Source organism: Bradyrhizobium sp. GW821-FHT13H06, from assembly GCF_058803975.1.
In genome coordinates, this window is sequence record NZ_JBXAPN010000001.1 from 169,428 (window position 1) to 282,524 (window position 113,097).

A 113,097-nucleotide genomic window follows, 5' to 3' on the forward strand; every position below is an offset into this window, starting at 1 on the left:
CGCGCCTATTCGCGCGTCAATGTCGGCTCGCTCTACAACGTCGAATCGGTCGAGAAGTCGGTCGAGGAGATGCAGATCGAGGCCTCGCGCCGCGGCTATGCCTTCGCCGTGGTCCGGCCCGGCGGCGACCGCAACTTCGAGGCGCATACGGTGTCCGTCGTCTTCAACATCGACGAGGGCCCGCGCACCTATATCGAGCGCATTAACCTGCGCGGCAACACCCGCACGCGCGACTACGTGATCCGCCGCGAGTTCGACATCTCGGAAGGCGATGCCTACAACCGCGCGCTGGTCGACCGTGCCGAGCGGCGCCTGAAGAACCTCGACTATTTCAAGAGCGTGAAGATCACGACCGAGCCGGGCTCGTCGAGCGATCGCGTCATCCTGATCGTCGACATGGAAGAGAAATCGACCGGCGACTTCTCGATCTCGGGCGGCTACTCCACCACCGACGGCGCGCTGGCCGAAGTGTCGGTCTCCGAGCGCAATCTGCTCGGCCGCGGCCTGTTCGCCAAGGCGTCGGTGACCTACGGCCAATACGCCCGCGGCTACTCGCTGTCGTTCGTCGAGCCGTATCTGCTCGACTACCGCGTCGCGCTCGGCCTCGACCTCTATCAGCGCCAGCAGCTGGCCAACAGCTACATCTCCTACGGCACCAAGACGCTCGGCTTCTCGCCGCGCCTCGGCTTCTCCCTGCGTGAAGATCTGGCGCTCCAGCTGCGCTACTCGATCTACCAGCAGGAAATCACGCTGCCGAGCTACCTGGCGAACTGTAACAACGTGCAGTTCCTGCCCGATGGCAGCGCGAATCCGTTGTTCAATCCGAGCCCGGCCTTTGCCAATGCCAACGGCATCAACCTTGCGTCGACGAACGGCCTGGGCTGCTACAACGATGGCGAAGCCTCGCTGCCGGTGCGCAAGGAGCTTGCCAACGGCAAGACCCTGACCTCGGCGCTCGGCTACACGCTCACCTACAACACGCTGGACAACAACAAGAACCCCACCGACGGTCTGCTCATCGACTTCCGGCAGGATTTCGCCGGCGTCGGCGGCGACGTCTCCTATCTGAAGACCGTGGCGGACGGAAAGTATTACACTCCGCTGGTGTCGGACATTGTCGGCATCGTCCGTCTCCAGGGCGGTATTCTGACCAAGGTGGGCAGCGACCTGCGCATGCTCGACCACTTCCAGATGGGCCCGAACCTCGTCCGTGGCTTTGCCCCGAACGGCATCGGCCCGCGCGACCTGAATCCCTTCGGTACCCAGGACGCGCTCGGCGGCACCAAGTACTGGGGTGCTTCGCTCGAACTGCAGATGCCGTTCTGGTTCCTGCCCAAGGAAGTGGGTCTGAAGGGTGCGGTCTATGCCGATGCCGGCGGCCTCTTTGATTACCAAGGGCCAACGAGCTGGACCACGACCAACGAGGTCAATGCGCCCGGCTGTATCCCGTCGACGATCAATCCGTCATCAGCGGGCACCTGCACCGGCCTCGTGTTTGACGACAGCAAGGTGGTCCGCACGTCGGTCGGTGTCGGCCTGATCTGGCAGTCGCCATTCGGCCCGCTGCGCTTCGACTACGCCGTGCCGCTTACCAAGGGCAAGTATGACCGCACGCAGGAGTTCCGGTTCGGCGGCGGCACCACGTTCTAGTTCGATCAGCACGGCACGATCCGGATCACTGGAGCCGGTTTCCGAAAGGGATCGTGCCAATCCAAGACATGGGGCATGATGCGGCCAGACCGCTTCATGCCGAAGCCGGACCGCGACGGGGTGGAATGGCGCAGCCGATCTTCTTCACAAAGCCGCCTGCCACAGCGCTGGCCGATATCGCCACGCTGACCAAGGCGCAGTTGGTCGACCCCGCAAGGGGCGGCCATCTCATTACGGGCCTGGCTTCGCTCGACGAATCCGGTCCGATGCATCTGGCATTCTTCGACAACCTCAAATATGCCGATCAGCTCAAGGCAACCCGGGCGGGTGCTTGCCTGGTCAGTCCGCGTTTCGAGGCGGAGGTGCCCGCACATGTGGCCGTGCTGCGGGTGGCGCAGCCGTTCCGCGCCTTCGTCAGGATCGCGCGGGAATGGCACGGCGACGCGCTGCGGCCGCAATCCTGGGTCGGCAATGACGGTATCGCGCCCTCGGCGATCATCGATCCCTCGGCCCGGCTCGAGGACGGCGTGATCGTCGATCCCCTGGCCGTGATCGGCCCGGACGCCGAGATCGGCAGCGGCACGGTGATCGGCGTCGGAGCGGTGATCGGCCCCGGCGTCAAGATCGGCCGGGACTGCAACGTCGGCGCCCGCACGGCGATCCAGTGCGCCCTGATCGGCAACAACGTGCTGATCCATCCCGGCTGCTCGATTGGCCAGGACGGCTACGGCTTCATCTTCTTCGGCCCCGAGGGCCATCTGAAGGTGCCGCAGACCGGACGCGTGCTGATCCAGAACGACGTCGAGGTCGGCGCCAACACCACGATCGACCGCGGGTCCTTGCGGGACACCGTGATCGGCGAGGGGACCAAAATCGACAACCAGGTCCAGATCGGCCACAATGTGACGATCGGCCGGCACTGCCTGCTGGCGGCACAGATCGGCCTCGCCGGCAGCCTGACCATCGGCGACAACGTGGCGCTCGGAGCGAAGGTTGGCATCAACAATCACCTCAAGATCGGCGACGGGGCTCAGGTCACCGCCATGAGCGCGGTCAAGGACGACATTCCGCCGGGCGGCCGCTGGGGCGGGCATTTCGCCAAGCCGACCAAGCAGTGGTTCAAGGAGATCATCGCGGTGGAGCGCCTGGTACGCGACAGCAAGGCCGATCCGAAGGACGAGGGACGGGAATGACGGCGGAATCACCTGTTAAGTTCGAGTTGGTGGACATCAACGCGATCCTCCAGACCCTGCCGCACCGTTTTCCGATGCTGCTCATCGACCGCGTGATCAACATCCGCGCCGATTACAGCGGCATCGGCATCAAGAACGTCACCTTCAACGAGCCGGCGTTCCAGGGGCATTTCCCCGAGCGCCCGGTCTATCCCGGCGTCATGATGATCGAGGCGATGGCGCAAACCGCGGGCGTGATCGGCATCAAGTCGGTCGAAGGCACCGAGAAGCCGCGGGCGGTGTATTTCCTCACCATCGACAAGTGCAAGTTCCGCAAGCCGGTGCTGCCCGGCGACACCATCGAATATCACATGCGCTCGCTCGGGCGCCGCAAGGCCATGTGGTGGTTTCACGGCGACGCCAAGGTCAACGGGCAGGTCGTCGCGGAGGCCGACGTCGGCGCCATGCTGACGGACTGAGCGCCCAAGCGCTCCCACACAGGGGCCTCACGCGGGACAATCGTAGCGGCTGCCGGCCGTCTCTCGCCTGATATTCTGGTTGAAGAACTGGCCCATGGACGGCGCGCCCAGGAGGCGTTCGACCGTGTCGGCCGTCACGCCGCAATAGCGGTCATAGGCGCCGTCAGCTGCGACGACGAGATCCTGCCGCGCGCGATCGTAACAGACCCGCTGAAGCACCGTGCTCCTCGTGATGTCGCGGCACTCGAACGTGCCGAGATCGACGAGCTGGCGTTCACCGGTCTCGATCGTCTCGGACACGATCGATGTACCGGCGAGCTGCGCAAGCAGAAGGACCAGAGCCCTGACCACGGTAGTTGAAGCTCCGCATGAATATGTTGGAGGGCCGGCCGGACCGCTTCATCCGGCACTTGAAATACGCCGAGATGATACGTCACTGGACAGATCGGGCAAAGTCGCGCTAACCACCGGAAAACCAAGCGACTTCAACACATAACCAGACCTTCTTGACGAGTAAGATTGGCTTGATGAGCAAGATTGATCCCACCGCACGGATCGCGGACGGCGCCGTGATCGGCGAGGGCACCGAGATCGGACCCTATTGCATCATCGGCCCGAACGTCGTGATCGGCGCCAATTGCAGGTTGATCGGACAGGCCACAATCATCGGCCATACCGCGATCGGGGACGGCTGCGTGATTTCGCCGTTCGCGGTGCTCGGCGGTGCGCCCCAGGATCTCAGCTATAAGGGCGAGCCGACCCGGCTTGAGATCGGCTCGGGCTGCACCATCCGGGAAGGTGCGACGATGAATGTCGGCACCATCAAGGGCGGCGGACTGACGCGCGTCGGCAGCGGTGGCTACTTCATGAACAACAGCCATGTCGGGCATGACTGCATGGTCGGCGACAATGTGATCTTCGCGACGTCGGCAACACTCGGCGGGCATTGCGAGATCGGCGACGCCGTTTACATCGGCGGCCTGTCTGCGGTGCACCAGTTCACCCGCATCGGCTCCTATGTCATGGTCGGAGGTGTCTGCGGTGTGCGCGACGACGTCATCCCGTATGGGCTCGTGAACGGACAGTACGCGGTGCTGGAGAGCCTCAACCTGATCGGCATGAAGCGTCGCAAGTTCACCAAGCAGCGGCTCGCGACCGTGCGTGCGTTCTACCAGAAGCTCTTCCACGGGCCCGGCACGTTCGCAGAGCGTCTGGAGGCGGCGCGTCCGCTCGCCGGCGAAGACCCCGCGATCGCCGAAATCCTCGACTTCATCGGCAAGGGCAAGCGCCCGCTCTGTCTTCCCGCCATCGCGAAGTGAGTTCGGGATGGCCGCGGACATGACATCGGCGGCTTCGCAGGTTTCGTCACCGGTCGGCATCGTCGCCGGTGGCGGCGCCATGCCGTTCGCGGTCGCCGAGTCGCTCGCCGCGCACGGCATCACGCCGGTGCTGTTTCCGCTGCGTGGGGCCTGCGATCCCGTGCGGGTGGAGAAATTCCGCCATCGCTGGATCTCGGTCGGCCAGCTCGGCCGCGCGATGCGGCTGTTTCGCGAGGAGGGCTGCCGCGACCTTATCTTCATCGGCACGCTGGTGCGGCCCTCGCTGTCGGAGATCCGTTTCGACGTCAAGACGCTGCGCCTGCTCGGCAACGTCATCCGCGCCTTTCGCGGCGGAGACGATCATCTGTTGTCCGGTGTCGGCCGCCTCCTCGAGCAGGATGGCTTTCGCATGGTCGGCATCAAGGACGTCGCGCCGGATCTGCTGATGCCCGAGGGCTGCATCAGTCGCGCCTGGCCCAGCGACGCCAGCAAGGCCGACATCGAGCGCGGGCGCGCGGTGCTGACCGCGCTCGGTCCGTTCGACATCGGCCAGGCCGCGGTGGTGATCGACGGTCATGTCGTGGCGGTCGAGGACATCGAGGGAACCGACGCGCTGCTCGCCCGCGTCGCGCGGCTGCGCGAGGAGGGCCGCATCCGTGCCGCCACGGGCCGCGGCGTGCTGGTGAAGGCGCCGAAGAGCGGCCAGGATCTGCGCTTCGACCTGCCGACGATCGGCCCGCGCACGATCGAGGGCGTCGCGGCCGCCGGCCTTGCGGGCATCGCCGTCATCGCCGGCAACACCATCGCCGCGGAGCCGCAAGCGATGATCGCACTTGCCGACGCAAAATATCTTTTCGTCATCGGCCTGCCCGCGTGATGCAGGGGCGCGATCCCATGCGCAAGATATTCCTGATCGCCACGGAGGAATCCGGCGACCGGCTCGGCAGCGCCTTGATGAAGGTGCTGCGCCAGCGGCTCGGCGACGGCGTGCAGTTCGTCGGCGTCGGCGGCCGCACCATGGCGCGCGAGGGGCTCGAATCTTTGTTTCCGATCGAGGAGCTGTCGATCGTCGGCTTTGCCGCGGTGGTGCAGCAACTGCCGAAGATCCTGCGGCTGATCCGAAAGACCGCTGACGCCGTGACCGAGGCCGCGCCAGACGCCCTCGTCATCATCGACAGCCCCGACTTCACCCATCGCGTCGCCCGCCGCGTGCGTTCGCGCAGTCCTGGAATCCCGGTCATCGATTACGTCTCGCCGCAGCTTTGGGCGTGGCGACCGGGCCGCGCACGGACCATGCTCGGCTATGTCGACCATGTGCTCGGCCTGCTGCCGTTCGAGCCGGAGGAATACCGCAAGCTCGGCGGGCCGCCCTGCAGCTATGTCGGCCATCCCCTGATCGAGCAATTGTCCTCGCTGCGGCCGAACGCAGAGGAGCAGACGCGCCGCGACGGCGAGCCGCCGGTGCTGCTGGTGCTGCCCGGCAGCCGCCGCAGCGAGATCCGGCATCACCTCGACGTGTTCGGCGCGGCGCTCGGCCGGTTGCAGGCGGAGGGGAGTGCGTTCGAGCTGATGCTGCCGACCATGCCGCATCTCGAAGCAGCCATCCGCGAGGGCATCGCGAACTGGCCGGTCAAGCCGGTGATCGTGATCGGCGAGAACGAGAAGCGGGCTGCGTTCCGTATCGCGCACGCGGCGCTGGCCAAATCCGGGACGGTGACGCTGGAGCTCGCACTCTCGGGCATTCCGATGGTGACGGCATATCGCGTCGGCGCGATCGAGGCCTTCATTCTGCGCCGCGCGATCCGCGTCTCCTCGGTGATCCTTGCCAATCTCGTGATCGGCAGGGATGTCATTCCCGAGTATTTGCAGGAGGACTGCACGCCGGAGAAGCTGTCGGCGGCGCTCGCCGAACTCCTGACGGATTCGCCGCTCCGCCGGCAGCAGGTCGAGGCCTTCGCCCAGCTCGATCAGATCATGTCGACCGGCAACAAGTCGCCGAGCGCGCTCGCCGCCGACATCGTGCTCGCGACGATGCGCAAGGGCCGGCGGTAAGCGACGACTGCTAGGGTAGGCAAGCGAGAAGGGTATCCCTTCTCTCGCTTGCGAGACGAGAAGGTGGGCACGCTTTCGCCTTGCCCACCTGCAATGTCGTGCAAACAAAACGGCGCCATCGAGAGATGGCGCCGTGTCGAAAGCCGTGTTGGCCGATCTTACTTGCGATCCTTGATCGGCACGTAATCGCGCTTGGTGACGCCGGTGTAGAGCTGGCGCGGACGGCCGATCTTCTGCTGCGGGTCCTCGATCATCTCGCTCCACTGGCTGATCCAGCCGACGGTGCGGGCGACCGCGAACAGCACGGTGAACATCGAGACCGGGAAGCCCATCGCCTTCAGCGTGATGCCCGAATAGAAGTCGACGTTCGGGTAGAGCTTGCGATCGATGAAGTACTGGTCGCTGAGCGCGATCTTCTCGAGCTCCATCGCCACCTTCAGCATCGGATCGTCGCCATGGCCGGTCTCCTTGAGCACGGCGTGACACATCTTCTGCATGATCTTGGCGCGCGGATCATAGTTCTTGTAGACGCGGTGACCGAAGCCCATCAGGCGGACTTCGGAGTTCTTGTCCTTCACCTTGGCGATGAACTCGGGGATCTTGTCGACCGTGCCGATGTCGTAGAGCATGTTGAGCGCGGCTTCGTTGGCACCGCCATGCGCCGGGCCCCAGAGGCAGGCGATGCCCGCCGCGATGCAGGCGAACGGGTTGGCGCCGGAGGAGCCGGCGATGCGCACCGTCGAGGTCGAGGCATTCTGCTCGTGGTCGGCGTGCAGGATGAAGATCTTCTCGAGCGCGTCGGCGAGCACGGGGCTCACCTTGTAGTCCTCGCAAGGCACCGCGAAGCACATGTTCAGGAAGTTCTCGGCAAAGCCCAGCGAGTTCTTCGGATAGATGAAGGGCTGGCCGACGGTGTACTTGTACGCCATCGCCGCCAGCGTCGGGATCTTCGCGATCATGCGCATGGAGGCGATCATGCGCTGCTTCGGATCGTTGATGTCGGTGCTGTCGTGATAGAACGCGGCGAGCGCGCCGACGGCCGCGACCATGATCGCCATCGGATGAGCATCGCGGCGGAAGCCCTGGAAGAAGCGAGCCATCTGCTCGTGCACCATCGTGTGATGGGTGACGCGGTGGTCGAAATCCTTCTTCTGCGTGGCGGTCGGCAGGTTCCCGTAGAGCAGGAGATAGCAGGTCTCCAGGAAGTCGCCGTGCTCGGCGAGCTGCTCGATCGGGTAGCCGCGGTATTCCAGCACGCCCGCGTCGCCGTCGATATAGGTGATCTTGGACTGGCAGCTCGCGGTCGACGTGAAGCCCGGATCGTAGGTGAACAGGCCGGACTGGCCGTAGAGCTTGCCGATATCGACGACATCGGGCCCGACGCTGCCGCTGAGGATCGGAAGCTCGTAGTTCTTGTTTCCTACCGTCAGCGTGGCGGTCTTGTTGCTTGGTTTTGCGTCCATCGTAGTCCCCGATGTGTGGTGAAACGGGCCGAAGCCGGAGGCCCCGAGGCAGATCAGGGGGCAGGCCGGATGTTCCAGAATGTACGGGGGAGATGGGTATATTATTGCTGTGTGCGCTGCAAGATCGCCGCACGCATGGTCGACTTACGTCGTAGACTGGTCCTTGAGGCGGCCCAGGGTTTCCTGGCGTCCCAGGACGTCCAAAACCTCAAATATACCAGGCGACGTCGTTCGTCCGGTGAGCGCCGCCCTGAGCGGCTGGGCAACGGCGCCGAGCTTGAGACTATTTTCCTCGGCAAAGGCGCGCAGCGCGGCTTCGGTGGCGGTGCCGCTCCAGGTCTCGACCTTCTCCAGCGCGGAATGAAGCTGGCCGATCAGCTTGCGGTTCTCTTGTGTCAGCAACGCTTGCGCCTTGGGATCGAGCTCCAGTGGCCGGTCAGCGAAGATGAAATGGGCGGCGTCGATCAGCTCGATCAGCGTCTTGGCGCGCTCCTTCAGGGCCGGCATGGCCTTGAGGAGCTGCGCGCGCGTGGTGTCGTTTAACTTGGCCTTAAGCTCGTTGCGTCCGGGCACGTGGTCGAGCACGTCCTCGAACATCTTCACGAGCGATTGATCGTCGGCGTGGCGGATGTAGTGACCGTTGAGGTTCTCCAGCTTGGCGAAATCGAAGCGGGCGGCGGCGCGGCCGACGCTGGCGAGGTCGAATGCCGCGATCATCTCCTCGGTCGAGAAAATCTCCTGGTCGCCATGGCTCCAGCCGAGCCGGACGAGGTAATTGCGCAGCGCAGCCGGCAGGTATCCCATGGCGCGATAGGCATCGACGCCCAGCGCGCCGTGGCGCTTCGACAGCTTCGAGCCGTCCGGGCCATGGATCAGCGGGATGTGGGACATGCTCGGCAGCGCCCAGCCCATCGCATCGTAGATCTGCTTCTGCCGCGCGGCGTTGATGAGGTGATCGTCGCCGCGGATCACATGGGTGACGCCCATGTCGTGGTCGTCGACCACCACAGCGAGCATATAGGTCGGGTTGCCGTCGCCGCGCAGCAGGACGAGATCGTCGAGGTTCTCGTTCTGCCAGACCACGCGTCCCTGAACCTGGTCCTCGATCACGGTCTCTCCGGTCTGCGGCGCGCGCAGGCGGATGGTGGGCTTCACGCCGGCGGGGGCCGTCGCGGGATCGCGGTCGCGCCACATGCCGTCATAGAGGCGCGTGCGCCCCTCGGCGCGCGCCTTCTCGCGCATGGCGGCGAGTTCCTCGGCCGTGGCGTAGCAGCGGTAGGCCTTGCCGTCGGCCAGCAGCTGCTCGGCGACCTCGCGGTGGCGCGCGGCGCGGGCGAACTGGTAGATGACCTCGCCGTCCCAGCCGAGCTCCAGCCATTTCAGGCCGTCGAGGATGGCGGCGATGGCGGCCTCGGTGGAGCGCTCCCGGTCGGTGTCCTCGATCCGAAGCAGCATCTTGCCGCCGTGCTTCTTCGCATAGAGCCAGTTGAACAGCGCCGTGCGGGCCCCCCCGATATGGAGGAAGCCGGTCGGCGAGGGAGCGAAGCGGGTGACGACGGAATCGGACATTCTTGGCAGGGCCTATGCATTGGAGGCGGTGGTGTATAGCAGGACCGGAGCATAACTAAAGCCCGACGGCGGACATGCTAGGCCTTGGCTCAGCCACGCGAATTTGGCAGAAGGGCCGCTGATTTCCCTACAGGATTTTCGTGATGACAGAACCGGTGGCGACTGAGGTTGGGCGCGATTTCATTCGTGACATCATCCAGGCCGACCTCGATCAGGGCAGGTACAAGGAGATCGTGACCCGGTTCCCGCCGGAGCCGAACGGCTATTTGCATATCGGCCACGCCAAGTCGATCGCACTCAACTTCGGCATCGCCCAGGAGTTTCCGGGCCGCTGCCATCTGCGCTTCGACGACACCAACCCGGTCAAGGAAGAGCAGGAATACATCGATTCCATCCAGGCCGACGTGCGCTGGCTCGGCTTCGACTGGGGCAAGAACCTGTTCTTCGCCTCGGATTATTTCGATCGCCTGTACGAATGGGCGGAGCAGCTGATCCGCGACGGGCTCGCCTATGTCGATGACCAGAGCCAGGAAGAGATCCGCCTCTCGCGCGGCACGCTGACCGAGCCCGGCAAGAACTCGCCGTTCCGCGACCGCAGCGTGGAGGAGAACCTCGACCTGTTCCGCCGCATGAAGGCCGGCGAATTCCCGAACGGCGCGCGCGTGCTGCGGGCCAGGATCGACATGGCCGCGGGCAACATCAACCTGCGCGACCCCGTGCTGTACCGCATCCTGCATGCGCACCATCCGCGCACCGGTACGAAGTGGAGCATCTATCCGAGCTACGATTACGCGCATGGCCAGTCGGACGCGATCGAAGGCATCACGCATTCGATCTGCACGCTGGAGTTCGAGGACCACCGGCCGCTCTACGACTGGTTCATCGAGAAGCTGCCGGTGCCGTCCAAGCCGCACCAGTACGAATTCGCACGGCTGAACCTGACCTACACGCTCTTGTCCAAGCGCGTGCTGACCCAGCTCGTCCGTGACGGTCATGTCGCGGGCTGGGACGATCCGCGCATGCCGACCATGGCGGGCATGCGCCGCCGCGGCGTGCCGCCGGCCGCCCTTCGCGAGTTCGTCAAGCGCATCGGCGTTGCCAAGGCCAACAGCGTGGTCGACGTCGGCATGCTGGAGTTCTGCATTCGCGAGGAGCTGAACCGCACGGCGCAGCGGCGCATGGCGGTGCTGAAGCCGCTGAAGGTCGTGATCGAGAACTATCCGGAAGGGCAGACCGAGGAGCTCGAGGCGATCAATCACCCGGATGATCCATCGGCCGGCACGCGCAAGATCACGTTCGGCCGCGAGCTCTACATCGAGCAGGACGACTTCATGGAGAACCCGCCGAAGAAGTTCTTCCGCCTGTCGCCGGGCACCGAGGTGCGGCTGCGCTATGCCTATTTCGTCAAGTGCACCGGCGTGATCAAGAACGACGCGGGCGAGGTGGTGGAGCTGCGCTGCACCTACGATCCCGCAACCAAGGGCGGTAACGCGCCCGACGGCCGCAAGGTCAAGGCGACCATGCACTGGCTGGCGGCGGCGACCTCGAAGCCGGCGGAGATCCGCATCTACAACCAGCTGTTCTCCAATCCGAGCCCGGACGCTTCGAACTTCGCGGCCGACCTCAATCCGAATTCGCTGGAGATCCTCTCCGACGCGCGGGTCGAGGCTTCCGTTGCGGAGAGCAATTCGACCGCGCCGATGCAGTTCGAGCGCCAGGGCTACTTCGTGCGCGACAAGGACTCGACCCCCGGCAAGCCGGTGTTCTCGCGCACCATCGGCCTGCGCGACACGTTCGCGAAGGAAGTCGCGAAAGGTTGATGCGCAATGAGCAGCGAAGCCGACGCCATCGTTTCCGACGTCATCGCGAAATGGTGCGCCGGCTTTGCCAAGCTCGACGCCGTGGCGCTGTCGTCGCTGTACGCGACGAACGCGTTCTTCTTCGGCTCCAACCCTAAACTCTATCGGGGCAGGGACGGCGTCGCCGATTATTTCAACGGGCTGCCGCGGTGGCGCAAGCCGAGCGCGGCCTTTTCCGACGTGCAGGCGGCGCAGGCCGGCCCTGACCTGATCAACATGGCCGCGACCATCGCGTTCGATCTCGCCGGCGAGCGCCCCGCTCTCGTCGTCAAGATGAGCTGGGTCCTCATCCGCGAGGACGGCGAGTGGAAGATCGTCAATCATCACGCCTCGTCGCAGGCACCGCTGATTTAGCTATCGCGCTTAACCAACCGGTTTCGTCATTCCGGGCTCGCGCCAGGTGGCGGGCCCCGGAATGACAGAAGAATACGAACCGAAGCTCTCTCCGCGCGTTGAGGTGGCTCCAACTAAGGATTCCGCCATGCAGAACATCGCAGAGCATATGGAAGTCATCGGCGCCGACGGCGTCCACATCGGCACCGTCGATCGCGTCGAAGGCAACCGCATCAAGCTGACCAAGAAGGACAGCGGCGAGGGCAGCCACAAGGGGCACCATCATTTCATCGACAAGAGCCTCGTTGCCGACGTTGAGGGCAACAAGGTCCGGCTGTCAGCCAAGGCCTCGGTCGCGGTGACGATGGAAGAGGAAAAGTAGGGCGCCGCTCCGCCCGTTCCTGATCTGTACCGCTATTCGCCCGGTCGCGCGTTCCGGTAGCCTCCGCACCCGTCGCGTATCGTAAGGTGCAGGGGAATGGCGGAGGCGGGCCGGCCAGGGCGCTCCCAGGGAGTTGCGGGGACGTGGCCGGTCGGCCGCGCCGCACCGGCCGGCGGCTTTGCGCCGGCGGGCCTTGGCATCTGGCCGGCAATCGTCGGAACGCTGCGCGAATGGGCCCGCGCCGAGGCCGGCCCTGGCCGGCTGCTGCCCTGGGTGCCGGTCGCCTTTGGTGGCGGCATCGCGCTGTATTTCGCCGCCGATCATGAGCCGGTGCTGTGGGTCGTTGCCGCCACGGCGGCCGTTCTCGCGCTTGGCGCGGTCCTGCTGCGACGGAGCCGGCTGTTTGCCCTGGCGATCATGATCGCGGCGGGTGCGGCCGGCTTTGCCGTCGCAACCTGGAAGACGGCGCGCATCGCCCACACCGTGCTGGCCAAGCCGCTCTATTCGGTGTCGCTGTCGGGCTTCGTGGAGGCGCGCGACATCCGCGAGCGCACCGATCGCTTCGTGCTGCGCGTCAGCGCGATGGAGGCGCAGCGCAGCGACGTCAAGCTCGAGCGCGTGCGCCTGTCGGTGCGCAAGGGCACTGCACCGGAGGTCGGCAGCTTCGTGCAATTGAAGGCGCGGCTGCTGCCGCCGATCTCGCCGGTGCGTCCCGGCAGCTACGATTTCTCGCGCGACATGTTCTTCCAGGGCATCGGCGCCTCCGGCTTCGTGATGGGCGCGATCACGGCCGCACCGCCGCCGGATGCCGTCGGCTCGCGGCTGCGCTACGCGGCCTTCATGCAAGGCTTGCGCGATGCGATCGATGCCCGCATCCGTGCGACGCTCGAAGGCGACAATCGCGCGATTGCGACCGCGCTGCTCACAGGGCGGCGCGACGCGATCACCGCGCCCGTCAATGACGCGATGTTCGTCTCGGGGCTCGGCCATGTGCTGTCGATCTCCGGCTATCAGATAGCGTGAAGCGTCACGAGCATTCAGGGCGCTTCAACATCCACAGATATCAACGGCTTAGGCGACACTAGCACGTGACTGTCGGCCTCAGCATGGTTCACAAATAGTCAAGTTGATACGTCCCCCGTGCTTCCCAAAAGCGAGGACTGCTTCCCATGATTTCGGATAGGGCAAATAAATGGACCGATGCCTCGGTCCGCAAACTGGTAGCGCCGGCCGGCAAGGCAGATTTCATTCATTGGGATCCCGAACTGCCTTCCTTCGGCGTCCGGCTCCGGGGAGGACGAAGCTCGTTCGTGGTTCAGTATCGGATCGGCCGGAAGCAGCGGCGCGAGAGCCTCGGCGACGTCCGGAAACTGGAACTGAAGGACGCCCGCGAAATAGCCCGGAAGCGGTTTGCGCAAGTCGAGCTCCACATTGATCCGGTCGCGGATCGGAAGCGCCTAGAAGCGGAGCAGGCCGCCGAGGCCCATACCTTCCTGAAGGCGGCGGAGGAGTACCTAGAGACCCGCGTGTCAAAGATGCGGCCCAACACCTACATCGCCGCAAAGCGATATCTGCTCGACCATTGCCGCCCTCTGCACAAGAAGGGCGTCGGTAAGGTGACTTTCGAGGACGTTGCGGGGCTGCTGCGCGACCTCGTCCGCGACCACGGCCCAACCTCGGCGGCTCGGGCGCGCGGAACACTCGGCGCGTTCTTCGTCTGGGCGATGCGTCAGGCGAAGGTGAAGGCCAATCCAGTCATCGGGACCGAGAACCCGATCGAAGGCAAGGAACCGCGCGATCGCGTTTTGACCGACGTCGAGATTCGCGCGATCTGGCGCCATTGCGGCGAGGACGACTTCGGCCGGATCGTGCGCGTTCTGCTGCTGACAGCGTGTCGGCGCGATGAGATCGGCGCGCTCCGCTGGTCGGAGCTCGATCTGGATGCTGGCAAAATCACGTTCCCAAAGGAGCGCATCAAGAGCAAGCGGCCTTTTGTCCTGCCGCTGCCGGAGACCGCCCGCGACATCCTACGGAAGATGCCCCGCCGGCACGGCCGGGAGACCGTCTTTGGAGGCGGCCCGAACGGCTTTAATGCCTGGAGCTACAACACCCTCCGGGTCAACGCCGCGATCACCACCGCGGCCGGCAAGAGCCTGGCGCCTTGGCGACTTCACGACCTGCGCCGCACGGTTCGGACGCGTCTGGGCAAGCTGGGCGTCCTCCCGCACATCGCTGAGTTGGTCCTCAACCATGCCGGCCACAAGTCAGGTATCGGCGGGGTTTACGACCATCACACCTACGAGGCGGAGATCGGAGAGGCCCTGCGTAAGTGGGAAGCGCATCTGCTGGCGATCGTTGAAGCGGCCGACAACGTCATCCCGTTGCGGCGTAGTGAGGCTTGACCATGCTCGTGCCGCCTATCGGTTTCACTCCCCTCAAAATTGCCCTGGACCTGATACGGGCGAAGCTTCCACCGCAAGCTGATGCTGAGCGCGAGATCGCGGAAGCCTGTCATGCGGGGCGGCTAAAGGCAGCCTATCGCACATGGGATGGCGGTGCCGATGAGCTAGATCCAAAAATCTGGTGGCGTCAGCGCTGGCGCGACTTTTTTGAGCAAGGCACCGTCGATCTCGAGTTGCCACTCATCGACGACAATGGGCGGCCGGTGCCCGATGGGCGCACCGCCAAAGGGTGCACCCGGGAAATTTTCATAGCTGCCGACAGTCTCAGCTCGTTCCTTGCCTCAATTCCACCGCGACCGTCCGCCGATGCCCCGAAGGCTAAGCGCGGACCAAAGTCCGGCATACAGGATCGTGTGGTGGCCGAGATGCGGCGAGATCTAATCGACGGCAAAATTACAGTCGATAGCCTGCGGAACGAAGCTGAAAAAGCACTTGTCGCGCGCTATCACGCCTCACGTGAGACGGTGCGAAAGGCCCGGATCGCTGCAATATCTGGCGGAGTGTCGAAACCGGTCGAGAAATAGCCGGCTAACGACAAATAGCGACACGCGCCGAACGCTGAATAGTCCCTTGGCATCTTAGATGCTCAAGGGAGTGTTCTCGTGACCGACGACCTCGCGCTATCCGATCTCCGGATGCTGTCTTTCGACGAGTGGTGCCGCCTCAACAGCTTCAGCCGCAGCACAGGGCAACGCCTGCTGCGTGATGGAAAGGGCCCCCAATTTGTCAGGATCTCCACTCGTCGCATCGGTGTGACGATCGGCGAAAACCGCCGCTGGCTTGCATCTCGCATGACCGAGACGGCGGCCTGATCATGGGAGCGCGCAAACCCGAGCTGGCCGCGCCGGTCATCGTTGACCAGTTCTGGGCCAACCGTCGCCACGACGCGATCGTCGTCGACCTCTCGACCTATCAGGGCCACAACCTCGTCAACGTGCGCAAGCACGCTATGCATCGAGACGGCAAGCTCAAGCCAACGCCCAAGGGCATCGCCATCAAAGTCACGCGGCTGCCTGACCTTGCCAAGGCGATCAACAAGGCTGTGGAAAAAGCGCGCGAGCTTGGCCTGCTCGATGGGGGCGACGAAGAATGAGCGCGCCGGCACCCATCAAAATTCTCACAGCCTGCGCTGAGAAGTACGCCTTGTGCTGCGTGTCGGGCGAGATGGAAATCCAGTGGGCCGTCGATATGCTCCAAAATTTCGCCGAGCAGCGCGGCCTTGTGGTCGAGCTGGGGCAGGACAAAGTCCAGGATCTGATCGCAGCCGCTTTCATCTGGGCGAGAGCATTGGCCGATGTTGACGAAGCCGGGGCCGACGATTTACCGCCGGACTATGCGGCGCGGCTGCTTCGCGACTGGGAGATGTCCGACGAACGGGACCGCCATCGCTGGACTGGCGAGCTGCCGCCTGTGGTGCCGGCCGAGGCAATCCAAAGGCCGGTTTACCGCACGGCGCAATCAACGATAGACGCTTTCCACTATGTGGTGAACCAGGGTGATCCCGATCGGTTGGCGGCCTGGTTCCGAAATCATCCTGACGATGTGCCCACTCTCCTTCAGATGTTGGAGGCCGCGTGATGCTGACCTCCGCAAATCGCGGGATGGCGCTTCAGGTAGGTTACCAAGCGCTCAAAGATATGGGGCACGTGATGGCTCCTATGGAAGAGCCGCCGCACGATGACCGTCCGCCTGTCTCGTCGTTCGAGGAATTCGGAGGTTTTTCGAACGACGAGAGGCAGACCGAAGCGAACGACGGCGGGAAGCCTGCACAGAGGGCTGCTTACGCGGCGATCACCCCGGCGGCATGGAAGGGCACCGAGCCGGAGCAACAGCGCTGGCTGGCGTCCGGGCGCGTCCCGAGCGGCGACCTGACCATCATGTCGGGAAACGGCGGCAGCGGCAAAACCGAGATCATCACTCAGCTGCTGGTCTACGTCGCGGCCGGGCTTCAGGACTGGCTCGGCTGCACGATCGAGGGCGGCCCGGCGCTGTTTCTGAGCTGCGAGGAGCCCGAGCACAACATCCGCGACCGCGTCGAGCGCGTCTGCAAGCACCGCTGCATCGATCCCTACAGCCTGCCGGACCTGCACATGGTGTTTCCGGACCTGGAGAGCACGTGGCTAGTGCACGCCAACAAGGATGGGCGCCTTTCGCGGGCACCGCTGCTGGACTGGCTCGAGGCCTGGATCGTTCAGCACCAGCCGCGCCTAGTCGTGGTCGACAACGTCGCCGCGGTGTTTGATGGCGAGGCGATCGCCCGCCGGCAGGTGCGCGCGTTCCTTGCGATGCTTCGAAAGATCGCCAGGGAGCATGACACCGCGATCGTCCTGCTCGACCACCCCAGCGTCCGCGGCATGGCCGACGGCAGCGGTACCGCCAATTCGGTGGACTGGCGCAACTCGGTGCGCTCCATGCTGCACCTCAGCGACCCGGATAAGGACGACCCGGACGCCCGGACACTGACGGTCACCAAATCGAATTACGGCCGCATCGGCGAGAAGGTGACGCTCCGATGGGAAGGGCTGACCTTCACCACCGCTATGGCCGGCGAGGCGTCGCCGTACCGCGCCGCGGCCGATCGCGATGTCGAGGACGTCTTCCTTCGCTTGCTCGACCGACGCAACGCCCAGGGCCGCCCAGTCCACGGCAAGACCGCCAAGGGGAGCGCGCCGGCTGAATTCGTCCTGGACCCCGAAGCCGGCGGCATCACCGCGGAGGCCTTCCGCAAGGCGATGGAGCGCCTGTTTGCCCGCGGCGCCATCAGGACCGTCGAGACAGGATCGCCCAGCAAGCGCCGCCAGCACATCGAGCGGGTGTCGGCATGACCTTCCAACGCCCCTACCAACGCTCCTCCGAGCCTTCCAACGCCCCTGCCAACTGGACTGCCAACGCCCCTGCCAACGGGTGCCAACGGTACTGCCAACGCCTGTTCTCCAACCCCCCATACCCCCCAGCGTTGGAAACGCCCAACGCCGCTGGGGCGCGGCTAGGCGTTCCGGCCGCTCAAGGAAGGAAGGGCGGAAAGGAGCTGCCCATCAGCATGCATGAAGTAACTCCGCGATCGCGGCTGATTGCTGCTGATCGAAGCTGCATTATGCACTGGTCCGGCCGACAGGCTAACGGGTTAGTAACAGTTACCCTCGGCACCGGGAGGGCATGGTTGCTTCCCAGGCGCTTCCCGGTTTCTTGTCCCGCCTTGCCATCTCGCCGCAAGCGATTGATTGCACTCGGTCCGCAGCACTGCCAGCCGCTTTGTCCCAATCATGTGGCGTTCGCCGCGGAAGGGTTTTCGCGCGCGCTCTCTCGTGAACTTCAACACTCTTGGAAGCCATCGCCCGCGCGGGGCAGATGGTCAGCCAGGCTTGCAGCAAAATCTGGATCGAGGGGGGTGGGGGAAAATCCCGAGCCCTTCGCAGATTTCATGTCCTCGTTCTCTTTCGCGGCCCGGTTCAGAAATTCCGGCGCCACCAACTGCAAACACTGTTGAGCAATGTCTGACATGAAGCCGCGCCTCATCTCATCACGCGAACAGCTGCTGGAAATGGTCCGCGATCGCAGGGACGAGCTCGACCTCTCGCACGAGACGCTCGACGGCATCACGGGATTGCAAAACGGCTACGTAAGCAAATTGCTCTCGGACCCTCCAATGCGCGGCTTTGGCGAAATGTCGCTCCAGGCGGTCCTGGACGCGCTGGCGCTGCGGGTTGCGGTCTGTGTGATCGTCGAGGACGAGGAGCTCGCGAAGCGCGTCCGGGGCAGATGGAAGCCGCGCCTGCGGTCACCGACACCGAAGAAGCGTGCAGCGTCTCGGTGCGTTGTTAGCAATCCGCAAATCATGCTGGATGGCGTCAGCACGAACCTGACAGAGGTCGATGATGGCAAATACGAAGATGATCGGCGCGCGGATCAAGCCTGATCTTGAGGAGCAGGTGAAAGAGATCGCTGCACGCGATCGGCGCACGGTCTCCGACTGGATCCGGTGCCGGCTCGAGGACGCGGTCGCCGCGGCGCGCCGGCAGGACGAGCAGCCCAGCGAAGCGGCGTGAGGTGGATCATGGCAGCGCTTGGACTGAGGGGCGGGAGTGTGCCCCCAAAGATCAACAGCAGCATAGCCGAGAAGCTCGATGGCGCCCTGGCAATCCTTGCCGCACTCGAAACCGAGGGTGCTGATCTGACCCTGGCAGCGGTCGAGCGGCGGTTTGGTGCGACCGAGAAATTGACCGAGCATCGCGCCAAAATCGCAGCCGCCAGAACCGCAGTGGAAGAACTTCGCGCAGCGCAGGTGCGGGCGCAGGAAATTGAGCGCATGGCGGCATCCGCCCGGGTGCTCGAGTTGCGCAGCACGAACATGGATCAGCTGCTCGCCGGCATCAGCGCGAAGGGCTGCTGCACAGGATGCTCTGCCGCTGAGTGCATGATCGGGCCCGGAGTCGGCCGGTGCTGCCATCCGAACAAGGGGGGCCTGCCGTACGAATATTTCAACGATTCGGTTCTGCGCGATCTGCAGCACGGCGCGCGCGCCGCAATCCAGGCGATCGAGCGGGGTGATGACGAAGGCGAAGAGCAAGGAGAGGCCGCATGAGCAGCTGGGGGAATCCGGGCACAACGCTCGGTGACATGATCGTGTCGCATGCGACCGCGGCGGCACCGCCAGCACCTGCGGCACCGCCGCCTCCCGAAATCCCGGCCACCGGTGCGGAAGCGGCCACGCGGCTGAGTGCACTGAAGGCAGACCCGGGTTGGCGGGAAGAGTATCTAGGCGGCAATCCCCGTCACGCCAAGGAAATGCGGGACCTGCAGGCCAAGATCGATAGCGGAGGTGCTCCGGAGGTCGACATGGCCATGGCCGGCCTGCTTGACGATGCGCCGTTTCAGTCAACCGGTCGTCTCCAGATGATCGGCGCGACGGAAATGCTTCGGGATCTCGGCATCCGGGACGAAGTGATCCGCGAGACGCTGACCAATCGCGAGGTCACCCCTCAGGAATACGAGGCCGTTTCACGGCTGAAGGCTGAGCGGATGCGCGATCAGGCCTGGGTCAAAGAACTCCTGGCCGGCAATGGTCAGCACAGGCGCGACCTTATGCTGATGGACATCGTTCTCACGTCGCCGGTCAAAGCAGCATGAGGGACGTCAAACTTTGAGAGGCTCCAAGGGCTGGCGTGCGCCCTTTCATCCAGGCTTGGCGGTTCGCCTGGGGAGACTGAACCGCCACAAAATTGCGTAACGCGTACGGCCCCCGCAAGGACAAGGCCGGATCAGTAAGCGCCCCCCGAAAGGGACAAGGCAGAAAGGAGAAGGCGGCCCCCCGACGAGGATAAGGCCGAGGCGGACGGTGACCAGCAGTGGCACCGTCGAGATTTCATCGGCCAAACATGCTTACTCGGAGCCTCAAGTTCGCTGCGACGATCGTCGCGTCGCTACTGTTGCCGGCGCTCGCCGCGGCCCAGACCTTCCCCACCGTGCCCTCCGGCACCGTCATCGGTCGAACCGCGATCGGCTCCGGGCCCGCACAAGCGATCCCATTCTCGCAGCTCATCGCGTCGATGCTGTCGAGTTCGCTCGATCTCAACACGGTCAACGTCAATTCTGTTGTCTACAAGGGATCGACCAGCGGACAGGCAACCGTCAGCGCGCAGGCTGTAGCGGGGACGCCGACGATCAAATGGCCGACACAATCCGGCACGGTGCCGACCACGGCAACCTCTCCGATCCTGCTCGATGCCGTCACGGGCATCATTAGTTGTCCGACCTGTGCTACCAGCACCGCTGCGGCATCTCCGATCCTTGCCTCGCGCGCGCTGGCACAGACGCTGAACCTATCGGACTTCGACGGTCTGGTGACAGCAGGCTACGCTTCAGCAGGCGATGGCGGCGGGGCTACGTTCAAGAAGATCGCCGGCAACTTCCTCGACACGCGTGTTCTATCTGGCACGATTACCGCAAACGGCACCTCAGGCTGCACCAACGGGACCTATTACACTCTTCCATTCAACGGGGGCAATGGACGCGGCGAGCTCGGCGGCACTACGGGCGTCATCACCGTTTCTGGCAATGTGGTCACTTCTATCGCCAATGTCGGCGGCTATAACGGGGCCATGGCCGGCGGCTATACTGCCGGCGATGTCCTCTCGGTGACCGTGCCTGGCTGTGCATCGACCGTGACATGGACCGTCTCCAGCGTCACCACACCGACCGGCTCTTTCACCGATGCCGTCGGAAACAAGTGGCAGATTGTCTTCCCGGCTGCCGGCCTCGACGCGCGCGCGATGGGCGTGAAGTTTGACTGGGACGGAACGGACGGCACGGCAACAGACAACTTCACCACGCTTCAGAATGCCTTGAGCTTTGCGTGGTACAAGACCAGCACCAGCATCGATGTTGGAGGCACGCAAGGCGGCCTAGTTCTGCTGACGAAGCAGACTGCAATGATCGGCTGCTCGGCAACAACGCCGCTCATGGTGCCCTATGGCGTCAAGGTGAAGGGGCAAGGCAACTACGCCAGCGTGATCAAGATGTGCAACACGTTCCCGGCGAGTATCAATCAATGGGAGCTCTGCAATTCATTCTCGCATCTAGCATGCTTCGGGTCGCTGCTTGAAGATTTCCAGATTTTCAATCAGTTTGACATCGTCGGGGATTCCAGCAGGTCTACCGTCTACACCAACAACGCGCAGCACGAATCCGGCATGCGCCGCATGGCGATCTATCCTGGCGCGTGCGGTCGGGCGTCAACCTACGAAACGGGATACGGCGGCGCGACATACATCCTACTCGATAGCGTGGAGTTCAAGGGTGGTAAGTCGACTGCGAATTGCCTCGCAGGTGGGTCGTCTGGAGGGGCCCAAGTTTACATCAACTACGGAACCACTCAGGTGCTCATCGACAACCTGAACTTGGGTGGGCTTTCCTCCGGATCCGGCGGACCGCGTGAGTTTGGCTTGGCAGTCGTTGGCGGCTTCGTCGATATCCGCGGCCTCCATGCCGAGCAGGTCTTAAATCCTGTCACCATCAACATCCCTGGCGGCGTCGCCAGTGGCATGGTGCGCGCTCGCAGCGTGATCGGCGGCGTCGATTGCGTCGGCCTGTTTACTCTTCCAAACGGCAACACAATCGGCAACTTCATGATCAGCCCGCCGATGGCCGTCAACGGCTGCACCCGACTTGTCACGAACGGCCAGTCGGGCGCCACCACGCACATGACGTCTCCATCGGCAACGGACGTCGTGTTCACCCCTGATCCACATGCTTGGTAATGGAGGATCGTATGCGGATCCGGTGCAAGGGCTATCTCGATAGGGTCGTCTATACCGGAACGAGGGTGAAGCCGTGACGGAGATGACGGACGATGAGGTCTTCGGCGCCCAGGTCGAAGATTGGGTCAAGGTCGTCCCACAGCGCGAGATGTCCGACGCTGAAGTTTTCGGGACAACCGGTACTGATGATTGGGAGCCTGTGCGGCAAAGCGTCGAGGCGCCGACCCACATTCCGGAAGCCTTCCTGCGCCGGTTCTCGATCGAGCCTGACCCTGTAGAGAACCTCGAAAAGACGGCCGGCCCGAACTTGGCCGCCCGCGTTCTGGGCGCGATCTACGAGGGCGGCGCCGCCGGATTCGGCGATGCGCCGACCGGCCTGTCGCCGGAGGACACCAAGAGGCTGCAGAAGCTCGGCATCTTCCAGGATCCGGACGCGCCGCGCGACATCACCAGCGGCATCCGGTTCCTGAACGAGGCGGGCATCAGGGCGACCTACAACGCGGTCGAGGCGACGTTCCGCGGGCTGAACGCGGCGGTCTACGCCGCTGGCGCGGTCGGCGGGCAGGTCGCCGCCGAGGTCACGGGCGGCAACGAGGCCGAGCAGGCGCGCGCCCGGCGGGACGGTGCGCACATGGCGACGATCGCGACCTTGCTGATGGGCGGCCAGGCCACCGCGCGCCGGACCCGCACGCCGACCGGCGAGATCATCCCGGAACCGATTGGCTCGATCGCCCGGTCCGAGGACTTCGTCACCGCGGCCGAGATCGTGGCCGGCGAAAAGGCTCCCCTCGCAGTCCAAGAAAAGCTGCTGGCGGCCTATACCGAACGCGGCCTGCATCCGGCGGAGCTCGCACACGACGCCCAGACCAATCCTGTAATCGCCCAGGGGCTTCTCAGCAGCGATCCGGGCGTGTTGCCGGGTGGTGAGCCGCCGCGGCCGCCCAAGCCCCCAGGCGAGTCTGGCAAGCCGCCGGAGCCGCCTTCTGGATCGTTTGAGGAAGCCCAGAGGAAAATTCTCGCCAAGATCAGCATCGGCGAGCGAGCGACGGGGGAGGGCCTGACCTGGAAGAAGCTGTACACATGGACTGTGGATAACCTGCACCCGCTCAAGGCCGTGGACGAGGACGCCTATCAGCTGGCGCGGCTGACCCGCGGCCAGTTCGGCAAGGCGGAGCACTTCATCGAGCACGGAACCTTCGACTTCGCCACCTACAAGAACAACGGCAAGCCGCTGGCCGAGATCATCGAGCCGGTGGCCAAGGACCTGGACGGCTTCCGGGCCTACCTGGCGTCGAAGCGCGCGCTCGAGATCGAGGCGAGCGGCCGCACGTCCGGCATGGACGTAGAGGCGGCGGCGCGTGTCGCGGCCGACGGCGAGGGGAAATATGGCAGGGCTTCTGCCGAACTGGTCGAGTACCAGAACAAGGTGCTGACCTACCTGAAGGACAGCGGCGTCCTGTCCGATGAGGCCTTCGGCGCCATGGCTGAAGCCGGCAAGAACTACATCCCGTTCTACCGGGTGATCCAGCCCGAGAGCGGCGGCGCGGCCGGCAAGTCGTTCGGGCCCGGCAACCCAGTGAAGCGCCTGAAGGGCTCCGAGCGCGACATCGTCGACCCGCTCGAATCCGTGATCAAGAACACCTACGCCTACATCTCGGTGGCGGAGCGGAACGCGGTCGGCATCAAGCTGATCGACGCGCTGAAGAAGGACGGTGCCGAGGTCAAGGTGAACCCTCAAAAGCCGGCCGCTAAATCTACAGGCGGTACTCCATCTCCTGCGCCTGGAACGACGAGGTTCTATCACGGGCATGCGGAAGCCGCCGATCCTACATCGTATGGCGCTTGGGTAGCGAAAAAAGAGGATTACGCTAGGAATTACCGAGGCGGTCCAAACAAGGTTTCTTATATCGATCTCACCGATGCCGAAATGAAGGCGGAGGGCCTATGGGATGACATCAACGGGATGGTGCGCTCTACCGGGCAGCTTTCTGAAGATATGAGCAAGCGTATCCGCCCGCTGGACAAGGACCAAGCACCTGCAAAGTCGACTGGATCTGACGCAGAACTTATCACGTATCTCAAAGAAAACGGCATCACCGAGCCGGAGGCGATCATCGACTTCGTCAAGACGGCCATTCCCGAGGAGGGCGAGACGCTCAGCGCCTTCCGGAACGGCGTGAAGGAGACGGTCAAGATCGATGATCCCGAGCTCGTGCGCGCCTTCCGCGGGCTGGACCAGGACAGCGCGAACCTGCTGACGCGGGTGCTGGCGCTGCCGGCCAAGGGCCTGCGCGCCGGCGCCACGCTGTCGCCGGATTTCATGGTCCGCAACATCGTGCGCGACTTCGCGACGGCCTTCGTCAACAGCGGCCGCGGCCTGTTTACGCCAGTCGACACCGCCAAGGGCCTGATCAGCGCGATCCGCAAGGATGCCGATTTCCAGGACTGGATGAAGGGCGGCGGCGCCAATGCCACCATGGTCGCGCTCGACCGCCGCTACATGCAGGAGAGCCTCGCCAAACTATCCGGCGAAACCGGCCTGATGGAGCGCTCGTGGAACGTGGTGACCAGCCCGATCCGCGGCCTGCGTATGGTGTCCGAGCTGGCCGAGAACGCCACCCGCCTGGCCGAGTTCAAGAAGATGCGCGGCGAGGGGAAGGCGGCCATTCAGGGTGCTGCGTTCGCCTCGCGCGAGGTCACCCTCGACTTCGCCCGGATCGGCGCCTCGATGCGCGCGGCGAACATGATCACCGCCTTCATGAACGCCCAGGTCCAGGGCCTGGACCGGGTCGGCCGCGCCTTCGTCGACCACCCCTTCAACACCACGGCCAAGGTCGTGGGCGGCATCACCTTGCCATCGGTCCTGCTCTGGTGGGCCAACCACGACGACCCCCGCTACAAGGAATTGCCGCATTGGCAGAAGGATCTGTTCTGGATCGTGATGACGAAGGATCACATCTACAGGATCCCGAAACCGTTCGAGCTCGGCCTGGTGTTTGGCTCCGGCGTCGAGCGCATCCTGGATCAGACCGTCGGCAACAATCCGGAAGCGTTCGACAAGTTCGGCAAGTCGATCATCGACATCGTGACCCCTGGCGTGGTTCCGACCTTCGCTCAGCCGCTGCTCGAGCAATATGCCAACCGGTCCACGATGACCGACCGGACGCTGATTCCCGCGGACCAGGAAAAACACCTGCCTGAGTACCAGTACACGCCGTACACGACCGAGCTCGCCAAGCGGCTTTCCCAGATCGTGAGCGCGTTCCCCGGCATGCGCTCGACCGCCGTCGGGCCCGGCGCGCCGTTCGGGCCGATCGCGCGCGCCACGACGTCGCCCATCCTGATGGAGAACTACATCCGTGCCTGGACCGGCGGCCTTGGCATGTACGCCCTGCAGGCGGCCGATGCGAGCCTACGCAAGGCCGGCGCACTGCCTGACCCTGTCAAGCCGACCGACACGCTGGCCGATATCCCGGTCGTGAAGGCGTTCGTGGTGCGTTACCCGTCGGCGAACGCGCAGTCGCTTCAGGACTTCTACGACCAGAACGAGACCACCAAGGCCTACTACGACACATGGCTGGCGAAGGCCCGGGAAGGCGATGTCGACGCCATGTCGCGCATCCAGGCGGCCGGCGGCCCCATGATGTTCATGCGGCTTGACGCGATCAAGGACACCCTGTCGCAGCACTCCAAGCTGGTGCGGGACATCTACAAGAACCCGACCGTGAAGCCCGAGGAAAAGCGCCAGCTGATCGACAGCCTCTACTTCAACATGATCGAGATCGGCAAGGGCGGGAGGCAGATGCTGAAGGACAGCGAGAAGGCGCTGCAGACCGCGACGGCTACGCCGTGATGTCCGCGCGTGGCATTAGAGAGTTTCACTTGGATGGGGTCGAAATGGTTGCGGGCGGGCTCGCGAGTGCCGAACGTACGGCAACCGTAATGCGGTCGCCTATCGCCCACCAGAAAACCACGGCTACGGCAGAGATGATCGCTGCCGCGACGATCGCTCCAGTTTTGACGCGATCTACGACCTTCTCGATTTCGTCGAGCTTCGTCTTTTGGCCAGCGATGCTCGTCACCATGCCATCGATTTTTGCGCTTATTTCGCCTACTGACTTTTGAAGCTGCATCACGGCTTGCAGCGTGAAATCGTGACCCGGCTGCGCAAACTCGGGCGTGGTTTGCGCGTAGCTGGTCGGTGGTGACTCGTCCGCAGGGGTACGGCCCTTTCGATCCGGCGTTCTAGCCATCTCGATCATCCTCAATGCGCGCTTTGAGCCATGCCCAGAAGGGAGTGGTGCTCATGCCGAAGTATGAGTTTGTCAGCATGAAAACGACAGCCCCGGCTATGCCATCCTTTTTGATGTTCAAATATTCAGAGACTTCCTGCGCCGTGCCTTTTCCTGAAACGATCCAGGTGGTGTCGTTGTATTTGTAGTGGAGCTCGGCCGGATAGAGGCTTTCAACGGTCGCGGCCAGTTGGTCGTTTGGAGCGCGGCTGATCACGGCAAAGAGGGGCATCTGGTCCAGATTCGATTCGAGTAGGGTCTCGACAGGCTAGGATACAATGATCAAACAAACACTACGTTGCCGCCGCCGGCGGCAGCAATTCGAACGAGATCAAGGACGTTCCGGCCTTCAAGGCCAGCAAACTCTAAGCGAGCACCCTTTGAACGACTAGCCGCAGCGATGCGGACCAGATCCTCTGTGGATCGGTAAGATCCATCCATTCTGAAGCCGCCGCCGGCCGCCACAATCCTGACGATGTCGGTTATGTCCCGGTTTTCAAACATCAGGCGCCCTCTGGTCGCTGGACGGTATCGCATCCTTTGGACGGACGGAAGCGCCCCCAAAATGGGATGGATTTTTAACGCAAATCAGCGGATGATGCCGGTTGGGTGTGAGAGCCCGGACCAGTGATATCGACCGCTTTCCCTGCAAGGAATTGCCCTGTCGCCTGCAAGCGATGGGCGGCGGTTGACCGAGCCCTTTGAGGCTCAACGGACGCGCTTGGCGGCGCGGTACCGACCGGACCTTTATGGCCGGGGCGTGCCGTTCTGTCCAGAGGGCTTCGGCCCTTAAAAGCGGTGCACCTGTCTCACTGGCAGGCTCTCACCCCCCGGCTGCTCCGTCTGTCACGGAGCGCGGCTGTGAGAGGCCGAGAACCAGTGAGCAATTCTTATGAAAACCTTAACGCACGGAAATTCCCCGCCGACCTCCTCCGCATGTGATCAGAGCGCGCCGGCCAGCAAAGAGCCGATTTCGACAACACGCAGGAGCTTTATCATGAATTCGATCGTCACCCTTCCAATCGTCGCCGCCGTTCCAATCGCATCGCCGTCTATCGCCTCCGCAACGCCTATCGCGGCCGCGTCGATCGCGCCGACAAAGTCGAACGCACCGTTGGCGCGGGCAGAGCAGATCGTCCACGTGCTTCGCTCAAGGTTTGTCACCACGAACTGGAAGCTGGACGAAGACGCTGCGGAGCGAATGCTTAACTACTTCCGCACTCACAATGTCGAAGAGGAGCAGGACCTCGAGGAAGATGGCGAAGTGTTCCACTCGGACGTTGTTTCGTTCTTCGCTCGGTACAATCAATCCCTTGACTGGGTGATCTTCGGAGATCCCGCCGGCCTGATTTGCAGATGTGCCGCGGACTCCTCTGCGGGCATTTCTGCGGATGATGCAGAACTGATCGCGCTGAGCGGGCAATTCCGGGCGGCCGAAGCTGAATGGAGCCGGCTCAACAAGATTTCAGATGAGATGGATGGTCTACGCTGTATTCCTGTCCCCGAAACGCTAAAGGTCGACAACGGCGACGCTGACCTTGGACTTCCCGAACCGACCAATGAAAGTATCTATGGATCACGCGAAATCGAACAGATGCGCGCCGACAAATGGTACCGAATTACAAGGGCCACGGAAGACAACGGAGACTTTACGCTGTCAGTCCGACACTTCGAGCCATCGGCAAAAGCGCGAGCCCGTGCTGACGAGATCATCGCCGCCTACATCAGCTGGGATCGACGATCGAGGAGACGACCGAACGGTTTCCGCGCCGCCGAGCATGCCACCAATGAAGCGTTTCGGCGTTGCACCGCAATCGAGGAGCGCATTCTGAAGACGCGAGCAGTGACGCTGGCTGGCATGATCGCCAAAGCGCGGTGTCACGAACTGATCTCGGTCGGCGGATTTGCGGAATCGATAGCTGAGGACCTGCTTGCAATTGCCAGTAGGGAGCACCTGACGGCCTGACGTTCGCGTTCTAACCGCACCGGAAGCGCGACCGACAGCGGCTGACGACGCACCGCCGGCGATTGAGGCGCTGACAATGAGGCCCGCTGGTCGCACCGGCGGGCTTACCAAGAAAAGGTTGTGGCATGGTGGGCTGCTACCGTCCCCATCACCTAAAAGCGAGTATTGTCCGTCTGCTCAACTTTGGGAGGTTTGAAATGACACGTATTTTGCTGATTGCTCTCGCACTGACCTTCGTAGCTCCGACCGTTAGCGCGATCGCGGGCCCATGCGACACCTCTTCCGACCGCGCGTCCGATGGTTCGCGGTGCGGCGATCGTGCCGCTGATCGTAGGCCTGGCGGCAAGTAATCCACTGGGCCCGCCGGTTCGCGCTGGCGGGCCTTTTGTTGGGCAAGAGTAAGCCAGTAGTTCTCCGGCCCAGAACAAATGGTGAGGAATAACGCACCCGCTTTGTTCTTTCTGCGTGTATTTATAAGCGGAACACCCTGTAAGGTCCGCGTCAGCTTGGTGGTTATAAGTTGAGTTCTGTAGTGTCCTAATTTGCTTTTTGTCATTTGGACGGTGCTATAATCGTTCCGTTCTGGGAACGACTGCCATGGACTACCGCGCTTACGTCTTAGACGATGAGGGGCGCATCACCGGCGTGCATGAGCTGGACTGCGCCAATGATGAAGAGGCTAAGCAGAAGGCCGCTCAATTGCTCGATGGGCACGATCTTGATGTCTGGAACCGAGCGCGGCACGTCACCCGATTGAAGCACCACACAAGGCAGTAAGGCCGCCTTAGTCGGCGGCCTCTTTCGTGCCTATAATCGCCAGCCGTGGGTTGCCTCGATCGAAGTCAGGCCGCATGTCGGCGCCGCGGCTTCCGCATCCCTGACAGACGAACTGCGGCTCGATATCAGACAGCCGCACCTGATCGCCCCAGCGGCCGGCGTCGAGGGCAACGTGACGGCCACAGTGGCAATAGACCAGCACGCCACGAACGCCCATGCCGCGCATCTCACCGAAGGTGATCTTGAGCGGCCGGCCGTCGGCGTGGGTGGGCGTGTGGCGTCGAGGGCGAGGCATGTCGCCGTCAAAGCGGGATCGTAAGTATCTCGCAAACTATCAATCCCTTGGGGCAGGGAGCGCGCGCATCGTGGGTGTGGAAAAGCGAGAAACCGGGCCGTGATTCTGCGGATGCCTCGCGAGATTGTGTCGTTGCGGGTAGCGGCGGCTCATGCGATCCTGAAGGCGGCCCGGAGGTGCACTCCGGACCGCCCCCTGGGGAGCCAACTCGGTGGGTCATGCGAAGGCCGGCGTCGTAACCGCCGGCCTTTTGCTTTTCACCGAGCTCCGCATTGGTCAGAGCCAACCATGGCGAACCAAGGGCAGAGCGCCGATGAAGCACCGAGCACGACGATTGTGCCTCAATCGGATTATGTACGGCATCACGAAGTGGCGACCTCAACACCGGGCTTCACCGGATGGACGCTTCCGAATCCACTGAGCCTTGACGTGAAGATTTGGCGGTCTCATCGACGCCATGGGGCAGCATCAGCATACATTGACGAGCTCGACGTCTGTCCTGGGTCACGCCGGCCTCTATTTGCAGTCTGTCACGATCTGATCCTGGCGCGAATCCATGCCCCGCAGGCATTCCCGCACTTCGCCAGTGACGCGATTGACGCGCCAGATCAGCGCCGGTCCGCTCGCCATCTGGTAAGGGGCTACAAGCTGAGCCGCGACAATGCATGCGCCGATCACAGCGGCGCCGGCCAAGATGGATTGCGGAATGGTCATCACGCCTCGCCCCCCAAAAAAGTAATCGCAGCCAATTGAAGCGCAGCAGAGCGGTGCGGGCAAGCTGGCGCCTTTGCGTCCGAAGCCGCTTCCCGCCTGCTTCCCCTGTCGGAATCGTGGGAAGCACAGGCGTAGTAAAGCTCTGTAACGCTTACAAAAAATCTTCTCTTGACCGATCTCCGGCTATCACATGGCGGTCGTCGCCGGCGTCGTGTTCTTCGCGGTGCGCGCGCTGCTGGCGCTGATTCCGGGGCTGGCGGCCGGCTTCGCCATCAAGAAATGGTCGGCGGCCGCGGCGATGGTGGCGGCTGCGTTCTATCTGCTGCTGTCCGGCGCCGAGGTCGCGACGCAGAGATCGTTCTTCATGACGGCGGTGGTTTTGATCGCCGTGATGGTCGATCGCCGCGCCATCACGTTCCGGACGCTGGCGGTGGCCGCGCTGATCGTGCTGGCCGTCGCGCCCGAGGCGCTGGTTCATCCGAGTTTTCAAATGTCGTTTGCGGCAACGCTCGGGCTGGTGGCGCTGGTGCAGATCGGCATGCCGAACCTGCTAGCATCGCCCGATCATTCCGCAACGGCGCGGATCGCACTGTGGGGCGGCCGCGAGATCGCGATGCTGTTCCTGGCCTCGTTGATCGCCGGGCTTGCGACCACGCCCTATGCCGCCTTCCACTTCCACCGCGTGACGCCATACGGCGTGCTCGCCAATCTCGGCGCGATGCCGGTGGTCTCGGCGCTGGTGATGCCGGCGGGGCTGCTGGGATTGCTCGCAGCGCCTTTCGGGCTCGACGGCGCGTTCTGGTGGCTGATGGGGATCGGCATCGAGTGGATGGTCGCGGTCTCGCGCTGGGTGGCGGCTCTGCCCGGTGCAGTCGGCCGCATTCCCGCGTTCGGGATCGCGCCGCTGATCGCGGCGAGCCTCGGGATCATCGTGATGGGGCTGTTGCGCACGCCCCTGCGCTGGTCCGGTGCCCTGGTGCTGCTTGCCGCGATCCTCTGGGCGATGTCGGTGCGGCAGCCCGATATCCTGATTGCCGGGGATGGCGCGAGCGTCGCCGTGCGGGGCCGGGACGGGCGGCTGCATGTGATCCGCGCCGGCAAGGATGGCTTCCTGCTGAGGGAGTGGTTGGCTGCCGATGCCGATCCGCGCGATGCCGGCAGCGCCTCGCTGGCCGACGGTGTGTCGTGTGACGAGTCCGGCTGCGTGACGCCGCTCGCGGACGGACGGCTTGTCGCGTTGGCGTTGCGCATCGACGCTCTGGCTGATGATTGCAGCCGCGCCGCGCTGGTGGTGACGGCGCGGCCCACGCCGCCCGATTGCGCGGCGATGGTGGTCGACAGGCCGCGGCTCGCCAGTCAGGGCGCGCTGGCTCTGACGCAGAGCGGTGACGGCTTCTCGGTTCGGGCGGTGAGGGCGAGAGGCACGAGCCGCCCCTGGCTGCCGGCCGGCGCCGGCGAGGGGGATTTCGACGGCAGCCTTGCGCCGAAGACGGCCGTGCCCCGCAACCGGGACGCAACGCCATCGGAGACGGACTTGCAGGCGGACGATTGAGGAGCGATGCGGGAGAGGTCGGTCGGGATCTCGCAGCAGGACGCAAACCATACCATCTCGCCGGCCTCGGCCGGCGATGGCATTTCATTCCTGGCCCACGACCATCGGCCGGGGGCGACGACGTCAGCCGATCGGCAGGCGCGTGATCGTGGACCGCGTGTCGGCGACGATCTGCGGCTTGTGCTCGCGTTCGCCAACCGGCTGGGTCACCGGCAGTTGCAGCACGGTCGCGCGCTGGCCTTCGACGAGCTGTGTCACCAGCACGTATTTGCCGTCGGGGAATTCGATCGCGTCATGATGGCGATCGGGAATGTGCGGGTCGATCTTGCCGAACTTGCCGACGCGGGAGTTCACGGTGCGCGTCCAGATCCAGCGATTGTCGTAACGGACGTTGTCCGCGAAGGCGAGCTCCGTTCCCGGCAGCAAGCAGACCGCGACGGAGAGATCGGCTTCGGAGGCGAAGCCGCGCGTCGAGGTGCCGCGGAAGGTCGTCGTGACGATCGTCTCGCCGACTTCGGCGGGGCGCGTCGCGACAGCATGCAGGCTGTAGTCACACATCGGGTGCTCCTCATGCGAAGATAGCAACCCGCACCTCTTTTTGAGGCGCAGGCCTCTATCAGGGTGGAAGCACGCAACGCTCTGCTTCGTTGTAGGCAAATCTGCGGCTGGACGCCGCAAGCCGCGATCACATTATCTTTCCCGGATTCGATAGGAACAAAGCCGACGCCTGTGTATTCGGAAGGCGCGTGTCGGCGCCTCGCGGCGCCGACCAGCCAGAGCATTGCCAGCTCGCTTGCCGAATGGCGGTGCGATTGTATGGCAACGGCTTACGTCGCTGATGCTGCGATCGGCGCCGCAACATCGTCCATGGAAAGTCTGGCGCATCACGTGTCCTCGAACTCTCAGGCCCGCGAAGCGATGCTGCGTCGTGCGGCGTGTCGAGGATGGCGCCGAAAGAGGGGGCCGGACAATCTGAGCAGAACCGGAAAAACCATCCAGCCGGAGCGGACAGTGATCCGCTCCAATAGATATCGAACGACCGCTCAGTACTTGCGGTAAAGCCCGATCAGCTTGCCCTGAATCTTCACGCGGTTCGGCGGAAGAATGCGGACTTCATAGGCGGCATTGGCGGGCTCGAGCGCGATAGAGGCCCCGCGGCGGCGGAAGCGCTTGAGCGTGGCTTCCTCGTCGTCGATCAGCGCCACCACGATGTCGCCGGTATCGGCGCTCTCGTTGCGCTGGATCAGCGCCATGTCGCCGTCGAGGATGCCGGCCTCGACCATCGAATCGCCGCGCACTTCGAGCGCGTAGTGCTCGCCCGAGCCGAGCATGTCAGGCGGCACGCTGATGGTGTGGCTGCGGGTCTGCAGCGCCTCGATCGGCGTGCCGGCCGCGATGCGGCCCATCACGGGCACCGCGACGGGACGCTCGCCCTCGTCCACAGGCGGGCTGGAGGTCGTGCGGACCTTGCCGAGATTGCCCTCGATGACGCTCGGCGTGAAGCCGCGGCGACTGCCGGCGGCGGCCTGCAACTCGGGCAGCTTGATCACCTCGATGGCGCGGGCGCGGTTGGGCAGGCGGCGGATGAAGCCGCGCTCCTCAAGCGCAGTGATCAGGCGATGGATGCCTGACTTCGAGCGCAGGTCGAGCGCATCCTTCATCTCGTCGAAGGACGGCGGCACGCCGCTTTCCTTCAGACGTTCGCTGATGAATCGCAGAAGCTCGTATTGTTTGCGCGTCAACATCTCGACCAAAGTCCCCCGGTTGATGTCGTTCAATTCCGAGACGAGGAAGTCAGCGATAAGCTGCTACACGTTCGAAACAAATCATGAACGGACACTATATGTTCGATATGTGTTCCGCAACTGCTTAATTTACGGTGAACAGAGCGAAGCTCGCGCCATGCGTGTGGCCGTGCAGCTCACACCGGCAGGCGCAGCACCTCGCAAGGCGTGCCGGCCTCGGCCCTCGGCGCGAACGGTGCGCGCACGAGAAGTACCTGCGCCGCAGCGAGATTCGCAAGCAGAGAGGAGTCCTGATGGCTGACGGGAAGGGCGACGAGCGTGCCGTCGTCACGCTGTTCCAGGCGCGCACGCAGATAATCCTCGCGTTGGTCATTGGCACCGAGATCGCGGCCCAGCACGGCGCGCTCGCGGCGATGATGAATCATTGAACGGCCCGACAGGGCGCGAATCAACGGCACCATGAACAGGAAGGCGCACACGTAGGACGACACGGGATTGCCGGGCAGGCCGATCACGCGCATTGCGCCGAGCCGTCCGTGCATCATCGGCTTGCCGGGCCGAATCGCGATCTTCCAGAACGCCATCGAGATGCCTTCGTCCTTGAGCGCCTGCTGGACCAGATCGTGGTCGCCGACCGAGGCACCGCCGGTCGTGATCAGGATGTCGGCGCCGCTCTCCCGGGCGCGACGGATGCCGGCGGAAGTGGCCTCCAGCGTATCGGCGGCAATGCCGAGGTCGATGGTCTCGGCGCCCGCGCTGCGGGCGAGCGCGTGCAGGGCATAGCCATTGGAATAGACGATCTGGCCGTGACCGGGCGTGGTGCCGGGCATCACCAGCTCGTCGCCGGTGGCGAGAATCGCGACCCTCGGACGGCGGCAGACGGCGAGATGCGGGTGATTCATTCCGGCGGCCAGCGCGAGATCGCGCTCCGTGAGACGGCTTCCCTTGCGGAGCAGCACGTCTCCCTCGCGGAAGTCGACGCCGGCGGAACGGATGTGCCGCCCGGAAATCGCGGCTTCCTTGATCGTGACGAGCTTGCCTTCCGCGACAGTGTCTTCCTGGATCACGACCGCATCGGCCCCGTCGGGAACGACGCCGCCGGTGAAGATCCGCACGGCTTCGCCGGGGCCAACCCTTCCCGCGAACGGACGACCCGCCGCGACCTCGCCGACCACCGTCAGCCTGGAATCGACCGTTGCCGCGTCAGCCGCGCGCACGGCATAGCCATCCATCGCCGACATGGCCTGCGGTGGCTGCGTGCGCCGCGCCGCGACGTCGCGCGCAAGCACGCGATGATAGGCCTCATCGAGGGAAACCATCTCTTCAGGTAGCGGCTCTGCATCCGCCAGCACCGCGGCAAGCGCGTCAGAAACGGGCATGAGGGCCACGGGCGGAAACTCCTGCAAATCGTTGGCGAGAGTTCTAGCCGAGTGCAGGCGCGAGGCAAAGCAGCACGCAGGATGATTTATCCGGCGCGATTTCCGTCGCGGCGGCGGCAGTTCAAGTCCGTCGCGGCATGATCCTGAAGGCGAGACAGACCGGCACGAGGATGGCCATGGCGAGGACGAGAATGACGAGCGCCACGGCCGACATCGGTCAACGTCCTGCCGGATCGCTCGGACCGACGTCCGGTGCGACGTCGGGAGCTCTGGGATTCGGATCCTTGTCAGGCAGCGGATCGGCCAGGGACTTCAGGTCGGCCGCCTTGCTGATCAGCTTGGCGGAAAGGTCAGAATCCGAGGTGGTTCTGGCGAATTCAAGCAGGAGAGAGGCTTGCTTGGTGAGATAGGTTTTGCCCAGCACGTCGATCAATCCGATGTAGAAGTCCCAACGGACTCATGAGTCCGAAGGGTGGTACTCCGTTCCCGGAACTCCGTACAAAAATGCACAAAGCGGCTCGGTTCCTCATCTCCTGCAAATTTGGCTCCGGGAACCGCGGGCATGACCTGTCGCGGCGACTGCCTGGCATTCAGATGCCAAGCGCCCTCAACGCGTTCCCGACGTCGCCTGGCGACGTCACGTGCACGGCATTCAAGCCGCGCGCCCGCGCGCCCTCGATGTTCTCGGCGAGGTCATCGAAGAATACGATGCGACCGGCGGGCACGCCGATCGCGGCGACGACGTGGTCGAACGCCTCCGCGTCCGGTTTGCGCAGGCCGATGCTGGACGACAGATACAGCTCGCGGAAGTGGCCGAGCACGCCGGCATATTCCTTCGAGAAATAGTCCACATGCGGCCGATTGGTGTTGGAGAAGGCATAGAGCGGCATCTGCTTCGCCGCGCGCGGCAACAGCTCGGCGATGTCGGGCATCTCGCCTGCGAAGATCGCGTTCCAGCCTTCCAGGAACTGCGCGTCCGAGATGCCGATTCCGAGTGACGCGCGCAGCGAGGCGAAATAGTCCTCGTCGCTGATCTTGCCCATCTCGTGCAGCCGGTAGGCCTCATCACGCACATAGCGCGCGACGATGGCCTCGGGCTGGCAGCCGGCATGTCCCGCCCAGCAGGCGATCGCCTTGGAGAAGTCGATGTCGAGCACCACGCGCCCGAGGTCGAACAGAAGCGCATCCGCGCTGCCGGGAGTAAGCGATGTCATTGCGTCCTTTTCACTTCAGTATCGGCCAGTCAGTAGCGATAGGGCTCATGGTCGAACAGCGGGAACGCGCTGAACACGCTGGGCGCGTTGGTGGCGGTCGCCGGATGGAGGCAGGATTTGTCGACCTCGGCGAATGAGGTGGCGCCCAGGAGGCCAAGGCAGCGCAGCACCTCGTCCTCGAGCAGTTCCAGCATCCGGGTGACACCGGCTTCGCCCGCCGCCGCCAGCGCCCAGCATTGCAGCCGGCCGATGCCGACGAGGTCCGCGCCCGCCGCGATCGCCTTGACGATGTCGGTGCCGCGACAGATGCCGCCGTCGACCATGATCTTGGCGCGGCCCTTCACGGCATCGACGATCTCGGGCAGCACATGCATGGCGCCGCGGCCGTGGTCGAGCTGGCGGCCGCCATGGTTGGAGACGTAAATCCACTCGACGCCGTGATCGAGCGCGATCAGCGCGTCCTCGGCGGTGGCAATGCCCTTGAGGATCAGCGGTATTTTGAACTTGTCCTTGATCATCTTCACGGTCCGCCATTCCAGACCCTTCTGGAAATCGCCGCCGGTGGCGCGCAGACGGCTCTCGCGAACGTAGCGCTTGGCGATGTCGCGTTCACGACGGCTGTAGTGGGCGGTGTCGACGGTCAGGCAGAAGGCGGCATAGGCGTTCTGCTCGGCCCGGCTGACGACATCGGCGACGAAGGCATCGTCGCCGCGGACATAAAGCTGATAGAGTCGCAGCGCGTCGGGTGCGGCTTCGGCGGTCGTCTCCAGTCCTGGCTCGGATACCGAGCTCAGCATGTGCGCCGCACCGAAAGTGCCGGCGGCGCGTGCCACGCTTGCCGCGCCATCCGGATCGAAGATCTCGAGGGCGCCGACCGGGGCGAGCACCACCGGCAGGCGCATCCTGCGGCCGAATTGATCGACCCCTCCGTCGACCCTGCGGACATCGCGCAGCACGCGCGGGCGGAAGGCGATCTCGTCCAGCGCCATGCGGTTGCGGCGCATCGTGGTCTCGGTCTCGGCCGCGCCGACGATGTAGTCCCAGGCGTTCTGGTTCAGGTTGGCGCGCGCTTTCCGGATGAACTCGTGCAGGTTCTGGAACGGCTCGCTGCTGGCGCCGAGTTCGACGTTCCTTTCAGGCCGGATGCGGGGCGCTTCGTTCATTGTTGTCCTCCCGAGAATTTGAAGTCTTATCGTCATCGCCTATCGCGTCCGGCCCTCCAAAACCATCCTAAAATCGCATAGCTGCGAGGCGTGGGCGGCCCGACCGGTTTGCGCTTGCGCGAAACAGTTTCGGAACGTTGCCAAAAGTTTAGTCCAAGGCGAAGGGATTTCTTCGGTATACCCGCCAGCGTGGCATCCCGGCCATGAAGAAACCGGAATGGTATTGTGAGAAGTGGGCTGGATCGCCATTTGCATGGCGCTCCCAAGCCGAAGAGAACCGCCAAGCAAAAGGCTACGTCATCCATGCGGAAAACCCTGCTGTTCCCCCTCGGCGCGCTCACCGGAGCGTGTCTGACTCTTCTGGTAGCCGGCCCGCACAGCGGAGTATGGGCGGCGCGGGCGGCAGCGAGCGCGGATGATGCCTATTCCCAGCTCAATTTGTTCGGCGCGGTGTTCGAGCGGGTCAAGGCCAGCTATGTCGAGAAGCCCGACAACGCCAAGCTGATCGAGGGCGCGATCACCGGCATGGTGACCTCGCTCGATCCGCACTCACGCTACATGAACGCCAAGGCCTGGACCGAGATGCAGGAGACCACCTCCGGCGAGTTCGGCGGGCTCGGCATCGAGGTCACCATGGAGGAGGGCCTCGTCAAGGTGGTCTCGCCGATCGACGATACGCCGGCCTCGAAGGCCGGCATCATGTCCGGCGACCTCATCAGCAAGATCGACGGCGAGGCGGTGCAGGGCATGACGCTCGAGCAGGCCGTCAACAAGATGAAGGGCCCGGTCGACACCAAGACCAAGCTCACCATCGTGCGCAAGGGCGCGGACGCGCCGCTCGACGTTTCGATCACGCGCGAAATCATCCATGTGCGCCCGGTGCGCTTCCACGTCGAGAACGGCGACATCGGTTATATCCGCGTCACCTCTTTCAACGAGCAGACCACCGACGGACTGAAGAAGGCGATCGCGTCGATCTCCAGGCAGGTCCCGGCCGAGAAGCTCGCAGGCTACGTGATGGATCTGCGCAACAATCCGGGCGGACTGCTCGATCAGGCCGTATCGGTGTCGAGCGCCTTCCTGCAGCGGGGCGAGGTCGTCTCGACCCGCGGCCGCAATCCGGAAGAGACGCAGCGTTTCACCGCGCATGGCGGCGATCTCACCAAGGGCAAGCCGCTCGTGGTCCTGATCAACGGCGGATCGGCCTCGGCCTCGGAGATCGTGGCCGGCGCGCTGCACGACCACAAGCGCGCGACGCTGATCGGCACGCGCTCGTTCGGCAAGGGTTCGGTGCAGACCATCATTCCGCTCGGCTCCGGCAACGGCGCGCTGGCGCTGACCACGGCGCGTTACTACACGCCGTCGGGCCGCTCGATCCAGGCCCAGGGCATCGCGCCCGACATCGAGATCCTGCAGGACGTGCCGCCCGAGCTGAAGGGCCGGATGGACACCATGGCGGAATCCCAGATGCGCGGCCATCTGTCGGCTGCCGACGGCACCGAGCAGACCGGATCGCAGTCCTATGTCCCGCCGGAAGAGAAGGACGACAAGGCCCTGCATGCGGCCTACGACTTCCTCCACGGCGTGACCGCGAATGCCGTCGCTTCGAAACCCGCGTCGAAGGCTGCGGTTCCGAACTAAAGCTTCGCGACGTCCAGACAATCGCCCGGGAGTGGGTTGCCGCTCCCGGGCGATTTCGTTCGGGCGCGCCACCTCAAGCTGGGTTCATCGCCGCGAATGTCACCTCGTAGCGGCCGTCGCGCTCGGCCCAGCGCCGGGCGCGGTCACGCTCCACCAGTACCTCACCATTGGGGTGAGACCCCAGCTCCAGCAATTGCATGACCTCCGCAACGTAAGCCGCCAGCGGCATGGCGCGCGCGTCGCTGGCCTGCTGCGCGCCGGTCAGCTCGGTCTGGACGTAGGGCGGCGCGAGCTCCAGTACCGCGACGGGTCGCTTGCGAAGCTGGTGCCGCAGCGACTGCAGCCAGGAATGCAGGAACGCCTTGCTGGCGCAGTAGGTCGGAAAGTCGGCGCGCGGCACGAAGGCGAGGTTCGAGCTGGTTGCGATGATCGTGGCGCCCGGTTGCCGCTTCAAGATCGGCAACAGCGCTGCCGTCGCGCGCAGCACACCCAGAATGTTTGTCCTGACGATTGCTTCTGCATCCGAGGCATCCCAGACGTCTGAGGTCATGTCTTCGGGCCGCGAAATGCCGGCGTTGGCGATCAGCACGTTGAGCTCGGGAAACTCGTTCCGGAGCCGGCCCGACAAACGTTGCAGGCTTGCGGGATCGTCAATGTCGAGCGGCAGGCCGATCAGGCCGGGCCGTTCGGCCACGATCTGGTCGAGCAGGGCCTGCCGTCGCCCCGTTACGATGACGCGATTGTCGCGGCTGTGGAAAGCCTCGGCCAACGCGCGGCCGATTCCACTGGTGCCGCCTATGACGAGGATCGTGTTGCCAGTCATCTTCATGGTGGTGCCTTTCGATTGAGAAAGGCCACGGCAATCCTGCAATTCCATTTGATCAGCGATCCGGCAAGACAGCCGCCGGCGCGGCTTCGTTGTCTTGAACGGGTGAACATCCGCTGACAGGGGGAGTGATGGTATGACCGTGGCGTCTCGTGAATCGAGAATTCCCTGCTGGGATCCTCTCGACAAAGGACGCGTTGGATGACGGTAACGCCTACGGCCGCGCCATTTCGGCAGCTGCAAGATGAGGAATAGGTTGGCCGGCCGCAGTCGTCAAGCCTTGACGGGCCGGCCGAAATCCTAACCGGCCTCGCGGCGACGGCCCTCGCTGCCTTCGCGTCGGGCAAGCCGGCTGCGATGCAGCGCGAACAGCTCCAGCATCTTGTCGGCAGGCTTGGCGGCACTGAACAGATAGCCCTGCATCTCGGAACAGCCGAGCGTGCGAAGCAGGCGCTGCTGCTCCTCGGTCTCGACGCCCTCGGCCGTGGTGGTCATGCGGCGGGAGGCCGCCAGGTTGACGACGGCCTGAACGATGCTGGCGGAGCCGTCGGGGCGGGCGATGTCGTCGACGAAGCAGCGGTCGATCTTGATCTTGTCGAAGGGGAAACGGTGCAGATAGCTCAGGGATGAGTAGCCGGTGCCGAAATCGTCGAGCGCGATGCGCACGCCGATGGCTCGGAGCTGGTGCAGGATCGCGAGCGCTGCATCGTCGTCGCGGATCAGGACCGCTTCGGTGATCTCGAGCTCGAGCCGGCTCGCCGGCAGGTTCGACGCAGCGAGCGCCGCCATGATCTTCAGCGCCAGCGTGCCGCTCTTGAACTGCACCGGCGAGACGTTGACGGCGAGGCGGATGTCGTCGGGCCAGGTGGCCGCGTCCCGGCAGGCGGTCGCCAGCACCCATTCGCCGATCTCGTTGATCAGGCCGGTATCTTCGGCGATCGGGATGAACTCGCCCGGCGAGACCATGCCGCGCTCGGGATGGCGCCAGCGCACCAATGCCTCGCAGCCGGTGATGCGGTCGTCCTTCAGGCCCAGGCAGGGCTGGTAATGAACCTCGAGCCCGCCTTCGAACCCCCCTTGGGCGATGGCGTGGCGCAGGTCGCTCTCGAGCTGGCGTCGCTCGCGGACCCTGGCATCCATGTCCGGCTCGAAGAAGCGATAGGTGCGGCGTCCGGCAGACTTCGCCGCGTACATCGCCATGTCCGCATTCTTGAGGATCTGGTCCAGCACCGTTCCGTGTTCCGGCGCAAGCGCAATGCCGATGCTGGCATCGGTGGTGAGATGATGGCCCATGCAGTCGAACGGCGTGCGGATGGCTTCGAAGACCCGCGCGACGAGCTCGTCGACCTGGTCCGGCGACGTCACCGCGCTCTGCACGATGGCGAATTCGTCGCCACCGAGTCGCGCCACGAAGTCCGCCGGGCCTGCGCAGCGCTGGAGGCTCGCGGCTACCGATTTCAACAGCTCGTCGCCGACGAGATGGCCGAGCGCGTCGTTGACGCCCTTGAACTCGTCGATGTCGATGTAATGCACCGCGATCTGTTCGCCGTCGCGGACCGCGGCCAGCACTTCGCGCAGATGCTCGTGGAACATGGTGCGGTTGGGCAGGTCCGTCAGCGCGTCGTAATGGGCGAGGTGGGTGATGCGCTCCTCGATGCGACGGCGCTCGGTGATGTCCTCATGGGTCGCGACCCAGCCGCCATCCGCGAGCGGTTCGTTGAGGATGTGGATCGAGCGGCCGTCGGAAGTATCGACCACCATGGAATTGCGGACATGGATGTCCTTCAGCACGAGCGCGACGTAAGCATCGACGTCGCCGGTGAACGAGCCGGTGGCCCTGCGATGGGCGATGATGTCGTGGAAGCTGGAACCGGGCTTCACGATCTCGGCCGACAATCCGTACATCTCGATGTAGCGCTGGTTGCAGACCACGAGCCGCTGCTCGGCGTCGAACAGCAGGAGGCCCTGCGTCATGTTGTTGACGGCGCGGTCGAGCCGCTGCTTCTCCAGGGTCAGCCGTTCGCGCGAAAGGCGGTGCTGCTCCAGCAGCTTGCGCACGATCGCAATCAGCACGCCTGCGATGGCGAGCGCGGAAGAGGCCGCAACCGAGATCAGGATGCCGATCTGCTCGCGCCAGTCCGCCAGGGCCGCCGCCCGCGTCGTGCTGGCCATCATCAGGATCGGAAAGTGCGGCAGGGCACGCGCGGAGATCAGCCGGTCCTCGCCGTCGACGGGGCTCGTGAAACGGCCGGCGAAGTGATCGAGGCCGAAAATCCTCTGATGGGCGAACGAACCGGTCTTGAAATTACGTCCCATCAGTTCGCTGGAATGGGGATAGCGGGCGAGCAGCGTGCCATCGCGATGCAGCATCGAGATCGTCGCGCCGTCGCCGAGCACGACGGAGGCGAAGAATTTCTCAAAGTTGGCGGGTTCGATCCCGCGTCCGACGACGCCGAGGAACTCGCCGCTTGGCCCGACGATCTTCCGGGCCACCAGGATGGTCCATGCGCCCGAGACGCGGCTATGCAGCGGCTCGATCAGGACATCAGGCGAAAAGGGATCGTATTTGAAGGTGCGGAAGTAGGCGCGATCGGCCACGTTCACCTTCGGAGCCGGCCATGCGGTCGACGAATTGATCAGATTGCCTTCGGCATCGGTGACGTTGACGCCGCCGATGTAGGGCAGCGCCTCGATCTTCGACCGCAGCATCCGGTGAACGTCCTCGCCCGAAAGGCGCTTGCGATAGTCTTCCCCGGTCGTGATTCCGCTCGAGCGGACGTGGTCGACGAAATCCTTCTGGATGACCGCGAAATCCTGCAACTGCTGATCGAAATGATGAGCGAGCAGCAGCGCGGTGTTTTCCAGCTCGCGGCCGGAGTTGCGTAGCGCCCGCTCGCGGAAATTCTGCGCCATCAGGACAGAGCCGATGGCGATGGCCGCGATCAGCAGCGTGCCGCCCACCACCAGCCAGCGGATCGGACCGCCGCGCACGAAGGCTTGGTCAAAGAGGCGACTGCCGAATTTCGTCATCATGCTGGATCATTGCCGGGCACACCTCAGGATCAATTCTTGGCCCTGGAAACACCCGTTGGTTTACGGGAACGGTGTGGAGGCAAAGTTAGGAAGCGCGGTTAACGCAACATGAAAGGCCGCGCTCAAAAGCAATCGATGTGAGCCGCGCGAGAGGCGGTTCGCCGCAGCAAGCGGTTTCAGGCGCGGTAGTGGCCGGATTTGCCGCCGAGCTTCTCGACCAGGTGGATGTCTTCGATGCGCACGCCGCGCTCGACCGCCTTGATCATGTCGTAGATGGTGAGGCAGGCGACCGAGACGGCGGTGAGGGCCTCCATCTCGACGCCGGTCGGGCCCGTCACCTTCACGCTGGCCCGAACGAGGCAGCCCGGCAATTTCACGTCAGGCTCGATGTCGACCGTCACCTTCGACAGCGCGAGCGGATGGCAGAGCGGGATCAGCTCCGATGTGCGCTTGGCGGCCATGATGCCGGCGATGCGCGCGGTGCCGAGCACGTCACCTTTCTTGGCGTTGCCCGACACGATCAGGTCGAGCGTCGCCCTGGTCATGACAACGCGGCCTTCCGCGACAGCAAGCCGCTCGGTCGCGGGCTTGTCCGAGACGTCGACCATCCGCGCCTCGCCGGAGGCGCCGATATGGGTGAGGGCGGGGCCGGCCTTGGATTTGGCCGGCTTCGTCTTGGCTGGCTTGCGCGCCATATCAGCGCGTGCCCGTCGTGCTGCGCGCGAGTAGCGCGCGCGTCGCCGCAGTGACGTCGGCCTGCCGCATCAGGCTTTCGCCGACGAGGAACGTCGCTATGCCGACGCGCTCGAGCCGGGCGAGATCTTCTGGCGTGAAGATACCGCTCTCGCCGACCATCAGCCGGTCTCGAGGGATCAGCGGCGCCAGCGCCTCGCTGGTCGCAAGCGTGGTCTCGAAGGTGCGCAGGTTGCGGTTGTTGACGCCGATCATCGGCGACCGCAGCTTCAGCGCCCGCTCGAGCTCGGCGCGGTCATGGATCTCGATCAGGACGTCCATGCCATAGGCGATGGCGGCGTCTTCGATATCCCTCGCGGCGGCATCATCGAGCGCCGCCATGATGATCAGGATGCAGTCGGCGCCGTGCGCGCGCGCCTCGACGACCTGATAGGTGTCGAACATGAAATCCTTGCGCAGCACCGGCAGCGACGTTGCCGCGCGCGCCGCCACCAGGAAGTCGAGATGACCCTGGAACGAGGGCGTATCCGTCAGCACTGACAGACAGGCCGCTCCGCCCGCCTCATAGGCTCTTGCGAGGGCCGGCGGGTCGAAATCGGCGCGGATGAGACCCTTGGAAGGCGAGGCCTTCTTGATCTCGGCGATCAGCGCGTAGTCGCCGTTGGCAACCTTGCTCTTGATCGCGCGCAGGAAACCACGCGGCGCGGACGCGGCCCTGGCTTGCGCCTCCACGGCGGAGAGCGGACGCGTCCGCTTCGCTGCCGCGATCTCCTCGCGCTTATAGGTCTCGATCTTGGTCAGGATGTCGGACATGCGCAATTCAGCTGTTCGAGACTGTGACCAGGTGCTTCAGCTTCGCGTTGGCCGCGCCGCTGTCGATTGAGCGGGCGCCGATCGCGACGCCCTCCTTGAGGTCGTTGGCGCGGCCGGCCACGACCAGCGCGGCGGCGGCGTTGATCAGCGCCACGTCGCGATAGGGGCTCGGCTTGCCGTCGAGCACGCTTTGCAGCGCGATCGCATTGGCATCGGCGTCGCCGCCCTTGAGCGCACCGGCCTCGCAACGCGACAGTCCGGCCTCCTCGGGCGTCACCTCGAAATTCCGAATCTCGCCATTGTGGAGCGCGGAGACGAAGGTCGGGCCGGTGAGGGTGATCTCGTCGAGGCCGTCGGAGCCGTGCACGACCCATGCGGATTCCGAGCCGAGGTTCTTCAGCACCTGCGCCAGCGGCTGCACCCATTGCCTGGAGAACACGCCGACCATCTGGCGTTTCACGCCGGCCGGATTGGACAGGGGGCCGAGCAGGTTGAAGATCGTGCGCGTCGCAAGCTCGACCCGGGTCGGGCCGACGTTCTTCATCGCGGGATGATGGGCGGGGGCGAACATGAAGCCGATGCCGCATTCGCGCACGCAGCGTCCGACCTGCTCCGGCTTCAGGTCGATCTTCACCCCGAGCGAGGCCAGCACGTCGGCGGCGCCCGAGCGCGACGACAGCGCGCGGTTGCCGTGCTTGGCGACCGGCACGCCGGCGCCCGAGACGATGAAGGAGGCGCAGGTCGAGACGTTGACCGAGCCGGAGCCGTCGCCGCCGGTGCCGACGATGTCGACGGCTTCGGGCGGCGCCGTCACGGTCAGCATTTTGGAGCGCATCGCGGAAACGGCGCCCGTGATCTCGTCCACGGTCTCGCCGCGCACGCGCAGCGCCATCAACAGGCCGCCCATCTGCGATGGCGTGGCCTCGCCCGACATCATGGCGTCGAAGGCGGAAGCGGCTTCGTCACGCGACAGGCTGGCGCCGGTCGCCACTTTTCCAATGATCGATTTCAGGTCGTCCATCGCGTGCTTTCAACTCACTGGTTCGCGCCGGTCACCTGCGCGAAGGCGGCCTGATTGATGGTGGTCCCGATGTCGGTCTCGAGCTTGTTGACGTAGGAGGCGACCTGCTCCTCGGTCAGGGCCCGGTCGAGGCTCTCCTTCAGCTTCTTGACCTCGTCGGAGGCGACATCGACCGCGGGATCGACGATGTCGGTGACGCGGAAGACGATGACCTCGCTGCCGCCGCTCACGGCCGTCTGTCCGACGCCGTCCTTGGCGGTGCGGAAGGCGGCCGACACGACGGTGGCGGGCACGCCGGCGGGCGAGTCGTCGCGCTTGAAGCCGGTCGCGGTCTCGACCTTGGCGCCGATCGCGGCGGCCTCGTCAGTGAGCTTGCCGCCTGCTTCGAGCTTCTGCACCATCTCCGTCGCCTTGGCCTTCAGCCTGGCCGCGATCTGGTCCTGGCGCCAGCGCGCCTCGACCTGGTCGCGGACCTCGTCGAGATTGCGGTCGCGCGAGGGCGTGATGGCGAGCACGTCGTACCAGACATAGCCGCCCTTGAACGAGATCGCGTCGTTGTCGACGCCGACGTCGGTGTTGAAGGCCTGCGACACCACGTCGAGACCCTGCGGGATGCTGGCGACCGGCTGGCCGTTCGGGGCGCGGCCGGAACGGTCGACGGCGTCGATGGTCACGGCGGTGAGGCCGAGCTTCTGCGCCGCGTCGATCACGCTGGAGCCGCCGCCGCGCTCGTCTTCCATCTTGTCGCGGAGATCTGCGACCTTGACGCGGGCCCGTTCGGTGGCGATCTCGCGTTTGATTTCGCCGGCAAGGCTGGCGTAGTCCGCTTCCTTGCCCGGCTCGATCTTGTCGACCTTGACGATCGCAACGCCAAGTCCGCTCTGGATCGGCTGGCTGATCTCGCCGGCAGGAAGCGAGAAGGCGGCATCGCCGACCGCGGGAGTGAGCGAAGACTTGGTCACGAGCCCGAGGTCGATGTCGGAGGCGCTCAGCCCACGTTCCTTGCCGAGGTCTTCGAACGACAGCCCGCCGACCAGGCGCTCGCGTGCGGCTTGCGCTTCGGCGACGTTCGGAAACACGATCTGCTGGATTTGTCGCTTCTCCGGCGTGCCGAGCCGGTCCTTGCGCTGCTCGAACACCTTCTTCGCGTCCTCGTCGGAGACCTCGGTCCATTTGCCGATGTCTTCCGGCGAGATCACGACGAAGGCGATCTTGCGGTATTCGGGCGCGCGGAACTGGACCTTGTGATCCTCGAAATAGGTGGCGAGGGCTTCGGGTGAGGGCGCGTCGATCGTGCCCGCCTGCGCGGCGTCGAGCTTGACGAATTCAATGGAGCGCTGCTCGTTCTGGAAGCGCGTGAGCGCGTCGATCATGGCCTTCGGCGGCTCTAGGCCGGCGCCGATCGTGCCGGTGATCTGGCGGCGCAGCGACACCTTGCGCTGCTCGGCGACGTAGCGCTGCTCGGTATAGCCGAAATTGCGGATCACGGCCTGGAAGCGGTTCGCATCGAAATTGCCGCCGACGCCCTTGAAGTTGGGATCGTTCATGATGACCTGGCGGATCTGGTCGTCGGTCTGGCCGAGCCCGAGCCGGCGCGCCTCTTCGTCGAGGGCGGCTTCCGCGATGGTCTGCTGGAGCACCTGGCGATCGAGGCCGAAGGCGCGGGCCTGGTCGGGCGTCAACGGCCGGCCGAACTGGCGGCTGATCTGCTGCAGGCGGTCGGTGTAGATCTGGCGGAACTCGTTGAGCGAAATCTCCGTGCTGCCGACCTTGGCCACCGTGGACTGCCCGAAGCCCTTGAAGATGTCGGCGATGCCCCAAACGCCGAAACTGATGATCAACACGCCCATCACAATGGCCATGATGGTCTTGCCGAGCCAGTTTGATGAGGCCTTGCGCATTCCTCGAAGCATTTGGTCCAACTTGTTTGGTCAGGAGGGGAACGGAGCGCGTCTTAATGCAGATTCCGCAAAAGCGCGTCACCAAATTGATAGATCATCATAAAGTGGCGGCTTTCCCCCCGCAACCTCGCCTCACGCGGCCGCTCGAGACTGCGGTTAAAGGCCCCAAAGCGTTTTCCAGCGAAGTGGACCCGGTTCGCTTCAAGAAAACGCGTCAAAACAAGAATCTGGAACTGCCGCGACAGCTCTGCTAGCGCATCCACAAACCTCATTTCGCTGGACCCTGACATGACCGACGCCATCCGACCGCTGATTGCCGGCAACTGGAAAATGAACGGCCTGAAAGCCCAGGCTGCCGAATTCGACGCCATGCTCAACGGTGCGGCAGACGTGGCTGGCAAGGCCGACCTGCTGGTTTGCCCGCCGGCGACCCTGGTCGCCGCCTTCGCCGACAAGGCGCGCGGCAAGAAGGTCGCGGTGGGGGCCCAGGACTGCCATTCCAAGGTCTCCGGCGCCCATACCGGTGATGTCGCCGCCGAGATGCTGGTGGATGCGGGCGCAACCGCCATCATCGTCGGCCATTCCGAGCGCCGCGCCGACCACGGCGAGGGCGATGCTCTGGTCCGCCAGAAGGCCGAAGCCGCCTGGCGCGCCGGGGCGACGGCGATCGTCTGTATCGGCGAGACGCAAGGCCAGCGCGATGCCGGCCAAACCCTGGACGTCCTGCGCAGCCAGCTCGACGGTTCACTGCCAGACGGCTCCACCACAGCCAATCTGGTCGTGGCCTACGAGCCGGTCTGGGCGATCGGCACCGGGCTGACGCCGACAACCAAGGATGTCGAGCAGATTCATGGCTTTATCCGGGAACTCCTGATCTCCCGGTTCAAAGCCGAAGGTGCCGGAATGCGCATCCTCTACGGCGGGTCGGTCAAGCCCTCGAATGCGGCCGAACTGATGGCGGTGAAAAACGTCAACGGTGCGCTGGTCGGCGGCGCCAGCCTGAAAGCAGCCGATTTCCTTGCGATCGCCAAGGGCTGCCCTAGCTAAGCGCTGCCCGGCTCGTTCAAACCGTTGGGTTCGGGTCCGATCGGGGGTGGCAATACCCCTCCCGATCGTGTAACACCGCGCAACTTCAGGAAAACCGCGAAGCGCGATCGGCCGCCGTCAGGCGCCGTCCGCTTGTGACGGAAGGATATTATGCAGACCGTTGTCATCGTCATCCACCTCATGATCGTCGCCGTCATGATCGGCACCGTCCTGCTCCAGAAGTCGGAAGGCGGCGGGCTCGGCATGGGCGGAGGCGCCGGCTTCATGTCGAGCCGCGGCACTGCGAACCTTCTGACGCGGACCACCGCGATCCTGGCCGTCGGCTTCTTTCTCACCAGCCTGTTCCTGTCCTGGTACGCCGGCTACGACCGCAAGCCGTCATCGATCATTGGCACGCCTGCGTCGCAGACCCAGCCGGCCGGCGGATCGCCGATCGCGCCGCCGACCTCGGGCGGCATCCTGGATTCGCTGAAGAAGGCCGACGAGCAGCAGCAGAACCAGGCGCCATCAGGTCCGCAGGTGCCGCGCTCGCAATAAAGCAGGGGGGCCATGCAGGCCGGCTGCTACCGTCCTGCATCAACAATCCCCATCAAGACACTGTCACCACTCTTAGTTCTGGCTCACCCACAGGCCCGCGAAATCTTTTGGGGCGGAATACGAATCGCTTTGGCGAATCGAATTTAGGGGATTAGAGGTTAAGTCCCATGGCGCGGTACATATTCATCACCGGCGGCGTGGTTTCTTCGCTCGGCAAGGGTTTGGCTTCAGCGGCACTCGGTGCCCTGCTGCAGGCCCGGGGCTACAAGGTCCGCCTCCGCAAGCTCGACCCCTATCTCAACCTCGATCCCGGAACGATGTCGCCGTACCAGCACGGCGAAGTGTTCGTAACCGACGACGGCGCGGAGACCGATCTCGATCTCGGTCACTACGAGCGCTTCACCGGGCGGCCTGCGACCAAGGCCGACAACATCACGACGGGGCGCATCTACCAGGACATCATCTCCAAGGAGCGCCGCGGCGACTATCTCGGCGCGACCATCCAGGTTGTTCCGCACGTCACCAACGCCATCAAGGAGTTCGTCCTCGACGGCAATGACGATTACGACTTCGTGCTGGTCGAGATCGGCGGCACCGTCGGCGATATCGAGGGGCTGCCGTTCTTCGAGGCGATCCGCCAGCTCAAGAACGAGCTGCCGCGCGATCACGCCGTCTATATCCACCTCACGCTGCTGCCCTATATCCCGAGCGCCGGCGAGCTCAAGACCAAGCCGACGCAGCACTCGGTGAAGGAGCTGCGCTCGATCGGCATCCAGCCGGACATCCTGCTCTGCCGCACCGACCGCGAGATCCCGAAGGAGGAGCGGCGCAAGCTCGGGCTGTTCTGCAACGTGCGCGAAAGCGCCGTGATCGAGGCGCGCGACGTCGACAACATCTACGCCGTGCCCGAGGCCTATCACAACGCGGGACTCGACGACGAGGTGCTCGCGGCCTTCGGCATCGCCTCGCGCATTCCGCCGGAGCTGCGCAGCTGGCAAGAGATCAACGAGCGCATCCGCAACCCCGAAGGCAACGTCACCATCGCCATCGTCGGCAAGTACACCGGCATGAAGGATGCGTATAAGTCGCTGATCGAGGCCCTCTCGCATGGCGGCATCGCCAACAAGGTGAAGGTCAATCTCGACTGGATCGAGAGCGAGATCTTCGAGAAGGAAGATCCTGCGCCGTTCCTCGAGCACGTCAACGGCATCCTGGTGCCCGGAGGTTTCGGCCAGCGTGGCGCGGAAGGAAAGATCAAGGCGGCGCAGTTCGCGCGCGAGCGCGACGTTCCGTATTTCGGCATCTGCTTCGGCATGCAGATGGCGGTGATCGAGGCGGCGCGAAACCTCGTCGGAATCGAGGACGCCAATTCCACCGAGTTCGGCCCCACCAGGGAGCCTTTGGTCGGCCTGATGACGGAATGGCTGCGCGGCAACGAGCTCGAGAAGCGCTCGCAGGTCGGCGACCTCGGCGGCACGATGCGGTTGGGCGCCTATCCCGCCGCGCTCAATCGCGGCAGCCGGGTTTCGCAGGTCTATGGCGGCGCGACCGAGATCTCCGAGCGTCATCGCCATCGCTACGAGGTCAACACCGCCTACAAGGATCGGCTCGAGCAGCACGGCTTGAAGTTCTCAGGGCTCTCGCCCGACGGCGTGCTGCCTGAGATCGTCGAGTACGAGGATCACCCCTGGTTCATCGGCGTCCAGTTTCACCCCGAGTTGAAGTCGCGGCCGTTCGAGCCGCATCCGCTGTTCGCCTCGTTCATCGAGGCGGCGGCGAAGCAGAGCCGGCTCGTGTAGCGCGCTCCGGGCCTTTGACGATCGCGCCGTTTGTTGCGACAACTCCGACCGCAAGAACAACAATCCAGGGAGTGAGCTCCGATGATCTATGAAATGCGTCAGTATCGCTGCGTGCCCGGCCGTCTGCCGGCGCTCTTGAAGCGCTTTGACACGGTCACGCTGAAGATCTGGGAGAGGCACGGCATCAAGCAGGCCGGCTTCTTCACGACGCTGATCGGTGAATCCAACCAGGAGCTCACCTATTTCCTGGCCTGGGAGTCGCTCGCCGAGCGCGAGAAGAAGTGGGGCGCGTTCATGACCGATCCGGAATGGATCGAGGCCCGCGCCAAGTCGGAAGCGGACGGCCAGATCGTCGCCAACATCGTCAGCCAGATCCTGGCGCCGACCGCCTTCTCCTCGGTGAAGTAGCGCTGCCTGCCGCAGCGGGGAACCCTGGCGCAACCCTGATATTCGAACGGCCCGGGCGGAAGAGGGTTGATCCGACCCTCATCACGGCTATGGTCGCGCCGAAACGAGGGATTTGCCTTGAGCTCTTCGAAGTCGGCGGCGCCGGTCGTCACCATTGGCAAGGTCAAGTTCGGCAACGATCTGCCGATCTCGATCATTGCCGGGCCCTGCCAGCTCGAGAGCCGTCAGCATGCGCTGGAGGTCGCCTCCGCGCTGAAGGAGATCGCCGCGCGGCTGAACATTGGCCTCGTCTACAAGACCTCCTTCGACAAGGCCAACCGCACCAGCGCGTCGGCGGCGCGCGGGCTTGGCCTCGCCCAGTCGCTGCCGATCTTCGCCGAGATCCGATCCTCGCTCGGCCTGCCGGTGCTGACCGACGTGCACGAGGCCACGCAATGTGCCGAGGTGGCGCAGGCCGTGGACATCTTGCAGATCCCCGCCTTCCTGTGCCGCCAGACCGATCTCCTTCTGGCCGCGGCCGCAACCGGCAAGGTCGTCAACGTCAAGAAGGGCCAGTTCCTGGCGCCCTGGGACATGGCCAATGTGGTGAGCAAGATCACCGGCGCCGACAATCCCAACGTGCTCGTCACCGAACGCGGTGTGTCCTTCGGCTACAACACGCTGGTCTCCGACATGCGCGCGCTGCCGATCCTGGCGCGTACCACCGGCGCGCCCGTGATCTTCGACGCCACCCATTCGGTGCAGCAGCCCGGCGGGAAGGGGACCTCCTCGGGCGGCGAGCGCGAATTCGTGCCGGTGCTCGCACGCGCGGCCGTTGCGGTCGGCGTTGCCGGCGTGTTCATCGAGACCCATCCCGATCCCGACCGCGCGCCCTCGGACGGACCCAACATGGTGCCCCTGCGCGAGTTCGAGGCGCTGATCGCCAGGCTGATGGCGTTCGACGCGCTCGCAAAGAATCCGCGCTGATGCAGGAAGGCGAGGCGCGGCCGCACGATCACGGCTTGCCGACAGCGCTCTACGTCATATCAGGCGCGAGCTTCGCCGCTGCACTCTCGGCACGCGCGCTCGATCCGGTGCTGCCGCACGTCGCCGAGGATTTTGGCGTCAGCATCGCCACTGCCGCGGGCTTTGCCGCGGTGTTCGCTTTTACGTTCTCGATCATCCAGCCAATCATCGGCGCCGCCGCCGATCTGTTCGGCAAGACGCGGCTGATGATCGGCTGTCTCGCGCTGCTCGGCCTTGCCAACATCCTGGGCGCGCTCTCGTCCTCGTTCTCGGTCTTGTTCGCGACCCGCATTCTCGCCGGCATCGGCTCCGGCGGCGTGTTTCCGGTGGCGCTGAGCCTCACCAGCGATCTCGTCGGGCCCGACAAACGCCAGGTCGCGATCAGCCGCACGCTCGCCGGCGCCATGACCGGCAATCTGCTCGGCGCCTCGGCGTCCGGCCTGATCGGCGATTTCCTCGGCTGGCGCGGCGTGCTGGCGGTGCTCGGCGCGCTCGTGATCGTCGCCTCGATCGCCGTTGCGGCCGGCTTCCGCGGCGCCAAGGTCAAGCATCCGCCGAAGACGAGCCTGTCGGCGCTGAAGGCCGGCTATCGCACCATCTTCACCAATCCGAACGCCTATGTCTGCTACTCGGCGGTGTTCATCGAAGGCTGCTGCGTGCTCGGGCTGTTTCCCTACATCGCTTCGTTCCTGTTCGAGCTCGGCCAGACCTCGCTGTCGATCGCCGGCATCGTCATCGCCGGCTTTGCGGTCGGCGGCCTGTTCTACACGCTGACGGTGTCGCGCCTGCTGCCATGGCTGGGCGTCAAGGGCATGATGATCGCGGGCATGACGCTGGTGGCCTCGCAGCTCGTCGCCGTGGCCTTCGGCCCACGCTGGGAGGTTCAGGCGCTCAACCTCATCGTCATGGGCTGGGGGTTCTACATTGCCCATGGCTGTCTCCAGGTCTTCGCCAGCGAGCTTTCGGTCGAGGCGCGCGCCACCGCGTTGTCGCTGCATTCGTTCTTCTTCTTCATGGGGCAGACCGTGGGGCCGCTCGCCTATGGCTTCGGCCTCCAGCACGCCGGCAAGATGCCGACGCTGCTTGTGAGCGCCGCGATCATGGTGGTGCTGGGCCTCGTCTGCGCCCGACTGCTCAAGCAGCGCGCGCCGGCGGACGCGCGCTGACGTCCAGGGGGCCCTCGAGTGGGCCGTCGCCCCACCATGACACCGGCAGTCGCGTATGCATGGCACACGAATTGCTTTTAATCTGGGCAAATCGAGGTGTGGACCGTGGATGCGCAGCCCGACCGTTTGCCCAGCCCAGCAGGCACGCCTGGATCGACCGGGTATTCGACCAGGCCTCCGCTCCGCCGCTTCCTAACCGATTGCCACGAGGAGTTCAGGCTCGATCATTCCGGCGAACTTGCCGACTACATCCCCGAGCTGAAGCGCGCCAACCCCGATCATTTCGGTATCGCGCTCGTCACCATCGACGGCCATGTCTACGAGGTTGGCGACAGCGCGGTGCCGTTCACGATCCAGTCGGTGTCGAAGGCGTTCGTCTTTGCGCTGGCGTTGGAGATGGTCGGCGAAGAGCGTGTCGCGGCCACCATCGGGGTCGAACCGAGCGGCGAAGCGTTCAATTCGATCAGGCTCACCAACGACAACCGTCCCTTCAACCCAATGGTCAATGCCGGCGCGATCGCCTGCTCGGGCCTGATTTACGAGGTGGACGGGAAGGGCGCCTTCGAGCGCGTCCGGGCCAAGCTCAGCGAGTTCGCGGGCCGCCAGCTCGGCGTCGATGATGCCGTTCATGCCTCAGAGACGGCGACCGGCAATCGCAACCGCGCCATTGCCTGGCTGCTTCGGAATTACGCGGTGCTGCCGGATGACGTCGACGCCGTGCTCGACGTCTATTTCCGCCAGTGCGCCATCCTCGTCACCGCGCGCGATCTGGCGGTGATGGCGGCAACGCTTGCGAACCGCGGCATCAATCCAGTGACAGGCGTGCAGGTGATCACGCCGCACATCGTCGCGCGCACGCTGTCGGTGATGACGAGCTCGGGCATGTACGACTATGCCGGCGAGTGGACATATCGCGTCGGTATTCCCGCCAAGAGTGGCGTCGGCGGCGGCATCGTCGCGGCGCTGCCCTCGCAGATGGGGCTCGGCACTTTCTCGCCGTTGCTCGATGACCATTTCAACAGCGTGCGCGGCCTGAAAGTATGCGAGGCGCTGTCGGCGCGCTACGATCTGCACATGCTCAACCGCAATGCCGACGTCCGCACCAGCATCATGGCGGATTACGACATCTACGGGATCTCCTCGCGCCGCAGCCGCCAGCCGCACGAGCAGCAGATCCTCGATGATCGCCACAGCGACGTCCGTGTGCTCGAACTGGTCGGCGCGATGAATTTCGCCACCATCGACTATGTGACGCGAAAGCTCAGCAGCGATCCGCCGGACGCACCGCTTCTGATCATCGACTTCCGGCGCGTGCCCGACATCACCGCGGCCGGCGCCGAACTGCTCGGCGAGACGCTGACCGCGCTCGGTCGCGGCGGCGTCATTGCGATCCTGTCGGGCCTCGAGGAGACATCGGCGGTCTGGCGCGCGATCTCCGCCCGCGCCGCGGATTCGCGCCGGCTGCGGCGCTTCACGCTGCTCGACGACGCCATCGAATGGGCCGAGGACCAGGTGATCTACCGCTTTGGTGGCTTCACCGACGTGAAGGAGAGCACGCATCTCCACGAGCAGGTGCTGCTCGCCGAGCTCGACGCCGACGAGATCGCCGCCATCGTCAAGCTCTCGACCGCGCGGCGTTACGCGGCCGGCCAGCGCATTATCGCGGCCGGCGAGCCCGCAAATTCGCTGTTCTTCCTCCAGAGCGGCATGGTCAGCGTCAAGCTGCCGAGCGGTGTGAGGCTGGCTTCCCTCGGCCCCGGCATGGAGTTCGGCGAGATGGCGATTCTGGAGGGACGCCGCAGCGCCGATGTCTTTGCCGATACCCCCGTCGCCTGCCTCGAACTGCCGCTGGACAGCTTTGCCGATTACCGCCGCCTGCACCCGGAAACGGCATTGAAGATCATGCGCAATCTCGCCGCGATCCTGGCGCGGCGGCTGGTGCTCGCGAATGCGAAGGTGGATTTGCTCAGCGCCTATTGATCGGCCATTGGTGCTTATGCCTGTTCCACGGATGCAGCGCGGCGCGCCGCACTTCGCCGTGTGGTGGTCCGGACGCCATCGCAGTGCTGGGGTTCTGGCTCAGCGGAGCACCGTTGGAAGCTGCGCCCCGTCCTGGACTTGCGAGAGGCTCAGCCCCGCCCGCGATAGGGCGCGACGCCTTGCTCGGGCACCCACAGGCCCTTCGGCACGCGACCGGTCTGCCAGAAGACGTCGATCGGGATGCCGCCGCGCGGATACCAGTAGCCTCCGATGCGCAGCCATTTCGGCTTGATCTCGCTGGCGATACGCTTGCCGATCATCACGGTGCAGTCCTCGTGGAAGGCGCCGTGGTTGCGGAAGCTGGCGATGTAGAGCTTGAGGGACTTCGACTCCAGCAGCCACGCACCCGGCGCGTAGTCGATCATCAGATGCGCGAAGTCAGGCTGGCCCGTGACCGGGCACAGCGAGGTGAATTCCGGCACCGTGAAGCGCACCAGATAGTCGGTGCCCTTTTGCGGATTGGGCACGCGGTCGAGCTGGGCTTCTTCCGGCGTCTGCGGCCACTCGACCGCCCGGCCGAGCTGGAGGGATTTCTTCGCCATCGTCGTCACATCCTGTTTCGGGTGCCGGGATGGACGCAAATGCCGCTGTCGTCAACCGTGCGCGGTCGTCTGGATCATGACGATCCGGTCGTTGCCGGACTCGCAGCCCCAGAGCTCGCCCGGCCTGCCATCGAGCTGGCGCACATTGGCGTTGGCCTTGTCGCTGGCGAACACGTTGAACCGCTCGGTGGTGGGATCAAAGCGCACGATGGCGTTGGCGGAGAAATCCGTGAGCCAGACTTTATCCTTGTCATCGACGTAGACGGCGTAGGCGCGGGGGCGTTCGCCCGGCAGCTTCCACGTCTTCCAGGAGCCATCGGCGGGATCGTGCACCGAGACATGGCCGCTATTCCATTCGCTGACCCAGATCCGGCTGTTCGAGTCGGACCACACCCGCCGCGAGCCCTGGTTCGGCGTCGGCGGCTCGACCACGGTCGCATTGCCGCTCGCAAGGTCGATCTTCGCGATGTAGCTGCCGGCAAGCGAGGCGTACCAGACATCGCCCTTGGGCGTGACCGTGATACCGTACGGACCGATGCCCTTCGGTGCCTTGAACATATTCATTTCGCCAGTCTTCGGCGTGAGCCGGCCGTAATAGCCGGACAGGCCGGTGAACCAGTAGGTCCCTTGCTTGTCGAACACGCCAGTGTTGAGATTGGCGTAGGCGAACTTTTCCGGCAGGCGGAACAGCGTGACCTTGAGATCGCCGGGGTCGACCCGCGCGATCGCGTTCTGGCCGCCCTCGGTGATCCAGGGCGCGCCGTCGGGGCCGATGGTCACGCCATGCGGCGCTGCGCCCTGGCCGAGGCTGACCGTCTTGAAACTGCCATCCCGCGGATCGAGCCTGCCGAGCAGGCCCTTGCCCTGCGCCGTGAACCAGACCGCGCCGTCAGGCGCGGGGGTGAGATCATGCAGGCCGATGCCCGGGCTGACGGGGTAGTATTTTGTCCGGAACGGGGCTTCCTGCGCAAACCCTGGGCGGGCGGTGAGCAGAACGGCGCTCGAAGCAAGAAACTGGCGGCGATTCATGGCGTTACCCCGACTGTTTCAGATTGAGGTTGGGCACGCGGACCAGATGCGGTCGAGAATAGTCCGAGGCGCTTCACGCGTCAGTCGAAGCGGCTCTTCCAAGCGTTCACATTTGCTTGCGGCCCGTGTAAGACCCGCGGCACCGATCAGCCCTAACGAACGGAAGTGGACATCATGACCGCCATCATCGACATCATCGGCCGCGAAATCCTCGATAGCCGGGGCAATCCCACCGTCGAAGTCGATGTCGTGCTGGAGGACGGCGCGCTCGGCCGCGCTGCGGTACCGTCGGGCGCCTCCACCGGCGCCCACGAGGCCGTGGAACTGCGCGACGGCGACAAGGCCCGCTATCTCGGCAAGGGCGTCTCGAAGGCGGTCGGCGCCGTCAACGGCGAGATATTCGAGGCCCTGAGCGGCCTCGACGTCGAGCAGCAGGCCCAGATCGACCAGATCATGATCGACCTCGACGGCACGCCGAACAAGAGCCGGCTGGGCGCCAATGCCATCCTCGGCGTCTCGCTCGCCTGCGCCAAGGCCGCCGCGAACTCGCTGGACATGCCGCTCTACCGTTACGTCGGCGGCACCTCTGCGCGCCTGCTGCCGGTGCCGATGATGAACATCATCAACGGCGGCGTGCATGCCGACAACCCGATCGACTTCCAGGAGTTCATGATCCTCCCCGTCGGCGCGTCGAGCTTTGCCGAGGGCCTGCGCTACGGCGCTGAGGTGTTCCACACACTGAAGTCGGAGCTCAAGAAAGCCGGCCACAACACCAACGTCGGCGACGAGGGTGGCTTCGCGCCGAACCTGCCATCGGCGGATGCTGCGCTCGACTTCGTCATGAACGCGATCGGCAAGGCCGGCTTCAAGGCGGGCACCGACATCGTGCTCGGCCTCGACTGCGCCTCGACCGAGTTCTTCAAGGACGGCAAATATGTCTATGAAGGCGAGGGCAAGACCCGCTCGATCTCCGAGCAGGCGAAGTATCTTGCAGATCTGGTCTCGCGCTATCCGATCGTGACCATCGAGGACGGCATGTCGGAAGACGACATGGAGGGCTGGAAGGAGCTCACTGATCTCATCGGCAAGAAGTGCCAGCTGGTCGGCGACGATCTCTTCGTCACCAACGTCAAGCGCCTCGCCGAAGGTATCAAGGCGGGCCGCGCCAACTCGATCCTGATCAAGGTCAACCAGATCGGCACGCTGACCGAGACGCTCGCCGCCGTCGAAATGGCGCACAAGGCCGGCTACACCTCGGTAATGTCGCATCGCTCCGGCGAGACCGAGGATTCCACCATCGCCGACCTCGCGGTCGCCACCAATTGCGGTCAGATCAAGACCGGCTCCCTTGCGCGGTCGGATCGCACCGCCAAATACAACCAGCTCCTGCGCATCGAGCAGCAGCTCGGCAAGCAGGCGCTCTACGGCGGCAAGGCGGCACTGAAGGCGCTGGCATAAGCCGGCGCCGCGCAAAGACGGACAGGGGAGGATCGACATGAGCGACGGCAAGTCCGGACTGCAGCTGCGTTCGCTGCTCAAGAAAAGCGGCGAGCTGGAGTTGTCCCTCGTGAACGTCCCGACGCCGGAGCCGGCCGACGATGAGGTCGTGGTTCGCGTCGAGGCGACGCCGATCAACCCCTCCGACCTCGGGCTCCTGATCGGGCCCGCCGACATGTCGGCCGCCAAGGCCTCCGGCACGAAGGAGATGCCCGTCATCACCGCGACGATGCCGGAGGCGGCGATGCGGATGATGGGAGCCCGGCTCGATCAGTCGCTGCCGGTCGGCAACGAGGGCGCCGGCACCGTGATCGGGGCCGGGTCGTCGGACGCTGCGAAGGCCCTGATGGGCAAGACGGTGTCGATGATCGGCGGCGCGATGTACACGCAGTACCGCGTGCTGAAGGTCCGCGACGTCATGGAGCTGCCGGCGGGCACCACGGCCGCCGACGGCGCGTCCTGGTTCGTCAATCCACTGACCGCGCTCGGCATGACCGAGACGATGCGGCGCGAGAACCACAAGGCGCTCGTGCACACCGCGGCGGCCTCCAATCTCGGCCAGATGCTCAACAAGATCTGCATCAAGGACGGCATCGGCCTCGTCAATATCGTCCGGAGCAAGGAGCAGGCCGATATCCTGCGCAAGATCGGCGCCAAGTACATCGTGGATTCCAGCGCGCCTGATTTTACGGACGCTCTCACCAATGCGCTGGTCGAGACCGGCGCCACGATCGCGTTCGACGCCATCGGTGGCGGCAAGCTGGCCAGCCAGATTCTGACCGCGATGGAAGTTGCGGCCAACAAGACCGCGAAGGAATACAGCCGCTACGGCTCCAACGTGTACAAGCAGGTCTATATCTACGGCAGCCTCGACAATCGGCCGACCGAATTGAGCCGGTCGTTCGGCCTGACCTGGGGCGTCGGCGGCTGGCTGCTGACGCCGTTCCTCCAGAAGATCGGCCCGGCCGAGATCGGCCGCCTGCGCCAGCGCGTGGCGTCCGAGCTCAAGACCACCTTCGCCAGTCATTACACCAGGGTGGTGTCGCTTCCCGAGGTACTCGATCCCGCCAACATCGCGGTGTACGCCAAACGCGCCACCGGCGAAAAATTCCTCATCAACCCGAATAAATCGTGACCTGCGACGGCGCGTGACCCCGGGGGCAGGGGCCGGCCGCGCCGGCCTATCCTAGCTCGCTCGACATGTTCATGCCTGAGCAGTCGGGCGAACGACGATCTCGCCGACATCCACGCTATCTGGTTGCGCTATCGCGAAAGCGATGGCTTCTGCGATCGCGCTCGCCGGAATGGCCAGCGCCTTCATGCTCGCCAGCCCCTCATCCCGTAGCGCGGAATCCGTCATGGAGGATGGAAGCTCGGTGTCGACATAACCGGGGGAGATGGTCGTCACCCGAAGCGACGGGCCGGCCTCCTGACGAAGACCTTCGGAAATCGCCCTGACGGCGTTCTTCGATCCCGCGTAGACGGCCATTGTCGGAACGATCTTGATGCCGGCGGTCGACAGGGTGTTGACGAAGTGGCCAAAGCCCTGACGACGGAAGACGGGAAGGGCCGCGGCGATCCCGTAGAGCACGCCTTTCACGTTCACGTCGATCATATCGTCCCAATCGTCCACCCTCAGATCGTCAAGACGGGAAATCGGTGCAATCCCGGCATTGTTGATCATGACGTCCAGCTTTCCGCATCGGTCCGTTGCGAGACCGACGAGCCTGGCGACATCCTCGCGCTGCCTGACGTCGGTGACGAGATACGACGCCTTTCCGCCCTTCGAGGTGATACTCGCGGTCAGCATCTCCAGCCTCTCGGAACGCCGTGCGGCGAGGACCACGATGGCGCCACGTTCTGCGAGATGCCGGGCAGTGGCTTCGCCAATTCCGCTGCTGGCGCCCGTAATGGCGATGACCTTGCCTGCGATGCCTGTCATAGATGTTCCATCCAATTCGTTACGCGATGAAATTCGCATCGGTAGCGAGGATGATCTATGTTTGAAATGCTCGAAAATCGTCGAGATCGGATCAAGCCTTGGACAAACTTTCGGACGAGCGCTTCGACAAGCGCTTCGACAGGCACTTGGGCAAGCACTTGGGCAAAGAGTTGGACAAGACCTTGGACCCTCTGTCCCAGGCCTTCTCACTCCTGGACGTTCGCGCTGCGCGTTGCACGAGCTTCGAGGCGGGCGGCCATTGGTCGTATCGGTTCCCGGCAAAACCCGCCCTGAAGTTCGGCGCGGTCATCCGAGGCGATTGCTGGATCGATTTTGGCGACGAAGCCCATCATCGGCTTGACACCGGCGACTGTTTTCTTCTCGCCAATGCACCAGCCTACGTTTTGGCCAACGACGGACGCCTCGCTCCCGAAGACGGAATAGCGACGTTCGATTGGGAGCAGTCTGATGTCGCGCGTGGCGCAGGGAGCGATACCGTTCTGCTTGCCGGCAGTTTCGGTTTCGAGGCATCGGACGCCGAATTGCTGCTCGATGCGCTGCCTCGCTTTCTGCTCATACCATCGCGCAGTCGCTCGGCAGCCGTCATTCATTCCACGCTCCACATTCTCGACCTTGAAATCAGGGGGACGGGAATCGGAATGGCCGTACTCACCGACAGGCTCGCCGACGTCCTGCTCGTCCAGGTGCTCCGCGCGGCGCTGGATCAGGGTGCCGGCGAGGGACTTGGATGGATCAACGCGCTGGTCGATGCCAGGATCGGCAAGGCAATCAGGCTGATGCACGAAGACGCTGCTCACCCCTGGACCCTGGAAGCATTGGCCGACGCGATCGCAATGTCGCGATCCGCATTTTCGAAGCGGTTCAAGTCCCTGGTGGGGCTGGCGCCGCTCGACTACCTCCTTCGGTGGCGAATGCGGCTTGCGCGCGATCAGCTGCGACGCGGTGCGACCGTCTCGGCAACCGCCGCGCAACTGGGATATTCGTCGGAAAGCGCCTTCGGGCATGCCTTCAAACGAATCTACGGCCATGCACCGAAGCGATACTGGCGTGGACAGGCCACCGGCGAAAAAATTCCCCATCGCCCCAAATAAATAATCGTGACGTGCGACGGCACGTCACCGAAAGAAGGTCTTGCCTTCTGAGCGACGCGGGGGATTATTCCGCCGCCATTTCAAGCGGACGAACCGCAAGGCGCTCAGAAGGGACATTCCATGACCGATCTCAATCGCCGTCACCTGCTCGCAGGCGCCGCCGCCATGGGCGCGGCGGCCGTCACCGGGCTCGGGCCCATCGCCGCGAATGCCTCAGTGCCGCAAGCCGGGACGCAGGCGCCGGGCTTCTATCGTTACAAGGTCGGCAGCTTCGAGTGCACCTCGATCAACGACGGCGCGCGCACCTTCCCGATGCCTGACAAGTTCGTCGTCAACATTCCGAAGGAGGAGGCGCTGGCGGCCGGCGAGGCGGCCTACATGCCGAAGGGCATGGTCACCGTGCCGTTCAATCCGCAGCTCATCAACACCGGTTCCAAGCTGGTCCTGATCGACACCGGCAATGGCATTGCGAATTTCGAGGCGAGCAAGGGCGCGGTCGGCCGCACGCTGCAAAACCTTCAGGCCGCCGGCGTCGACCCCAAGAACGTCGACGTCGTGCTGTTGTCGCATCTGCACCCCGACCATACCAACGGCATCCGTTTGGCCGACGGCGCGCTGGCCTTCCCGAATGCGGAGATCATGGTGCCGGGCAAGGACTGGGAGTTCTGGACCAGCGAGGACAACGCTGCCAAGGCCGAAGCCAATCCGATGATGAAGAACTACTTCGCCAACGTGAAGAAGACCTTCGCCGGCCTCGAATCCAAGGTGACGAAGTACGAATGGGGCAAGGAGGTCGCGCCCGGCATCACCTCCATCGCGACACCCGGCCACACGCCCGGGCACACCTCCTTCGCAGTCGCCTCGGGCGACGCCAAGGTGCTGATCCAGTCCGACGTCACCAACATTCCGGAGTTCTTCCTGCGCAATCCGGACTGGCACGTGGTGTTCGACAACGACGCCGCGATGGCGCAGGCGACGCGCCACAAGTTCTACGACATGGCGGCAGCGGAAAAGGCGACCGTGATCGGCTTCCACTTCGCCTTCCCCTCGGTCGGCCATGTCGAGAAGGACGGCGCCAAATATCGCCTGATCCCGTCGGCGTGGAATCCGACGATCTGATCTGCACGCGGCGTTTGCGCGAACGACCGGGCCGCCACTTGGCGGCCCGATTTGTTTGGGCTGCATTCGCGAAACGCAGCGTTTCCAAATCGGACCAGTTCATGCACTTGCATCCATTGGTCCGGTTGGCTTAAGTGCCGTCCCGGCACTCCCGCTCAAGCCCTCGAGGACATTCCATGGCCTACAACATCGTCGCGATCGCCGGCAGCCTGCGCAAGGACAGCTTCTCGCTCAAGATTGCCAATGCGCTCGCCAAGCTGGCGCCTGGCTCGCTCAAGCTCGAGGTCGTCACGCCGGCAGGCATTTCGTTCTTCAACCAGGACCTCGAGGGCGCGCCGCCCGCGGACTGGCTCGCCTTCCGCGAAAAGCTCCAGAAGTCGAACGGCGTCCTGTTCGTCACGCCCGAATACAACCGTTCGATCCCGGGCGTTCTGAAGAATGCCATCGACGTCGCCTCGCGGCCCTACGGCGAGAGCTCGTTCCTCGGCAAGCCGGTCGGCATCATCTCCAACTCGCCGGGGCTGCTCGGCGGGGTCAGCGCGGCCAAGCATCTGCAGAACATTCTGCCGGGCATTTCCGGTCCGGTTCTCCAGCAGCCGGAAATCTACCTCAGCGGCGTCGGCGACGCCTTCGACGCGGACGGCAATCTGACCAAGGACTCCCTCAAGACGGTGCTGCAGCAATTCATCGATGCCTTCGCCGCGCATGTGGCGAAACATCAGGGTTGACGTCTAAGCCAAGGCTGCTCGACTCTCCGTCATGCCCGGGCTTGTCCCGGGCATCCACGTTCTTCGTTATCGCAGGCAAAGTACGTGGATGGCCGGGACAAGCCCGGCCATGACGGTATAGTGTGCCTCGTTTCGGCAATTAGCACTCCCTTAACCAACCTGTCCCATCTTCCCAAGATGGTCTCGCGCGCGCGCCTGAAATCGATCCTGACCGGTCTTGCCCTCTATGCGATGGCGGCGGCCATCGTCGGCTATTTCGGCGTCAACGCCTATACCGGCAAATACGGCCTCAACGCCCGCCAGGAGCTCGACCAGGAGATCATCGCGCTGACCAGCGAGCTGGCCCAGCTCAAGCGTGAGCGCGCCAGGAGCGAACAGCGGGTATCTCTGCTGCGGTCCGAGAAGATCGACCCCGACATGCTGGACGAGCGAGCGCGCTTCCAGCTCGACTACGTCAATCCGCGCGATCTCGTTCGGATGATCCCGGCGAAGTAGCGCATCCGCAGCTTTCGAAAGCGGCACCGAAAGCCGCTGCCGAAACCGACTTGCGTGTCCCAATTCCAGCGAAAGTCGTAGGCCTGGAACCCGACGGCCGCCTTGACGGCCGCGCCGCAACGGGCGCATGGCTTCCGGCGCCTTTGTTGACGCAGATCAACCGGGCAGCACCGGCAGTTTCTAGACTGCCATCCGGAGGAAACAGTGATGAATGGGTCAATGCCCCGGCATCACGCGGCCCGCGTCGAGGCTGCCATCACGTCAGGCCAGGCGGCTCGGTCCGCGCTCGTGGCCTCGTGGCGTCGTTCCTCCCGGTTGCATCATCTCGATCCCGGCGGCCGCACCGCGCCGATGCGGCTGACCGAAGCCGAACTGCACCGGGCGCGCGAACGTGTCGCGCCGCTTCTGGCCGCGGCGCAAGGCGCGATGGACCGGCTGTATCAGGCCGTCGGCGCCGCGGGCTGCTGCGTGCTGCTCGCCGACGGCGATGGCGTGCCGGTCGATCGCCGCGGCACGGTGGCGGACGACGCGACGTTTCAGTCCTGGGGCCTGTGGACGGGTGCGCTCTGGAGCGAGGAGCACGAGGGCACCAACGGCATCGGTACCTGCCTCGTCGAGCAGCGCCCGCTGACGATCGATCGCGACCAGCATTTCTTTGCCCGCAATACGCTTCTGAGCTGCACCGCGGTTCCGATCCACGACCATGAGGCCGCGCTTGTCGGTGTGCTCGACGTCTCCTCCTGCCGCGCCGACCGCACCGACTGCTTCGCCAGCCTGATCGCGCTCGCGACGGGCGAGGCGGCCAGGCGTATCGAGGCCGACCTGTTTCGAAAGGCTTTTGCCGATGCCCGCATCGTGCTGACGCAAGCTGCGGACGGAAGTTGCAGCGGCCTCGTTGCGGTCGATGCGGACGATCTCGTGATCGGCGCGACCCGCTCCGCCCGGGTGGCGCTCGGAATCGCGCCCGGCCGGGCATTGCAGCCGGTGCCTGCCGCCGACCTTCTCGGCGGTGATACCGCGCGCGATCACCTTGCCGGAGGCCAGCGCGCGGTGTTGCAGCGGGCGCTGCTTCGCGCCGGCGGCAACGTCTCGGCAGCCGCCAAGGCCCTCGGCGTCAGCCGCGCCACATTGCACAGGAAGCTGAAGCGGTTCGAGCTGAACCACTGAGCTGCGTTGTTTCCTAAGAATCGTCATTGCGAGAAGCGAAGCGACGAAGCAATCCAGAGTCTTTCCGCGGAGGGACTCTGGATTGCTTCGCTGCGCTCGCAATGACGGGCAGCCGCCCCACCTGTCGCAGAAGTGCGACAGGTCCGCCCCACCATCGCTCCCGCCCGGGCTGACAGAAAACGCCTCCCGCATCATCGTCGGCGCAAGTCGTGAACACACGACGACAAGCAAGCAGCAAACATCGGGAGTGATCAATGAACAAGGTGGAATTCCTCAGCGTCACCAAAGTTCCCTTTGCCGAACGCTACGACAATTTCATCGGCGGCAAGTTCGTGGCGCCGATCTCCGGCAAGTATTTCGACAATGCCTCGCCGGTGACCGGCCAGGTTGTCTGCAAGATCGCGCGATCCGACGCGCAGGACGTCGAGGCTGCCCTAGACGCGGCGCATGCCGCCAAAACCGCCTGGGGCCGCACCAGCGTCGCCGAGCGTGCCGCGATCCTGAACCGGATTGCCGACCGCATGGAGGAGAATCTCGAGCGCCTTGCGATTGCCGAGACCTGGGACAACGGCAAGCCGATCCGCGAGACCCGCGCCGCCGACCTGCCGCTCGCGATCGATCACTTCCGCTATTTCGCCGGCGTCGTCCGCGCCCAGGAAGGCTCGATCGGCGAGATCGACCATGACACCATCGCCTATCATTTCCACGAGCCGCTCGGCGTGGTCGGCCAGATCATCCCCTGGAACTTCCCGCTGCTGATGGCCTGCTGGAAGCTTGCGCCTGCGCTTGCCGCCGGCAATTGCGTCGTGCTCAAGCCCGCCGAGCAGACGCCGGCCTCGATCATGGTGTGGGCCGAGCTCATCGCGGATATCCTGCCGCCCGGTGTCCTCAACATCGTCAACGGCTTTGGCCTCGAGGCCGGCAAGCCGCTGGCATCCAGCCCGCGCATCGCCAAGATCGCCTTCACCGGCGAGACGTCGACGGGCCGGCTGATCATGCAGTACGCCAGCCAGAACCTCATTCCGGTCACGCTTGAGCTCGGCGGCAAGTCGCCGAACATCTTCTTCAAGGACGTCATCGCCGAAGACGACGACTTCTTCGACAAGGCGATCGAAGGTTTCGTCATGTTCGCGCTGAACCAGGGCGAGGTCTGCACCTGTCCGAGCCGGGCGCTGGTCCACGCGGATATCTATGACCGCTTCATGGAGCGGGCGCTGAAGCGCGTCGCCGCGATCAAGCAGGGCGATCCTCGCGATCCCACGACCATGATCGGCGCTCAGGCATCCAGCGAGCAGCTGTCCAAGATCCTCTCCTACATCGACATCGGCAAGGAGGAGGGCGCCAAGGTGCTGGCCGGCGGCGGCCGTGCCGAGCTCGCGGGCGATCTCGCCGGCGGCTTCTACGTCCAGCCGACCGTGTTCGAGGGCCACAACAAGATGCGAATCTTCCAGGAGGAGATTTTCGGCCCCGTCGTCTCGGTCACGACCTTCAGGACCGACGAGGAGGCGCTCGCGATCGCCAACGACACACTCTACGGATTGGGTGCCGGCGTCTGGAGTCGCGACGCCAACCGCTGCTACCGTTTCGGCCGGGAGATCCAGGCCGGCCGGGTCTGGACCAACTGCTACCATGCCTATCCCGCGCATGCGGCCTTCGGCGGCTACAAGCAGTCGGGCGTCGGGCGCGAGACCCACAAGATGATGCTCGATCATTACCAGCAGACCAAGAACCTCCTGGTCAGCTATAGCCCGAAGAAGCTCGGTTTCTTCTGATGAGGGATGTCCCGCTCAGGAGGCCGTCATGCCCGGGCTTGTCCCGGGCATCCACGTCCTCCGTGCCGCGGGGCAAGGCGTGGATGGCCGGGACGAGCCCGGCCATGACGTCGCGGAAGCTGCAGCGCCCCATTCGTGGGACGAGTTTTCGACCGGCAGGATTCTGTTGGTTCGCAGTTCTTGATCTGCTCACGAATCCGCGCGCGCCCATGCGCGCATAGATTTGTTACCCGATCAGCGCCAAAGATTTTGCAATATTTCGATCACGTTGCAGTGCGGCATAATGAAAGGCGTGTCATGCCGCCGCGGTGCTTTCGCACGCGATTGACTTGGGTTAGAGAGGGCGAAAGTTTTCTCTGACCCGGAATTCCCATGGCCGCCCCCAAGAAAGCCGCCGCAAGCCCTCCACAGGATAAGACCGACGGCGGTTCGCCTCCGGAATTCACCAGGGAGCAGGAGCTCAAGGCGCTCCGCGACATGCTCCTGATCCGTCGGTTCGAGGAAAAGGCAGGCCAGCTCTACGGCATGGGCGCGATCGGCGGCTTCTGTCACCTCTATATCGGCCAGGAGGCCGTAGTGGTCGGCATGCAGATGGCGCTGAAGCAGGGCGATCAGGTCATTACCGGCTATCGCGATCACGGCCACATGCTTGCCACCGGCATGGATGCCAACGGCGTCATGGCCGAGCTCACGGGCCGCAGCGGCGGCTACTCCAAGGGCAAGGGCGGCTCCATGCACATGTTCAGCAAGGAGAAGCACTTTTATGGCGGCCACGGCATCGTCGGCGCCCAGGTCTCGCTCGGCACCGGGCTTGCCTTTGCCAATCACTATCGCGGCAACGACAATGTCAGCGTCACCTATTTTGGCGACGGCGCGGCCAATCAGGGCCAGGTCTATGAGAGCTTCAACATGGCGGAGCTCTGGAAGCTGCCGGTGATCTACGTCATCGAGAACAACCGCTACGCCATGGGCACATCGGTCTCGCGCGCCTCGGCGCAGCAGGATTTTTCCAAGCGCGGCGTCTCCTTCAACATCCCCGGCAAGCAGGTCGACGGCATGGACGTCCGTGCCGTGAAGGCGGCGGGCGAGGAGGCGGCAGCCTGGTGCCGCGCCGGCAAGGGGCCCTTCATCCTGGAGATGCAGACCTATCGCTATCGCGGGCACTCGATGTCCGACCCTGCAAAATATCGCACGCGCGAGGAGGTCGAGAAGGTCCGCCACGACCAGGATCCGATCGAGCAGGTGCGCAACCGCCTCCTGGCGGCGAAGGTCAGCGAGCAGGATCTGAAGGCGATCGATGCCGAAGTGCGCGACATCGTCAACGCCGCCGCCGATTTCGCCCAGCACGATCCCGAGCCGGATGCCGCCGAGCTCTGGACCGACGTTTACCGCTGAACGCGCGCAAGCTTTCTTTTGGAGCCGATATGCCAATTCAAGTGCTGATGCCTGCGCTGTCGCCCACGATGGAGAAGGGCAACCTCGCCAAATGGCTGAAGAAAGAGGGCGAGACGATCAAGTCCGGCGACGTCATCGCCGAGATCGAGACCGACAAGGCGACCATGGAGGTCGAGGCGACCGACGAAGGCACGCTCGGCAAGATCCTGATCCCCGAGGGCACCGCCGACGTTGCGGTGAACACGCCGATCGCCACCATTCTCGCCGACGGCGAGAGCGCGGCTGATCTCGGCAAGGCGTCCGCGCCGGCCAAGCAGGAGAAGGCTGCCGAGTCGGCGCCCCCGGCCGCCGCCAAGGCCGAGGCGCCGCAGCCGAAGGCCGCGCCGGCCGCCCCGCAGGCCGTTGCCGAGCCGGATCCGGAAGTGCCCGCGGGTACCGAGATGGTGACGCAGACCATCCGCGAAGCGCTGCGCGATGCCATGGCCGAAGAGATGCGCCGCGACGCCGACGTCTTCGTGATGGGCGAAGAGGTCGCCGAATATCAGGGCGCCTACAAGGTGACGCAGGGCCTGCTTCAGGAATTCGGTGCCAAGCGCGTCATCGACACCCCGATCACCGAGCACGGATTTGCCGGCGTCGGCGTCGGTGCCGCGATGACCGGCCTGAAGCCGATCGTCGAGTTCATGACCTTCAACTTCGCCATGCAGGCGATCGACCAGATCATCAACTCCGCGGCCAAGACGCTGTACATGTCCGGCGGCCAGATGGGCTGCTCGATCGTGTTTCGCGGACCCAACGGCGCGGCCGCGCGCGTTGCCGCCCAGCACAGCCAGGATTACTCGTCCTGGTACTCGCACATCCCGGGCCTGAAGGTGGTCGCGCCGTATTCGGCAGCCGACGCCAAGGGCCTGCTCAAGGCCGCGATCCGCGATCCCAATCCGGTGATCTTCCTCGAGAACGAGGTGCTCTACGGTCACACCGGCGAAGTGCCTAAGCTGGATGATTTCATCATCCCGATCGGCAAAGCGCGCATCGTGCGTTCCGGCAGCCACGTCACCATCATCTCCTGGTCGAACGGCATGACCTATGCGCTCAAGGCCGCCGACGAGCTCGCCAAAGACGGCATCGAGGCCGAGGTGATCGACCTGCGCACGCTGCGCCCGATGGACACCGAGACCATCGTCAACTCCGTCAAGAAGACCGGCCGCGCGGTCACGGTGGAAGAGGGCTGGGCACAGAGCGGCGTCGGCGCCGAGATCGCCGCGCGCATCATGGAAAACGCCTTCGATTATCTGGATGCGCCGGTTGCGCGCGTCTCCGGCAAGGACGTCCCGATGCCCTATGCCGCGAACCTGGAGAAGCTCGCGCTGCCTTCGGCGGCGGAAGTCGTCGAGGCCGCCAAAGCCGTCTGCTACAGGTAGATCATGGCGGGCCCCAAGGAGCAGCCACTGCCGCCCGACGTCATGAGCCGCGACGACGCGGTCGAGATCCTGCGCGTATTCGTGTTGGACGGCGGGCTGTCGATGGCGTTCCAGCGCGCCTTCGAGGAACCCGACATGTGGGGCCTCTTGCTCGTCGATCTCGCCCGTCATGCTGCGCGCGCCTATGCGCGCGAGAGCGAATACACCGAGGAGGACGCGTTGAACCGGATCCTCGAGATGTTCCAGGCCGAGATCGAGCGTCCTACCGACACCGGCACCACGACGCCACGCGGCAAGGGGCACTGACCATGGCGATCGAATCCTACCACTTCGATTTCATGCTCGAGGCGATCCGCGAGGCGGAAGCCTCGATCGCGCAGGGCGGTCTGCCGATCGGTGCCGTGCTGACGCGCGACAACAAGATCATCGCCCGCGGCCACAACAACCGCGTGCAGGAGAACAACGTGATCCTGCACGGCGAGATGAGCTGCCTGCGCGAAGCCGGCGCGATCAAGTTCCACGATACCGTGATGTACACCACGCTGTCGCCATGCTCGATGTGCGCCGGCGCGCTCGCGCTGTTCAAGGTCAAGCTCGTGGTGATCGGAGAATCCGTCACCTTCCCCGGCTCCAAGGACATCCTCGACAAGTTCGGGATTCCCTGGATCGACCTTGCCGACGACCGCTCCATCACCATGATGAAGAATTGGCGTTCCATCCCAGCCAATGAGCGCCTGTGGCAGGGCGACATCGGCAACTAAACCTGGTCTGTTCGTCTTCGCATCGAGGACGACGTTTTTGAGAAGTTCTTCGTGAGGTCAGCATGCCCATCAACATCCTGATGCCCGCTCTCTCGCCGACGATGGAGAAGGGCAACCTCGCCAAGTGGCTGAAGAAGGAAGGCGACAAGGTCAAATCCGGCGACGTCATCGCCGAGATCGAGACCGACAAGGCGACCATGGAGGTCGAGGCGATCGACGAGGGCACGATCGCCAAGATCTTGGTGCCCGAGGGTACGCAGGATGTCCCGGTCAACGACGTGATCGCCGTGCTCGCCGGCGAAGGCGAGGACGTGAAGGCTGCGGGCAGCGCCAAGCCCAGCGCCTCGGCCGCGCCGCCCAAATCTGCTGAGAAGACGGCAGACAAGCCCGCCGAGGCTCCTGCTGCTGCACCGGCTTCCGCGCCCAAGGCCGCTCCGGCGCCCGCGGCTGCACCTGCGCCGCAGGCGGCAGCGCCGGCTGCGCAAAGCAACGGCCATGGTGGCCGCGTGTTCTCGTCTCCGCTGGCGCGGCGCCTGGCCAAGGACGCCGGCATCGATGTCTCGATGATTGCAGGTACCGGTCCACATGGCCGCGTGGTCGCCCGCGACGTCGAGCAGGCCAAATCGGGCAAGGGCCTCAAGGCACCTGCTGCTGCTCCGTCATCCGCGCCTTCGATCGCGCCGACGATGTCGGACAAGCAGATCCTGTCGCTGTTCGAGCCCGGCTCTTACGACATTGTCCCGCATGACGGCATGCGCCGCACCATTGCGCAGCGCCTGACCGCATCGATCCAGAACGTCCCGCACTTCTATCTCACCATCGACTGCGATATCGGCAAGCTGCTCGCCGCGCGCGAGGAAATCAATGCGGCGGCTCCCAAGGACAAGGAGAAGAAGCCGCTCTACAAGATCTCGGTCAACGACTTCGTCATCAAGGCGATGGCGGTGGCGCTGCAGAGGATCCCGAACTGCAATGTCAGCTGGACCGAAAGCGGCATGGTCAAGCATCATCATTCCGACGTCGGCGTTGCCGTCGCGATGCCCGGCGGCCTGATCACGCCGATCATCCGCAAGGCGGAGACCAAGACGCTCTCGACCATCTCGAACGAGATGAAGGATTTTGCCGCGCGCGCACGGTCCCGCAAATTGAAGCCCGAGGAATACCAGGGCGGCACCACCGCCGTCTCCAACCTCGGCATGTACGGCATCAGCCACTTCACCGCCGTGATCAACCCGCCGCATGCGACGATCCTTGCGGTCGGCACCAGCGAGGAGCGTCCCGTGGTGCGCGGCGGCAAGATCGAGGTCGCGCACATGATGAGCGTGACCTTGTCCTGCGATCACCGCGCCATCGACGGCGCGCTCGGCGCCGAGCTGATCGGCGCCTTCAAGCAGCTGATCGAAAACCCCGTGATGATGATGGTCTGACGCGGCGGCAGAGGGGGCAACCTTGCATGTCCGGACCCGCTGGCCATGGATATCGCTGCTGCTCGGAGCCGTCGTCGCGCTCAATCCGATCGGGCTCGATTTTCTTCGTTCTGCGTTCTTTGCCGGCGAGCAACTGGCGCGGAACATCGCCCAGCCGATCGTGCTCACCGCACTGGCCGTGATGGTCCTGGTGGTGGTGCTCGAATGGCTGGTGAGGTCTCTTTTGGTCAAGCGCCGCGCCCGCGGCGCCTCTTGAGTTGAACGGGAGCCGCTATGGCCGACACATCCTTCGACATCATCATCATCGGCTCCGGTCCCGGCGGCTACGTCACCGCGATCCGTGCCGCGCAGCTCGGCTTCAAGACGGCAATCGTCGAAAAATCCTATCTCGGCGGCATCTGTCTGAACTGGGGCTGCATTCCGACCAAGGCGCTGCTGCGCTCGGCCGAGATCTATCACTACATGCAGCACGCCAAGGATTACGGCCTGTCCGCGGAGAAGGTCTCGTTCGATCCGAAGGCCGTGGTGCAGCGCTCGCGCGGCGTCTCCAAGCGCCTCAACGACGGCGTCGGCTTCCTGATGAAGAAGAACAAGGTCAGCGTGATCTGGGGCGCGGCCTCGATCGACGCGCCCGGCAAGGTCACCGTGAAGAAGTCCGATGTCGAGGCCCCCAAGGGGGCGTTGGGCGAGGGCACCTACCAGGCCAAGCACATCATCGTCGCGACCGGTGCGCGGCCGCGCGTGCTGCCGGGACTCGAGCCCGACAAGAAGCTGGTCTGGACCTATTTCGAGGCGATGGTGCCGGAGCGGATGCCGAAATCGCTGCTGGTGGTCGGCTCCGGCGCGATCGGCATCGAGTTTGCCTCCTTCTTCCACACCATGGGCTCCGACGTCACCGTGGTCGAGGTGCTGCCGCAGATCCTCCCCGTCGAGGATGCCGAGATTGCCGGCCTGGCGCGCAAGCGTCTGGAGAAGCAGGGCATCAAGATCATGACCTCGACCAAGGTGACCAAGCTGGAGAAGAAGGCCGACAGCGTCCTCGCCACCATCGACGACGGCAAGGGCAAGCCCGTCGCCACCGAGTTCGAGCGCGTGATCTCGGCGGTCGGCGTCGTCGGCAACATCGAGAACATCGGCCTCGAAAAGCTCGGCGTGAAGACCGACCGCGGCATCGTCGTCGTCGACGGCTACGGCAAGACCAACATCCCCGGCATCTATGCCATCGGCGACGTTGCCGGCCCTCCGATGCTCGCGCACAAGGCCGAGCATGAAGGCGTGATCTGCGTCGAGGCGATCAAGGGCCTCAACCCGCACCCCATGGACAAGAACATGATCCCGGGCTGCACCTATTGTCATCCGCAAGTGGCGTCCGTGGGCCTCACCGAAGCCAAGGCGAAAGAGAACGGCCGCGAGATCCGCGTCGGCCGTTTCCCCTTCGTCGGCAACGGCAAGGCCATCGCGCTCGGCGAGGACCAGGGCCTGGTCAAGGTGATCTTCGACAAGAAGACCGGTCAGCTCCTCGGCGCCCACATGGTCGGCGCGGAGGTCACCGAGCTGATCCAGGGCTACGTCGTCGCCATGAACCTGGAGACCACGGAAGAAGAGCTCATGCACACGGTCTTCCCGCATCCGACGCTGTCGGAGATGATGAAGGAAGCCGTGCTGGATGCGTATGGAAGGGTGTTGAATATTTGACGGGCCCATCGTCGCCCACCGCCGTCATTGCGAGCGCAGCGAAGCAATCCAGACAGCCTCTGCGGAAAGATTCTGGATTGCTTCGCTGCGCTCGCAATGACGAGCAGAGAGAACCGATCGCAGAATAAGAAGGAAATCAACCCATGCACGACAACGACAACCTCACCATCGAACGCCCCACTTTCGTCACCCATCTCGAATGCGCGATGGAGGGCGATCATTACGCCGCCGACCAGGTCCACAACCTCTCCAAGGCCGGCAAGCCGCTTCTTGTCCGCTACGACCTCGCCGGCGTGAAGAAGGCGCTGACGAAGGATGCGCTGGCCCAGCGCCCCGGCGATATGTGGCGCTACCGCGAGCTGCTGCCGGTGCGCAAATGCGAGGACATCGTTTCGCTCGGCGAGGTCACGACGCCGCTGATCCGGCTGCCGAAGCTCGGGAAAAAGCTCGGGGGCGGCGAGATCATCGTGAAGGACGAGGGACGGCTGCCGACCGGCTCGTTCAAGGCACGCGGGCTCGTGATGGCGGTTTCGATGGGCAAGGCGCTCGGCATCAAGCACATGGCGATGCCGACCAACGGCAATGCCGGCGCGGCGCTCGCCGCTTATGCCACGTCCTGCGGCATCAAGACCACGATCTTCTGCCCGGCCGACACGCCCGAGGTGAATGTCAGCGAGATCGAGCTGCAGGGCGCGACCGTCTACCGCGTCAACGGCTATATCGATGATTGCGGCAAGATCGTCGGCGAGGGCAAGGCGAAGGTCGGCTGGTTCGACACCTCGACGCTGAAGGAGCCGTACCGCATCGAAGGCAAGAAGACGATGGGCCTCGAGCTCGCCGAGCAGCTCGGCTGGGACGTGCCCGATGTGATCTTCTATCCCACCGGCGGCGGCACCGGCCTGATCGGCATGTGGAAGGCTTTCGACGAGCTCGAGAAGATCGGCTTCATCGGAAGCAAGCGCCCGCGCATGGTTGCGGTGCAGGCCTCGGGCTGCGCGCCGATGGTGCGCGCATACGAAGCCGGGACCGAGCACGCTACGCGCTGGGAGGACGCTCACACCATTGCCTCGGGCATTCGCGTGCCGCAGGCGATCGGCGATTTCCTGATCCTGCGCGCGGTGCGGAAGAGCAAGGGTTTTGCGATCGCCGTCGACGACGACAAGATCTCGTCGGCGCTGAACGAGGTTGCGCGCGAGGAGGGGCTGCTGCTCTGTCCCGAGGGCGCCGCCACCTACGCCGCCTACAAGCAGAGCCTCGCCGACGGCCGCGTCAGCAAGACCGATCGCGTGATGCTGTTCAACTGCGCGACCGGCCTGAAGTACCCGCTGCCGCCGGTCACCCGCACGCTCGATCGCCACAAGCCGATCGATTACGCGCAGTTCTAAAGCATGATCCGGAAAGTGCGCAGCGGTTTTCCGAAAAGATCATGCTTCAACAACGATCTAAAGCGCCATGACGATTCATCCTGATCGCATCGCGCTCTAGCGCGGTGCCAGACTACGAATGATCCCTCTTCCCGTACGCGGGCGGAGGGCCAAAAAGAACAACAACGACATCGCTGGGGAGAAGACAATGAAGAAGGCCGCTTGGGCTGCGCTGATTGCTATTCTCGCTGTGACCGGCGCCGCGCGCGCCGACGACTATCCCTCACGTCCCATCACCGTCATCGTGCCCTTCGCGGCCGGCGGACCGTCGGATGCGATGGCGCGAGTCCTCGCTGACCGGATGCGGGTGACGTTGGGGCAGCCCGTGGTGATCGAGAATGTCACCGGCGCGGGCGGTTCGATCGGCGTCGGCCGCGCCGTGCAATCGCCGCCGGACGGCTACACCATCTCCTTCGGCCACCTCGGCACCCACGTCGCCAACGGTGCCGTCTACAAGCTCAAATACGATCTCGTCGCCGACCTCGAGCCGGTGGTGCTGTTGCCGAGCAATCCGATGATCGTCGTCAGCAAGAACGCGGTACCTGCGACCTCGCTGAAGGAGCTGTTGGACTGGCTGAAGTCGCGGCCGTCGCCGCCGACCGCAGGCACCGCCGGCGCGGGCTCCGGCAGCCATATCGCGGGCGTCTATCTCGAGAACGTCTCCGGCATCAAGCTGCAATACGTGCCGTATCGCGGCACCGCGCCCGCGCTGAACGACCTCATCGCCGGCCAGATCGACCTCATCGTCGACCAGACCTCCAACTCCATCAACCAGGTCCGCGCCGGCACCATCCGCGCCTATGCCGTCACCGACGACAAGCGCCTGCGCTCGGCGCCCGACATTCCGACCGCGGAGGAGGCGGGCCTGAAAGGCTTCAATATGACGCTGTGGTCGGGCATGTGGGTTCCGAAGGGCACGCCGAAGGAGATCGTGACCAAGCTCAATGCAGCCGCCGTCGAAGCGCTGAACGATCCCGGAGTAAGGAAGCAGCTCGAAAGCCAGGGCCTGGAGATGACGCCCAAGGATCAGCTCACACCCGAAGCGCTCGGCACCCGTCAGAAGGCCGAGATCGCAAAATGGTGGCCGATGATCAAGGCGGCGAACATCAAGGTGGATTGAAGCTGGCGCTCACTGCAAGGTTTCGTGACCTGCCGCCAGCGCACGGTCCAGGCACTGCATCAGATCCGAGGCGGCGAACGGCTTGCCGAGAAAACAGATTGCCCCGGCTTTGAGGGCACGCACCCGCACGCTCTCGTCCGGGAAGGCTGTGATGAAGATGAACGGCGTCGCCGAACCATGCGCGCGCATCTGCGTCAACAGATCGATTCCCGTCATCAGCGGCATCTGCACGTCGGCGATCACACACGAGGTGCCATTCGAATCGGACGACCTCAAGAACTCCTCGGCTGAGGCGAATGTGTGGACGACGTACCCGCGCGATTCCAGGAGATTGTTGATAGCGGCCCGCACGTAAGGGTCGTCGTCAAGCACCGAAATGACCGAAGCCGCTGACAAGACGTCCGCTCCCCACCCGGCATCACGCTCGCCGTCGCCACGGCTATACATAAACCGATAAGGTGGACCTGCCGGTTGCGATTGGAAACTCATACTTAGGTTTGTGCGTCGGGCTTGTTGGACCCTATCCCGATCGCCTCGCTCATTCTCACCAGATCGGCCAGCGACTTCGCGCCCATTTTCCGCATGATCTGGCCGCGATAGATCTTGACGGTGATTTCCGCCAATCCGAGCTGGGCGGCCACTTGCTTGTTCATCAGGCCGGCCGTCACCAGTGACAATACGTCTCGCTCCCGCGGAGAGAGGGACTCGAAGCGGGATCTCACGGTCGAGACCGTCCTGTTGAGGTCGCGCCGCTTGCGGTCTCTCTCGATCGCGGCCTGGACTGCATCCAGGATGTCCTGGTCGCGGACCGGCTTGGTCAGGAAGTCGATCGCGCCGCTCTTCATGGCCCGAACCGTCATGGGAATATCACCGTAACCGGTAATGAAGATGATAGGCGTGTGGATATTCGCCTTGGCAAGATCGGATTGAAGGTCAAGGCCGCTGGCTCCGGGAAGGCGGATGTCGAGCACGAGGCAACTGGGGACTTCCGGCGGCTTGGCGTGGAGGAGTTGTGGTGCCGAGCCGAATGCTTCGACCTTGAGGCCGACCGACTCGAATAAATTGGTGAGCGCACGGCGCATGGACGCGTCGTCATCGACGATGAAGACAATTGGCTGATCGCCGTCCTCCTTCTGCGGTGGCGGAGGTTCCCCGCGCTCGGTCACGAAGTTTCCTCTCGATGGAGGGGCAAGGTGATCTGAAAAGTCGCGCCGTGCTCCTGGTTGGGTGCGGCGAAAAGCCGTCCACCATGCGCCTCGATGATGGATCGACAGATCGACAGCCCCATGCCCATGCCGGTGGACTTCGTGGTGAAGAACGGCGTGAACAGGCGGTCTATCGCCTGTTCACTGATGCCGCCCCCGCAGTCGGAAACGCTCACCAGCACCGCGTCATCGCCGCTCGCCGCTGAACGGATCGCCAGCTCGCGCGGGCGATCATGGACGTCTTCCATGGCCTCGATCCCGTTCATGATCAGGTTGATCAGGACCTGTTGCAATTGGATTCGATCGCCGAATATTTTCGGCAGTGCCGACGACAGCTCCATTCGCACCGACACGGCGTGGCTGGCCATCTCACGCTGAACCAGCGCCACCGACTCCCGTACGACTACATTGGCGTCGAGCGGAGCCATGTCGATGTCGGAGCGCTTGGCGAGCGCTCGAACGCGACGGATCACATCGCTGGCACGCGTGCCATCCTCGATGATCCACTCGACGGAGCGGCCGGCCGCTTGGAGGTCGGGCGGACTGCGCTGCAGCCAGGCGAGGCAGGCGTCGGCGTTTGCGATCACAGCGGCGAGCGGCTGATTGATTTCGTGGGCAATGGAAGCGGTCAGCTCACCCAGAGTCGTGACACGCGTCACATGGGCGAGCTCGGCCTGGGCCTTGCGCAGTGCGTCTTCGGCCTGATTGGCCCGGATGGCCGCGGTTACGTCAGTGCAGACGCCGCGATAGCCCAGAAAAGCGCCGTCGGCGTCGAAGAACGGCTTGCCGCTGGTCCGGACGTAGATCGGCTGCCCGTTGCGATCCTTGCTGCGATACACCAGGTCGCGGAAGGGGACGTGGGCGTCGAGCGCCGCTCGGTGTTGCTGCCATTTCTCGGGTTCGAGATCGGCGTCAGGAGCGATATCCCAGCGCGTGAGTCCGATCAGGCCGGCGGGAGCGGTGATGGTATCAGAGTGCTCCGATACTTGGGTGACGCGATGGTCTGGCCCTGTTTCCCAGAACCAGTCAGAGGCGGTTTCAGCATAGTCGCGGAAGCGCTGCTCGCTCGCGCGCAGTCTGCGCTCTGCCTCTTTGGTCGCCGTGATGTCGGTCACTGATCCCACGAACTCCACGCACCCGTTCGAATCCCGCATCGCGCGGGCCACCGCCCGGACGTACTTGATGGAGCCGTCGGGCATCACGAGCCGGTATTCGTGATCGTAATCCTTTCCCTCTCGTGCGGCCCGAGCCGTGGTCTGTTGCACCGCGAGCCGGTCGTCCGGGTGGATCCGCTGGAGCATGAACGGGATATTCGGCTTGGTTCCCTCGTCGCACTGGAAGATGCGATAGGTCTCCTTGGACCAGGTGATCTCGCGGGTTGCGGCCTTCCATCCGAAACTGCCGGTGTGGCTCAGTTCCTGCGCCTGGGCGAGATAAGCCTCGCTCTGTCGCAGCGCATTCTCGGCTTCCTTGCGCTCGGTGATGTTCTCGCAGGCGACCAGGACGATTGGTCCACCATCGCCCCGCAGCATGGTCTTGGCATTCTCGCGCACCCATAGCACCGAGCCGTCCTTGCGTATCTTCCGGATCTCCCAGGTGTGAGACTGGTCGACGGTCTCAAGGCACAGCGTGACACACGCGCGGACGAAGTTGCGATCCTCCTCGAAGAAGACATCCAGCACCGATCGGCCGATCAGCTCCGCGGCGGCATAGCCCAGTTGCGCGGCGCCGAACGTGTTCACGTTGATCACGGTTCCGGCCGGATCGACCATGAAGTACATGACCGGGGTGTGCTCGAACACTTGCTGCCACTGCTTGACCGCCTCGAGCAAGTCGTCACCATCGGGCTCGCTGCGCGGCTTGGCGGTGACGGTTTGCCTTACGCAGCCGGCGAGGAATTGCGCGGCTGACTTCCCGAATGTCGCTGCTCGGCCAGGCTTCATCGCAGACGCTCCCGGCGCTCTCTGCGTGAATACGAGTAGAGCACGTTGCAACGAGACGAGCAATTCCCGCCAAGGTCGGATGGGCAGTCATCACGTACGCCTGTGACTTGACCGCTGCCGCCCTGTCCAGGGCGGCGCATTGCGTATGCCATGCCGGCAAGTTTTTCACGGTGACCGTGCGGCCGGAGCATCGTGCGCCGTCTCGTTGCACATGAGCCGGCGGGGAGCCCCCCGGGCGAGTACGGACAAACCTAGGTATAGCTCCTCCATTCCTAGTCATATCGGTCATTTACCTCCGTACAATTGAGCGTCTCGTGCCCTGAGGAATAGCCTCATGACCATCGGGCGTATCGCAGCGAGCGCACGAGAACCGAAGGAAACGAACTGGCAAAGCGCGAGCAAGGGAGGAAGACGACAATGTGCGTGACATCGGTGCTTCCTGAGCGTGGCCGATCCGAGTCCGAATGTTGCTCTTCAGACAATGGCTGTGCGGTGTGTGGCGGCAAGTTTGGTCTGGTCCGCTACTATTCCTGGCGCACCGCGCTCTGCTCCAAGAAGTGTGTCGATCGCTTCCGCACACGCCGCGAGCGCGATCACCGGTGGTTGTTCCGGGTTCAGGCCGCGTGAGGCCGAATTAGAGAGCTGACATCGTCCGAGGATCTGATCCGGGAGCGAACGTTGAACCGTTCATGCAGGCTGTTGTGCTCGATGGTTCTTCTCGGCTCCACCGCGACGGTCCGGGCACAGGAGACGGGACACGATGCCGTACATCGCCGGCACCCACCCCAGGACCAGGCGCTGCACGAGAAATTCTATTCGACCTGGCACATGCCGGATAATCCGAGCGTCAGTTGTTGCAACAGTGCTGACTGCTATCCGACCGATATCAAATACATCGACGACCAGATCTATGCCCGGCGCCGGGAGGACGGGAGATACATTCTGATTCCACCGCAAAAGGTGGAGCGAAACAGGGACAATCCGGACGGCCGAAACCATCTTTGCGCTCCGCCACCCACACTGTCGCCGCTGGATAGCGTTTACTGCTTCGCTTTGGGAGGTGCCACATGAGATTCGCGTTCGTGCTGGTGAACGGCCGGACCCCGTTCCGGCAGGCCTGGTGCATGCAGTGCTGCGAGCCGATCAGCGGCAGCTATCTCCGCGAGATCGCGACCCGTCTGCCTTACTGCGATCATCAGTGCTACGCGCTGTTCTGCGAGGCGCTTGCGAAAGATCGCATGAGGGCGGCTTCATGAAATTCATGGTGGTCAATCACGAGCCCCCGTTGTGCGCGGCCACGTGCAGCACCTGCTCGCGGTCGATCCGGTCCGGCTATGTCCGGCATGTGCGGACGCAGCGCCTCTATTGTGACTACGATTGCTACCGGCGCGGTGAACTCGTGACGCTGCTCACGCAATGGTCGGTGCCAGGGCGCAACTTGCCGGCCTCCAGGAACGTCGAGGTCGCCGCTCGCAACGCGATCGAGATGTTTGCGGTCCTGGGTGCCGTCTTCTGCTGGAGCTACACGATCCACGCCTGGACCTTCGCAAGAACCTTGACCGGCGCATACTTGTACGGTCGCGAACCGATCACGATGGAAGGAGGTGACACCTAGCTACGCGACGGCGCTCGCGTGGAAGCCGCAGCGACGCAACCTGGCAGGCGCCGTGTCCAGCCCCGGCGACGTCGCCTAGGGAGCGGGCGCTGCGGCCGCCACGGGTGCCGTTGCGCCGGCCTCCTGCGTGACGACTCGCTGGTCGCTCTTGCCGGCGACCATGCCGCTGCCCTCGAACCTTGTGCGGTAGACCAGCACGTTCTCCATCACGCGCTGGACGTAGTTGCGGGTCTCCGACAGCGGGATGCGCTCGACCCAGTCGACCGGATCGACATTGGGGTCCCTGGGATCGCCGCGCGTCTGCACCCATTCGCGCACGCGGCCACGGCCGGCATTGTAGCTGGCGAAGGTCATGATCTGGTTGCCGCGGTATTCCGAAAAGAGCGCACTGAGCTCGGCCGCGCCCATCTGCGTGTTGTAGACGGGATCGGAGACCATCTTGCCCCAGTCATAGGTCAGGCCGAAGCGCTTGGCGGTGTCGCGGCCCGCTTCCGGCGTCACCTGCATCAGCCCGACCGCGTTGGCATGGGACTTGTCGCGCTGGTCGAACGAGCTTTCGGTGCGCGCCACCGAATAGATCACGCTGGTCTCGATCGCGGGCGCGACCTGCTTGTGCTCGGGGATGCCGATGGTGGGGAAGGCGTAGTGGTCGAGCGCGAGCCCGCGCGCCAGCGCCGTCTTGCCGACCTCCAGCATCACGCGCGCATCGTTGCGCCGGCGGGCAACCTCGCCGAGGGCTTCGAGTGCTGCGACATCGCTGCTCTCCTTGGCGAAGTCCTCGGCATAATAGAACACCATGCTGCGCTCGCCGATGGCGTAGAGCATGTCGGCCGCGCGCACGCGCTCGTCCTCGGGGGGCGTGTCGGCCGAGGCCAGCACAGGCGAGGGCGCACGCAGCTCGATCCGGTCGAGGCCGAGCTTTGCGCGGGCGAGCTGGCCGTAATAGGCGGTATGATAGCGTGCCGCCGCCCGATAGCTCATGCGCGCATCGGCCATGGCGCCCATGGCTTCGGCGGCGCGGCCGCGCCAGTAATGGGCGCGCGACAGCGCGATCGGATTGGATGAGCCCTCGTCGATGGCGGCGAAGTGCACCATGGCCGCTTCGGGATCATCGAGAAAGCGCAGCGCGATCCAGCCGCACATGAAGTGATAGTCGACGCGATAGACTTCCTTTTCCGGCACCGCGGCCGTGCGCACCACGTCATAGGCGGTCTTGAACCTGCCCTGGTCGAGCAGCTTGCGTGCGAGCATGCGGCGCTCGCGCCACCACGCATCGGTGTCCTGGGCGGGCATCATGCCGGGCGCAGCGGCCAGGATCACCTCGGCCGCGTCGTCGATGCGGTCGTTCTGAAGATGCCACTGGGCGCGGCACAGCACATAGCCGAGATCGCGGCGCGCTTCGGCCGGCACGTCCTCGAGATAGTCCTTGGCCTTGCTCTCCTTGCCGGTGACCGCGGCACAGGCTTTGACGATCGCGAGCTCATCCTCGCCGAGCCGTTTGGCGGCGCGCCTCGCGCCTGCGTAATCCTTGGCGCCGAGCCGCTTGTCCATGCGCGCGCGGTGATCGTCCGTGGACAGAAGGTCGCGAAACGCCTCGTAGGACTCCTCCTCGCTACGCTCGGACAATTCGTCGGCGCGCCAGGCTTCGCGCACGAACCGGGCTGCCCTGTCGGTGTCGCCTTCAGCCCGCAATACGCGGGCGAGCGCAAACTTGCCCTTGGCGCTGGTCGGCCGGTCCATCGTGAACTTGTGCACGGTGGCGGCGTCGGCCTTCTCCTGCCACAGCCGCGCCTCGGCACGGCGGCGGAGCAGGGCGCTGCTCGGCCAGTCCGGATTGGCGGCGAGGAAAGCGGCATAGCGCTTGAAATTCGCCGTGCTCTCGGAATGGCGCAGCATGAACCAATCGGCCAGTTTCTGTCCGGCGGGATCGGCGATGCGGTCGCGCGCCGCGCTCGCGTCATCCGTCTTGCCCTTGCGCGCAAGATCGATGGCGTCCTTCAGCGCGGCGAGGTCGCCGGTCAGCGGCGGCGGTGCCGGCCTGTCCGCGGGCTCGTCGACCGTCTTCTTCGACTTGCGCCTGGCCTCGGCATGCTTGCCGTGCCGCGCCTTGCCGGCGGAGGCATGGCGGTGCTTGCCGGCTTTCGCCTCATGCGTCTTCTTCGGCGCGGCCGATTTGTGGCTGCTTTTCGCGGCCAGTTCCGTGGGAAGGAGGGCCATCGCGGCCACGGCAACGAAACACGCGAGCGAGCGTAGGCACTGGTTCATTCGATGGTCCCCCCCTGCGAAACCACACTACAAACCAAGGTCCGCGACGACATGCGGCTTGAGAATCAAAATACCGAACGATGCCCAGGCATCGTCCCGCGTTCCTCAAGCTGTCGCAACAATGCGGCGAAAAGCGGATGCGCGACGGGAACTTCCGCAAAGGAGAAAAGAGCAGGGCTGTTAACCTTCGTTAACGACCGGGCTCGCGCGACGGTTGCATGGTACAGGACGCCAGGAGGGCCAAGATTGCGCGTGTTCCCGCAACCAGTCCGGTGTATGCAGTTCCCTCGTTCCGTCCTTTTGGCCTTTGCATTCCGCACCTATGCCGATTTTCAACCAGTCGATCCGGCGCAAGATCGTCGGCATCGCCCTCGGATTGATCGTCCTGATGCTGGTCACCTCGATCCTGTCGATGGTGATGTCCAGCCAGGTCGGCATCCTGCTCGATGAACTGACCAACCGTTACATCCCGGCCTACAGCCATCTGGCGCGCGCCAACATTCGCTCGCTGGAGCGGGCGCTGGCGCTGCGGCGGATGGTCATGACCCGGATGGAGGCGCCGTCGGATGAGGAGGCCTATGCGGCGCGCCTTCGCGAATTCGAGGAATCGGACCGCAGGATCGAGGAGGAGGCCGAGGCCGCGCGCAAGCTGATCAACGCGATCATCGACGACCCCAGGACGTATTCCGACAATGCCGCGCTGGCGCGAATCGATATCCGCATCGACACCGCCGTTACCGAGCTGCGCCGCGACCTGAGCGAGAGCCATGCGAAGCTCCTCAAGCAGGTCGACGCCAGACAGATGACCGAGGCGCGCGGCACGCTGGAACACATCGACGTGCTGCGCGACCAGTTCAACCGGAAGATCGATACGATCCGCGGCGATATGCTGGCGCAGGTCTTCTTCTCGACGTCGCAGGTGATCAGCCGCCAGCATCAGACGATCATCGTTTCGGGTGTCGTGACATTGCTCGCGGCGATCGTCGGATTTGCCTTTGCGCTGCTGGTGTCCAGCGGCATCACGCGTCCGGTACGGCTGCTGCTGGCCGGCGCCCGCGAGGTCGAGGCGGGCCGGTTCGACAAGCCCATCGCCGTCTCGACGCAGGACGAGATCGGCGAGCTCGCCGCGGCCTTCAATCGCATGATCGAGCAGTTGCGGCACAACGAGCGCATCCGGGAGACCTTTGGCCGCTACATCGACCCCAAGGTGGTGCAGGGACTGATCGAGCGGCCGGAGGTCGCCATCGACGGCGAGCGCCGGGTCATGACCATCATGTTCTGCGACATGAGCGGCTTCACCTCGATGAGCGAGGGCATGACCCCGCGTGGCCTCGTCAAGGTGATGAACCACTATTTCACCTTGATGTCCGGCCCCATCAGGAGCAATCGCGGCGTCATCGACAAGTACATCGGCGACGCCATCATGTCCTATTGGGGACCGCCCTTCGTCGAAGAGGACGCGCAGGCCCTGCTCGCCGGCCTTGCCGCCATCGAGATGGCCGACCAGGTGCCCGCGCTGCAGAAGCAGCTGCCCGATCTGCTCGGTATCCGCGCCATGCCCGCGCCGTGCGATCTGCGGATCGGCATCGCCACCGGCGAGGTCCTGACCGGCAGCATCGGCTCCGAGCTGATGATGAGCTTTACCGTGATGGGCGACGCCGTGAATCTCGCCTCGCGGCTGGAGGCCGTCAACAAGGTCTACGGCACCCGCATCCTGGTCTCGCAGGCGACTGCGGACGCGATTGGATCTCGCCTCGAATTGCGCGAGATCGACCGTCTTGCGGTCGCGGGCCAAAGCGCGCCGCAGGCGATCTTCGAGGTGATGGCGCGACCGGGCGCACTCACCGATGCGCAAGTCAGCCTGCGCACGCACTACGTCGATGGTCTCGCCGCGTATCGTGCCCGGCGCTTCGACGACGCACGTGCTGCCTTCAACGCGGCGCTCGAGGCGGTCCCCGGCGACGGTCCCTCGCGCACGATGCTCGGCCGCATCGCGCAGTTCGCGGCCAATCCGCCGGATGCCGCTTGGGACGGCGCCTGGCGACTCGAGCAGAAATAGGCTGCCGCGGAATAATTGATGCTACCCCATAACGATGTTCGCCGTGACCTATTTCCCGGATTTAGGTTAGCTGTCCTTGTGGCGTTTGACGGGGACACGCCGATGACAGAACTTCAGGACAGGTTGGAACGGTTCGAGACGCTCACCGCCGAATGCGAACTGATCGCCAAGCTCGCCACCGACAGCACCAAGCGCGAGTTCTATCTGAGGCTCGGGGAACAGTATCGCCAGCTGGCGGTGGATATTCGGCAGGCGATCGCGACCACGGCTGCGGCCTGAGGCCGGCTGAAATCCGTTCTTAACATTTAGCGCGCATTCTCGCAGCACGCGGGCATCGCCGATCGGCGGTGGCTCGTGGTGGGAAGGCCGGGGTTCGTTGCAATGCAGCGCACCTCGCGAGTGTCATCGTGCTGTGCCTGACAGGGCAAGTCCCATGCGCCTCGTTGCCGTGATCATATTTGCGCTCATGACGGCGGCCTGCGACCAGGAGCGGGACATCACCGGCTCGACGACGCCGAGCTGTCCGATACGAAACTACAGCAGCTACAATCCACGCGACATGAACCAGTGCGTCAACGCCTGCAGATCGTGCGATCGCGGCACCACGGTCACCTGCACGACATCCTGCACCCTCAAGGGGGCTCGCTGAACGGATTACCTTCTGCCTTGCGAGGCGCGGCTCCCCATCGTCCTCGCCGTCTCGACCTGATAGGGTTGGTCGGAGCAGGGGGACATCGGATGAAATTCGCAAGCCTTGAAATCGACAACGCCGGAGGTCTCGCGGGAACGGCGAGCAGCGCGCAGGCTTCCAGCGAACGTGGCGTCGACGGTGCCGAGGCACCGGAACGATTCACATAGGATAGTCATTGGAAGCAGTGGGCAGGACGCGGAGTCCAATGGAATGGGTATGCTCGATCCCGGCCGGTTCCTGGTATCGTGCTCGCATTGCGATGCCTGGCCGATGGCCGCCAACGTGAAACGTTCAAGCTGGTCGGCATCCCCGCATGAGGTCCGTTTCGTCTGCACGCGCTGCCGGCGCGAAGAGACCGCGATCGTCTCGGCGTCCGGCGAACTGACGCCGATCAAGCGCCTCGACGCTCCGCCGCGGGATGTCGCTGTCGCCTGGGCTCAGGCCCAGCGCCCGCGGGGGCGAACGTAGGCGGCGCAGGGCATTGCTCGATTCGTTGTGGAGCCGGCCGATCGCGTCTGCGCCCAAGATGCCAGCGGTCGATTGACTCCCGGCCTGGACGCCCCGTAGATTGGCCGCTGACGGTTCTCCTCATGGAGATCAAAAGGGAACGTGGTGCGAGATGTCCCAAGGGCGGGATCTTCTCAATGCCATGGCTGCCCCCGCAACTGTAAGCGGTGAATCTCTCGTCCTATGCCACTGGGAATCTCGGTCCTGGGAAGGCGACGCAGAGGTAACGACCCGCGAGCCAGGAGACCTGCCGTCAGCCGTGGTCACACGCGAAGATGTCGGTCGGGGAGTACAGACATTAGCTTTGCCGGAGCCATCGATCGCTCCGCCGTAAGGCCTCGTTCGCTGTGACGTGCCACTGACGTCATGCCGAGGTTATAATTGTGTCCCGTATTGTCACTGCCGCCAGGCGCCGCCGCGCCGGCATCGTTGCGGCCGTTTCGCTGTATTCGCTCGATCTCTCCATCGCCCACGCCCAGCAGTCCGTCGCCGAGCAGCTGCCGCCGGTCGAAGTGACCAGATCCGACGATCAGAACCGTACGCGTGCCAGGGCGATCGGCGATGGCGAGACGGGGCGGCGCCGAGCGGCGCCGGACGGGGCGCGGAGTGGGACCGGCTCGTCCGGCTCGGGCAACGAGGCTGCCGCCGGCAATGGCGGTATCGTCGGCGCGGCTACGACCGTCATTACGGCCGCGGACATCGCTCATGCGCCGTCGCAGACGCTGGCCGAGATCATCGCGACGCAAGTGCCGGGCGCCCAGATCACGACGTTCTATGGCGGCCAGATCGGTGCCAAGACCAGTGTCGACCTCCGCGGCTTCGGTGCCTTCGCCACGGCCAACACGCTGGTGCTGGTCAACGGACGGCGGCTGAACGACATCGATATGGCGCAGGTGGACCTCTCCACCATCCCGCTCAATGCCATCGAGCGCATCGAGATCACGCGCGGCAATTCCGGTGCGGTGCTGTATGGCGACAATGCGGTCGGCGGCGTCATCAACATCGTTACCAAGAACGGCGTCGGCGGCCCGCCCGTGACCGCGCGCATCGAGGCCGGTTTCGGCTCGTTCAATACCAGGCTCGGCAACGTCTCGGCCGCGATCAATTCCGGTCCGTGGTCGACCTCGTTCTACGGCAATGCCGTCAGGACCGACGGCTATCGCGACAACAATCGCTATTCCCAGGAGAATGGCGTCGGCAATCTGAACTACACGACGCCGGGCCTGACCGCCTTCCTGACCGTCACCGCTGACAATCAGGAGCTGCGACTGCCGGGCGGCCGCACCGTCGATCCCTCCATCGGCGTCGACGAGCTCGCGACCAGCCGGCGAGGGACCAGCACGCCCTTCAACTACGCCAATCAGCAGGGTTTTGGCGCGACCGCGGGCTTCACGAAAACCCTTGTCAACGGCGTCGATCTCATCGTCGACGGCGGCGTGCGCGACAAGAAGCAGCAGAGTGCGTTCTTCTCGAGCCCGGCGCCGGTCCCGGCTTTCTTCACGTCGACCTATGTCGATGCTGACCTTGCGACATGGTCGATCACGCCGCGGCTCAGCGTGAAGAGCCTTCTGCTCGGAATGCCGTCGCAGCTGCTGACCGGCGTCGACTACTACGATGCGAGCTTTCAGCAGAACCGCGGCGCCGGCCAGGGTCTCGCTCCCTGGCACAATTACGATCTCAGGCAGCGGACGGTTGCGGGCTATGTCCAGCACACGCTCGGCGTCGCGCCAGCGACCGATATCTCCTACGGCGCCCGGGTGCAGAACACCAATCTCTCGGCACGTGACAATTTCGACCCGGCGGCTCCGTTCAACGCCGACGTCGGCGCGCTCCCGCTCAGGAGCGACGAGACGCAATATGCGCTGCACCTCGGTGCGGAGCATCGCCTCAATGACACCGTCGCGCTGTTCGGCCGGGTTGCGCGCGCCTTTCGCACGCCTGATGTCGACGAGCGGGTGTCGTCGGGCCCTTCATTCGACCCGTTCTTCAATCCGCTCCCGCAAACGTTCCAGCTCAAGACCCAGACCTCGCAGGACATCGAGGGCGGGCTGCGCATCAGAGGAGGCGGACTGCAGATGCAGAGCAGCCTCTATCTGATGGACCTCGCCAACGAGATCCATTTCAATCCGATCCTGTTCTACAACACCAATCTGGATCCGACCCGCCGCTACGGCTCGGAGACCAGCGTCTCCTATCGCATCAACGACGCCCTGCTGGTGCGCTCCGGCATGGCCTATACACGGGCTGTCTTCCGCGAAGGCGTCTGGGCGGGCAACGACGTGCCGCTGGTGTCGCGCTACACCGCGAGTGCGGGCCTCACCTGGAACATCTGGCAGAACTATCTGGTGCTGGACGCCACCGCGCGCTTCTGGAGCGAGCGTCGCATGGACAACGACCAGGCCGGAACCCAGAAGCCGATTCCCGCCAATGGCACGATCGACCTTAAGCTCAGCGGCCAATATGAGCGCTACTTCTGGTCGCTCAACGTCAACAATGTGCTGAACGCGCTCTACTACGACTACGCCGTCGCAAGCACCTTCACGGACGGTCGCTTCAGCGCCTATCCGCTGCCCGGTCGCACCTATCTGCTCAAGGCCGGCGCCACGTTTTGATTTCAATGGGGCTGTCACAGGCCCCCAAATGGACTAGAACTCGAAGAGAAGGAGATCACTTATGGCTCTCAATATCCTGCCGTCCGGCGGCGACGGTTTCCGCCTCCATCCGGTGGCGCCGCGTCTCGCGCCGATGTTCGGCTTCGCGCTGCTGACGGTGTCGTGCGCGCTCGCAAGTCTTGCGTTCGCCTGTGCGACGCCGTTTGCGGCCTTCGCCGTGGTCGCGGCCGCGATGCTGCCGCTGCGACCGGCGCTGCTCGTCGTCACCGGCGCCTGGCTCGTGAACCAGAGCATCGGTTTCGGCGCGCTGCACTATCCCATCGATGGCAGCACCATCGCCTGGGGATTCGTCATCGGCGCGGCTGCGCTGCTGGCGACCGCAGTGGCGTCGGCCCTGCTCCGCATGCTGCCGCAGGGCCGCACGATGCTGATGCTCGCGCTCACGCTCGTCGCCGCCTATGCGGCCTACGAGCTCGCGCTGCTCGCCGCGACGCCGTTCCTGGGCGGAGAGACCGCCTTCACCGCAGCCATTGTCACGCGCATCGGGCTGACCAATTTCGCCTGGCTCGCCGGCCTCGTCGCCGTTTGCGAGGTCGTGCGCCTGCTCGATCCGTTCGGGCGCAAGGGAGTGATGTCGGCCTGAGGAGTCCTCTCGTCGCCCGGATGGAGCGCAGCGAAACCCGGGACAAATCGTTCCATAGCGCGACACCTCCCCGGATTACGCTTACGGCCATCCGGGTTGCATCGCCTCGCCTGTGTCGCCCTCTGTCAATCCACCATCGTGAAAATATTCCACTTTACCGAAATTCGGTTTTGTCGTATGTGTCGCCCATCCCGGTTCATCCTTGAGGGGCGATCATGTGGTCGTCATTGTCGCGAGCCGGGCTTGCGGTGGACGCGGCAGCGTCGTGCACGAGAGGTGAAGGGCCGGGCGGATTGCTCTCCGTGAGCCCGAAGCTGCGTGTGGACGAGCGGCGCTGCTAGGCTTCGTCGTGCCAGCATTTCGGCGGCAAAGTGCACAACGCCGTCGAACCCTGTGGCGCCAACGAACCGCGCGTACGGCAAAACCGTGTGGTCCTGGCCGTCGTTGCTACGGTCAAGCTCTTGCGGAGGCGGCAGTCGCGTCAACCGGCGCGGCGCCGGTGGATTTCGCGAGAGTGAGGGAGGCCAGAACGAACTCGGCTCCCGGGAGAGCACGGCATAAGCCGTCCGACCATCGCGCAGGGAAGGCCGTGTGTTGGGCTTCACCTGTATGCTGCTGTGCGGTTCTCTGCGTGTGCTCTATGCGCAGCAGACCGCGGGTGCGAGCCGGCACCCGGCCTTCCCTGCGCCCTCTTGGCTCAAGAGGGTGGAACGACGAAGCAAAGCTCGGGCGAATTCAGCCGCGAGAACGCGACGGCATGTCCGCAGCCACATCCACCGTCATTGCGAGGAGCGTAGCGACGAAGCAATCCAGAATCCCTCCGCGGAAAGACTCTGGATTGCTTCGCTTCGCTCGCAATGACGCGGAGGAGAGAGCGTGCGCCAAACTCCATTCCCGTGCCCCGGACGCAGCGCAGTGTCCCTTCGACGGTGCGCTGCAGAGCCGGGGCCCATGCCGCCGTGTCGCATACCGTGTGGCCGCGGCAGATTGCAGCCAATGCCCAAGCCGACTCAGCCGCCAGGGTGCGTTGTTCTCGGGGCAGAAATGGGCGCATTGTGTCCGTTGCGAAATCTGAAGTTGTCAGATGGCTCCTCGGCGGAGGTATCAAAGTAGCCTTATCCGTGTCTTCTACGCCACGATTGTTGTGTCTTCGCAACACTCATGCCGCATTTAACCTTCACCATCGGCGGTTCGCGTCGTCGCCGCTTTTTGGCCACACCCGAACATGAATAAAATCACTCTAATGTTTTAAGGCAGTGGCGGTCTTCGAAGGCGACGAGAAAGTCCCAAGGTCGATTCAAATCTTGGCTCTGATTTTTCGGGTCTGAAAGGGTTGGCCGGGGAAACTGGTTGCGATGGTCGCAAAGATTGACAAGCAGAGGCTGCCGAGCCGTCACGTGACGGAAGGCCCTGCGCGTGCGCCCCATCGGTCCTATTTCTACGCCATGGGGCTGACCACCGATCAGATCCACCAGCCTTTCGTCGGCGTCGCCTCCTGCTGGAACGAGGCTGCTCCCTGCAACATCGCGCTGATGCGCCAGGCCCAGGCGGTGAAGAAGGGCGTGGCGTCGGCCGGCGGCACGCCGCGCGAATTCTGCACCATCACCGTCACCGATGGCATCGCCATGGGCCATGACGGCATGCGCTCCTCGCTGCCGTCGCGGGAATGCATCGCCGACTCGGTCGAACTGACGGTGCGTGGTCACGCCTATGACGCGCTGGTCGGCCTTGCCGGCTGCGACAAGTCGCTGCCGGGCATGATGATGGCGATGGTCCGCCTCAACGTGCCCTCGATCTTCATCTATGGCGGCTCGATCCTGCCCGGCAATTTCCGCGGGCAGCAGGTCACCGTGCAGGACATGTTCGAGGCGGTCGGCAAGCACTCGGTCGGCGCCATGTCGGACGAGGACCTCGACGAGATCGAGCGTGTGGCCTGCCCGTCGGCGGGCGCTTGCGGCGCGCAGTTCACCGCCAACACCATGGCGACCGTTTCCGAGGCGATCGGCCTCGCTTTGCCGTACTCGGCCGGTGCCCCGGCACCCTACGAAATTCGCGACGCGTTCTGCATGACCGCGGGCGAGAAGGTGATGGACCTGATCGCTCAGAACATCCGGCCGCGCGACATCGTCACCCGCAAGGCGCTGGAGAATGCCGCTGCCGTGGTTGCAGCCTCTGGCGGCTCGACCAATGCTGCGCTGCACCTGCCGGCGATCGCACACGAGGTTGGCATCAAGTTCGACCTGTTCGACGTCGCTGAAATCTTCAAAAAGACACCTTATGTCGCGGATTTGAAGCCAGGCGGCCGTTATGTCGCCAAAGACATGTTTGAAGTAGGTGGCATACCGCTTCTGATGAAGACGCTGCTCGACAATGGCTTCCTGCACGGTGATTGCCTTACCGTCACGGGCCGCACGATCGCCGAAAACCTCAAGAGCGTGAAATGGAATCCGCACCAGGACGTGGTGCACCCGGCAGACAAGCCCATCACCGTGACAGGCGGTGTGGTCGGTCTGAAGGGCAATTTGGCGCCAGAAGGTGCGATCGTGAAAGTCGCGGGAATGTCCAACCTCAGGTTTACCGGTCCGGCCAGGTGCTTCGACCGTGAGGAGGATGCGTTTGAGGCGGTCCAGAACCGCACCTACCGCGAAGGCGAAGTCATCGTGATCCGCTACGAGGGGCCGAAGGGCGGCCCCGGCATGCGGGAAATGCTCCAGACCACAGCTGCGCTGACCGGCCAGGGCATGGGCGGCAAGATCGCGCTCATCACCGACGGCCGCTTCTCCGGCGCCACCCGCGGCTTCTGCATCGGCCATGTCGGGCCGGAGGCCGCCATCGGCGGCCCGATCGGGCTGCTCGAGGACGGCGACATCATCGAGATCGACGCGGTCGCCGGTACCCTTAACGTAAAATTGAGCGACGCCGAGCTCGCCCAGCGCAAGACCAAATGGAGCGCTCGCGCGACTAACCATACGTCGGGTGTGCTCTGGAAATATGCTCAGCAGGTCGGACCGGCGGTCGGTGGGGCGGTAACCCATCCAGGCGGCGCGCACGAGAAACAGTGCTATGCGGACATCTAGGCGTGCGATAGTTGCGTTTGTGTTGGGGGCGGCTGCGCTGGCCGCGCCGGCGCTCGCCTTCGACGGCGCGCCGGTCAACCCCAAGGACGCGGCCATCCCGGTCGTAACCACCTTGCCCGGCGCCGCAGGCGCCGTGCGCACCAAGGTTCCGCCGGCAGTCGCAACCCAGGAAACCTCGCTCAGCGCGCTGCAATATGCCGCCGAGGGTGGCCACCCCATCGCGCAGTGGAAGCTCGGCCGCATGTACGCCAACGGCGACGGCGTCGCCCAGGACGATTTGCGTGCCTTCGAATATTTCAGCCGGATCGCCAACGCGCATGCCGAGGACAGCCCGTCGGCGCCGCAGGCGCAGATCGTGGCCAATGCCTTCGTCGCGCTCGGCCGCTATTATCTCAGCGGCATCCCGAACTCGAAGATCAAGTCGGACCCGGAGCGGGCGCGGGAGATGTTCTCCTATGCGGCCTCCTATTTCGGCAACGCCGACGCGCAATATGATCTCGCGCGGCTGTACCTGAAGACCCCGGACGCCTCGCGCGAGGATTTCCGCTATGGCGCGCGCTGGCTCGGCCTCGCCGCGCAGAAGGGCCAGCACCAGGCGCAGGCGCTGCTCGGCCAGATGCTGTTCAACGGCGACCGCCTGCCGCGCCAGGCCGCGCGCGGCCTGATGTGGCTGACCCTGGCGCGCGACAGCGCCGGCGCCGAGGAGACCTGGATCAAGGAAAGCTACAACCGCGCCTTCGCCAAGGCCTCCGACGACGACCGCGCCATGTGCCTGCAAATGCTGGAGCAGTGGGTGCAGGGCCGCCGGGACTAGGTTAGGTCCCGTGGGATGGGCAAAGGCGCCTTGGCGCCGTGCCCACCGCCCGATCGGCGTTCACGCCGCGTCGAGATCCAGATCCGCCCACACCGGCACGTGGTCCGACGGCTTCTCCCAGCCGCGCACATAGCTGTCGATGCCGACATTGGCGAGCCGGTCGCTGGCCTGTGGCGACAGCAGCAGGTGGTCGATGCGCAGGCCCTGGTTCTTCTGCCACGCCCCGGCCTGGTAGTCCCAGAAGGTGTAGAGCCCGGGCTCGTCGGTGACGGCGCGCAAGGCGTCGGTCAGGCCGAGGCCGAGCAGGGACTGGAAGCTCTCGCGCGTCTCCGTCTTGAACAGGGCGTCCTCGGTCCAGGCGGCCGGATTGTGCACGTCGCGGGCATGCGGGATGACGTTGAAGTCGCCCGCAAGGATCAGCGGCTCCTCAGCCTTGAGGCGCTCCTTCGAATATTCAAGAAGCCGGGACATCCATTTGAGCTTGTAGGGATATTTGTCGCTCCCGACCGGGTTGCCATTGGGCAGATAAAGGCAGGCGATGCGCAGCACCCCGCGCTTGAGCGTGACCACGCCCTCGAGGAAGCGGGCATGCGTATCCTCGTCGTCGCCGGCAAGCCCCGACTTGGTCTCGTCGAATCGCAGCTTCGAGAGCAGGGCGACGCCGTTGAACGTCTTCTGCCCATGGGTGACGACGTTGTAGCCCAGCGCCTCGATCTCCAGCCGCGGAAAGGCATCGTCGACGCATTTGATCTCCTGGAGGCAGACGATGTCGGGCTGGCACTCCTTCAGCCAGGTCAGCAGGAGATCGATCCGCTGCCGGACCGAGTTCACGTTCCAGGTTGCTACTCTGATGGACATAGGGAGGGGCTCCGGGCGGGGCCATGGTTAGAACAAACTGCAAACGCGCCCGTCAAGGACGCCGCAAAATCTCCCACAAAATTAACCCGGTCTAAGCAGGCGGCGGGCCATTGATCATCGAAAGGTTCCGCGGATGGGTTGGCCGGACGAGTCGATGAAGCGAACTGAGCCGCGTGACGGCCTGATCGGCGCATTCCTGTATTGGCTTGGCGGCTTCGAGATCGAGGACGGCATGACGGCCGATCTCAGCGAGCGCGAGATCCGCCGCATCCGCGCCAAGCAGATCGACGCCGTGACGCGGCTGATGCCGGTGACGATGGCGGTGACGATGCTGAACGTCGCCATCGTGCTGATCCTGTTCTGGGGCAGGGGCTGGAACGACTTCCTCGCCATCTGGGGCCTGACGCTCGCCGTCACCGCCTCGCTCGCGGTGCGCTCCTGGCAACGGTCGCATCAGAACCCGCCGCAAGAGGCTTCGCCCCGCGCCGCACGGCAGATGCTGCGGCAGGCATTCTTCCTCGCCGCGATCTGGGGCACGCTGCCGCTCGCGCTGTTCAGCCGCATCGAGCCGACCAGTCAGCTCATCCTGGCCTGCCTGATGGTCGGCATGATGTCGGGCGGCGCCTTCACGCTCTCGACCTTCCCGCGCGCGGGCCTCGTCTATCTCGCCACCATGACCGTCGCCTGCGCCGGTGCGCTGCTGCTGTGCGGCACCGGGCCCTATCTCGTGACCTCGGTGTTCCTGCTGCTGTTCGCATTCTTCATGGCGCGCAACATCGTCTCGCAGGGCAATCTGTTCCTCGGCAATCTCAAGGCCCAGCTCGAGCTCGAGCGCCAGACGGAGATCATCTCGCTGCTTCTGAAGGATTTTCAGGAGAACGCCAGCGACTGGCTGTGGCAGACCGACGCCGACGGGCATCTGATCGACGTGCCCCAACGCTTCGCGGACGTCGCGCAGCTGCCGCTTCCGCTGTTGAAGGGATCCCATTTCGCCGACGTACTCGACATGCTCTGCCCCGAGGACAAGAGCGCAGCCTACAACGTTGTCGGCCTGATGGAGCAGAACGAGCCCTTGCACGAGATGAACCTCAAGGTCGTTGCCGGCGGCGAGGCGCGGCTGTGGTCGCTGACGGCGAAGCCCGCCTATGATCGCGAGGGACATTTCCTCGGCTATCGCGGCTTCGGGCGCGACGTGACCGAGCGTTGGCGCGCGGAAAAGGCCGAGGCCGAGAGCCGCGCCAAGTCGGACTTCCTCGCGGTGATGAGCCACGAGATCCGCACGCCGATGAACGGCGTGCTCGGGCTCGCCAGCATGCTGCTCGAAACCAAGCTCGACGCGGAGCAGCGCGAAGCCGTCACCACGATCCGCGACTCCGGCGACAATCTCCAGCGCATCCTCAACGATATTCTCGACTTGTCCAAGCTCGAGGCCGGGCGCTTCACCTTCGAGGCGATCGACTTCGCCCCGCAGGCGCTGGTCGAGGCTGTCGCGACCGTTATTCGCGCGAGCGCCAAGAACAGGGGGCTGACGGTCAAGGTCGAACTCGATCCGAACCTGCCGCCGACCCTGCGCGGCGACGTCGCACGCATCCGCCAGGTGCTGCTCAACCTCGCGTCCAATGCGGTGAAGTTCACCGACCAAGGCGAGGTGACGATTTCGGTCACCTGCCAGGCGCGACGCGACCTGCTGGCGACCGTCGAATGGACGGTGACCGACAGCGGCATCGGCATCGCTCCCGAAAAGCTCGGCCAGCTCTTCAGCGACTTCGCGCAAGCCGATGCCTCGATCAGCCGTCGCTTCGGCGGCACCGGCCTCGGTCTTGCGATCTCACGGCGCATCATCGAGCAGATGGGCGGCACCATCGGAGTCACCTCGACGCCGGGCGAAGGCTCGACCTTCCGTTTCACGCTGGTGCTGCCCTGGAGCCAGGCGCAGACGCCCGATCGGGCAGACGGCCGCGACGAGGCCGACGATCTCAAAGCCCGCATTGCCGGCCTCGACCGGCCGCTGAAGGTGCTGGTCGCGGAGGACGATGCCGTCAACCGCATGGTCGTGAGCAAGATGCTGGGATCCTTCGACGTCGAGCTGCGCGTCGTCGCCGACGGCGCCGAGGCCGTCGCGGCGGCATCCGAGGGCAATTACGACATCGTGCTGATGGACGTGCGCATGCCCGACATGGACGGACTTGCCGCCACCCGCGCGATCCGCGCGCAAGGTGGGCGCTTCGAAGCCTTGCCGATCATCGCGCTCACCGCCAATGCCTTCCCCGAGGACATCAAGATCTGTCGCGAGGCCGGCATGTCGGACTTCCTCGCCAAGCCGCTGCGCAAGCCGGCGCTGATCGCGACACTTCTGCGTGCGCTGGACGGCCACGTCATGTCGGAGGACGCACCGCTCCAGCCGGGCCTGACGCCGGTCGAGGTGGAGTGGACGGAGGAGGAAAGGCAGATGACGGGCGCGTAGCCGGTCAGACCGAGAAGCTCGTGCCGCAGCCGCAGGACGCTGTGGCATTGGGATTGTTGACGCGGAACGAGGCGCCGATCAGATCGTCGACGAAATCGACCTGCGATCCCGCCAGGAACGGCTGGGAGGCGGAATCGACCAGCACCACCGCATTGTCCTGCTCGATCACGAGATCGTCGTCGGTGCGGGCACGGTCGATGTCGAACTTGTACTGGAAGCCGGAGCAGCCGCCGCCCTCGACGGAGATGCGCAGCATCGCACCGGAACCTTCGCCCTTGAGGATCTCCCCAATCCGGCGCGCGGCCCGGTCGCTGATGGTCACGTCAGTCGTCATCGTTCGTCTCCGATAGTCCCGCAGTCATACCCAATTCATTTGGTATCCCGCGCCCGACATAGTTAAGTGCCACCATACGCAGAATCAAATGGATAGGGACTAAATTCGCCGTGTCTGTCGGAATGGCAGCCCCCCGTGCGCCCTATGCCTGCGATCCCGATCGCAGCCGCGGCCGGCTGGTCCCCGAACCCCCGAGCCGGACCCGCAGCCCGTTCCGGCGGGATTGCGACCGGGTGATCCATTCCACCGCCTTCCGCCGGTTGAAGTACAAGACCCAGGTGTTCGTGTTCCATGAAGGCGACCATTACCGCACCCGGCTGACCCATTCGCTGGAGGTGGCGCAGATCGCCCGCGCGCTGGCCCGGCAGCTCGGGCTGGATGAGGACCTCACTGAAACCCTCGCGCTCGCGCACGATCTCGGTCATCCGCCGTTCGGGCATGCCGGCGAGCGGGCCCTGGACGCCTGCCTGAAGGAATTCGGCGGCTTCGACCACAACGCCCAGACGCTCCGCGTCGTCGCCTCGCTCGAGCACCGCTATCCCGAGTTCGACGGGCTTAACCTGACCTGGGAATCGCTGGAGGGCATCGTCAAGCACAACGGTCCGCTGACCGACGGCAGCGGCGCCCCGGTCGGGCGCTATCGCGAGCACGGCATTCCCGTCGGCATCGCCGACTACATCAGGACCTACGACCTCGAACTGTGGAGCTTCGCCTCACTGGAAGCACAGGTCGCCGCGATCGCCGACGACATCGCCTATGACGCCCACGACATCGACGACGGCCTGCGCGCCGGCCTGTTTCACCTCGACGATCTCAAGGTGATGCCGCTGACCGCGGAGATCATCGCCGGGATCGCTGCGCATTATCCTGACCTTGAAGACGTCCGGCGGGGCGCCGAGCTGGTGCGCGAGCTGATCTCGCACCTGATCGGGGCGGTGTTTGCGGAGGCACAGAAGAACCTCGCCGCCACCAAGCCGCAATCGGCTCAGGACGTGCGCCAGCAGAGCCGGGCGCTGATCGCGTTCCCCGCCGAGGTCGCGGAGGAAGAGGCCGCCATCAAGGCCTTCCTGTACCAGCACATGTACCGCCACAAGCGGGTGATGCGGGTGATGGGGGAGGCGGAGCAGATCCTGTTCGACCTGTTCGCAAAATACCTGAAATCCCCCGGCGAGCTGCCGCCGGAATGGCTGCTCGGCGCGGAGGCGGACGACGAGGGCGACCGCGCCCGGCGGATCGGCAATTTCATAGCCGGAATGACGGATCGTTTCGCACTCACCGAGCACCAGCGGCTCTTTGACTCGACCCCGGATTTGCGTTAGGCGGCGGCCATGCCCCAGACACCCTCATCCCTGCATCTGTTCGCCGACGTGCTCGCGCGCGTGCACGCCGCCTGCCGCGCGCTTGCGGCGGACGCCGATTGGCCGGAGGGCATCGATTTCTCACGCGTGGTGGTCGAACCGCCGCGCGATGCCTCCCATGGCGACATGGCGACCAACGCTGCCATGGTGCTGGCGAAAGAGGCAAAGGCAAAGCCGCGCGATCTCGCCGAGCAGATCGCCGAGCGGCTCCGTGCCGACGCGCTGATCGCCAAGGTCGACGTCGCCGGTCCCGGCTTCATCAACCTGACACTCAAGCCGGCCGCCTGGGCCGAGGCGCTCCGGACCGTGCTGCGCGAAGGCGCCGATTACGGCCGCGTCCGCGGTGGCTCCAAGGTCAATGTCGAATACGTCTCGGCCAATCCGACCGGGCCGATGCATGTTGGCCATTGCCGCGGTGCCGTGTTCGGCGATGCGCTGGCGAGCCTGCTCCAGTTCGCCGGCCACGACGTCACGCGCGAGTACTACATCAACGATGCCGGCGCTCAGGTCGACGTGCTCGCACGCTCCGCGTTCCTGAGGTATCGCGAGGCGCTCGGCGAGGACATCGGTGCCATTCCCGAAGGGCTCTATCCCGGCGACTACCTCAAGCCGGTCGGGCAGGCGCTGGCGAAGGAGCACGGCGACAAGCTCCTCGCGATGAGCGAGGCGGAATGGCTGCCCCCGGTGCGTGCCAAGGCGATCGCGATGATGATGGACGAGATCAAGGACGATCTCGCCGCCCTCAACATCCGTCACGACGTGTTCTTCTCCGAGCGCTCGCTGATCGAGGCGGGTAACAACAAGGTCGCCGAGACCATCGATTTCCTGCGCGCCAAGGGCGACATCTACGAAGGCCGCCTGCCGCCGCCGAAGGGCGCCCCGGTCGAGGATTGGGAAGACCGCGAGCAGCTGCTGTTCAAGGCGACCGCCTACGGCGACGACGTCGATCGTCCCCTGATCAAGTCGGACAATTCCTACACCTACTTTGCCTCCGACATCGCCTACCACAAGAACAAGTTCGACCGCGGCTTCGCCGAAATGATCGACGTCTGGGGCGCCGACCATGGCGGCTACATCAAGCGCATGCAGGCGGCGGTAAAGGCGACCACCTCCGGAAAGGGGGCGCTCGACGTCAAGATCGTTCAGCTCGTGAAGCTCTTGCGCAACGGCGAGCCGGTCAAAATGTCGAAGCGGAGCGGGGACTTCGTCACCTTGCGTGAGGTGGTGGATGAGGTCGGTCAGGACGCCGTCCGATTCATGATGCTCTACCGGAAGAACGACGCGGTGCTCGACTTCGACCTCGCCAAGGTCATGGAACAGTCGCGCGACAACCCGGTGTTCTACGTCCAGTACGGTCACGCCCGCGGCCACTCGATCTTCCGCAACGCGCGCGCCGAGGTGTTCTCGGAACTGCCCGAGGATACCGGCAAACGGATCGCCTGGCTCAGTGAGTCGGCCGTGGAACGGCTGTCGGACCCGGTCGAACTCGATCTTCTCAAGCGCCTCGCAATTTATCCGCGCATGCTCGAGGCCGCCGCCGTGGCCCACGAGCCGCACCGAATTGCCTTTTATCTCTATGAGTTAGCGAGCGAATTTCACGCACTTTGGACGAAGGGGCGTGATTTGCCCTATTTACGCTTCATTATCAATAATGATGCAGATCTTACAAAGGCGCGACTGGCCATGGTCCAGGGCGTCGTCTCGGTCCTGGCATCGGGCCTCGCCATCCTCGGCGTCCATGCCCCGGACGAGATGCGGTAGTTTGGGGCGAACTACTTAAGGGGAATTCGGGGGTAACCGGCAGAAGCCGGATCGCTTAGACTTGGTTGAAAGCCTTGTGGGTCGAAGGCCGCGCCTTGGTCGAGGGGCGCGCGGCTTTCCCGAAGGGACGCATCATTACGATGGCCGAACGATATCAGGACAGACCGTTTCCTTCCGATGACTATGGTCGCGGTGGCGATCAGCATGGGAAGGCGGAAAATGATCCCTTGGCCGAGCTCGCCCGTCTGATCGGACAAACCGATCCGTTTGCAGCGCAGGGCCGGCCGACCGCGCGCCCGCCGGCAACGCCGGCCCGGAGCTATCAGCCAGACGATTATCGCCAGGACGATGATCAACAGGATTATGCCGAGCAGGCCCCGCCGCCGCCCGGGCCGCCCTCATGGATGCGACGCGCCAACGTGCAGCCCGCACCCGCGCCGGAGCCTGACTATCCCGTCTCCGTCAGCCCGGTTCATCCGCTGCATCGCTATTCGGCCAAGCCTGCAGTGCCTGAACCTGATGTTCATCAGGCTCAGACCTATCAGGATGGCTCTTATCAGGATCAGGCATATCAAGGTCAGGCCTACCAGCAGCACGGCCAGGCTTACCAGGATCAGGCCGAGCAGGAGCCGTACGCGCAGCCCGATCCCTCGCGCTACGACGATGCGCTCTACGGCCGGCTGGAGACAGGCGAGCAGGACTATCAGCGCGATCCCGCCTATCCGGACGACCCTTACGCGTTCCAAAGCGACTACCCCGACGACGCCGAAATCGAAGAGCCGAAGAAGCAGCGCGGTGGCATGATGACGGTCGCGGCGATCCTCGCGCTCGCCGTGGTCGGCACGGGTGCAGCCTTCGCTTACAAGACCTATATGGGCTCGCCCCGCAGTGGCGAGCCGCCGATCATCAAGGCCGACAACACGCCGACCAAGATCGTGCCGGCGCCGACGGACTCCTCGGCCAAGGTGCCGGACCGCATGGCCAGCGGTGACGGCACCGAGAAGATCGTGCCGCGCGAGGAGGCGCCCGTCGACGTCAACGCCAAGGCGGGCGGTCCCCGCGTCGTGTTCCCACCGCTGAACCAGAATGCGAACCCGCCGTCGGTGGCCAGCGTCTCGCCATCCGCGGTTCCGTCGCCCAGCACGGGACCGGTCCCAAGCAACGGGACGTTGCCGAGCAATTCGCCGCGCCCGATCCGGACGGTCGCCGTAAAGGGCGACCAGACCGACGGCACCGTGCCGCAATCGGCCGCCGCCAAGCCGACGACCGCCGCGCCCAAGCCTGTTGCCGCGCCCGCTGCGACGGCGGCGCCGCACAATTCGCCGACCTCGGCAAATGCTAGCCTCAACCAGCCGCTTTCGCTCGCGCCGCAGTCGGGACCGGCGGCCGAGCCTGCGCACCGGATGGCTGCCACCAACCCGACGCAAATCGCCCCCGCCAGCAACGGTGGTGGCTACATCGTGCAGGTGTCTTCGCAGCAAAGCGAAGACAGCGCCGCGGCGTCCTACCGCGTGCTTCAGAGCAAGTACGGCAGTGTGCTCGGCTCCCGCTCGCCGGTGATCAAGCGGGTCGATCTGACCGACAAGGGCAAGGGGATCGTCTATCGCGCCTTCGCGGGTCCCTACGCTTCGGCCGAGGAGGCGACGCAGGCCTGCAACAGCCTGAAGTCTGCCGGCCTGTCCGCCTGCTTCATCCAGAGGAATTAACGGCCGTTTCCTTGACCCCCTCGCGGGGCAGGGTTAATCGGCCGTTATGAGCACGCGGGCCTTCATTACCGGCGTATCCGGAACAGAACTGACCGCCGCCGAGCGGGAGTTCATCCGTGCCGAATGCCCATGGGGCTTCATCCTCTTCAAACGCAACGTCGCGACACCAGCCCAAGTTGCTGCACTGGTTGCGGAATTGCGGGCGGTTGCCAATGCTCCCGATGCTCCGGTCCTGATCGATCAGGAGGGCGGACGGGTGCAGCGACTGGGCCCGCCGCATTGGCCGGTCTATCCGCCGGGCGCCGTATTCGCGACGTTGTACGACACTGATTCGGCGCTTGGGCTCACCGCGGCACGCCTCAGCGCCCGCCTGATCGCTGCCGATCTCGCTGATCTCGGCATCACAGTGGATTGCCTGCCGCTGGCCGATGTGCCCGTGCCGGGTGCCGACGCCGTCATCGGGAACCGGGCCTATGGCACCGAGCCGGGCAAGGTCGCGGCAATTGCCCGTGCGGTCACCGAGGGCCTGGAGCAGGGCGGCGTCCTGCCGGTTCTCAAGCATATTCCCGGACATGGCCGCGCCACCGCCGACACCCATTTCAAGCTTCCGACGGTCGACACGCCCCGCGACGAGCTGGAACGCACGGATTTCGCCCCGTTCAAGTCACTCGCGGATCTGCCGATGGCCATGACTGCACATGTTGTGTTTAGCGCGGTCGACCCCGCCCATCCGGCGACGACATCTGCGACAATGATTGCTGACGTGATTCGCGGCGCAATCGGGTTCCAGGGTTTGTTAATGAGTGATGACGTGTCGATGAACGCGCTGTCGGGGAATATCGCCGAGCGGACCCGCGCCATCTTCGCGGCCGGCTGCGACGTTGCCCTGCATTGCAACGGCAACATCGAGGAGATGCGCGACGTTGCCGGCCAGACACCTGAATTGTCGGGCAGGGCATTGGAGCGGGCGAAAGCCGCGCTCGCCGCACGCAAGCCGCCGCAGCCACTCGACCGGGCCGCCGCGCGCGCGGAACTGGACGCATTGATCGCACGGGCAAACACGGCATCGGCATGACCGCAGAAATCCTATCGTTCGAAACCGGGCGGCCTGCAGAGCTCGCCGAGGGCGAGCCGGCGTTGGTGGTGGACGTCGAGGGCTATGAGGGCCCGCTCGACCTCCTGCTCGCATTGGCGCGGCAGCAGAAGGTCGACCTCGCCAAGATTTCGATCCTGGCGCTGGCCGACCAGTACCTCCACTTCATCGAGGCCGCGCGGAAGATCCGGCTCGAGCTTGCCGCCGACTACCTCGTCATGGCGGCCTGGCTTGCCTTTCTGAAGTCGCGCCTGCTGCTGCCGGAGCCGCCGAGTGCGGAAGGCCCGAGCGCCGAGCAGATGGCGACGGCACTGGCCAACCGCCTGCGCCGGCTGGAAGCCATACGCGAAGCGGCCAACCGGCTCATGAACAGGCCGCAATTGCAGCGCGACATCTTCCCGCGCGGCGAGCCCGAGCAGATCGCCGAGATCAAGCATCCGAAATACACCGCGACGCTGTACGACCTGCTCACCGCCTACGCCGCACAGCGCCAGTCGCGCGTGCTGGCGAGCGTGCATCTGGCCAAGCGCACGGTGTGGTCGCTCGCCGAGGCGCGTGCCACGCTGGAGCGGCTGGTCGGCAGCCTCAACGAACAGGACGACTGGGGCGTGCTCGACGATTTTCTGATCCGGCATGTCGCCGATCCGACGCAGCGGGCAACGGTGTTCGCCTCGAGCTTTGCTGCCGCCCTCGAGCTGGTGCGCGAAGGTCAGCTCGAGCTGAACCAGAAAGAGGCGTTTGCGCCGATCTATTTCCGGAAGGGGCGCCCAAAACCGGTCCCGGACGCAGCTCCTGCGCCCGACGCGCCGGTCGCCTAAGTGCAAGAAGGAGAATCTGCCATGGCAAGCCTGGCTGAAGTGCGGGTAGAAGAGGCCGAGCCGATGGAGAACGAATCTCAGGCACGTCCTGAAGAATTGCGGCTGCTTGAAGCGCTGCTGTTCGCGTCGAGTGAACCGCTGGATACCGCGACGCTGGCCAAGCGCATGCCCGAGGGCGTGGACGTGAAGGCCGCGCTTGAGCAGCTCCAGGCCGATTATGCCTCGCGCGGCGTCAACCTCGTGCGTGTCGCCAACAAATGGACCTTCCGCACGGCCGGCGACCTCGCCTGGCTGATGACGCGGGAGACCACCGAGACCCGCCGCCTGTCGCGTGCGGCGATCGAGGTGCTCGCGATCATCGCCTATCACCAGCCGGTGACACGTGCCGAGATCGAGGAGATCCGCGGTGTCGTGACTTCAAAGGGCACGCTCGACGTGCTGCTGGAGACCGGCTGGATCAAGCCGCGTGGCCGCCGCAAGACGCCCGGTCGCCCCTTGACCTTCGGAACCACCGAGGAATTCCTGTCCCAGTTCACCCTGGAACAGCTCGGCGACCTGCCGGGCCTCGAAGAGCTGAAGGGCACGGGCCTGCTGGATTCGCGGCTGCCGACTGGATTTAGCGTGCCGACGCCGTCCGACGACCCGGCTCTGCGCGAGGACGAGGATCCGCTGGAACCGGGCGAGGACCTCGATCTCGCGCTGGCGCCTGCGGTCGAGCCCGAGACGCCGGAAGGCGGCAATGAGGGCGGCAGCGAAGGCGGCACCGAGGAGTGATGCCCGTCCGCTTACGGGCCCTGCGACCAGTTAACACTAGCAAGATTGCGTAGTGGCGACAGCGAATTGGCGCTGCCTTGGTCCTTGTTTTTGAGACCTGCCAAGCCTAGGTTTCGGTGAAGATCGGCCGGGTCCCCGGCCATGCGCGTTTGGAGGGTTGCAGGATGGGTTCACTCAGCATTTGGCACTGGATCTTGGTGATCGCAGTGGTCCTGCTGCTGTTCGGCCGCGGCAAGATTTCGGATCTGATGGGCGACGTGGCGCAGGGCATCAAGGCCTTCAAGAAGGGCATGCAGGACGACGACAAGCCCGCCGAGAAGCCGGAGCCGGCCAAGTCGATCGAGCACAATGGTGCGCCGACTGCCGCACGGTCCGACGTCGGCAGCAAGGCCGTCTGAGCCAGAGAGCACGCGAGACACGGGTAGCGGCCCCGATCCTGCGCGCGAGGATTGGGCCGGCTCCGGCTGGCGTGAACGGAAGACCTCATGTTCGACATCGGGTGGAGTGAACTGGTCCTGATCGGGGTCGTGGCCCTGATCGCCATCGGCCCGAAAGAGCTGCCGGGCGTGTTGCGCATGGTCGGGCAATGGATGAGCAAGGCCCGCAAGATGGCCGCGGAGTTCCAGGGCCAGTTCCAGGAAGCGATGCGCGAGGCCGAGATGGCCGACCTCAAGAAGAGCTTTGACGAGGTCAAGGAAGCCGCGACCGGCTTTACCAGCAACAATCCGCTGACCTCGCTGCAGAAGGACGTCAGCGACGCGCTCCGCGTCGATGCGCTGGACAAGCCGGCCGAGACACCTGCCGCCACCGCCATCGATCCGCCCGTCACACCGACGGCACCGGAAACGCCGACGCCTGCGACCTTCATGGAAGCCGAAGCGCATGCGGCCGCGAACGAGCCGCTCGCGATCACCCGTGACGTCGAACAGGCACCGGTTGCGCAGGACACCGCGCCGTCCGAGGCGATCAAGGACGCCAAAGCGTCATGACCGACGCCGATATCGAGGCCAGCAAAGCCCCGCTGATGGACCATCTGATCGAGCTGCGCTCGCGGCTGATCAAGGCGCTGCTCGGCTTCGGCATTGCCTTCATCTTCTGCTTCTTCTTCGCCAAGCAGATCTACAACGTGCTGGTCTGGCCGTTCGTGTGGGTCGCAGGGCCCGAGAACTCCAAGTTCATCTACACCGCGCTGCTGGAATATTTCATCACACAGCTGAAGCTCGCGCTGTTCGGCGCCGGCTTCATCTCGTTCCCGATCGTGGCGACGCAGATCTACAAGTTCGTGGCGCCCGGTCTCTACAAGCACGAGAAGCAGGCCTTCCTGCCGTATCTGGTCGCCACCCCGTTCTTCTTCGTGCTTGGCGCGGCGCTGGTCTATTTCGTCGTGCTGCCGATGCTGGTTCGCTTCTCGCTCGGCATGCAGCAGGCCGGCAGCGACGAGACCGCGCAGATCCAGCTCCTGCCCAAGGTCGGCGAATATCTGTCGCTGATGATGTCGCTGATCTTCGCGTTCGGCATCGCCTTCCAGCTTCCGGTGATCCTGACGCTGCTCGGGCGGATCGGCATTGTCACCTCGAAGATGCTGCGCGAGAAGCGCCGCTACTTCATCGTGATGGCCTTCGTCATCGCGGCCGTGCTGACACCGCCGGATGTGCTCAGCCAGTGCTCCCTGGCCATTCCGCTGATGGCGCTCTACGAGGGCTCGATCATCGCGGTCGGTATGGTGGAGAAGAGGGCAGCGGCTTCGCAGGCTGCCACCGGCACCGACGTGTCGACACCGGCCAATCCGGCGGAGTAGGGCACTTTCGCTTTATCATCGCACTGCTCAGCCCATGATTCGTCATGCCCGGGCTTGACCCGGGCATCCACGACTTGGTCTAAGGCGGCAGACACGTGGATGGCCGGGATAAACCCGGCCATGACGGGAAGACAGCCATGCACGACATCAAATCGATCCGCGACAATCCGCAAGCCTTCGACGCCGGCCTCGCACGGCGCGGTTTGAAGCCGATGTCGGCCTCGCTGCTGGCGATCGACGAGAGGCGGCGTGCGGCGATCCTTGCCTCCGAGCAGGCGCAGGCGCGGCGCAATGCGGCTTCGAAGGAGATCGGCGATGCCAAGAAGGCCAAGGACGAGGCGCGCGCCGCCAAGCTGATGGCCGAGGTCGCCGACCTCAAGACCACGATGCCGCAGCTCGAAGCCGCCGCCAAGGCTGCCGACGAGGAGCTGACAAAAGAGCTGTCGGCGATCCCGAACATTCCGTTCGACGAAGTGCCTGACGGCGTCGACGAGCACGGCAACGTCCAGCACCACGTGTTCGGCAACAAGCGCAACTACAGCTTTGCGCCAAAACTACATGACGATCTCGGCACCGCGCTCGGTTACATGGATTTCGAGGCGGCGGCCAAACTCTCCGGCGCGCGCTTCGTCGTGCTGAAGAAGGGGCTGGCACGACTCGAACGCGCCATCGGCCAGTTCATGCTCGACCTGCACACGACCGAGCATGGCTACACCGAGATCAATCCGCCGCTCCTGGTGCGCAACGAGGTGATGTTCGGCACCGGGCAACTGCCGAAATTCGAGGACGACCAGTTCTGGGCGATCAAGGGCGAACTGCTCGCCTCGCCCGACCTTGAGCGGTTGAAGACCGAGCGCCTCGGTCTGATTCCCACCGCCGAGGTGTCGCTCACCAATCTCGCGCGCGAGTCGATTCTCGACGAGAAGCAATTGCCGATGCGGCTCACCGCGCTGACGCCGTGCTTCCGCGCCGAGGCGGGCGCGGCGGGGCGCGACACGCGCGGCATGATCCGCCAGCACCAGTTCACCAAGGTGGAGCTGGTCTCGATCACCACGCCGGAAACCAGCAAGGACGAGCTGGAGCGGATGCTGTCCTGCGCCGAGCAGGTGTTGCAGAAACTCGACCTGCATTATCGCGTGATGACGCTCTGCGCAGGAGATATGGGTTTCTCGTCGCAGAAAACCTATGACATCGAGGTCTGGATGCCCGGGCAGGGCGACGGCGGCATGTTCCGCGAGATCTCGAGCTGCTCGGTGTGCGGCGACTTCCAGGCACGCCGCATGGATGCGCGCTCGCGCGGGCCGGATGGCAAGCCGCGCTTCGTGCACACGCTGAACGGCTCCGGCACTGCGGTCGGCCGCGCGTTGATCGCCGTGATGGAGACCTATCAGCAGGAGGACGGCTCGATCGCGGTCCCCAGCGTGCTCCAGCCCTATATGGGCGGGCTGAAGGTGATTGCGCGCGACTAAAGCGTTTTCCCGCGAAGTGGGCACCGGTTCGCGTCCGAAAACGCGGCATGACGAGAATCGCGTTGCGAAGATCGGACGGCCGGCTATCCTGCCGGCCCCTCAACGCGACCCCATCCTTCATGCCCTTGCACCGCGACATCTTCTGGATCGGCAGACAATGGGCTGTGACAGGTGCCGGGATCCAGGCCATCGATCAGCGTCTCCGCGGCGTCCTGGACATCGAGATCGCGCGGCTTTGGGACGATGATCTCATGCAGAGCCGACGAGCCAAGCCCGGAGTGAATGCTGCGGATTTCGACAAGGCGCTGACGGTGGCACGCGAACGGTTTCCGCAGGCGCCGACACCTGACCCGTTCGTCGCGCAGCTGGAGGCGCTCGGGGTGATCGAGGCTCCCGTCGTGAATCCGGTCGTGCCGGCGATGCAACTGCGTGCGGAGGGCCGGCTCGCGCGTTTCCTGCCGCAATGGCGCATTCGCCGCTAGCGGGACCAGGCCGGGAACCTGCTGCCGGGCCCTGATCTGCCGGTTTGCCTGATGGGCCACGGCCGGATATGACAGATCAAACGGTTTTCGGAATCGACCTATCGCATGCGCATTCTCTGCACCAATGACGACGGCATCCATGCTCCCGGCCTCAAGGTCGTGGAGGAGATCGCGCGCGCCTTGTCGGACGACGTCTGGGTGGTGGCGCCCGAGCTCGACCAGTCCGGCGTGTCGCATTCGCTGTCGCTGAACGATCCCTTGCGCCTGCGCGAGGTCGGCCCGCGGCACTTTGCCGTGCGCGGCACGCCGACGGACTGCGTCATCATGGGGGCCCGCCATATCCTGGGTGCCAAGCTGCCTGATATCGTGCTGTCCGGCGTCAACAAGGGCCGCAACGTCGCCGAGGACGTGGTCTATTCCGGCACCATTGCCGGCGCGTTGGAGGGCACCATCCTGGGGCTGCCGTCATTCGCACTGTCGCAGGAATTCAGTGTCGAGACCCGTGAACGGCCGCCGTGGGACACCGCGCGCAAATTCGGGCCCGACATCCTGCGCAAGGCGATCGCTGCCGGCGTTCCCAAAGACACCGTCATCAACGTCAACTTCCCGTCCTGTGCGCCCGAGGATGTGTTGGGCGTCCGCGTCACGCGCCAGGGCAAGCGCAATCTCGGCTTCCTCAAGATCGACGAGCGCAGGGATGGCCGCGGCAATCCCTATTTCTGGATCGGCTTCGAGCGCACCGCGATGATGGATACGCCTGCCGACGGCACCGATCTCGCGGCGCTGCGCGAGCGCTACGTTTCCGTCACGCCGCTCAGGCTCGATCGCACCAACGAGGCGTTTTCGGAAGAGCTGAGCCTCACGCTGAAATAGGGCTCGATCCTTTGCCGTTCCGATGGAATCGGAACGGGGCTCTAGATTCTTGTTCTTGACGCGTTTTCTAAGACGCGAACCGGTGTCCACTTCGCTCGAAAACGCTCTAGCCGCCGCGAAGCGCGGCTTCGATGGTTCTGCCGAGCGCATCGAGCTGAAACGGCTTTTGCAGCGACGGCCGATCGCGGTATTGTTCGGGCAGGCCGGAAGAGCCGTAACCGGTGGCGAAGATGAACGGGCAGCCCTTCGCCATGATGACGTCGGCCACCGGCGAGATGACCTTGCCGTTGACGTTGACGTCCAGGATGGCGAGGTCGAACTCGGTGGATTGCGCAAGCCGCATGGCCTCGGTGATGTCGCCCGCTTCGGCGGCAACCTTGTAGCCGAGCTCCTCCAGCATGTCCGCGACCATCATTCTGATCATGACCTCGTCCTCGACGAGGAAAACAGAGCGGCCCGAAAGCCCTGTCGCAGTCATAGGTGAGTCCTTGCCCATTCTCATGAACGTTCGCAGATAACGATAGGGGACGCAATGCGCGTTTCGGCGAACGCAAACCCGCAAACGGCTTAGCGCTTTGAAAGCCCGGTTGTGGTCAAATGCTGCGCCGAAAGGCTATCATGAGTTCCTGAGCCGGAACAAGATTCTCGTCTCGGGTTCTTGCGGTGCAGTACGCGATGCGCCAGACGAGATGAGCAACAGCAGCTATGACGTCCCATCAGCACCCACCGGAAAAGATGATGTTTCAGCTGACGCTGAGGCGCCGGGGCATCAGCGATCAGGCCGTGCTGAGGACCATGGAAGAGGTGCCGCGCGAGCTTTTCGTCGAGGACGCCGATCGCGACGGCGCCTATCGTGACAGCGCGCTGCCGATCGCCTGCGGGCAGACCATCAGCCAGCCCTTCGTCGTCGCCTACATGACCGAGCAGCTCCAGCTCAAGAAGCAGCACCGGGTGCTCGAAATCGGCACCGGGTCTGGCTACCAGGCTGCCGTGCTGTCGCGGCTCGCTGGCCAGGTGCTGACCGTCGAGCGTTATCGCAAGCTCGCCGACACGGCACGCGCCCGACTCGAAAAGCTCGATTGTCACAATGTCGAGGTGATGCTCGGCGACGGTCTCAATCTGCCTCCCAATATCGGTCCGTTCGACCGCATCATCGTCACCGCCGCGCTGGAGCAGATTCCGGACAACCTGATCGAGCGGCTGGAGGTCGGGGGCATCCTGATCGCCCCGGTTGGCCCGCATCAGGGCGTGCAGACGCTGACCCGCCTGACCCGCAGCGAGACCGGAATCGAGCGGAGGGAACTCGTCGAGGTCCGCTTCGTACCGGCACTGCCCGGGGTGGCGCGGGAACTGTAGAACCCCGGATCGGCTGTGCCGCCAACACCTTATTGGGAGGGTTAAGCCGTTATTTACTCGGCAGGTGTTTACTTAAAACACCAGTTCTGTTGCGTACGAGTGAGTAACCATGTCCGCTGTCGCCGAGTTGCTTTACTCGCGCCGCGTGCCGCAGGTCGCGGCGCTGGCGCTGATCTCCTTCAGCTTTGCAGGGTGCAGCGCCGACATGTCGTCGCGTCTGTCCCAGACGAATTTCTCCAATCCCTTCGCCTCGGAATCCACGGGATCGGTGCAGCAGGCGCCGCCGCCGCAGCGTGAGCTGCCGCAATATACGCGGCCGCAGACGCAGCCCGGCTATTATCAGTCGCAGCCCCTGCCGGCGCCGGCAGTGTCCGCGCCGCAATCCTATCCCGTCGCGTCGGGTGGGGGAGTGTCCGGTGGCGGACGCGGCGTCGGTTCCTATGCGCCTCCGGCGCAGCCGCATCTCGAGACCACGGCCACCGTGCCGCCGCGCTCGGTTGCGGCCGCCCAGCCAGCCGGCGGGACCAAGATCATCGTCGGTACCAGCGATACGCTGGACGTGCTGGCCAAGCGCTATCGCGTCACGCCGCAGGCGATCCTTGCCGCCAACGGCTACAAGGGGCCGCGCGCGCTCTCGCCCGGCCAGCAGCTGATCATCCCGCATCCGGCGACGGCCGCTGCTCCGGTGCCCGCGCCGGCGATGGCGCCCGTTGCGGCAGCGCCCGCGGCCAAGCCGGTCGCGGCCATGGCTGCGCCGCCGAGCACCCATTTCGTCAATCGCGGCGACACGCTCGCCAGCATTGCCCGGAAGAACCACGTCTCGGCGGCCGAACTCGCCCGCGCCAATGGCCTCGATCCGTCTGCAAAACTCAAGCTCGGCACCAGGCTGACCGTGCCCGGTGCCAAGACTGCCGCCGTCGCGGCGCCTGCAGCACCGGCCACAGCTGCGCCCGTTGCGGGAACGCTCCAGCCCGTCGCGGCTGCTCCCGCGCCTGCCACCAAGATGGCGGCGGCCGCGCCGGTGCAGAGCGCGCGCCTGGCCCAGGCGACGGCCAATGTCGAAGAGAAACCCGCCGAGACGTCGGCGAAGGCCGCGGAAGCCACCGGCGCGCTGCCGACCTTCCGCTGGCCGGTCCGCGGCAAGGTGGTCACGAGCTACGGCGCCAAGACCAATGGCAAGGCCAATGACGGCATCAATCTCGCGGTGCCCGAAGGGACGCCGGTCAAGGCGGCTGAAGACGGCGTCGTCGCCTATTCCGGCAACGAGCTGAAAGGTTACGGCAATCTGGTCCTGGTTCGGCACTCCAACGGCTACGTCACCGCATATGCCCATGCGAGTGAGCTGTTGGTGAAGCGCGGCGACACCATCAAGCGCGGCCAGGTCATTGCCAAGTCGGGTCAATCCGGGGAGGTGGCGTCGCCGCAGCTCCACTTCGAGATCCGCAAGGGATCGAGCCCGGTTGATCCGCTTCAATTCCTGAACGGGGCGTGAGGCTTCGCCAGGCTCTCACTGTACGAACGGTGTCATCGCCCGCCCTGTGCGCAATTGCGCACTGGAGCGGGCGATCCAGTATTCCAGAGACAGTTGTGCTCTTGCCGGGAAGCGCGGCATCCCCGCTTTCGCGGGGAATGACCGTGGCTTGTGTGGTGGCAGTTTCGACTACTTCGCCGTCAGCTTCACGCCGAGCCGTCCCGCCAGCTCCTGCACGAACTGCCAGGCGACGCGGCCCGAGCGCGAGCCGCGCGTCGTGGACCATTCCAGCGCCTCGCGCTCCAGCGCGTCGTCGTCGATCCTGACGCCGAAATGGCCGCAATAGCCGCGCACCATGGCGAGATATTCGTCCTGGCTGCAGCGGTGAAAGCCGAGCCAGAGGCCGAAGCGATCCGACAGCGACACCTTCTCCTCGACCGCCTCGCCCGGATTGATCGCGGTCGAGCGCTCGTTCTCGATCATCTCGCGCGCCAGCAGGTGGCGGCGGTTCGAGGTGGCGTAGAGAATGACGTTCTCGGGCCGGCCTTCGATGCCGCCTTCGAGCACGGCCTTGAGCGACTTGTAGGAGGCATCGTTGCCGTCGAAGGAGAGGTCGTCGCAGAACACGATGAAGCGGAAGGACGAGGCCCGCAGTTGATCCATCAGCGCGGGCAGGCTCTCGATGTCCTCGCGGTGGATCTCGATCAGCTTCAGCCTGTCGGCCGGTTTGCGCTCCGCGTTGATGCTGGCATGCGCTGCCTTCACCAGCGACGACTTGCCCATGCCGCGCGCACCCCAGAGCAGGGCGTTATTGGCCGGCAGGCCATTGGCGAAGCGCTCGGTGTTCTCCATCAGGATGTCGCGCATCCGGTCGACGCCCTTCAGCAGGAACAGCTCGACGCGGCTGACCCGCGGCACGGCCGCAAGGCGGCCGTCGGGATGCCAGACATAGGCATCCGCCCGTTCGAACGACTCGCGCTCGACGGCCGGCATGCCCTGGGCGGAGAGGTGCGCCGCGATCGTCTCCAGCGCGCGGACGATGCGCTCCTGCGAGAGGTCTGGGGCTGCCTTGGCGATGGCTTTGGAGGCTGCCGTGGGGCGTTTTGCCGCGACGCGGGCGCGCTTCTTGGCAGGGGTGCGGGGGCCTTTGCCGGCCGGGCTTTTGCTTGGTTTTTTGGGCATGTCCGAAGTTCCTGAGAACGCAGCCTTATCGGGCCTCACGGCGCGCCGCAAGGTGGCCCAAAAGGGCGGTCTGGCAGCGTTGCAATTGGGGCAATGGCCGCTATAGTCCGCGCGAATTTGACCGAACCGGTCGCCCTCGAGGGCCTGACCGGCTTTCCCCCGTTCTCACGAGGATCGTCCGAATGCTGATTACCCCTGCG

At 64.6% G+C, this 113,097-nt stretch carries 107 protein-coding genes, 2 pseudogenes and 1 riboswitch (2 of these 110 running past the window's edge); of the genes and pseudogenes, 77 read left to right on the plus strand and 32 right to left on the minus strand.

Annotated features, from left to right (window positions below):
• The 3 genes from bamA to fabZ form a co-directional block, all read left to right on the plus strand.
• A protein-coding gene (gene bamA, locus AC1RQP_RS00830; protein ID WP_492935593.1) for an outer membrane protein assembly factor BamA crosses the window boundary here: on the plus strand, positions 1-1,650 show its 3' portion. It extends 891 nt beyond the left edge of the window; the window shows 1,650 of its 2,541 coding nt (coding positions 892-2,541); its start codon lies off the left edge, out of view; its stop codon occupies positions 1,648-1,650.
• Between the two features lie 125 nt (positions 1,651-1,775).
• Positions 1,776-2,843, plus strand: coding sequence for a UDP-3-O-(3-hydroxymyristoyl)glucosamine N-acyltransferase (gene lpxD, locus AC1RQP_RS00835; RefSeq protein WP_492935594.1), 1,068 nt, complete (start codon positions 1,776-1,778; stop codon positions 2,841-2,843).
• A complete protein-coding gene (fabZ, locus tag AC1RQP_RS00840; RefSeq protein ID WP_024341283.1) occupies positions 2,840-3,301 on the plus strand; it encodes a 3-hydroxyacyl-ACP dehydratase FabZ in 462 nt (153 codons plus the stop codon). The genes lpxD and fabZ overlap by 4 nt, the downstream gene beginning before the upstream one ends.
• A 27-nt stretch (positions 3,302-3,328) precedes the next feature.
• On the opposite strand, the gene AC1RQP_RS00845 is transcribed toward fabZ, so the two are convergent.
• Complete coding sequence (locus tag AC1RQP_RS00845; RefSeq protein ID WP_492935595.1) at positions 3,329-3,652, minus strand: KTSC domain-containing protein; 324 nt, start codon at positions 3,650-3,652, stop codon at positions 3,329-3,331.
• A 176-nt stretch (positions 3,653-3,828) separates the two neighbouring features.
• Between AC1RQP_RS00845 and lpxA the strand changes: the two genes are divergently transcribed.
• Genes lpxA through lpxB form a run of 3 tightly spaced genes read left to right on the plus strand, consistent with a single transcriptional unit; the run spans position 3,829 to position 6,672 of the window.
• Positions 3,829-4,620: an acyl-ACP--UDP-N-acetylglucosamine O-acyltransferase gene (lpxA, locus tag AC1RQP_RS00850; protein ID WP_492935596.1), complete on the plus strand. Its 792-nt coding sequence runs from the start codon at positions 3,829-3,831 to the stop codon at positions 4,618-4,620.
• Between the two features lie 19 nt (positions 4,621-4,639).
• A complete protein-coding gene (locus tag AC1RQP_RS00855; protein ID WP_492936354.1) occupies positions 4,640-5,497 on the plus strand; it encodes an LpxI family protein in 858 nt (285 codons plus the stop codon).
• Positions 5,494-6,672 carry a lipid-A-disaccharide synthase gene (lpxB, locus tag AC1RQP_RS00860; RefSeq protein WP_492935597.1) on the plus strand — a complete coding sequence of 393 codons (1,179 nt, stop codon included), beginning with the start codon at positions 5,494-5,496 and terminating at the stop codon, positions 6,670-6,672. The genes AC1RQP_RS00855 and lpxB overlap by 4 nt, the downstream gene beginning before the upstream one ends.
• A 158-nt stretch (positions 6,673-6,830) precedes the next feature.
• Here the strand turns inward: lpxB and gltA are convergent, their stop codons facing one another.
• Positions 6,831-8,135, minus strand: a complete 1,305-nt coding sequence (gene gltA, locus AC1RQP_RS00865) for a citrate synthase (RefSeq protein ID WP_239623813.1) — start codon at positions 8,133-8,135, stop codon at positions 6,831-6,833.
• 144 nt (positions 8,136-8,279) lie between these two features.
• Complete coding sequence (gene gltX, locus AC1RQP_RS00870) at positions 8,280-9,704, minus strand: glutamate--tRNA ligase (RefSeq protein ID WP_492935598.1); 1,425 nt, start codon at positions 9,702-9,704, stop codon at positions 8,280-8,282.
• 143 nt (positions 9,705-9,847) lie between these two features.
• On the opposite strand from gltX, the gene AC1RQP_RS00875 reads away from it, so the two are divergent.
• The 10 genes and pseudogenes from AC1RQP_RS00875 to AC1RQP_RS00920 all read left to right on the plus strand — a co-directional run bounded on the left by AC1RQP_RS00875 (position 9,848) and on the right by AC1RQP_RS00920 (position 17,565).
• Complete coding sequence (locus AC1RQP_RS00875; protein ID WP_239623811.1) at positions 9,848-11,524, plus strand: glutamine--tRNA ligase/YqeY domain fusion protein; 1,677 nt, start codon at positions 9,848-9,850, stop codon at positions 11,522-11,524.
• 6 nt (positions 11,525-11,530) lie between these two features.
• The gene (locus AC1RQP_RS00880; protein ID WP_239623810.1) at positions 11,531-11,917 is read left to right on the plus strand and encodes a YybH family protein; all 387 of its coding nucleotides are present in this window, start codon (positions 11,531-11,533) and stop codon (positions 11,915-11,917) included.
• A 127-nt stretch (positions 11,918-12,044) separates the two neighbouring features.
• Positions 12,045-12,278: a DUF2171 domain-containing protein gene (locus AC1RQP_RS00885; protein ID WP_239623809.1), complete on the plus strand. Its 234-nt coding sequence runs from the start codon at positions 12,045-12,047 to the stop codon at positions 12,276-12,278.
• Positions 12,279-12,374: 96 nt separating this feature from the next.
• Positions 12,375-13,298: pseudogene (locus AC1RQP_RS00890) on the plus strand (ComEC/Rec2 family competence protein); the annotation flags it as partial.
• 149 nt (positions 13,299-13,447) lie between these two features.
• Positions 13,448-14,680, plus strand: coding sequence for a tyrosine-type recombinase/integrase (locus AC1RQP_RS00895; protein WP_492935599.1), 1,233 nt, complete (start codon positions 13,448-13,450; stop codon positions 14,678-14,680).
• Entirely contained in the window at positions 14,677-15,264 is a 588-nt protein-coding gene (locus tag AC1RQP_RS00900) for a hypothetical protein (RefSeq protein ID WP_492935600.1), read from the plus strand. Before AC1RQP_RS00895 ends, AC1RQP_RS00900 begins: the two co-directional genes overlap by 4 nt.
• Positions 15,265-15,342: 78 nt before the next feature.
• Entirely contained in the window at positions 15,343-15,552 is a 210-nt protein-coding gene (locus AC1RQP_RS00905; protein ID WP_245283270.1) for a helix-turn-helix transcriptional regulator, read from the plus strand.
• A gap of 2 nt (positions 15,553-15,554) precedes the next feature.
• Positions 15,555-15,833, plus strand: coding sequence for a transcriptional coactivator p15/PC4 family protein (locus AC1RQP_RS00910; protein WP_492935601.1), 279 nt, complete (start codon positions 15,555-15,557; stop codon positions 15,831-15,833).
• Positions 15,830-16,318 (plus strand): hypothetical protein, encoded by a 489-nt coding sequence (locus AC1RQP_RS00915; protein ID WP_492935602.1) that lies wholly within the window; start codon positions 15,830-15,832, stop codon positions 16,316-16,318. The genes AC1RQP_RS00910 and AC1RQP_RS00915 overlap by 4 nt, the downstream gene beginning before the upstream one ends.
• Positions 16,318-17,565 carry an AAA family ATPase gene (locus AC1RQP_RS00920; protein ID WP_492935603.1) on the plus strand — a complete coding sequence of 416 codons (1,248 nt, stop codon included), beginning with the start codon at positions 16,318-16,320 and terminating at the stop codon, positions 17,563-17,565. Before AC1RQP_RS00915 ends, AC1RQP_RS00920 begins: the two co-directional genes overlap by 1 nt.
• 487 nt (positions 17,566-18,052) lie before the next feature.
• Here AC1RQP_RS00920 and AC1RQP_RS00925 read toward each other — a convergent pair whose 3' ends face one another.
• Positions 18,053-18,241, minus strand: coding sequence for a hypothetical protein (locus AC1RQP_RS00925; protein ID WP_492935604.1), 189 nt, complete (start codon positions 18,239-18,241; stop codon positions 18,053-18,055).
• Here AC1RQP_RS00925 and AC1RQP_RS00930 point away from each other — a divergent pair.
• The 6 genes from AC1RQP_RS00930 (at position 18,240) to AC1RQP_RS00955 (ending at position 25,849) form a co-directional block, all read left to right on the plus strand.
• The gene (locus tag AC1RQP_RS00930) at positions 18,240-18,656 is read left to right on the plus strand and encodes a hypothetical protein (RefSeq protein ID WP_492935605.1); all 417 of its coding nucleotides are present in this window, start codon (positions 18,240-18,242) and stop codon (positions 18,654-18,656) included. The genes AC1RQP_RS00925 and AC1RQP_RS00930 overlap by 2 nt on opposite strands.
• Entirely contained in the window at positions 18,631-18,786 is a 156-nt protein-coding gene (locus AC1RQP_RS00935; protein ID WP_492935606.1) for a hypothetical protein, read from the plus strand. The genes AC1RQP_RS00930 and AC1RQP_RS00935 overlap by 26 nt, the downstream gene beginning before the upstream one ends.
• A gap of 8 nt (positions 18,787-18,794) precedes the next feature.
• Positions 18,795-19,322, plus strand: coding sequence for a hypothetical protein (locus tag AC1RQP_RS00940; protein ID WP_492935607.1), 528 nt, complete (start codon positions 18,795-18,797; stop codon positions 19,320-19,322).
• Positions 19,319-19,867, plus strand: a complete 549-nt coding sequence (locus tag AC1RQP_RS00945; protein WP_492935608.1) for a hypothetical protein — start codon at positions 19,319-19,321, stop codon at positions 19,865-19,867. The genes AC1RQP_RS00940 and AC1RQP_RS00945 overlap by 4 nt, the downstream gene beginning before the upstream one ends.
• 218 nt (positions 19,868-20,085) lie before the next feature.
• A complete protein-coding gene (locus AC1RQP_RS00950) occupies positions 20,086-21,996 on the plus strand; it encodes a hypothetical protein (protein WP_492935609.1) in 1,911 nt (636 codons plus the stop codon).
• 82 nt (positions 21,997-22,078) lie between these two features.
• On the plus strand, positions 22,079-25,849 hold the full coding sequence (locus AC1RQP_RS00955) for an LPD38 domain-containing protein (RefSeq protein WP_492936355.1): 3,771 nt from the start codon (positions 22,079-22,081) through the stop codon (positions 25,847-25,849).
• 25 nt (positions 25,850-25,874) lie between these two features.
• Here the strand turns inward: AC1RQP_RS00955 and AC1RQP_RS00960 are convergent, their stop codons facing one another.
• Genes AC1RQP_RS00960 through AC1RQP_RS00970 form a run of 3 tightly spaced genes read right to left on the minus strand, consistent with a single transcriptional unit; the run spans position 25,875 to position 26,792 of the window.
• Complete coding sequence (locus AC1RQP_RS00960; protein ID WP_492935610.1) at positions 25,875-26,249, minus strand: hypothetical protein; 375 nt, start codon at positions 26,247-26,249, stop codon at positions 25,875-25,877.
• Positions 26,242-26,520 (minus strand): hypothetical protein, encoded by a 279-nt coding sequence (locus AC1RQP_RS00965; RefSeq protein WP_492935611.1) that lies wholly within the window; start codon positions 26,518-26,520, stop codon positions 26,242-26,244. Before AC1RQP_RS00965 ends, AC1RQP_RS00960 begins: the two co-directional genes overlap by 8 nt.
• A 50-nt stretch (positions 26,521-26,570) precedes the next feature.
• Complete coding sequence (locus AC1RQP_RS00970) at positions 26,571-26,792, minus strand: hypothetical protein (RefSeq protein ID WP_492935612.1); 222 nt, start codon at positions 26,790-26,792, stop codon at positions 26,571-26,573.
• Between the two features lie 493 nt (positions 26,793-27,285).
• On the opposite strand from AC1RQP_RS00970, the gene AC1RQP_RS00975 reads away from it, so the two are divergent.
• Both AC1RQP_RS00975 and AC1RQP_RS00980 read left to right on the plus strand, forming a co-directional pair.
• Positions 27,286-28,254 (plus strand): hypothetical protein, encoded by a 969-nt coding sequence (locus AC1RQP_RS00975; protein ID WP_492935613.1) that lies wholly within the window; start codon positions 27,286-27,288, stop codon positions 28,252-28,254.
• Between the two features lie 597 nt (positions 28,255-28,851).
• On the plus strand, positions 28,852-29,031 hold the full coding sequence (locus AC1RQP_RS00980; protein WP_492935614.1) for a hypothetical protein: 180 nt from the start codon (positions 28,852-28,854) through the stop codon (positions 29,029-29,031).
• Positions 29,032-29,038: 7 nt separating this feature from the next.
• On the opposite strand, the gene AC1RQP_RS00985 is transcribed toward AC1RQP_RS00980, so the two are convergent.
• Together AC1RQP_RS00985 and AC1RQP_RS00990 are read right to left on the minus strand one after the other, a co-directional pair.
• Positions 29,039-29,326, minus strand: a complete 288-nt coding sequence (locus AC1RQP_RS00985; protein WP_492935615.1) for a hypothetical protein — start codon at positions 29,324-29,326, stop codon at positions 29,039-29,041.
• Positions 29,327-29,842: 516 nt separating this feature from the next.
• The gene (locus AC1RQP_RS00990; RefSeq protein WP_492935616.1) at positions 29,843-30,040 is read right to left on the minus strand and encodes a hypothetical protein; all 198 of its coding nucleotides are present in this window, start codon (positions 30,038-30,040) and stop codon (positions 29,843-29,845) included.
• A gap of 175 nt (positions 30,041-30,215) precedes the next feature.
• Between AC1RQP_RS00990 and AC1RQP_RS00995 the strand changes: the two are divergent.
• Positions 30,216-31,592, plus strand: a pseudogene (locus AC1RQP_RS00995) (ComEC/Rec2 family competence protein); the annotation flags it as partial.
• A gap of 123 nt (positions 31,593-31,715) precedes the next feature.
• Here AC1RQP_RS00995 and AC1RQP_RS01000 read toward each other — a convergent pair.
• The 6 genes from AC1RQP_RS01000 to AC1RQP_RS01025 form a co-directional block, all read right to left on the minus strand.
• Positions 31,716-32,150 (minus strand): hypothetical protein, encoded by a 435-nt coding sequence (locus AC1RQP_RS01000; protein WP_027574385.1) that lies wholly within the window; start codon positions 32,148-32,150, stop codon positions 31,716-31,718.
• A 485-nt stretch (positions 32,151-32,635) separates the two neighbouring features.
• A complete protein-coding gene (gene lexA, locus AC1RQP_RS01005) occupies positions 32,636-33,337 on the minus strand; it encodes a transcriptional repressor LexA (protein WP_239623807.1) in 702 nt (233 codons plus the stop codon).
• A 176-nt stretch (positions 33,338-33,513) separates the two neighbouring features.
• Complete coding sequence (locus tag AC1RQP_RS01010; RefSeq protein ID WP_492935617.1) at positions 33,514-34,725, minus strand: molybdopterin molybdotransferase MoeA; 1,212 nt, start codon at positions 34,723-34,725, stop codon at positions 33,514-33,516.
• A 208-nt stretch (positions 34,726-34,933) separates the two neighbouring features.
• On the minus strand, positions 34,934-35,140 hold the full coding sequence (locus tag AC1RQP_RS01015; protein ID WP_239629786.1) for a hypothetical protein: 207 nt from the start codon (positions 35,138-35,140) through the stop codon (positions 34,934-34,936).
• Positions 35,141-35,306: 166 nt separating this feature from the next.
• Positions 35,307-35,930 (minus strand): HAD-IA family hydrolase, encoded by a 624-nt coding sequence (locus AC1RQP_RS01020; protein ID WP_492935618.1) that lies wholly within the window; start codon positions 35,928-35,930, stop codon positions 35,307-35,309.
• A 29-nt stretch (positions 35,931-35,959) separates the two neighbouring features.
• A complete protein-coding gene (locus AC1RQP_RS01025) occupies positions 35,960-37,093 on the minus strand; it encodes an alpha-hydroxy acid oxidase (protein ID WP_239623804.1) in 1,134 nt (377 codons plus the stop codon).
• A gap of 303 nt (positions 37,094-37,396) precedes the next feature.
• Between AC1RQP_RS01025 and AC1RQP_RS01030 the strand changes: the two genes are divergently transcribed.
• Positions 37,397-38,734, plus strand: a complete 1,338-nt coding sequence (locus AC1RQP_RS01030) for a S41 family peptidase (RefSeq protein WP_239623803.1) — start codon at positions 37,397-37,399, stop codon at positions 38,732-38,734.
• Between the two features lie 73 nt (positions 38,735-38,807).
• Here the strand turns inward: AC1RQP_RS01030 and AC1RQP_RS01035 are convergent, their stop codons facing one another.
• The 6 genes from AC1RQP_RS01035 to AC1RQP_RS01060 form a co-directional block, all read right to left on the minus strand.
• The gene (locus AC1RQP_RS01035; protein WP_492935619.1) at positions 38,808-39,563 is read right to left on the minus strand and encodes an SDR family oxidoreductase; all 756 of its coding nucleotides are present in this window, start codon (positions 39,561-39,563) and stop codon (positions 38,808-38,810) included.
• Between the two features lie 297 nt (positions 39,564-39,860).
• Positions 39,861-42,593: a bifunctional diguanylate cyclase/phosphodiesterase gene (locus AC1RQP_RS01040; protein ID WP_492935620.1), complete on the minus strand. Its 2,733-nt coding sequence runs from the start codon at positions 42,591-42,593 to the stop codon at positions 39,861-39,863.
• Between the two features lie 176 nt (positions 42,594-42,769).
• The gene (gene moaC / locus AC1RQP_RS01045; RefSeq protein WP_239623800.1) at positions 42,770-43,288 is read right to left on the minus strand and encodes a cyclic pyranopterin monophosphate synthase MoaC; all 519 of its coding nucleotides are present in this window, start codon (positions 43,286-43,288) and stop codon (positions 42,770-42,772) included.
• Position 43,289: 1 nt separating this feature from the next.
• Positions 43,290-44,099, minus strand: coding sequence for an indole-3-glycerol phosphate synthase TrpC (gene trpC, locus AC1RQP_RS01050; RefSeq protein ID WP_492935621.1), 810 nt, complete (start codon positions 44,097-44,099; stop codon positions 43,290-43,292).
• Positions 44,100-44,106: 7 nt separating this feature from the next.
• Positions 44,107-45,120, minus strand: coding sequence for an anthranilate phosphoribosyltransferase (trpD, locus tag AC1RQP_RS01055; protein ID WP_492935622.1), 1,014 nt, complete (start codon positions 45,118-45,120; stop codon positions 44,107-44,109).
• Between the two features lie 14 nt (positions 45,121-45,134).
• On the minus strand, positions 45,135-47,033 hold the full coding sequence (locus AC1RQP_RS01060) for a SurA N-terminal domain-containing protein (RefSeq protein ID WP_492935623.1): 1,899 nt from the start codon (positions 47,031-47,033) through the stop codon (positions 45,135-45,137).
• Positions 47,034-47,077: 44 nt separating this feature from the next.
• Here AC1RQP_RS01060 and AC1RQP_RS01065 point away from each other — a divergent pair, with 44 nt between their 5' ends.
• The 8 genes from AC1RQP_RS01065 (at position 47,078) to glsA (ending at position 54,963) form a co-directional block, all read left to right on the plus strand.
• On the plus strand, positions 47,078-47,275 hold the full coding sequence (locus tag AC1RQP_RS01065; protein WP_239623796.1) for a hypothetical protein: 198 nt from the start codon (positions 47,078-47,080) through the stop codon (positions 47,273-47,275).
• A 34-nt stretch (positions 47,276-47,309) separates the two neighbouring features.
• Positions 47,310-48,068 (plus strand): triose-phosphate isomerase, encoded by a 759-nt coding sequence (tpiA, locus tag AC1RQP_RS01070; RefSeq protein WP_492935624.1) that lies wholly within the window; start codon positions 47,310-47,312, stop codon positions 48,066-48,068.
• Positions 48,069-48,218: 150 nt separating this feature from the next.
• Positions 48,219-48,605 (plus strand): preprotein translocase subunit SecG, encoded by a 387-nt coding sequence (gene secG / locus AC1RQP_RS01075; protein WP_061881423.1) that lies wholly within the window; start codon positions 48,219-48,221, stop codon positions 48,603-48,605.
• 167 nt (positions 48,606-48,772) lie between these two features.
• The gene (pyrG, locus tag AC1RQP_RS01080; RefSeq protein WP_239623793.1) at positions 48,773-50,404 is read left to right on the plus strand and encodes a CTP synthase; all 1,632 of its coding nucleotides are present in this window, start codon (positions 48,773-48,775) and stop codon (positions 50,402-50,404) included.
• An 81-nt stretch (positions 50,405-50,485) separates the two neighbouring features.
• Positions 50,486-50,812 carry an NIPSNAP family protein gene (locus AC1RQP_RS01085; protein WP_239623792.1) on the plus strand — a complete coding sequence of 109 codons (327 nt, stop codon included), beginning with the start codon at positions 50,486-50,488 and terminating at the stop codon, positions 50,810-50,812.
• A gap of 117 nt (positions 50,813-50,929) precedes the next feature.
• Positions 50,930-51,778 (plus strand): 3-deoxy-8-phosphooctulonate synthase, encoded by an 849-nt coding sequence (kdsA, locus tag AC1RQP_RS01090; RefSeq protein WP_492935625.1) that lies wholly within the window; start codon positions 50,930-50,932, stop codon positions 51,776-51,778.
• Entirely contained in the window at positions 51,778-52,983 is a 1,206-nt protein-coding gene (locus tag AC1RQP_RS01095) for an MFS transporter (RefSeq protein ID WP_239623790.1), read from the plus strand. Before kdsA ends, AC1RQP_RS01095 begins: the two co-directional genes overlap by 1 nt.
• Positions 52,984-53,088: 105 nt before the next feature.
• Positions 53,089-54,963 carry a glutaminase A gene (gene glsA / locus AC1RQP_RS01100; RefSeq protein ID WP_492935626.1) on the plus strand — a complete coding sequence of 625 codons (1,875 nt, stop codon included), beginning with the start codon at positions 53,089-53,091 and terminating at the stop codon, positions 54,961-54,963.
• A 149-nt stretch (positions 54,964-55,112) separates the two neighbouring features.
• Here the strand turns inward: glsA and queF are convergent, their stop codons facing one another.
• Both queF and AC1RQP_RS01110 read right to left on the minus strand, forming a co-directional pair.
• Complete coding sequence (gene queF / locus AC1RQP_RS01105; RefSeq protein ID WP_492935627.1) at positions 55,113-55,565, minus strand: preQ(1) synthase; 453 nt, start codon at positions 55,563-55,565, stop codon at positions 55,113-55,115.
• 51 nt (positions 55,566-55,616) lie between these two features.
• The gene (locus AC1RQP_RS01110; RefSeq protein ID WP_492935628.1) at positions 55,617-56,594 is read right to left on the minus strand and encodes a Vgb family protein; all 978 of its coding nucleotides are present in this window, start codon (positions 56,592-56,594) and stop codon (positions 55,617-55,619) included.
• 174 nt (positions 56,595-56,768) lie between these two features.
• Here AC1RQP_RS01110 and eno point away from each other — a divergent pair, with 174 nt between their 5' ends.
• A complete protein-coding gene (gene eno, locus AC1RQP_RS01115) occupies positions 56,769-58,052 on the plus strand; it encodes a phosphopyruvate hydratase (RefSeq protein WP_239623787.1) in 1,284 nt (427 codons plus the stop codon).
• A 37-nt stretch (positions 58,053-58,089) separates the two neighbouring features.
• The gene (locus AC1RQP_RS01120; RefSeq protein WP_492935629.1) at positions 58,090-59,226 is read left to right on the plus strand and encodes a zinc-binding dehydrogenase; all 1,137 of its coding nucleotides are present in this window, start codon (positions 58,090-58,092) and stop codon (positions 59,224-59,226) included.
• Between the two features lie 69 nt (positions 59,227-59,295).
• Here AC1RQP_RS01120 and AC1RQP_RS01125 read toward each other — a convergent pair whose 3' ends face one another.
• Positions 59,296-60,033, minus strand: coding sequence for an SDR family oxidoreductase (locus AC1RQP_RS01125; RefSeq protein WP_492936356.1), 738 nt, complete (start codon positions 60,031-60,033; stop codon positions 59,296-59,298).
• A 158-nt stretch (positions 60,034-60,191) separates the two neighbouring features.
• Here AC1RQP_RS01125 and AC1RQP_RS01130 point away from each other — a divergent pair, with 158 nt between their 5' ends.
• The 15 genes from AC1RQP_RS01130 to AC1RQP_RS01200 all read left to right on the plus strand — a co-directional run bounded on the left by AC1RQP_RS01130 (position 60,192) and on the right by AC1RQP_RS01200 (position 75,669).
• Entirely contained in the window at positions 60,192-61,145 is a 954-nt protein-coding gene (locus AC1RQP_RS01130; protein ID WP_492936357.1) for an AraC family transcriptional regulator, read from the plus strand.
• Positions 61,146-61,265: 120 nt separating this feature from the next.
• Positions 61,266-62,264, plus strand: coding sequence for an MBL fold metallo-hydrolase (locus AC1RQP_RS01135; RefSeq protein ID WP_239623784.1), 999 nt, complete (start codon positions 61,266-61,268; stop codon positions 62,262-62,264).
• 176 nt (positions 62,265-62,440) lie between these two features.
• The gene (locus AC1RQP_RS01140) at positions 62,441-62,992 is read left to right on the plus strand and encodes an NADPH-dependent FMN reductase (protein ID WP_492935630.1); all 552 of its coding nucleotides are present in this window, start codon (positions 62,441-62,443) and stop codon (positions 62,990-62,992) included.
• 177 nt (positions 62,993-63,169) lie between these two features.
• Positions 63,170-63,487, plus strand: coding sequence for an FtsB family cell division protein (locus AC1RQP_RS01145; protein ID WP_028177591.1), 318 nt, complete (start codon positions 63,170-63,172; stop codon positions 63,485-63,487).
• 207 nt (positions 63,488-63,694) lie between these two features.
• Entirely contained in the window at positions 63,695-64,654 is a 960-nt protein-coding gene (locus AC1RQP_RS01150; protein WP_492935631.1) for a helix-turn-helix domain-containing protein, read from the plus strand.
• Between the two features lie 254 nt (positions 64,655-64,908).
• Entirely contained in the window at positions 64,909-66,426 is a 1,518-nt protein-coding gene (gene adh, locus AC1RQP_RS01155; RefSeq protein ID WP_492935632.1) for an aldehyde dehydrogenase, read from the plus strand.
• Between the two features lie 372 nt (positions 66,427-66,798).
• On the plus strand, positions 66,799-67,821 hold the full coding sequence (pdhA, locus tag AC1RQP_RS01160) for a pyruvate dehydrogenase (acetyl-transferring) E1 component subunit alpha (RefSeq protein ID WP_492935633.1): 1,023 nt from the start codon (positions 66,799-66,801) through the stop codon (positions 67,819-67,821).
• 29 nt (positions 67,822-67,850) lie between these two features.
• Positions 67,851-69,242 (plus strand): pyruvate dehydrogenase complex E1 component subunit beta, encoded by a 1,392-nt coding sequence (locus AC1RQP_RS01165; RefSeq protein ID WP_492935634.1) that lies wholly within the window; start codon positions 67,851-67,853, stop codon positions 69,240-69,242.
• A 3-nt stretch (positions 69,243-69,245) separates the two neighbouring features.
• A complete protein-coding gene (locus tag AC1RQP_RS01170; RefSeq protein ID WP_126257462.1) occupies positions 69,246-69,548 on the plus strand; it encodes a DUF5076 domain-containing protein in 303 nt (100 codons plus the stop codon).
• A gap of 2 nt (positions 69,549-69,550) precedes the next feature.
• On the plus strand, positions 69,551-70,003 hold the full coding sequence (locus AC1RQP_RS01175; protein ID WP_239623776.1) for a nucleoside deaminase: 453 nt from the start codon (positions 69,551-69,553) through the stop codon (positions 70,001-70,003).
• A 62-nt stretch (positions 70,004-70,065) separates the two neighbouring features.
• Entirely contained in the window at positions 70,066-71,430 is a 1,365-nt protein-coding gene (locus AC1RQP_RS01180) for a pyruvate dehydrogenase complex dihydrolipoamide acetyltransferase (protein WP_492935635.1), read from the plus strand.
• 22 nt (positions 71,431-71,452) lie between these two features.
• Positions 71,453-71,686, plus strand: a complete 234-nt coding sequence (locus tag AC1RQP_RS01185) for a hypothetical protein (RefSeq protein WP_239623774.1) — start codon at positions 71,453-71,455, stop codon at positions 71,684-71,686.
• Between the two features lie 17 nt (positions 71,687-71,703).
• Positions 71,704-73,125, plus strand: coding sequence for a dihydrolipoyl dehydrogenase (gene lpdA, locus AC1RQP_RS01190; protein WP_492935636.1), 1,422 nt, complete (start codon positions 71,704-71,706; stop codon positions 73,123-73,125).
• Between the two features lie 143 nt (positions 73,126-73,268).
• Positions 73,269-74,510: a threonine synthase gene (locus tag AC1RQP_RS01195; protein WP_239623772.1), complete on the plus strand. Its 1,242-nt coding sequence runs from the start codon at positions 73,269-73,271 to the stop codon at positions 74,508-74,510.
• A gap of 187 nt (positions 74,511-74,697) precedes the next feature.
• A complete protein-coding gene (locus AC1RQP_RS01200) occupies positions 74,698-75,669 on the plus strand; it encodes a tripartite tricarboxylate transporter substrate binding protein BugD (RefSeq protein ID WP_239623771.1) in 972 nt (323 codons plus the stop codon).
• Between the two features lie 9 nt (positions 75,670-75,678).
• Here AC1RQP_RS01200 and AC1RQP_RS01205 read toward each other — a convergent pair whose 3' ends face one another.
• From AC1RQP_RS01205 to AC1RQP_RS01215, 3 genes are all read right to left on the minus strand, one after another.
• Complete coding sequence (locus AC1RQP_RS01205) at positions 75,679-76,065, minus strand: response regulator transcription factor (protein WP_239623770.1); 387 nt, start codon at positions 76,063-76,065, stop codon at positions 75,679-75,681.
• 95 nt (positions 76,066-76,160) lie between these two features.
• Positions 76,161-76,835, minus strand: a complete 675-nt coding sequence (locus tag AC1RQP_RS01210; protein ID WP_239623769.1) for a response regulator transcription factor — start codon at positions 76,833-76,835, stop codon at positions 76,161-76,163.
• Positions 76,832-78,817 (minus strand): PAS domain S-box protein, encoded by a 1,986-nt coding sequence (locus AC1RQP_RS01215; protein WP_492935637.1) that lies wholly within the window; start codon positions 78,815-78,817, stop codon positions 76,832-76,834. Before AC1RQP_RS01215 ends, AC1RQP_RS01210 begins: the two co-directional genes overlap by 4 nt.
• A gap of 1,067 nt (positions 78,818-79,884) precedes the next feature.
• Between AC1RQP_RS01215 and AC1RQP_RS01220 the strand changes: the two genes are divergently transcribed.
• Together AC1RQP_RS01220 and AC1RQP_RS01225 are read left to right on the plus strand one after the other, a co-directional pair.
• Positions 79,885-80,073: a hypothetical protein gene (locus AC1RQP_RS01220; RefSeq protein ID WP_492935638.1), complete on the plus strand. Its 189-nt coding sequence runs from the start codon at positions 79,885-79,887 to the stop codon at positions 80,071-80,073.
• Positions 80,070-80,432 (plus strand): hypothetical protein, encoded by a 363-nt coding sequence (locus AC1RQP_RS01225; protein ID WP_492935639.1) that lies wholly within the window; start codon positions 80,070-80,072, stop codon positions 80,430-80,432. Before AC1RQP_RS01220 ends, AC1RQP_RS01225 begins: the two co-directional genes overlap by 4 nt.
• Positions 80,433-80,507: 75 nt before the next feature.
• On the opposite strand, the gene AC1RQP_RS01230 is transcribed toward AC1RQP_RS01225, so the two are convergent.
• On the minus strand, positions 80,508-82,697 hold the full coding sequence (locus AC1RQP_RS01230; RefSeq protein WP_492935640.1) for a transglycosylase SLT domain-containing protein: 2,190 nt from the start codon (positions 82,695-82,697) through the stop codon (positions 80,508-80,510).
• A 322-nt stretch (positions 82,698-83,019) separates the two neighbouring features.
• On the opposite strand from AC1RQP_RS01230, the gene AC1RQP_RS01235 reads away from it, so the two are divergent.
• The 8 genes from AC1RQP_RS01235 (at position 83,020) to AC1RQP_RS01270 (ending at position 93,100) form a co-directional block, all read left to right on the plus strand.
• Positions 83,020-84,756 (plus strand): adenylate/guanylate cyclase domain-containing protein, encoded by a 1,737-nt coding sequence (locus tag AC1RQP_RS01235; protein ID WP_239623764.1) that lies wholly within the window; start codon positions 83,020-83,022, stop codon positions 84,754-84,756.
• A gap of 102 nt (positions 84,757-84,858) precedes the next feature.
• Positions 84,859-85,035 carry a hypothetical protein gene (locus tag AC1RQP_RS01240; protein ID WP_162832022.1) on the plus strand — a complete coding sequence of 59 codons (177 nt, stop codon included), beginning with the start codon at positions 84,859-84,861 and terminating at the stop codon, positions 85,033-85,035.
• 154 nt (positions 85,036-85,189) lie between these two features.
• Positions 85,190-85,405 (plus strand): hypothetical protein, encoded by a 216-nt coding sequence (locus AC1RQP_RS01245; RefSeq protein ID WP_239623763.1) that lies wholly within the window; start codon positions 85,190-85,192, stop codon positions 85,403-85,405.
• Between the two features lie 252 nt (positions 85,406-85,657).
• Positions 85,658-85,915 carry a hypothetical protein gene (locus AC1RQP_RS01250; RefSeq protein WP_061881804.1) on the plus strand — a complete coding sequence of 86 codons (258 nt, stop codon included), beginning with the start codon at positions 85,658-85,660 and terminating at the stop codon, positions 85,913-85,915.
• 94 nt (positions 85,916-86,009) lie between these two features.
• Positions 86,010-86,223: riboswitch (cobalamin riboswitch) on the plus strand.
• A 114-nt stretch (positions 86,224-86,337) separates the two neighbouring features.
• Positions 86,338-88,566: a TonB-dependent receptor gene (locus AC1RQP_RS01255; RefSeq protein ID WP_492935641.1), complete on the plus strand. Its 2,229-nt coding sequence runs from the start codon at positions 86,338-86,340 to the stop codon at positions 88,564-88,566.
• A gap of 61 nt (positions 88,567-88,627) precedes the next feature.
• A complete protein-coding gene (locus AC1RQP_RS01260; protein ID WP_492935642.1) occupies positions 88,628-89,209 on the plus strand; it encodes a hypothetical protein in 582 nt (193 codons plus the stop codon).
• Between the two features lie 1,355 nt (positions 89,210-90,564).
• Positions 90,565-92,286: a dihydroxy-acid dehydratase gene (gene ilvD / locus AC1RQP_RS01265; RefSeq protein ID WP_492935643.1), complete on the plus strand. Its 1,722-nt coding sequence runs from the start codon at positions 90,565-90,567 to the stop codon at positions 92,284-92,286.
• The gene (locus AC1RQP_RS01270; protein ID WP_239623759.1) at positions 92,273-93,100 is read left to right on the plus strand and encodes a tetratricopeptide repeat protein; all 828 of its coding nucleotides are present in this window, start codon (positions 92,273-92,275) and stop codon (positions 93,098-93,100) included. Before ilvD ends, AC1RQP_RS01270 begins: the two co-directional genes overlap by 14 nt.
• Before the next feature lie 60 nt (positions 93,101-93,160).
• On the opposite strand, the gene xth is transcribed toward AC1RQP_RS01270, so the two are convergent.
• Positions 93,161-93,958, minus strand: a complete 798-nt coding sequence (gene xth, locus AC1RQP_RS01275; RefSeq protein WP_492935644.1) for an exodeoxyribonuclease III — start codon at positions 93,956-93,958, stop codon at positions 93,161-93,163.
• Between the two features lie 133 nt (positions 93,959-94,091).
• Here xth and AC1RQP_RS01280 point away from each other — a divergent pair, with 133 nt between their 5' ends.
• Positions 94,092-96,422 (plus strand): ATP-binding protein, encoded by a 2,331-nt coding sequence (locus tag AC1RQP_RS01280; RefSeq protein ID WP_492935645.1) that lies wholly within the window; start codon positions 94,092-94,094, stop codon positions 96,420-96,422.
• A gap of 4 nt (positions 96,423-96,426) precedes the next feature.
• On the opposite strand, the gene erpA is transcribed toward AC1RQP_RS01280, so the two are convergent.
• Positions 96,427-96,756, minus strand: coding sequence for an iron-sulfur cluster insertion protein ErpA (gene erpA / locus AC1RQP_RS01285; RefSeq protein WP_038949166.1), 330 nt, complete (start codon positions 96,754-96,756; stop codon positions 96,427-96,429).
• 110 nt (positions 96,757-96,866) lie between these two features.
• Between erpA and AC1RQP_RS01290 the strand changes: the two genes are divergently transcribed.
• The 12 genes from AC1RQP_RS01290 to surE all read left to right on the plus strand — a co-directional run bounded on the left by AC1RQP_RS01290 (position 96,867) and on the right by surE (position 108,888).
• A complete protein-coding gene (locus AC1RQP_RS01290; RefSeq protein ID WP_492935646.1) occupies positions 96,867-98,075 on the plus strand; it encodes a deoxyguanosinetriphosphate triphosphohydrolase in 1,209 nt (402 codons plus the stop codon).
• Between the two features lie 9 nt (positions 98,076-98,084).
• On the plus strand, positions 98,085-99,875 hold the full coding sequence (argS, locus tag AC1RQP_RS01295) for an arginine--tRNA ligase (RefSeq protein WP_492935647.1): 1,791 nt from the start codon (positions 98,085-98,087) through the stop codon (positions 99,873-99,875).
• Positions 99,876-100,015: 140 nt separating this feature from the next.
• Positions 100,016-101,581 carry an SPOR domain-containing protein gene (locus AC1RQP_RS01300; RefSeq protein ID WP_492935648.1) on the plus strand — a complete coding sequence of 522 codons (1,566 nt, stop codon included), beginning with the start codon at positions 100,016-100,018 and terminating at the stop codon, positions 101,579-101,581.
• Positions 101,582-101,627: 46 nt separating this feature from the next.
• Positions 101,628-102,656 (plus strand): beta-N-acetylhexosaminidase, encoded by a 1,029-nt coding sequence (nagZ, locus tag AC1RQP_RS01305; RefSeq protein ID WP_492935649.1) that lies wholly within the window; start codon positions 101,628-101,630, stop codon positions 102,654-102,656.
• Positions 102,653-103,492 (plus strand): segregation and condensation protein A, encoded by an 840-nt coding sequence (locus AC1RQP_RS01310; protein ID WP_028179491.1) that lies wholly within the window; start codon positions 102,653-102,655, stop codon positions 103,490-103,492. Before nagZ ends, AC1RQP_RS01310 begins: the two co-directional genes overlap by 4 nt.
• Before the next feature lie 21 nt (positions 103,493-103,513).
• Positions 103,514-104,266, plus strand: coding sequence for an SMC-Scp complex subunit ScpB (gene scpB / locus AC1RQP_RS01315; protein ID WP_492935650.1), 753 nt, complete (start codon positions 103,514-103,516; stop codon positions 104,264-104,266).
• Positions 104,267-104,430: 164 nt separating this feature from the next.
• Complete coding sequence (locus tag AC1RQP_RS01320; protein WP_018317874.1) at positions 104,431-104,664, plus strand: twin-arginine translocase TatA/TatE family subunit; 234 nt, start codon at positions 104,431-104,433, stop codon at positions 104,662-104,664.
• Positions 104,665-104,751: 87 nt separating this feature from the next.
• Positions 104,752-105,255 (plus strand): Sec-independent protein translocase protein TatB, encoded by a 504-nt coding sequence (gene tatB, locus AC1RQP_RS01325; RefSeq protein ID WP_492935651.1) that lies wholly within the window; start codon positions 104,752-104,754, stop codon positions 105,253-105,255.
• On the plus strand, positions 105,252-106,064 hold the full coding sequence (tatC, locus tag AC1RQP_RS01330; RefSeq protein WP_239623750.1) for a twin-arginine translocase subunit TatC: 813 nt from the start codon (positions 105,252-105,254) through the stop codon (positions 106,062-106,064). Before tatB ends, tatC begins: the two co-directional genes overlap by 4 nt.
• 137 nt (positions 106,065-106,201) lie before the next feature.
• Positions 106,202-107,533 (plus strand): serine--tRNA ligase, encoded by a 1,332-nt coding sequence (gene serS, locus AC1RQP_RS01335; RefSeq protein ID WP_239623749.1) that lies wholly within the window; start codon positions 106,202-106,204, stop codon positions 107,531-107,533.
• Between the two features lie 119 nt (positions 107,534-107,652).
• Positions 107,653-108,015, plus strand: coding sequence for a hypothetical protein (locus AC1RQP_RS01340; protein ID WP_492935652.1), 363 nt, complete (start codon positions 107,653-107,655; stop codon positions 108,013-108,015).
• A 105-nt stretch (positions 108,016-108,120) separates the two neighbouring features.
• Positions 108,121-108,888, plus strand: a complete 768-nt coding sequence (surE, locus tag AC1RQP_RS01345; RefSeq protein WP_492935653.1) for a 5'/3'-nucleotidase SurE — start codon at positions 108,121-108,123, stop codon at positions 108,886-108,888.
• A gap of 106 nt (positions 108,889-108,994) precedes the next feature.
• Here surE and AC1RQP_RS01350 read toward each other — a convergent pair whose 3' ends face one another.
• The gene (locus AC1RQP_RS01350; protein ID WP_239623747.1) at positions 108,995-109,366 is read right to left on the minus strand and encodes a response regulator; all 372 of its coding nucleotides are present in this window, start codon (positions 109,364-109,366) and stop codon (positions 108,995-108,997) included.
• A 227-nt stretch (positions 109,367-109,593) separates the two neighbouring features.
• Here AC1RQP_RS01350 and AC1RQP_RS01355 point away from each other — a divergent pair, with 227 nt between their 5' ends.
• Positions 109,594-110,244 carry a protein-L-isoaspartate(D-aspartate) O-methyltransferase gene (locus AC1RQP_RS01355; RefSeq protein ID WP_194393812.1) on the plus strand — a complete coding sequence of 217 codons (651 nt, stop codon included), beginning with the start codon at positions 109,594-109,596 and terminating at the stop codon, positions 110,242-110,244.
• Positions 110,245-110,353: 109 nt separating this feature from the next.
• Complete coding sequence (locus AC1RQP_RS01360; RefSeq protein WP_492935654.1) at positions 110,354-111,736, plus strand: peptidoglycan DD-metalloendopeptidase family protein; 1,383 nt, start codon at positions 110,354-110,356, stop codon at positions 111,734-111,736.
• Positions 111,737-111,904: 168 nt separating this feature from the next.
• Here AC1RQP_RS01360 and AC1RQP_RS01365 read toward each other — a convergent pair whose 3' ends face one another.
• Complete coding sequence (locus AC1RQP_RS01365; protein ID WP_492935655.1) at positions 111,905-112,897, minus strand: ATP-binding protein; 993 nt, start codon at positions 112,895-112,897, stop codon at positions 111,905-111,907.
• Between the two features lie 182 nt (positions 112,898-113,079).
• On the opposite strand from AC1RQP_RS01365, the gene yajC reads away from it, so the two are divergent.
• A protein-coding gene (gene yajC, locus AC1RQP_RS01370; RefSeq protein WP_028179502.1) for a preprotein translocase subunit YajC crosses the window boundary here: on the plus strand, positions 113,080-113,097 show its start. 351 nt of this gene lie beyond the right edge of the window; only the first 18 of its 369 coding nucleotides appear in the window; it begins with the start codon at positions 113,080-113,082; its stop codon lies beyond the right edge, outside the window.

Coding starts and splice junctions, on each gene's coding strand:
- lpxD (WP_492935594.1), top strand. CDS start 1,776: ATGGCGCAGCCGATCTTCTTCACAAAGCCGCCTGCCACAGCGCTGGCC.
- fabZ (WP_024341283.1), top strand. CDS start 2,840: ATGACGGCGGAATCACCTGTTAAGTTCGAGTTGGTGGACATCAACGCG.
- lpxA (WP_492935596.1), top strand. CDS start 3,829: ATGAGCAAGATTGATCCCACCGCACGGATCGCGGACGGCGCCGTGATC.
- AC1RQP_RS00855 (WP_492936354.1), top strand. CDS start 4,640: ATGACATCGGCGGCTTCGCAGGTTTCGTCACCGGTCGGCATCGTCGCC.
- gltA (WP_239623813.1), bottom strand. CDS start 8,135: ATGGACGCAAAACCAAGCAACAAGACCGCCACGCTGACGGTAGGAAAC.
- gltX (WP_492935598.1), bottom strand. CDS start 9,704: ATGTCCGATTCCGTCGTCACCCGCTTCGCTCCCTCGCCGACCGGCTTC.
- AC1RQP_RS00875 (WP_239623811.1), top strand. CDS start 9,848: ATGACAGAACCGGTGGCGACTGAGGTTGGGCGCGATTTCATTCGTGAC.
- AC1RQP_RS00880 (WP_239623810.1), top strand. CDS start 11,531: ATGAGCAGCGAAGCCGACGCCATCGTTTCCGACGTCATCGCGAAATGG.
- AC1RQP_RS00885 (WP_239623809.1), top strand. CDS start 12,045: ATGCAGAACATCGCAGAGCATATGGAAGTCATCGGCGCCGACGGCGTC.
- AC1RQP_RS00895 (WP_492935599.1), top strand. CDS start 13,448: ATGATTTCGGATAGGGCAAATAAATGGACCGATGCCTCGGTCCGCAAA.
- AC1RQP_RS00910 (WP_492935601.1), top strand. CDS start 15,555: ATGGGAGCGCGCAAACCCGAGCTGGCCGCGCCGGTCATCGTTGACCAG.
- AC1RQP_RS00915 (WP_492935602.1), top strand. CDS start 15,830: ATGAGCGCGCCGGCACCCATCAAAATTCTCACAGCCTGCGCTGAGAAG.
- AC1RQP_RS00920 (WP_492935603.1), top strand. CDS start 16,318: ATGCTGACCTCCGCAAATCGCGGGATGGCGCTTCAGGTAGGTTACCAA.
- AC1RQP_RS00930 (WP_492935605.1), top strand. CDS start 18,240: ATGAAGCCGCGCCTCATCTCATCACGCGAACAGCTGCTGGAAATGGTC.
- AC1RQP_RS00925 (WP_492935604.1), bottom strand. CDS start 18,241: ATGTCAGACATTGCTCAACAGTGTTTGCAGTTGGTGGCGCCGGAATTT.
- AC1RQP_RS00935 (WP_492935606.1), top strand. CDS start 18,631: ATGATCGGCGCGCGGATCAAGCCTGATCTTGAGGAGCAGGTGAAAGAG.
- AC1RQP_RS00940 (WP_492935607.1), top strand. CDS start 18,795: ATGGCAGCGCTTGGACTGAGGGGCGGGAGTGTGCCCCCAAAGATCAAC.
- AC1RQP_RS00945 (WP_492935608.1), top strand. CDS start 19,319: ATGAGCAGCTGGGGGAATCCGGGCACAACGCTCGGTGACATGATCGTG.
- AC1RQP_RS00955 (WP_492936355.1), top strand. CDS start 22,079: ATGACGGACGATGAGGTCTTCGGCGCCCAGGTCGAAGATTGGGTCAAG.
- AC1RQP_RS00960 (WP_492935610.1), bottom strand. CDS start 26,249: ATGGCTAGAACGCCGGATCGAAAGGGCCGTACCCCTGCGGACGAGTCA.
- AC1RQP_RS00965 (WP_492935611.1), bottom strand. CDS start 26,520: ATGCCCCTCTTTGCCGTGATCAGCCGCGCTCCAAACGACCAACTGGCC.
- AC1RQP_RS00970 (WP_492935612.1), bottom strand. CDS start 26,792: ATGTTTGAAAACCGGGACATAACCGACATCGTCAGGATTGTGGCGGCC.
- AC1RQP_RS00975 (WP_492935613.1), top strand. CDS start 27,286: ATGAATTCGATCGTCACCCTTCCAATCGTCGCCGCCGTTCCAATCGCA.
- AC1RQP_RS00980 (WP_492935614.1), top strand. CDS start 28,852: ATGGACTACCGCGCTTACGTCTTAGACGATGAGGGGCGCATCACCGGC.
- AC1RQP_RS00985 (WP_492935615.1), bottom strand. CDS start 29,326: ATGCCTCGCCCTCGACGCCACACGCCCACCCACGCCGACGGCCGGCCG.
- AC1RQP_RS00990 (WP_492935616.1), bottom strand. CDS start 30,040: ATGACCATTCCGCAATCCATCTTGGCCGGCGCCGCTGTGATCGGCGCA.
- AC1RQP_RS01000 (WP_027574385.1), bottom strand. CDS start 32,150: ATGTGTGACTACAGCCTGCATGCTGTCGCGACGCGCCCCGCCGAAGTC.
- lexA (WP_239623807.1), bottom strand. CDS start 33,337: ATGTTGACGCGCAAACAATACGAGCTTCTGCGATTCATCAGCGAACGT.
- AC1RQP_RS01020 (WP_492935618.1), bottom strand. CDS start 35,930: ATGACATCGCTTACTCCCGGCAGCGCGGATGCGCTTCTGTTCGACCTC.
- AC1RQP_RS01025 (WP_239623804.1), bottom strand. CDS start 37,093: ATGAACGAAGCGCCCCGCATCCGGCCTGAAAGGAACGTCGAACTCGGC.
- AC1RQP_RS01030 (WP_239623803.1), top strand. CDS start 37,397: ATGCGGAAAACCCTGCTGTTCCCCCTCGGCGCGCTCACCGGAGCGTGT.
- AC1RQP_RS01035 (WP_492935619.1), bottom strand. CDS start 39,563: ATGAAGATGACTGGCAACACGATCCTCGTCATAGGCGGCACCAGTGGA.
- AC1RQP_RS01040 (WP_492935620.1), bottom strand. CDS start 42,593: ATGATGACGAAATTCGGCAGTCGCCTCTTTGACCAAGCCTTCGTGCGC.
- moaC (WP_239623800.1), bottom strand. CDS start 43,288: ATGGCGCGCAAGCCAGCCAAGACGAAGCCGGCCAAATCCAAGGCCGGC.
- trpC (WP_492935621.1), bottom strand. CDS start 44,099: ATGTCCGACATCCTGACCAAGATCGAGACCTATAAGCGCGAGGAGATC.
- trpD (WP_492935622.1), bottom strand. CDS start 45,120: ATGGACGACCTGAAATCGATCATTGGAAAAGTGGCGACCGGCGCCAGC.
- AC1RQP_RS01060 (WP_492935623.1), bottom strand. CDS start 47,033: ATGCTTCGAGGAATGCGCAAGGCCTCATCAAACTGGCTCGGCAAGACC.
- AC1RQP_RS01065 (WP_239623796.1), top strand. CDS start 47,078: ATGCAGATTCCGCAAAAGCGCGTCACCAAATTGATAGATCATCATAAA.
- tpiA (WP_492935624.1), top strand. CDS start 47,310: ATGACCGACGCCATCCGACCGCTGATTGCCGGCAACTGGAAAATGAAC.
- secG (WP_061881423.1), top strand. CDS start 48,219: ATGCAGACCGTTGTCATCGTCATCCACCTCATGATCGTCGCCGTCATG.
- pyrG (WP_239623793.1), top strand. CDS start 48,773: ATGGCGCGGTACATATTCATCACCGGCGGCGTGGTTTCTTCGCTCGGC.
- AC1RQP_RS01085 (WP_239623792.1), top strand. CDS start 50,486: ATGATCTATGAAATGCGTCAGTATCGCTGCGTGCCCGGCCGTCTGCCG.
- AC1RQP_RS01095 (WP_239623790.1), top strand. CDS start 51,778: ATGCAGGAAGGCGAGGCGCGGCCGCACGATCACGGCTTGCCGACAGCG.
- queF (WP_492935627.1), bottom strand. CDS start 55,565: ATGGCGAAGAAATCCCTCCAGCTCGGCCGGGCGGTCGAGTGGCCGCAG.
- AC1RQP_RS01110 (WP_492935628.1), bottom strand. CDS start 56,594: ATGAATCGCCGCCAGTTTCTTGCTTCGAGCGCCGTTCTGCTCACCGCC.
- eno (WP_239623787.1), top strand. CDS start 56,769: ATGACCGCCATCATCGACATCATCGGCCGCGAAATCCTCGATAGCCGG.
- AC1RQP_RS01120 (WP_492935629.1), top strand. CDS start 58,090: ATGAGCGACGGCAAGTCCGGACTGCAGCTGCGTTCGCTGCTCAAGAAA.
- AC1RQP_RS01125 (WP_492936356.1), bottom strand. CDS start 60,033: ATGACAGGCATCGCAGGCAAGGTCATCGCCATTACGGGCGCCAGCAGC.
- AC1RQP_RS01135 (WP_239623784.1), top strand. CDS start 61,266: ATGACCGATCTCAATCGCCGTCACCTGCTCGCAGGCGCCGCCGCCATG.
- AC1RQP_RS01140 (WP_492935630.1), top strand. CDS start 62,441: ATGGCCTACAACATCGTCGCGATCGCCGGCAGCCTGCGCAAGGACAGC.
- AC1RQP_RS01145 (WP_028177591.1), top strand. CDS start 63,170: ATGGTCTCGCGCGCGCGCCTGAAATCGATCCTGACCGGTCTTGCCCTC.
- AC1RQP_RS01150 (WP_492935631.1), top strand. CDS start 63,695: ATGAATGGGTCAATGCCCCGGCATCACGCGGCCCGCGTCGAGGCTGCC.
- adh (WP_492935632.1), top strand. CDS start 64,909: ATGAACAAGGTGGAATTCCTCAGCGTCACCAAAGTTCCCTTTGCCGAA.
- pdhA (WP_492935633.1), top strand. CDS start 66,799: ATGGCCGCCCCCAAGAAAGCCGCCGCAAGCCCTCCACAGGATAAGACC.
- AC1RQP_RS01165 (WP_492935634.1), top strand. CDS start 67,851: ATGCCAATTCAAGTGCTGATGCCTGCGCTGTCGCCCACGATGGAGAAG.
- AC1RQP_RS01170 (WP_126257462.1), top strand. CDS start 69,246: ATGGCGGGCCCCAAGGAGCAGCCACTGCCGCCCGACGTCATGAGCCGC.
- AC1RQP_RS01175 (WP_239623776.1), top strand. CDS start 69,551: ATGGCGATCGAATCCTACCACTTCGATTTCATGCTCGAGGCGATCCGC.
- AC1RQP_RS01180 (WP_492935635.1), top strand. CDS start 70,066: ATGCCCATCAACATCCTGATGCCCGCTCTCTCGCCGACGATGGAGAAG.
- lpdA (WP_492935636.1), top strand. CDS start 71,704: ATGGCCGACACATCCTTCGACATCATCATCATCGGCTCCGGTCCCGGC.
- AC1RQP_RS01195 (WP_239623772.1), top strand. CDS start 73,269: ATGCACGACAACGACAACCTCACCATCGAACGCCCCACTTTCGTCACC.
- AC1RQP_RS01200 (WP_239623771.1), top strand. CDS start 74,698: ATGAAGAAGGCCGCTTGGGCTGCGCTGATTGCTATTCTCGCTGTGACC.
- AC1RQP_RS01215 (WP_492935637.1), bottom strand. CDS start 78,817: ATGAAGCCTGGCCGAGCAGCGACATTCGGGAAGTCAGCCGCGCAATTC.
- AC1RQP_RS01220 (WP_492935638.1), top strand. CDS start 79,885: ATGAGATTCGCGTTCGTGCTGGTGAACGGCCGGACCCCGTTCCGGCAG.
- AC1RQP_RS01225 (WP_492935639.1), top strand. CDS start 80,070: ATGAAATTCATGGTGGTCAATCACGAGCCCCCGTTGTGCGCGGCCACG.
- AC1RQP_RS01230 (WP_492935640.1), bottom strand. CDS start 82,697: ATGAACCAGTGCCTACGCTCGCTCGCGTGTTTCGTTGCCGTGGCCGCG.
- AC1RQP_RS01235 (WP_239623764.1), top strand. CDS start 83,020: ATGCCGATTTTCAACCAGTCGATCCGGCGCAAGATCGTCGGCATCGCC.
- AC1RQP_RS01240 (WP_162832022.1), top strand. CDS start 84,859: ATGACAGAACTTCAGGACAGGTTGGAACGGTTCGAGACGCTCACCGCC.
- AC1RQP_RS01245 (WP_239623763.1), top strand. CDS start 85,190: ATGCGCCTCGTTGCCGTGATCATATTTGCGCTCATGACGGCGGCCTGC.
- AC1RQP_RS01250 (WP_061881804.1), top strand. CDS start 85,658: ATGGGTATGCTCGATCCCGGCCGGTTCCTGGTATCGTGCTCGCATTGC.
- AC1RQP_RS01260 (WP_492935642.1), top strand. CDS start 88,628: ATGGCTCTCAATATCCTGCCGTCCGGCGGCGACGGTTTCCGCCTCCAT.
- ilvD (WP_492935643.1), top strand. CDS start 90,565: ATGGTCGCAAAGATTGACAAGCAGAGGCTGCCGAGCCGTCACGTGACG.
- AC1RQP_RS01270 (WP_239623759.1), top strand. CDS start 92,273: ATGCGGACATCTAGGCGTGCGATAGTTGCGTTTGTGTTGGGGGCGGCT.
- xth (WP_492935644.1), bottom strand. CDS start 93,958: ATGTCCATCAGAGTAGCAACCTGGAACGTGAACTCGGTCCGGCAGCGG.
- AC1RQP_RS01280 (WP_492935645.1), top strand. CDS start 94,092: ATGGGTTGGCCGGACGAGTCGATGAAGCGAACTGAGCCGCGTGACGGC.
- erpA (WP_038949166.1), bottom strand. CDS start 96,756: ATGACGACTGACGTGACCATCAGCGACCGGGCCGCGCGCCGGATTGGG.
- argS (WP_492935647.1), top strand. CDS start 98,085: ATGCCCCAGACACCCTCATCCCTGCATCTGTTCGCCGACGTGCTCGCG.
- AC1RQP_RS01300 (WP_492935648.1), top strand. CDS start 100,016: ATGGCCGAACGATATCAGGACAGACCGTTTCCTTCCGATGACTATGGT.
- nagZ (WP_492935649.1), top strand. CDS start 101,628: ATGAGCACGCGGGCCTTCATTACCGGCGTATCCGGAACAGAACTGACC.
- AC1RQP_RS01310 (WP_028179491.1), top strand. CDS start 102,653: ATGACCGCAGAAATCCTATCGTTCGAAACCGGGCGGCCTGCAGAGCTC.
- scpB (WP_492935650.1), top strand. CDS start 103,514: ATGGCAAGCCTGGCTGAAGTGCGGGTAGAAGAGGCCGAGCCGATGGAG.
- AC1RQP_RS01320 (WP_018317874.1), top strand. CDS start 104,431: ATGGGTTCACTCAGCATTTGGCACTGGATCTTGGTGATCGCAGTGGTC.
- tatB (WP_492935651.1), top strand. CDS start 104,752: ATGTTCGACATCGGGTGGAGTGAACTGGTCCTGATCGGGGTCGTGGCC.
- tatC (WP_239623750.1), top strand. CDS start 105,252: ATGACCGACGCCGATATCGAGGCCAGCAAAGCCCCGCTGATGGACCAT.
- serS (WP_239623749.1), top strand. CDS start 106,202: ATGCACGACATCAAATCGATCCGCGACAATCCGCAAGCCTTCGACGCC.
- AC1RQP_RS01340 (WP_492935652.1), top strand. CDS start 107,653: ATGCCCTTGCACCGCGACATCTTCTGGATCGGCAGACAATGGGCTGTG.
- surE (WP_492935653.1), top strand. CDS start 108,121: ATGCGCATTCTCTGCACCAATGACGACGGCATCCATGCTCCCGGCCTC.
- AC1RQP_RS01350 (WP_239623747.1), bottom strand. CDS start 109,366: ATGACTGCGACAGGGCTTTCGGGCCGCTCTGTTTTCCTCGTCGAGGAC.
- AC1RQP_RS01355 (WP_194393812.1), top strand. CDS start 109,594: ATGACGTCCCATCAGCACCCACCGGAAAAGATGATGTTTCAGCTGACG.
- AC1RQP_RS01360 (WP_492935654.1), top strand. CDS start 110,354: ATGTCCGCTGTCGCCGAGTTGCTTTACTCGCGCCGCGTGCCGCAGGTC.
- AC1RQP_RS01365 (WP_492935655.1), bottom strand. CDS start 112,897: ATGCCCAAAAAACCAAGCAAAAGCCCGGCCGGCAAAGGCCCCCGCACC.